This is a genomic window from Kribbella sp. NPDC049584, assembly GCF_040675555.1.
Taxonomy (GTDB): Bacteria; Actinomycetota; Actinomycetes; order Propionibacteriales; family Kribbellaceae; genus Kribbella.
Map to the genome: position 1 here is coordinate 1 of NZ_JBFAPF010000005.1, position 112,338 is coordinate 112,338.

The window sequence follows — 112,338 nt, forward strand, 5'->3', positions numbered from 1 at the left end:
GACGCAGTCGAGCAGTTTCGCATGATCGTCCGGAGTGGCGAAGTAGTAGACGGCGGCTACCATCCGGCCAGTCTGTCATCGGCATGACAGCGCGCGGAATGCGGCAGATCAGTGTGTTCGCTGTCGTCCAGTCTCATACGTGAATCGCCCGTCCCGCTCGCCGGCATGAAGTTCGTCCGCGACTGCCTGGCCCAACGCCCGATCGCAGGAGAGACCGAGCAGGTGACCGCTGTAGCCCTCGATCAGGCAACCCATCTCAGCGAATTCGACCGCAACCTGACTCAGCGCAGTCTCGTCCGCATCCTCCTGCCAGATCCGAAACGTGTAGTTGCCCCCGTCGACCACGATGGCTGTAGCGACTAGCGCACCCTTACCGGATGCGATGACTGCCGCCTCGTCGCCGAAGTTGAGGTCGTAGGCGAACAAGGGCACCGCGCAGATCTCTGCTGTCTCGCGGCCCGGGCTACGACGCGCACGAAGGCCCTCCCAGATCCGCGGAGCGTCCGGCTCAGTCGGTATCGCGAACCATACGGTCGAGCGCTGAGCGGTGTGTCGCCCGATCGGCAGCGACACACCGCCACACGATGGAAGGCTCAGTCAGGCGGCGCCGATAGCACGGGTCGGGCGTACAAGAACTGTTACATCCAATAGGCTCGATGGCAGAGAATCGGCCCAGTCTGCAAAGTCGGGGTCGACATGCAGAACCTCTGCAGAAAGGCCAAATGCCGCGACGGGATCGGACCGGAACCCGCCGCCTGCCGCGACGATATGCCACGCGTCGTGGTGTGCTGAGAGCGTCTGGATCGCGTCAGCAAGGTCAGCCTGCGACCACACAGTCTCTGTGAATTCCACACCGTCAGGGAATGCGGCAGCCAATTCGTTTTGAATCGCGTCGCGCCGATCTGTTCCAATTCGCGCAGTTCGTCGACCGTCCGGGGATCCGTAGACGCGGTGCCAACTGATGTCACCTGCCGCCAGCAGTCGTTCTAGAAGCGCACTCTCGGCCGGTGAAGGGTTCGTCAGATGGCTTCCCGGAGGACCGTCTGGCAGCCTGCCACCCCCGTCGCTCGAGTTGTTGGCATCCACTGCCTCGAAGCGTGCATTGTGAATAGCGGGCTCGCGCCATTCACCTACGACGCGGACTCGGCCCTCCGCATCGTTGGCCGCGGCAGCCGAGCCGTCGAACAAGTAGACGTCAACCGAGCCGCCCTGCACCGGCGGCCGGCGGTCCGGTCGCCATGACGGTGACAGCTGCAACGAGCGAGGGGTGGAGGATCCGTCGAGCCAGCCGACGGCCTCCACCGCCTCACCGTCACTCAAAACCAGATCTGCGAATCGCGCCATCTGGCTAGATTACCCCTCCATGTAGAGGTCGATTGAATACTTGGTCTGGCCGGAGTTCACGTAGCAAGACCAGTTGGTTGTCCCCGGGACTGTGCCGTTTCCCGACCGTCCGCCGGTCGCCATGTACCCATAGGCTTGGCACGAGTTGAAGGAGTAGAAGTAGTCCCACTGGGCCGTGTACCAGAAGCCCAGGACCTGATCGGGCGCGGCATCGGGCGCGGCAGCGGTGGCAACGGTGCTGTGTGACGCTGCTGTGCCGGCCGTGGTCGCACTGGCTGCGGCGCTGGTTCCGACCAGCGAAGCAACGAGCATCGGAAGCGAAACGATGGCGGAGAGAGTTCTGCCCTTCATGCTGAAATCCGTTCTGTCCATGGCGACAAGCTCGGATCAGGCTGGATCGATGGCATACGGAACCGCCCGCAAGAATTGACGAACCGCCCGCTCCATCACGCCGCATCGACGCTGATTCAGCGCGACCCATTAGTCGCACCACTTGGACTCCCCCAACACGGCCCCCGAGGCGGGGGAGCCGGTATAGACCGTATCCAATCGGTCGATAGGCGACAAGAGTTATCTGATTGCAGCAAGGTGCAAAATGTCCGTTTGAAGATACGCGATGAATCGGCAATTCAGTTGAAGCTTGGACGGTGCTGGATCGCGGCTGGGTACGCTACTGCGACCACGGGCCACGAGCGTCCGCACCACAGATCAGAAGTGAGTTGGACGTCAGGATCGGGTTTTCCGCACCATGCCAGGCAGGGCTACCACGAGTCGGGCGGACCGAGCAGTTGCGCGCGCGCCTGGCCGAGGCCTTTGACCGCAGCATTGAGCTCGGGCCGCCCGTACCGAATTTCGGCTGGTACGTCGGCGACGTCGGCTGGATGGTGGGGTGCTCCACTTCCGCGACCTGTACGACGAGCGGATGACGTCGTGGGCCGAGCAGCTGGGCCGCGCCTACGCCCGCCTAGAACCACTCAAGGTGTGGGTCGACGGGTCCTGACATCTCGTCCGGCAGGAGGACCGGCGGCGAGCTGGTCGAGCAGTTCGTCGTCGCGCTGTACGGCGTCGGGGCTCTGGATGGCTGGCCTGAGCACGATCGCCAGCAGGCCACGCAGCCGCTGGACCAGATCGGTCGTGTATGCGTCTGGTCCAGCTGGCCGATAGCGGCACCTTCGCCTCACAGATCCCCGCCTCCTCCACGGTGGGCTATCGGGATCACCGCACGCTGTTACATCGCCTCTTGAGCGCGTCCTCGGGCGTGCCGGGCCGGGAGGTGGAACCATCGGGCTCATGATCGACTCGCAGGATGTCGTGGCGGAACGGCTGACGGCCGCGTTCGACGAGGCCGACGCCACGCTGGATTGGGTCGAGTCGGCGCATGGACCGGCGATCGTGCGGCTCGCCCGGTTGCGGCAGGCACTCGTGGCCGCGGGCTTTGGCTCCCTGTGCGTGGCGGCCATGACCAGCGTGGCCGGCACGGTCGGCACCAGGCCCGGCGAGGCAGCCGGCATCAGCCGGGTGTGCCGTGAGGCCACCGAACTGCTCGAAGCCGCCATCGGTCCGCTCGCGGGGCGCTGGCGGATCGACGGCATCGCGGACCGGCTCAGCCCCGAAGGCCTCGGGATCGGCGTCGAACCAGCCAGTTCCGCGGTGATCGACCAGACGATGACCAGGATCGGGTCGATCATCCTGCGGACCGTCGACGTGCTGTTCGCTGTCACGGAAGACACATCTGTCATGCCCGACCTGCGGGAGGTCGCGGCCGCGGCTCTGGACGTGTTCGACGAGCTCGAGGGCGAGACCATCCTGACCGTCCTCGCGGATCTGCAGAGCTCCTGAACCGACTGGCCACGAACGCGCCGGGCTGATTCTGGCGGCATCACCAGCCGCGCGGGGCCGGGCGCGTGGCACGCTGGCAGGCATGTGTGGTCGATACGCCTCAGTGGCCAGCCGAGCCGAGCTCCTCGAGCGTTTCGTCGTCGGCGAGACCAACGCCGACGAGCTGCGCGGCCAGGACTTCAACGTGACGCCGACGAAGGACAACCCGGTCGTGATCGCCCGCGTCCCGCCGGACGCCGGTGACGACGACGATCCGGCGCGGAAGCTTCGCGTCTTGCGGTGGGGGCTACTGCCGTTCTGGGCGAAGGACCTGAAGGTCGGTGCCCGGATTCTCTGCACTAGTCAAGTCTCGTGATGGTTGTCGGGGGTGCGGAGTCAGTCGGAGTCAAACGTCAGGCGCATGACGGTTCCGACGCTGGCGGCGCGGATGGTGACGCACGCCCTCTGGGCAGGGTCGATCTATGGGCCGGGTACTGATCCTTCTACTGCTGTCTCTGACTGTGTCATCGGTAGGCCGAGGCTTGAAGATTGAAGAGTTCCGCGTAGAGGCCGTTCTTGTGGACCAGTTCTTCATGCGAGCCGTGTTCTGCGATCGTTCCGTGCTGTAGCACGATGATGCTGTCCGCCATGCGCACTGTGGAGAATCTGTGCGAGACGAGGACAGTGATGGAACCGACACGCTGTCGCAGATCATGCGCGACCTCTGTCCAGGCTTCGAACAGTCGATGCTCGGTGTCAGGGTCCAGTGCTGCTGAGGGTTCGTCGAGTAGCAGTAAGGCAGGAGCGGGACGCATCATCGCTCTGGAGATCGCGAGCTTCTGCCACTGCCCCCCGGACAGGTCCACCCCGGCCGGCCAGCCTGAGCCGAGCTGTGTATCGAGCCCGCGAGGCAGAGCGGACAGAACGTCGGTGGCGGCGGCGCGCTCAAGCGCGCCAAGTACCTTCAGATCGACAGTGGCGTCGTCGGACAATGTTTCGATGTCTCCCAGCGCCACGGTTTCGCGCACCAGGAGTTCGAACCGGGCGTGATCTTGGAACGCGGCAGAAACCCTGTCCTGCCACCGGGTGAGGTCGACCGAGCCTAGATCTTCCCCGTCGATGGTGATGGTGCCGTTGGTCGGGCTGTAGAGGCCGGCGAGGAGTTTGACTAGGGTCGACTTGCCGGCGCCGTTTTCGCCAACGACGGCGACCGTCGAGCCGGCGGGCAGGTCCAGGTGGATCTTTTCAAGGGCAGGCTGCGCTGCGCCGTCGTACTGGTAGGAAACGTTGCGTAGCGAGATACCGTGCCTGAGCCGCTGGGGCACAGGGCGCATGCTGCGGCCGCGTTGAGCCGCGTGGCCGAATAGGTCCCGCAGGCTGACGAAACGGTCGGCGGCGACAAGACTGCGGATCGTGAGCTGTAGGACCTCACTGGAACCGCTGACCAGCCCGAGCACTTGACCGGCCAGGACCGCGATCAATGCGGCCTCGCCGACGGTTGCCTCGCCGCCGGTAACTTGTCGCACCACAAGTGCGATGGAAGCTACGTAGCCGGCGATAAACACCAGTCGTCCGGCAAGACTCCAGCCGACGGCCTGGATCTGGGCTCGTCCGTTGAAGCGTCTGATCTGACGGTGCGCCTGCTGAAACCTGGACAGCATCTCCGCCTGCAACCTGAACAGGCGGACCTCCTTCGCGCCGCCCGGGGTGGCCGTAATCTCTACGAGATGCTCAGCAAGTCGGGCCGGCTCGGCCGCGCGCCGGCCACTGTCGCGGAAGATGCGGCTTGTCTTGAAGCTGACGATCAGCGACGGCACCGCGAACAACGGCAGCGCGAGCAGGAGCGGATTGACAAGAACCATGAGGACCGCGGTCGTGATGATCTGCACCGTGCCGGCGCAGAGCTCCACCATCCTCGGCAGGACCTGGCTGAGCTGATGGCCCTCTCGTTGGAACGCATGCAGCTGGTTCAAATGCTGCGGGCTCTCGTGGAGTTCGAGCGTTGGTGCCGCGCTGACCAGGTTGAGAATCTGCGCGTTCATCATGTACCGGGTGCGATCGCGGAGCCGAGACTGGGCACGTTGTCCGCCATAGGCGACGCTGACAGTGGCGGCAATCGAGATGACCCCTCCGGCAACACCGGCCACTAGGCGAACTGGACTGCCAGTGTGGATGCCATCAACGATGAACATCAGCCACACACCGTAGAAGGACTGTGTGATCGCCTGCAGTCCGGTCAGTACGAACGCAAGCACCGCCGCTGCGCGATCTGCCTGCCAGGCCAGGCGCAGCATCGTTGTGATGACGCGCAGGCGGCTAGTACTGCGGCTGGTGCTGCCGGCGGTCTCAGCCATCGAGGTCCTCCTCGGCGTCGGAGCTGAATCGCATCGCCTGCTTGCGGAACATGCGGGCGTAGACTCCCTCAGCCACGAGCAGCTGTTCATGGCTGCCGTCTTCGATGACTTGTCCACTGTCGAGCACGATGATCCGGCTGGAGCGACGGATTGTGGAGAACCGATGGCTGATCACGACGCTGGTCAAGCCGGTCGTGAGATCGAGGAACTTGTCGTAGATGTCTGCCTCGGCGCGCACGTCGAGTTGGGCGGTTGGTTCGTCGAGAACGAGAACGCGCGCGCCGCCTTGAACCGCCATGAGTGATCTGGCGAGGGCCACCCGCTGCCACTGTCCACCAGACAGGTCGACGCCACCCTCCAATCGGGAGGAGAGCGTCGTGTCGAGGCCACGCGCGAGCCCACCCAGGATGGCGTCGGCGCCAGCTCGGCCGGCAGCGCGCTCGATTTCCCGGTCGATACCTGGTTGTGCCAACTGCTCGACTGCTCCGAGACCGATGTTGTCCCGCGCGGACATCTCGTAGTGCACGAAGTCCTGGAAGATCGCCGCCACGGACTTCCGCCACGATTCCTGATCGATCTCGCGAAGATCGGTTCCGTCGACGAGGATCCGGCCACTCTGGGGAACTTCGAGCCCGGTGAGTAGCTTGATCAGCGTTGTCTTGCCGGCCCCGTTCAGGCCGACGATGCCGAGTGACGCTCCCGCCCGGATCTCCAGGTTCAGCCGATCGAAGATCACCTTGCCTGCCCCGGGATACCCGAAGGTCACATCCTCGAACACGATCGATTCCGCCGGACGTCCTGACGCACTGGCAGTGCCAGCTCGTGTGGTGGACGAGTGGTGGGCAACGAGGTATTCCAGCTCGAGTACGACGGGGACACGACTAGCGCCGTACTCGATCAGATCGTCACCGGTCTGATCGGCAAGAAGGCTCATGCCTAGCAAGCCCTGAAGCAGCAAGACGACATCGCCGACGCCGAGGTCTCCGCTGAGAGCCGCCCGTACGGCCAGAGCGACGACGGCGGCATTGGCCACAACAACCACAGCGAGAAGCATGGCCAGGGGACGCTGTCCGACCTTACGGGCACTGGCCAGCTCCGCGAGTATGCGAGCCGTCTGGCGGCCATAGCGGTCCGACAACCAACCGACCAGACCGAAGATGCGGACCTCCTTTGCCCACTCCGGACGCAATCCGATCCGGTGGGTGTAGCTCGCGGCATGTACGGCGTCTTCCCAGATGAACTGATCGGCGCGGCGCATGTTCGCCTGCAGCCTGTTGCCGACCAGGATCCAGACCAGGACCAGGATTGCTGCGGCCGGGAAGGAGACGGTGGCCACCAACACTGCGGCCGCGACACCCTGAGCCTGCAGGGAACACTTCATACTCAAGCCATCGACCAGATCCCCGGGCTCAAGGCCCGCGACGCGCACGGCACGGTCGGTCTTCGCGGCCAGGTCGGGCCGCTCGAAGATGTCCAAGGTGCCTGCGCCGAGGGCGGCTCGGATCACCCGACCGATCAAGTGTTCCTCATACCGCCGATACAGGGCCCAGCGCACCACCTCGTAAGCGGCACGCGTCACCTCTTGCGCTGCCAGCACGAATGCGATCCCGGCCAGCACCGAAACGACGTCGGCTGCTGCAGCTGAGTTCGATCCAGAACTGGCCGCAGCCGGAAGGATTGTGATCAGGTGCGCGACCAGCGCAGCGAAGATCGCCGGCCAGATGGCGGTCAGGACAACGCACCCGACCAGCAAGACAGTCCAGCCTGGAAACGCCCGAGCCAGCTCGACGACCGCGAGCACCCGCGGCGAGCGGAACAGCCAATGCTGTGAATAGTTACCCTTCCCGCACCGCAACAAGGTGACAGGTCCTTCCCGCGGTGTCAAACCCTCACCGGCGAAGCACAGAGGCGTCTGGTCCAGCCACGCCGTGACGACGGTGTGGTCGAGGTTATGTCTGCGAAGTGGCCGTAGCGGCGGGTGACGCGCATCGCGGTGTCGCCCTGAATGCGTGACCCGACGGGGCTGAATCTCGGCCAAGTTTGAACCCGACACTGAGTACTAGGTGGCGAGGGCGGATGGCTGACTGGACGATCCCATCGGCGCGGTCCTTGCAGCGATGCCTGGCATGCCGAGGTCGACCACACCGCTCGGGGCGCTGTTTGCGCTGATGCGTTCGGCGGTGGCTTGCTTCTCGCGGAGTAGCCGCAGAGTGAGGTCAATGCCCTCGATCTCTCCGAGCCAGCCCTCGGCTGATGCTCGGCCTCGGCGTGCCTGGAGGTCTGTCTCGAGTTCGGCCAGTCTCGGCAGCATTGCGGGGTTGATGCGGAGCATCGGGCACCGGATACAGGCATGCTCATGCTGGCACGGGCTGCCGTAGGGACGGTCGCAGTTTCCGAGCTCGACCTTGCGTTTGTCGAAGTGCTCTTCGAACTCCGACCATTGTTCGGCGTCGACAGGGCCGTATTCGTCAGCCGGGCGCAAGGCACGGCGGCGGGCGAGAAAATCCTGGTAGTGCCGCACGGTGTCCTCCTCGAACACCGCGACATAGCCCTGGGTGGTGGCCAGATCGAGGTGCCCAAGGAGCTTGGCGCCGATGTGGATCGGCAGGCCGTTGTTGACGAGCTCGGTCGCGAACAGACGCCGGAAGTCGTGCGGGGTGAACCTGACGCCGGTGAACGCTGGGTTCGTCGCGGCAATCTGCTCGCATTGACGGTTGATCGCCTCCCGCACACACTGAAAGCTCATTGCTCCGGCGCTGATCAGTGGCCGTTGGAACAGGAACGGCATCGGCGCCGACCAGACCCGCTCATGGGGGTCCCACCGCCGCACCACCCGGATCGACCGTCCGGTGGCGGTGTGCCGGCCGATGACTGCCGCAATCACGTGGAACAACTCCGCCGTCATCGGAATCACTCGCTCCCGGTCGGTCTTCGAGGGAGCGACGACCAGCAGACCGATGAGCTCGCCGTTTGGTCGCTCGTATTGGCGGATGCTCAGCTGGCTGAGCTCAAGGAGCTCCTCAATTCGAAGTCCCGTGTGCCGCAGGGTTTCGACGCAGGCCCAGGTCCAGAATGCGGCATCCTCGGCGAGCGTCAGGTTCGTCAGCTCGCCGGAGACCGTGTCTTTCACGCGGACGTGGATCTGTCCGCGGGCCATCATCTGCCGGTCGTGCTCGGTATCGATGCGCTGATAGAGGCGGTCGGCGTAGGTGAACTCGGCACCGGCAGGTATCTCCCCAGCCGCGCCAAGAAACTCGCGCAGCCTGGCGTGCTGCCGTTCGACGTGCTCAACGATAGTGGGAAGCCATGGCTGACGCTGTCGGATGCGGTCCGCGATCCGCTCCGTCACCCTTCGCTGACGAGCGCGGCTGCTGCGCCCAGCGCCGGGTGGGACCGGGCATGGAGCCGCCCACTGCGCCCACCGTTCCGCTTCCTCGATCGCCCAGCTCTGCAGATCCAGGTAGAAGCTGCGGACGGTCGCCACAATCGATTCCGGCCGGAGCCGGACGCCACCGTCGGCGCGGACTCTCAGGCCGGCCGCCCACTGCTCGTAGGTGCCGGTGCGCAGGCGCAGGTCCTTCTGGTGCGGATCGATCAGCTCGATCTGCTTCCAGAACTGGCCGACCAAACGCAGCGACAGCGCCGCCCAGCTGCTGTAGTCGCACTCCGGCCGCCGACGCTCCAGGTACTCGATCAAAACCTCGCGGACGTCGGCATTGCTGACATCGTGGCGGTCGACCAGCTCGGCCGCTGTCCGTTGCCCATTGTTCAGGCAGACCTTGAGCGCGTGCGGCGCGCCCGGCCCGAAGTGGCCCATGCGGTGCAGCACGTCCCATGCCGCGCCACCGGCAAGCCGGTTCGCGTTGCCGACCGCTCTCGGGGTTACGCCGAGCCGTCCGGACTCGATCGCGTAATGCAGCAAAGCCTCTGGTGTCAGGTCCCGGAGCCCGATGCCTTGGCTCAGCAAGGCATACGTGACATCGAGAACCGCGGCTGTCCGGACCGTTGCACTGCGCCCAGAGTTGGCCACCTCCTCGAAGAACTGGTCGAGTAGCTGGTCGCCTTCGACCAGTCTGAATGTCTCGGCCAGGCGGAGGATCCGGTTCGATCGCAGAGCGGCGAGCGTGGGCCGGAAGGCCCGGACACAGAGCAGCGCCCGCAGCCCAGCGGTCATCACCTCCCGCCGGCCAGCCCGGCCGATCGGTGGCCCGGCGATGTCGCCGACCCGTCGACCGAGTGCGTTGAGTCCGCTGGCTTCCCACCGCGCCTGCCAGGTCTCGCCGGGGAACCCGGCAAGGTGGATCAGTACTGCCCTAGCACCGCGACGAGGCGGCCCCGCAGCCCGGCCGCCGCCCCATGCCTGGCTCACCACGTTGGCCACGTGCTCGATCGACAGCCCGGACAGATCACCGAACTTGCCAGGGCTCACCAATGGCCGCAGGGCAGCGGCCGGGCGGACACCGGATCGCGCGATCCGTGCATCCAATTCCGCGCCGCCGTACCCATCGCCCGGTCCCTTCGCCGGCAGAGTCATGGGCAGCATGGCTTCGTCTGGGCCGGACCATCCGCCCGGCCTAGTCACCGAACACAATCTTGACGTCGTCGGGGTCGTAGCCAGGCGCTAACTGGCGCGTTGGCCGGGGTCGGGCGTAGTGGTCTTGAAGCTTGTCGAACAGGTCCTCGACCCGCACCGCGGTATAGATCCCCGTGGTGTTGATGTCGGCATGCCGCAGGATCGCACGGACCTCGGTCAGCGTCATGCCTGGATCGTTCGCCAGCCGGGTCGCAGCCGTGTGCCTCAGATCGTGCAGTGTCCAATCCGTCCCGAGACGCTCATTCGCCCTCTGCAGAACTCTCCGCATAGCCCAGTAGGACAGCTGTCGCGGCTCCCCACGTCGGGTCCGCCACAACGGTTCACCATCCCCTGGAAGGCCCGCCTCAGCTAAGTAGCGCGCCAGGTTCCGCAAGCTTTCCGGGGAGACTGGCACCGACTGCCGCAACCGGGTGCCCTTGGACACCACGTGGATCAGCTGCCGACCCCAGTCGACATCGGCCAAACCGATCCCGAGCAGTTCCGACGCCCGCGCACCGCTGGACACATACATCGACAGCAGCGCGCGGTCTCGATCGCATCCCATCACAGCGAACAACTCGTCCCACAGCCGATCAGACATTGCCCGTGGCAACTGCTTCGGCACCCGCTGGCGCAGCCGTGACCGGCGCACCGTGGGCAACGGCTCAAGCGGGCTGCCGTGAGACAGGGTCGCTCGCTGCTTACGCCACACCGGTACGGGGTTGAGCACTGGCCCGTCGCCGTGGTGGGCGTGGAAGTCGTAGAACCGATAGACGACCGTCAGCGCGTGGTTGATGGTCCGTGGTGCGTAACCCGCCGACAACGCCCGCTTGCCAGTCCTTGGATTCACCGCCCCTGCGCCAGCGGGTCCCGACCGCCGCGTTCGCTGGGGGTTTCTGGCCGACTTCATCCAGCCGACGAGCACGGCGACCTCCGACGACGTCGCCCGATCCCAGTCCACACCCAGAACCCACAGCATCCGGAACCAACGCAGCAGAGCAAAGGCGTAGCTGCGGCACGTCAACGGACTGACATCGCCGAGCGCCAGATCCCGAAGATACTGAACTGCCGCCGCAACCTCGGCGCCGGTGGCATCCACAACAACGAATGGGGGAAACCGTCCCTGGACCGCGAGCGCCTCTCCGACTCGCGGCACATCAATCCGGCCATGCAGCAACTCCTCCCGAAGTTCGTCCAACGGACCAAGACCTCCTCGTAACCGGGCGACCGCCAGAGGATAGAGACTTGGTGCAGTCAACTCGGATGATCAACGCCCGGGCGGAGACCGTCCACCAGAAGCCGGCGTACCGGCGAGCCTTCAAGTCGCAGCGCGCGCTGATCTCGGTCGATGCGTTCTACGAGTGGCTGGAGACCGACGAGGTCGGCAAGTCGGGCAAGAAGCTGAAGCAGCCGTTCGTACTGCGGCCCGCGGACGGCTCGACGCTGTCGTTGGCTGGGCTCTACGAGGTGTGGTACGACGAGTCGCTACCTGATGACGACCCGGCTCGGTCGTTCCGACCTACACGATCATCACGACCACCGCGACCGACAGCGTCGGTCGGATCCACGACCGGATGCCGATGGCGATCACCCCTGATCGCTGGGACGAGTGGCTCGACCCACGCAACCACGACGTCGAGCAGCTGCTGAGGCTCATGGCTCCGCCAGTCGATGGCAGCCTCGACATGTACGCCGTGTCGAAGGCGGTCAACAACGTGAAGAACAATGGCCCCGAGTTGCTCGAGCCGCTTCCGCCCGAGAAGTGATGAGAACGGCAGCTGCCGCCGGACCGGGCCAGATCGCCTTTAGAACGACGGCTTTCGCAAATTGGTCACTGGTACCTCGCGCGGGTGGTGAGCAACTTCTGTGCACTGCCTCGCATCGAGCAATGTGAGGGGCAGCCTGGGGCGTGGGCTGGGGGACCTCGGCTCCTGATCAGAGCGGCGCGCAAGTGCGCCGACCTCATCGGAGAAGGGGGCTACGTGATGAGCGTGGCATGGAACAGCGGGAGCGCGATCGTGCAGTTGCCGGTAGCGCAAGGAAGCGAGATGAAGCCCGGTCAGGCTCTCTACCCTGGCGACACGCTGGTGTCGCCGAACGGGAAGTACACACTCGCGTTCCAAGGAGACGGGAACCTCGTTGTGTACGGGCCAGCGAGTTCTGTCGTCTGGGCGAGCGGCACGACCGGGCGACCGGTAGGTGTTTTCCTGCTGGACGGCGACACCGGAAGGCTCAAGATCTACGGGCCGGGGATGCAGTTGGTCTGGGAGAAGCCAGCCACCGGCCCGAATGCGCCGTCGATCGTAGGCGCTGACTTGATCGTTCAAGATGACGGGAATCTTGTCCTGGCCGGCGAAGCCGCCGTCAACCCGCCGCGCCAGTAACCATGCATCCGCTCTCGCTTCAATCCCGGGCGAGAGCGGATGTCTCCACAGTGTGGTCTCCGCACATCCACTGATGGTCGTGACGAGTCCATCCTCGGCCGGCGAGGCACAGCACGGCCTGGTCGGGCACCTGCTCGACGGCGGCGAGTTCGTTGCCGAGGATGACTGTCGCGCTGCACAGCCCGCACATGATGATGCGGGCCTGGTGGGGCTGGCAGCGTTCGCAGTGCCAGCGCTCGACGACCGCCGTGCCCGGCCGGGCCGGATCGGGGAAGAGCCAGACCGTTTCGAGACCTTCGCGATGCAACTGCAGCTCGTGCTTGCTCGATGGGCGGTGCCCGCAGGTCGGGCACGCTGACGCGCGTGGCGGTTTCGGCATCGGCAACGGCTGATCTGCCGTACCACCGACGTACGGATGCGCAGATGCCGGGAGCTCAAGCGGAGGTTGCGCACCTGGTACGGCGGGGGAGCGGAGCTCGGGGACGTACTTGTAGATGGTGGCGCGGCTGACGCCGAGCAGCCGGGCGATCGAGGACACGGTGTTGTCGGGGTTGCCGAGCAGCACCTTGGCGTGCTCGATCTGCTCCTCGTTCATCGCCGGTGGCCGGCCGAGGCGGATGCCGCGGACCTTTGCGGCGTCGAGGCCTTCGCGGGTGCCCTGGACGATCATCTCGCGGATGAACTCGCCCAGGGCGGCGAAGACGTGGAAGATCATCCGGCCGCCCGGGCTGGTGGTGTCGAGGGCCTCGTGCAGCGACTTGAACCCGATCTCGCGCTGGCGCAGCCCGCTCACGATCGAGATCAGGTCCTGGAAGTTCCGGCCGAGCCGCCACAGCTCGGTGACCGTGACGACGTCGTTCGCGCGGGCGAACTCCAGGCAGGCGAGCAGCTCAGGCCGGTCGGCGTTCTTGCCGCTGAGCTTCTCCTGCCAGATCCGGCCGCAGCCAGCCGCGGTCAGGGCGTCGAGCTGGCGGTTCAGGTTCTGCTCCCTGGTCGACACCCGGGCGTAGCCGAGCAGCATGCCGCCGCCGATGACGCCGAGCGGGTCAGGATCGAGCGACAGGGGGCGCCGGCGGTCGAGATCGGTGGTCGTCACGCCTCGACTGTATGGAAAAGGGCATCGGGGGACTTGTTAGACACTCCGGGTTTGCAACACGTTTTCCGACACTCGCCGTGCGGCGTGTCGAGGTTCCGCCGACTTCAGCGGATGGGGTGTTGAGAAACGATCCTCATGGCGCTGCATAGGCGGCGAGGTGGTCGAAGTAGTCGGTGAGGCCTGCGGCGTTGATGCTGTTGAAGCCGACGCCGGGGCACAGCCGATCATCGATTGGGGATTCGGTGCGCCCAGGCAGGAGGTCGGGCGGTTGGGGCCCTTGCAGCAAGCGGGTCACGACCCCGAGACCGGCTTCCTGTCCCGGAGCGGTTTGTGGCGCGAAGGGCCGTTAAGGGTGCGCGCCCCTGGGGCGATCGTCAAGAGGTGAGAGTCGCCGTGGCGGGTTGTTGCAATCGTTGTAACGCAGTTGTATCGGTGGCCGATGTAGCGGTCGCTGGCCCAGCTCGGTGACCCGCCTAGTCATCGGTGCTTGTCCCGGAGCCGGCGTGAGGTGGGGTGTCATGTCTCGTTCTCGGCGTGCCCGAACTCAGTGGCTTTTTCGTGCCATTGCGGCTGTGGTTTCGTTCTCGTTGCTGGCGACAGCCTTGGAGGCCAGAGAGCCGGCGGCCGCGGCGCCTGCGGCGGATCCGAAGCCGCCGGTAGCCAAGGTGGCGTCCCGACCGGACCTTGTGTCGGCGGTCGTTTCTGCGCGGTCGCAGGGCTCGAGGGTTGAGGTCGAGTCGATGCGCTCGGAGACGTCGACGACGTGGGCGAACCCGGACGGCACGATGACGACCGAGGAGCACACGGCACCGATCCGGTTCAAGGACGCCAAGGGTGCGTGGAAGTCGATCGACCTGACGCTGGCCGAGGGCACCGACGGTACCGTCGCTCCGCGCGGGCACGGCCTCGGTCTGCAGTTGGGCAGACGCAACAGTGTGGCGGGCGGGGTGTTCGCCTCGGCGGCGGCCGGCACTGGCCGGCAGGTGGAGTGGATGGCTCCGTGGAAGCTGCCCCAGCCGAGCCTGGACGGGACGAAGGCGACCTATGCCGAGGTGCAGCCGGGGGTGGATCTGCGCCTGGACGCGCGCAGGTCGGGGTTCGAGTCCGACTTCGTCGTGAAGCAGCGCCCAGCTGATGGTGTGGCGCCGGTGTGGCGGATTCCGCTGCGGACGAAGGGCCTGACCGCGCGTCAGAACGCTGACGGCGCGATCGAGTTCGTCGACGCCAAGAACGTGGTGCGATCGCGGATCCCGGTCGGACAGATGTGGGACGCGGTCACCGACGAGCACACGAACCTGCCGGTGAACACCGCGGCGGTGGCGATGTCGATCGAGCAGGTCTCGCCGGGCAAGGCGACGCTGGTGATCGCGCCGGACGCGAAATGGCTGCTGGACCCGGCCCGGGCGTTCCCGGTCACGGTCGACCCGACCTACGCGAACACGCCGCTGTATTCGACCTTCGACGCATTCGTGCAGTCCGGCTGGCCCAACGACCTGTCCTCGACGGTGGACCTGCGGGCCGGGAAGAACGGCACCACCACGGAACGGTCGTTCCTGAACTTCGCCGGGGCATCGTTCCAGGGCAAGGACATCACCGCAGCGAACCTGTCGCTGTATCAGTACGGCGCGACGACTTGTACCGCGACGCAACTGGACCTGCACGCGGCACTGCCGGCCTCCACGGAGACCCGGTAGACCAATCAGCCGGTCATCAGCTCCACAGTGTGGGGTTCGGTGTCGACCGCCAAGGGCTTCTCGAGTGCGTGCGCGGCGGGGCGGATCTCAGTGCCGATGACCGGCCTCGCGCAGTACTGGTCCGGCCAAACAGCCCCGACCGTCGGGGTCGCGCTGGAGGCGGCCAACGAGGCGGACGCGAACGCGTGGAAGCGGTTCGTGTCCAGCGAGGGCGACGCCGACCCCTACATCTCGCTGACGTGGAACCGGGCGCCGAATGCGCCGGCGACGGTGGAGACGACTGAGGCGGCCGCGTACGCGGCGCCTGGCGACACGACGTCGTACATGTACTCGAAGAGCCTGCGGCCGTGGGTACAAACCAAGGCATCGGACCCGGACGGCAACACGGTCAAGTACGTCTTCCAGTTCATGACCGATGGCTCCACGGTCGTGGGCACGTGTACGTCGTCGGTGTATGCCTCCGGCACGACGGCCGGCTGCCGCCCGTCGACCGATCTGCCGGACAACACGCTGCTGTACATCCGGGCCAAGGCGAACGACGGCCGCGTCGACGGTGCGTGGACGAGCTACCAGACCCGGTTGCGGACCGGGGCGACGCCGCCGACGACACCGGTGGTGTCGTGCCCGGCCCCGTATGACGTGAACAGCACTTGGACCGACACGACCCCGACGACGGACGTGATCTGTACGGTCACCGCGACCGGGACCGGGTACAGCGCGCCGGGGTATTTGTGGATGTTCATCGACGGCAAGCGTCCGCCGGCGAACGACACCAGCGGCGCGGTCAAGATCACGCCGTCCAGCGACCCAGCGGTCGCGAAGTACACCGTCACGTTCAAGCACACCGAGCCCGGCCTGCACACGATCGTCGCCGAGGCCCAAACCCCGGGCGGCAACTACTCGCCGACCGCCACCCAGCGGCTCGGCTGGGGCAGCGCGTCGTTGTCGTCGCCGACCGCGGACCCCAGGATGACGACCGCGAACACGATCCGGATCACCGCGGCCGGGCCGCCGAAGGGCACCGCGCCGTCGGTGACCGCGAAGGTGCGGTGGAGGGTGTCCGGGTACGGCGGCACCGACGACCTGGTCGGCTGGAACGACGGCGCCGACCTGCCGGTGGTCGACAACGGCGCCGGCGGCGTGTCGGTGAACACGCTGTGGGACACCACGCTGGCCACGACCGACGCGTTCTTGGACTCCGACCCGAACACCGCGGGCGTGCAGCCGACCCAGCTGAACGACCGGGTGCCGGTCAAGCTCGACATCCAGGTCTGCTTCACCTACAACGCCACCGTCCAGTGCACGTGGTCCGAAACCCCGAACACCACCATCCAGCGCCTGCCGCACGCTTTCGGTGACGGGTTCCCGACCAGCGACGCGGGGCCTGGCCAGGTCGCGTTGTGGACCGGCGAGTTCAACTACTCCGCCACCGACATCTCCGTGCCCGGCTACACCGGCGACCTGTCGATCTCACGCTCCCACATGACCTACGAGACCCCGACCGATCAGATCAACGGCGCGTTCGGCCCAGGTTGGACCGCGCAGTTCGACGGCGCCGACGCGGGTGCGGCCGGGATGCAAGTCATCGACCAGACAACGCTCGACGGCACCCTCGTCCTCCAAGACGGCGACGGCACCAGCCTGATCTACGAATCGCCATCCCGGCAGCGCCGTACGACGGCGGCGTACGTGCAAGGTGACTGGGTGCCGGTCGACGACGACACCACCGAGGACGGCTCCCGGCTGAACATCACCGGATCCGGCACCTCGACGGTGCTGTCATACATCGAGGACGACGGCACTGTCACCACCTGGAAACCCGCCGCGGCCCCGGTCGCGAACGCGGCGACGCAGTTCCGCGCCGACGGCATCTCCGAACCCGGCATCGCGGGCAAGACGACGTACTCCTACGACGGCAACGGCCGCGTCGTACGCATCCTCGCCCCGCCCGCCCCCGGCGTGACCTGTGGCGCCTACGTGACGGGCAACCCGCTGTCCGGGCTGGTCGCCGGCTGCCGGGCCCTGACCTTCGACTACACCACCATCGGCTCGTCGCAGGTCCGCCTCAGCCAGGCCTCGCTCGACATCTACGACCCGCACAAGATCGTCAACGGTCAGCCGGCCCCCGGGATGGCCACGATTCCGGTCGCCTCCTACACCTACGACACCAACGGCATGCTGACCAAGGTCACCGACCCGCGCTCCGGGCTGTCGACGCAGTACACCTACAACGCCTCCAACCACGTCACCTCGATCACGCCGGCCGGGCAGGTGCCGTACCAGTTCAACTACGTCACCAGCAGCACCGGGGACAAGCTCGACACGGTCACCCGTGCCCGCCCTGCCGGTGACCCGGCGGGCGGCACCGCGACGCTGGGCAAGTACGTCTACGACAACGTGCCGCTGTCCGGGCCCGGCGCGCCGGACCTGTCCGCGGCCGCGGTCGGGAAGTGGAACCAGAAGGCCGTGCCGACGAACGGGTTCGCGGTCTTCGGCCCAGACCATCCGCTGAGCGGCGCACCGACTTCGGATGATTGGCAGTACGCCGACTTGCAGTACACCGACGCGACCGGCTACACGGTCAACACGGCCAAGTACGGCGCGGGGAACTGGCAGTACACCTCCACTGACTACAACGACCAAGGAAACGTCGTCCGCGAGCTTGATGAACGTGCCCTGCGCGCCGTCATCGACACCGGCGCCGCGGCCGACCAGCTCGCGACCACCACGGTCTACAACGCCGACATCCCCAACAACGCCGGCACTATCGTTACCCCGGCCGGGACGCTGGTCACCGATACCTACGGCCCGGCCCGCTGGGCAGCGCTCAAGAACGGCACCCTCGCCTGGGTCCGCCCCCACACCCACACGAAATACGACGACGGCGCGCCGAACGGCGACATCAACCCGGCCACGCTGCTGCCGTACCGGCTGGCCACGACCGAGACGTCGTCCGCCTATGACCCTGGCACCGAGACCGATCTAGAGACCACCGGCCAGACCCTGACCGACTACAGCGCCCCAATAGCGGGTGATGCCGACGGGTGGGGCAGAAGCCTGCCCGGCAAGACCGCCACCGACGTCGACCTGGATGGCACCAACAGCACCGGCGACATCGTCAAACTCACCCGCTACGACGCCGAAGGCCGCGTCATCGAGACCCGCCAACCCAAGTCGAACGGTGCCGACGCGGGCACGACCAAGACCGTCTACTACACGGCAGCTGCCAACACCACTGGGTCTCCGGAGTGCGGCAGCAAGCCGCAATGGGCAGGGCTGGTCTGCAAGACCTACCCAGCAGCCGCGCCCAGCTCCGGACCGAGTCTGCCCTCGACGACAACCACAGCCTTCAACTACCTGCTGTCGCCGGAAACTGTCGTCGAAACCTCCGGCACCGTCACCCGAACGACAGCCACGAGCTACCGTACCGACGGTCGTACCGACACCACCGCGACGACCGTCACCGGCCTGACCGGGTCGACACCGAACACGAAGAAGGTCTACAGCTACGACCCGAGCACGGGCCAGCCCACCGTGGTCACGGCGAAGAACGCCGACGACACCATTGCGGGCACGGTCACGTCCGGCTATGACGCCTGGGGACGCGAGACCTCGTACCAGCCATCGGGTGAGACTGCCACGACCACGGTCTACAACTCCGCCGGCAACGTCGCGACCGTCACGGACGCGAACGGCTCCACGTCCTACACCTACGACGGCACCGACGCCAACGGCAAAACCGAACACCGCGGCATCGTGACAAAGGTCGACGTCACCACCACAGGCTCCACCTGGACCTCCACCGGCGCCTACGACCCCAACGGGACGCTCATCACTCAGAAACTCCCCGGAGGCATCACTCAAAACACCAACCTCGACAACACCGGCGAACCTGGTGGTCTGAGTTACACCGGCCAGGTCACCACTACCAACCCGGACGGCAGCACGACCGTCGACCCGAACGGGCCGTGGCTGTCCTGGTCACTCCAGAACGACGTCTCCGGACGGGTCACCCACGAATGGACCCCCGACGGCAACGCCTTCACCACCTCGGCTGGTGGAGCCATTCCTTACGACCGTCACTACACCTACGACAACGCTGGCCGCCTCACGCAGGTCAACGACCGCACGGCAGCAGCGCCCGGAGCGGACCTCAACGACCCCGCAGTCAGTCCCTGCATCACCCGCACCTACGGCTTCGATGCCAACGACAACCGCCTCACGAGGTCTACCGCTCCTGCAGCGGCCGACGGCTCCTGCACCACAGCCGGAGCCAGCCCGGTCAGTCGGGCCTTCGACACTGCAGACCGTCCGATCACCGGCGCTGGTGGAGCCGGCAGCTACACCTACGATGCCCTGGGACGCACCACCACGCTGCCCGCGGTAGACGCGCCCCAACCGGCGGCCGGCGACGTCGCACTTTCCTACTACGACAACGACCTCGCCCGGTCCATCAGCCAGGCCGGCACGACGACGACGTTCGCACTCGACGCGCTGGACCGCCGGTCCACAGAGACGGTCACCAACACGTCGGGTTCGACCCAAACCGTCCGGCACTACACCGACGCCGGCGACAACCCGACCTGGGTTACCCAGGGTGCCACCGCCCAGCGCTACGCCGAGCTCATCGGAAACGACCTCGCGCTGACAGTCGACCAATCCGCGGCAGCTGACCTCACCCTCGCGAACCCTCACGGCGACATCGTCACCACCGTGACCTTGCCCTCTGCCGGGGCCGCGGCCAGCGGGATCGGCGGCTGGAACAACTACGACGAGTACGGCAACACGACCGACTCGACCGCCAACACCGGTGTCGTTGACTACGAGTGGCTGGGCGCTAAGCAGCGCGCGATCAGCGGCGCGGACCTCATCCTCATGGGCGTCAGACTCTACAATCCGACCACAGGCCTGTTCACCTCTGTTGACCCCGTCGACGGAGGCAACGCCAACGCCTACACCTACCCAAGCGACCCGATCAACGGATTCGACCTCGACGGCAAACGCCGGTTCGATGACGACGACCCCAAATACACACCCAAGCGCCTCCGCGCGAAAAAATGGAGGAACTCCCTGCAAGGAAAGACCTGGGCATCGAACCATCATTGGGACGAGCGTCGTTCATACTCACCACCCCCGAAGCCAAAAAAGAAGAAGAAAAAGAAGTGGCCCAGCCGGAAATGGTGGATGAGGCGCCTCAAAGGTGGAGTCCGAGGCAGCATCGCTGGCTACGCTGCTGGCCAGGCGACCGGGAAGTTCTTCGGCTGCATCGGGGGACGGCTCCTCCGAAAAGGGTGTGGAACCGGGGCCGCAGTTGTGGGCACCTATATGGGTTATATGGGCGCGATCAATGGGGGAGCAATCGGCGCCTACTACGGCTCCGACAGATGGTTTGGATGGTGATTGTTGTGAATGAGCCAAAGGCGGGCAAGCGGTCGCCTCACGTTGAAGCCGCGGTTTTTCGAGTAGTGGGCGCACTTAGTCTCGCGATCGTCGCTCTCGTTCTCCAGGTAGTTTTTAGAAAGCCACTGATATCGTGGAGCACGTTTGTTGTCGTGGTCATCATGGCGCTGTCTGGAGTCGTCGCTTCCTCTCTCTATCTTAGAAAGCATGGTCGGTCACCGTGGGATGATTGAGGGTCGCAATTACCGAAACATCGTCCTAAGGTCAAGCGGCATGCTGGGTTGCGGCAACTGTGACGACGACGTCACGGTTGCCGACCCTGGCATCTGATCTGAAACGCCAAGTTGATGGAATGACCCTTCCGATTGCAGGGCACGCGTCATGGCAGGCTCGCGATTTCCAGATCGTCACTCCAGACGGGCTTTCCTGGGTGCTGTCTACGCATCCAGTAATCTTCGCCGCGGACCCAGCCGTGACCGGCGAGCCACAATCCAACCGCCGTTGGCATATTCTTCGCGTGACCGCCCGCAATTAGGCTGCCGAGCATCATCGTTGTGCCGCAGATGCTGCACATGCTGATGTGTGGATGCCCAGGCCATCACAATGCATCACGCGGCTTGGGTGGGTTGGCAGCGTTCGCAATGCCCACCGCTCGAGCAGCTCGTCCGGCCGGTCCGGATCGAATAGCAGCCAGATGGTGTCGAGACCCTCGCGGTGCAATTGGAGTTCGCGCGCGTCGGCAGATTCGGGCGAAGGAAATATTGAAAGGCGATGAATAAGTACCGGATAGTCAGCCGAACATTCCTGTATTCGCTGTCATGCTTTCTTGGCGTCAGGCGCGGGCGTCGAGCTCGATGGCACCGACGCCAGGCACCCTGGGTGACCCACTCGGGTCACCCAGGGTGTCAACCGCGGAGCCAGCGTTCGGTGCTGCGTCCTCGGCCGGTGAGCCACAGCGTGGCTCGGTCCTGCATCTGGTAGCCATGGCGAGCCGGCGCCCAGCATGGCGGTCGAGCAGCACAGGCTGCAGCCAGGGCGATCACCACAGGTAGGGCAGCCACGATACCGCTGGCCGGGCTTGGCTCCGTTCGGCGACGACTTCATGTGAGACGTCTCGGGACACCATCCCGAAATCGGTCGTTTTCGGGACGACCGCTCGACAAAGCCTCGAGCCACCTGAAACCCGTCCCAAAAACTAGTCCCGAAACTGCGCGTCGATCCGACCCTTTCGGGATCGTTTTCGAGACGATCTCTCCATGACCGCCGCCGACGTCTACGACAACACCGTCCGCATCGGGTACGCCCGCGTATCCACCCGGCTCCAGGACCACCAAGCCCAGCTCGATGCGCTCGCCGCCGCTCACTGCCGCGAAGTCATTGTCGAGACAGCCAGCACCCGCGGCGAGCGTCCCAAGCTAATGGCCGCGATGGATCTGCTCCAGGCCGGCGACACCCTCGTGGTCTACAAACCCGACCGGATCGCTCGCTCGATGAAAGAACTACTCGTACTCCTCGAGGATCAGTTGCACGCCCGGGGGATCAACCTGCACATCCTCACCGGGATCTGCGCCGGCACCCATCGACCCAACGGCGCCACCATCGCCGACAAGATGCTGTTCATGGTCGCCGCCATGGCCGCCGAAATGGAACGCGACCTCATCCGCGAACGCACCCTCGACGGCCTGCGCGCCGCCCAAGCCCACGGCCGCCGCGGCGGCCGACCCACCGCCGTCGACGACGACACCCTTGCCATCGCCTTCGCCCGCCAGGCTCGCGGCGAATCCATCACCACTATCGCCCGCCACCTCGGCATCGGGCGCTCCACCCTCTACCGCGCCCTACAACCAGATCCTGCCCGCCTGGACAGCTGACACCTAGCCGCGACTCCACTCGGCCTGAGAGTGGTGGGTTACTCGCACTGACCCGTATCTTTTGCGCGGTTTCTCGCATCCAAAGAAGTGAGGGAGCAGCCTGGGGCGTGGGCTGGGGGTCCTCGGCTCCTGATCGGAAGCGCGAAAGTCGCGCTGGCCGAAACCGGAGGAGGGATACACCATGCCTGACCTATGGACCAGCCACACCGAGATCGTGCAATATCCAAAGGCCGAGGGTGATGTGATGCAGCCGGGGCAGGCTCTGTACCCCGGTGACACGCTGACATCGCCAAACGGGAAGTACGTGCTCTCGTATCAGGGCGACGGAAACCTCGTCCTCTGGGGCCCAGGGAACGCTGTGATCTGGTCGTCGCAGACCGGCGGGCAGCTTCCTGGTGTGTGCACATTTGACACCTCTGCCGATCCCCTCAGCCCTCTCAACACGGGGCGACTAGTGATCTACGGCCCTGGGATGGCAGAGCAGTGGGTCAGGCCCGAACAGTACCCCCGGATCACCCCCGATCGCCTTGTGGTGCAGGACGACGGCAATGTCCTCCTCCTCGGCACGCCACAGTCGGGGCATTGACCGGAGTCCGGGGCACCCGATTTGGGTGCCCCGCGGTGCCCGGCGCGTCGGGCAGCCGGAGCGCTCGCCGGCCACCAGTTCATCTCGGGTGTGACCGGCAGCTTGAGCTGGTACGGCTGACCGCTCTCCCAGACCTCCAGCTCAGCCAGTGAGCAGAAGGCATGGCCGTGGCTGTCCTCCCAGCGGACCCTGTTCGTGAGGTCGCGCCCGTCGTCCAGTCTCCAGTGTAGGCGCGCCAGTAGAGTCCCATCCTCCGGACGAGCGAGAGGCAAGCGTCGTGGGCGCAGATTGGGTGGCAAGGGGCACCGCGATGGGAAGCGCCGCGCTGGCAGCGGCGGCGCTTGGCCGGAACGTGATTGCCTGGCGTCGGCAGGGTCCAGTCCTGCGAGTCCGCACGACATGCACGGGCCCGGGAAAGACATGCAGATCGCGGGCAGCGTACCCAACATCGGTCGCTTCGACGCTCAGATCCAGCGCGCTGAGTTCCGCTGGACCCACTCCGTCGCGGGCGGATCGTCGAGCGTAGGGACGCGCAAATGCCTGGCCGGGCCGACCCGGGATCCAGGGCGTCGTGACCGCGGCCCGCGCTCGCTGGATCCGCGTCGAGGGCGATGACGGCCAGGAGTACGACATACTGCCCGCCTAGCTGGCAAATCGCACTCGGGCCGCCGGCGTCGCCGTGACTGGTCCCGATTGCGGGTCAGTTGGGTCGTTGGTTCGGTCGGCTGGCAAGTTCGGTCGGCGTCGATGAAGGTGCGGATTCGTCCCCGATCTTGGTGAGCATTCGCCGTACCTTCTGTTGCGCGGCGGCCATGCGGACGAGGGACCAGATCTTCCATCGTGGCGGCACTTCGAGGGCGTGGCCACCGGCGCGCCGAGCCTCGGCAACGCAACCACCGTGCAGGAGTACGCCCCCGCCGTACTACGCAGCTCGGCCGGGATGCAGCGTGTGGTCGCGGTGCGGGGTTCTCTCGCAGCAGCGCTGCCCTGGCAGCCACGCGAAGGACCCTCGCGACCGGATCAGTTGTACGTCGTCACCTCGAACGAAGCGCCGTCGTTCCCCCTGTACCTCGTCAACTTCAGCAGCGAGTAGTGCTTCTCGTTGGTATAGATGCACAGGAACGTTCCGAGAGGCTTGCTCTGCAGGTCCAGGAGACTCGTTCCATAGCCTGACGAGGTCCGGCAGTCGGGCCTCTTCGTGCCGCTGACGAAGCCTTGTGCGTCGTCGCCGATGATCAGTCCCCCGCCCTGCCACTGGATGTCGGCCGACGCGCCCTGGGGCAGGGAGACCACTCGCCACGTCGCGTCGCTCGGCGGGCTGTCGAGATCGGCCTGTGCGTTGAGCGCCAGGTCGAGGTTCCCGGCGTGCATCACCTCCGGCGCAACGCCGGACGAGGCGCTGCCGGTCGGAGTCGTCGAGTCGATGCCGGGAGAGGCCGGCACCGTGACTGTGGTCGTGACCCGGTCCGTGGCGGCGGGCTTGCTCGGCAGTACGCCGGCGCCGAGGCCCAGGTTTCCGGCGATCAAGGCGGCTATCGTCCCGATGAGCCCGAGTCCACCCGTGATCCATGCGGCTTTGATTGCCGCACTCTCGGATTCCCTCGACATAGTGGCACCCCTTGGATCTATTCTGACGCGCTCGGATCGGTACGCCGTGTACAAGGGATCGCGATCTCGAGAACGAAATACAGGGTGGCGCTGCCTAAGTCATCAGGTGAACGGAGCGCTCCAGTCCGCGAGCTGGGCGGTGTGGTCATGCAGACTCGCGGGCGTACGCCGCGATGACGCGGTCGATTCGAGCTCGGAGCTCAAGCAGCTCGGCCATGATATCGGTCTTCGGCGCCAGCGCGACGACCCACGCCCCCGAGCCCTGCTCGGTGCGGATCAGTCCTTCATGCACGAGGATCTCCTGCGCCTGCCGGATCGTGCCGGCGCTCGGTACGTCGTACTCCTCCTGCAGCGCGCTGATCCCGGGCAGCCGACCTCGAACTCTTCGCCGCCGGTGAACGGGCAGGTGTGACACCGCGTCCGCGCCGAGCTCGAAACTTACGGCGGGTGTTGAGAATCGATCGTTTGTCGACGCCTAGTTCTGCAACTTCGCATCTCGCTCAATCTTCGTGGCACCGAGCACGGCCACGAAGCCCGCAACCATCCCAACAAGGCCGGCGGCAAGGAGTCCCCATGACGGAATGACACCATTGTCACCGGCGCCGGCCTGCTTGACGCGCCGCAAGGACCGGCCACCGCCTACCTCGAGATCCACGCCGACACGAAGGCCGAGGTCGAGCGTTGTGCCGAGGCGGTCCTATCGAACGTGCGGGAACAAGGCGTCCTCCCCGCCGGTCCCCTCACGATTCTCTCGGTAGCCGCCGGCAGCTAGAACCACCTCGAGGAGTACCGCGAGAGGTACCCCATCGCGGTTGAGTCCGGTCGCAATCGGCGGGTTAGCGGCGGCCACGTGGAGCGCTGAACGATGCTGTCTACACCTGCAGCTAGTTCAAGGGAGATGACCGCATGGTCCAACGAGTAGAGATTCAGCTGGCCGACGATCTCGACGGCGGTGATATCCCCCGTGGCAAGGGTGAGACCGTGCTCTTCGCGCTCGACGGTACGACCTACGAGATCGACTTGCGCACGCGAAACGCCACGGCGTTGCGCGCTGTGCTGGCGCCTTATGTCGAGGCTGGCCGAGCGATCAGGACGAAGCGCGGGCGGCGAGTCACGCGCAGCGTGATTGGTGCAGACGCCCGCACTGTCAAGGAGTGGGCTCGGGCGAACGGCTACGAGGTAAACGACCGCGGCCGAGTGCCAGCACATGTCCGAGAAGCGTTCGAGGCGGCGAACTAGGAGGACCCGCGCATCGCCTTCGTTGAAGTCCGGCCCAAGGACGCCAGCATCAGATCGGCTAGCGGCGTTCATCGACCAACGTTGTTGCCGACTGCGGCGAGAACCGATCGATTCTCAACACCGACCCCTTAGTCGGGCACTTACGTGCTGACTTGACGCCGGGCTACGGCCGCGGGGCTAGGCGTCGCGTGGCCCAAGCATGGTTCCGGTATCCGGCTCGGGCCGGACAAAGGCCAGGCCGTCGGTAGCGGCTTCGAGTTCGTCTGCGTACTTCCGATCGATCCGGTTCAGGCTGATCGACAAGAGCCCTGACCACACATCTATCCAGGTCGCGACTACTTGAGTATCACGGCCAAGATGAGGGCGATTGGTGTTCCAGACCCAGGCCTGGACGCTGTCGATCTCGGCTCGTGATGGTTTCCAGCGGCGTACACGCAGTTGCTCGGGGCATCGCATCAGGTCGGCCAGTTCCTCGCGGGCGCGAATCATCTCATCGCGATCCGGGACGTTGACGACAAGGACGACACGGCCGGGCTCGTCGGGGTCTTCGACTTCGGTCAGTCGTGCGTGCGCCTGGCGATTCGCGCTGATCCAGTCTCCGACGATCCGCCGATCCGCTTCCGTGTTGGCCTGCTCCCGAGATGGCATACCGATCACCCACGATCTTGCATGAAGCTGCAACTCCTTACTCCTTCCCTGCCAGGATAGGTCGCAGTATGTTCCCTGTCGGGGGTGGGGAAGATGTTCGAACTAAAGAGGATGCTTGTCGCCGCCGCAGCGATTGCAATCAGCATCGCAAGCGCCTCGGTGGCCAGCGCGTCCGGCCCGGTCGTACTCGGTGGAGAACCCAAACGTCCGGGACCTTCTGCCTTGTGGGTGCAGACGCCGGCGCAGAAAGCGGGACAAGATTTGGCGGACTGGACGTCGCAGCATCCGTCGAGAAATATGGCGAGTGTCGCACCCAGCGACGACGGAAAGGGCCTCGTCGTTTACTGGAAGGGCACTGTCCCTCCTGGGCTTCAAACTCTAGCCGCAAGCCAACCTGTTCCGGTCACCTTCCGCTCGGCGGCATACTCCGGACCAGAACTCAGCGACCTCGGCGAATCGCTCTTGGAAACCGATCCAAATCTGGCGTCCACCTGGGCAAAATCTGACTACTCGGCCCTCATGGTCCGAACGAAGCCGAACGCGCCATCGAACACTGTGACCACGCTGAGAACAAAAACCAGCGTGCCGATCGAGTACGCCGGAGTCGAGACCGGCGAGATGCTCAGCGGAACATCTCTTCCAACGCGAGCCGACATCTCGTTTCCTAACCCCGTTCGCCCGGCGGACCGGCCGCAGTTCTACGGCGGCGGCCTGATCCGCGTCCGGTCACTGTCCGGTTCCTACTGCTCGACCGGCATCGCGCTCGTCGCCGGCCCTCACGAGTACATGACCACCGCAGCCCACTGCGTTTCCGCCGCCGCCACCAAAGGCACATGGGTGACCTACGACACCATCGGCACGCAACCAAGCGCGGTCTTGGGCGCCCCAACAGACGCACACATCTCCATCCCCCGCGACATCGCGCTCATCGAAACGAATAGCCTCGGCGAAATCTGGTACGGCCCCTGGAACACCGACCAGTCGAATAACGTCGGCGGCGTTGGCATCTACTTCCCGCAGGACCTCCAGCCAGTTGTCGCCAGCGGAGGTGTTACCGGCACCGGCGTGTCGGCTCGGAAAGTCACCGGCCAGTATGCGCATTGGACAGACAGTGTCACTGGTGACACGCTCGGTCCGGGGTTCATCTCAGAACCCGATACATATAACTCGGTTAACGGTGCCGTGATCCAGGGTGACTCCGGCAGCCCTGTAGTTGCCTCGTATAACGGCGGCTATCACGTCTTCGGCTTCGTCTCCAAGGGATATCTCTCGCCCATCGGAACGCTTGCCCTCGAGGCTCCCGCACATCCCGGATGGTCCTGCGGCAACCCCGGGCCATGCTATTCCGCGTGGTACTCGGTCTACGCGCAGTCAGCCATAAACGACCCATTCGATGGACTAACAGTTCAAACCGGATAACACCTCCGGGGCCGTCGGTCATGACGCCGAGCCGTCACGGGGGGGTGAAAGCGCCGATGCCGCTGGTGCGACGAGTTCAGCCCACGGGTCCAAGGCGATGAGGAGGTCGACCTGAACGACTTGGCCGTCGATGTGCCGGGTCGTCGCTCTCGATGGATCTCAAAAACGATCGATTCTCAACACCCCCGCAGCGTGTGGCTCAGCTCTACACTTCGTTTCTCCGCAATCGGAACATGTCCGGTCGGGCAATGACTCAAAGGGGGAGATGGGTGGGGGAGAAGTCGAACGGGCTGGACGCGATGACAATGTTGGCGACCGGCATGCACGCCCAGCCAGGTGTCTACGCGGTACTGCTCGGATCAGGTGTCTCAACGGGGGCGGGAATCCCCACCGGGTGGGGAGTGATGACAGACCTGGTTCGGAAAGCGGCAATCGCCAGGGACCCAGACGACACCGAAGGAATCGCGTTGGCCGCGGCCGAGCCCGAGCAGTGGTGGGCGCAGTTCGGCGACGGTGCCTCCCTGGACTACTCGAACCTACTGGAACAACTCGCGCCTACGGGGCCAGCTCGCCAAGGGACGCTGCGGGCGTACTTCGAGGCCAGTGACGAGGAAATCGCCGAGGGAAGGAAGATCCCCACATCGGCGCACAGAGCGATCGCGGCGTTGGTACGCCGCGGAACCGTGCGGGTCGTCATCACCACCAACTTTGACCGACTGATGGAACAGGCGCTCGAAGTGGCCGGCGTCTCACCTCAGGTCATCCATCGCGCCGACCAGATCCCGGCGATGACGCCGCTCCCACATGCAAAAGCGACCGTGATCAAGGTGCACGGCGATTACCACGACCAAGACATGCGCAACACCGCCGGCGAGCTCACTGACTACCCGGACGACCTAGTCACCTTGCTCCACCAGGTGTTCGACGAGTACGGCCTCGTCATCAGTGGCTGGTCTGCAGACTGGGATCGCGCACTGGTGAAAGCAGTGGAAGGTCGACGCTCCCGGCGGTACCCGTTGTACTGGGACCGCGTCAGCAGCGGCGGCCACAAGGCGCGCGAGCTGTTGGCCCAGCACAGTGGCGTGGTTGTCGAGGCGATGACCGCTGACGAGCTGTTCACTGGCGTTCTGGAACGCGTCGAGGCTCTCGATCGACTGACTGAACCCCCGCTCACCACCGCGATCGCGGTCTCCCGTCTTAAGCGCTACCTTCCGGACCCGCTTCGCCGCATCGACCTACACGATCTTGTGATGGACGCCGTCGAACTCGTCGTCGATGAGATCGCCTCCAGTCCTCTAGGCGAGGTTCCCTTCGACCAGGTGTATGCCGCCCACAGGACGAGCGTGCAACCGCTACTCCCGCTGTTGCTGCAGGGGGTTTGGTTCGACGAGGGAGATGTGCACTCCGATCTGTGGATCGATGTGCTGCAGCGCCTACTTGATGCTCGGGTGTTTCCGCAGCAGTTCAATCCCGCCTCGTGGAGCGCACAGCACTACCCTGCCCTCCTTGCGCTCTCGACAATGGGTCTCGCCGCCGTGCGGCGCAAGCGGGAGCGATTGTTTGTGCGGCTGCTGACGGAACCCACCTGGCGATCTCCGCACGGTGCCCCAGAAGACAAGCCGGCCGCCGTGGTTCTCAGCTTCAACCGCGTCCTCGACGACGATGCGGTCAACTCGCTAGCCCGCTGGGACGGAACAAGATGGATGCATCCGGCGAGCCACCTGGTTCGGGCAGATCTCAGGGAGCTCTCCAAGACCGTCGTGCGCGGTGAGGAGCAGTACACGGAGGTTTTCGATGCCGTCGAGTACCGAATTTCTCTTGCGGGCTACCGACTCGCTGGCCGCCTGAGAATGGTCGGCGAGTTCATCGGCGAGGAGGCGTGGCGGGACAAGGTTCCTCGAGGCGAGATCAACTTCCGTCAGGCCGCCGAGCGCAGTGGCCCCGACTGGCCATGGGCAACTCTGCTCGGACAAGGTACGGATGAAGTCGAAGAAGTGGTTCAGGCGTTCAGGGCGACACTCGTCCAGGCCCAACGGTGGTGATCGTTCGGCTCATCGCTGCGGGTCTCCGTCGCCCGTAGACGGCCACACTCAGACGTAATGAGCAAACGGGTGTTTTGTGCCTGAGATAAGGCCTGTTATCAGACAGGAAAGCACGGGAGTTGCATTAGATGCAGGCACTCCCGTCTCGGAGTGTTGAGACCGTTTGCGCAGGTCGCAACCGCTTCGTGCAGATGACTGGCTCGGTCATTCGGCGTGTTGTTGGCGGCGTTCGCGCAGATGACCGTAGGTTTCGTGCATCTAATGCACGATTCCACGGCAGCGAGGTGTGATGGACGGCAGTGTTCCGGGGTTCGTTCCGAGGCTGCTGAGCGACCCGACCGTGGGCTGTTCCGTGCCGACGAGCGTGTGTTCGACGCCATGCTGGATGGCTGGCGGGCGCAGATGCTCGCCCGCGGACTGACCACTGCGACGATCGAGAACCGCTGCCGCTTGGTGCGTCGGTTCCAGCAGTTCGCTGGTGAGTTTCCCTGGCGGTGGCGGCCTGCGGACATCGAGGACTTCCTCGCCGAGCGGCGCTCCGGTGAGAAGTCGATCAGTCTCACGACCCTGCGGTCCGACAGCAACTCGGTCGCGATGTTCTGCTCCTACCTCACGCACCCGGGATACGGCTGGACCGAGTTCTGCGAGCGGACTTTCGATGACGTCCCGTCACAGATCTGCTTTGACTGGAATACGCCCAAGCACTCCACCGACGACGCGGTCCCGGCTGGACGTCGTGCGTTCACAAAGAAGGAGCTCCAGCGGCTGTTCGACTATCTGGACGATCTCGTCGATCGCGAGCATGCGGCCGGTTCCAAGCGCTGGCTCCCGATCTACCGCGGCTCGATCGCCTTCAAGTCTTGCTATGCCTACGGACTCCGCCGACGCGAGCTGACCATGCTGGAGTTGCACGACTTCGGCCCCAACCCACACGTGCCCGAGTACGGCATGTTCGGCGCCGTCACCGTCCGATGGGCCAAGGGCACCGCAGGATCCGGGCCCCGGCGTCGCACCGTGCTGACGGTTCCCGAGTTCGACTGGGTCGTGCCGATGCTGCAGACCTGGACCTCACCGGGGCGGCGCGATCGCTTCACGACCGCGGATCGCTCCGCAGCGCTGTGGCCGAGCGAACGCCGTGACCGCGTCACCTTGGGCACCTTCGGCGGCGCGATCGCTTCACGACCGCGGATCGCTCCGCAGCGCTGTGGCCGAGCGAACGCCGTGACCGCGTCACCTTGGGCACCTTCGGCGACTCGTTCGCAGCCGCACGCGATGCCGTCGGACTCCCGAAGGAACTGGGCCTGCACTGCCTTCGACACTCCTACGTCACCCACCTCATCGAGGCCGGCTACGACCCAACCTTCGTCCAGACCCAGGTCGGACACTCCTACGCCTCGACGACCAGCCTCTACACCTCGGTCTCCTCCGACTTCAAGCAGAAGGCCGTTCAGCAGATGATCGCCCGTCGTATCGCCAAGCCCGAGGAGGGCACCGATGGCTGAACAGCGCCGCATCGGCTTCAACTGGAACCTACGCACGGTCATGGCTCAGCGGAATCTGTGGAAGACCACCGAGCTGATGCCGCCCCTCAAGGCCCGAGGGATCAACCTGTCTGAGAGTCAGGTCTACCGCCTCGTCACCGGTACTCCGGAACGAATTCCAGCGCGGACCTTCGCTGCCTTGTGCGACATCTTGGACTGCACACCCAGCGACCTGTTCGAGCCCTTCGTCGAGATGCGCGCGGCCGCGACAGCACATGCTCCTAAGCGCAGCGAGGACATCGGGGTGCGACCGGGCGATCCGATTGCACACCGCGTGCGCCTGGTGCCACCGGACGAGGATGAGTAGGCCACGCAAGCCACAGGACCCCGTCTGCTGGCCAGTCCCATGCAGCCGCTGCGGCCAGCATCACCAGATCGTCGCCAACTGGCCCGACGGCGGCATCTGCGGGTACTGCTACCAACAGGCCAAGAGGACCCGCGGCACGTGCCGGTGCGGGCATGAAGGCGTCCTCCCAGGGCTGATCGATAGCGAGCCGGCGTGCCGACAATGTTCAGGTGTCAAACTCAACGTCGACTGCGGATCCTGCGGTGCTGAGGAAGAGTTGTATGCCGGCGGACACTGCTGGGCCTGCACACTTGCGTCAACAGTCGACCGTCTGCTCACGAACCCGTCGACAGGATCCATCGCGCCCGAACTCGTGGCCCTGGCCAGCGCGCTGAAGTCGATGAAGCGTGTCAACAGCGGTCTCACCTGGATCCGCCAGAAGCATGTGACGCAGTTCCTGCAGACCCTTGCCGCTACGCCGACCGTGACGCACGAGGCGGTCGATGCCCTGCCGCCTTCACGCACGCGCGAGTTCGTCCGCGGCTTGCTCATCGAGCACGGCGCGCTCCCCCAGCGGGACCTCTACCGAACCCGCTATGAGGAGTGGTCCCGGGATGCACTCGATCGGCTCACAGATCCCGTCAACCGCGACGTGATCCGCCGCTACATCCGCTGGCAGCACCAACGCCGAATGAACCAGATGGACGAGATTCCTCAAGGCACCTTCCTGCGCAGCAAGCAGACGGTCACCGTCGCGATCGACTTCCTGAACTGGCTCACCGATCACGGCATCGAACTCGGCGAACTCGAGCAGCAACACCTCGATGCCTGGCAGGCCGCAGGACCGTCCACGCGATTGGTTGCAGACCGGTTCCTCGGCTGGGCGATCAAGACCAGGCTGGTCCGACCAGATCTGAAGATCCAGCGGCATCGCCGTGGAACGAGCCCGCGGATGAGCGCGGTCGACCAGGAGCAGGCGGTGAACCGTGTCGTCCACACCGACGAACTCACTGCGCGGGATCGGGCTGCAGCGATTCTCGTCCTCGTCTTCGGGCAGCAGATCGAGGATGTCGTCGGACTCACCTGGGACGACGTCGACGTCACCGAAGACCTGGTCGCCGTCCGCGTCGGTGCGATCGAGATCGTACTGCCGGACCCGCTCGACAGACCATGGCGCGAAATGGCCGCGACGCCAGGCAACGACCTGACCGCCGCGCACCCCAACAGCAGCTGGGTATTCCGGGGCTACTCTCCCGGCCGCCACATCGACCCCGGACACCTCCGGACGCGACTCCGCGGCGTATTTAGCACACGTGCCGCGCGGCTCGGAACGCTCCACGAGCTGACCAGGCTCGCACCGGTCGCGATCATCGCCGAGGCGCTCGGCTACTCCCCAGCGACCATCGAGCGGCACACCGTCGACTCTGCCGCTGCCTACGCCCGCTACGTCGCCGCAGTCCGTGGCACCTGACGTCGGTGCGCGCTCAGGCCGATGGGCGGGCTAGGTAGATATCCGTTCGCGCAGCCACGGCAGGCCGTACTTCAGCAGGTCCGAGCCCACGTCCTCGGCCACTGGACCTGGGTCAACGCCGCGGACAATGCGCCACCACTTGTCGCTGCCTTCCGGCGTTAGCACCCCGAGCCGCGCCTGGGTAGCCCACGATCCGTAGACAACCGTGGGCTTCGGCCGCTCCCCCAGCGACGACGACTCAGCCGCGCGCTCAGCCCACACGTCACGGCGGATCACGGAAAGGTTCACAGTGAACTGGACCTCTTGGCCGTCGCTGTATGCCGACTTCTGAAAACCGAGTAGAGCCCAATAGTGATCGGACGGCAGCTCAAATCGGCCTCCGGAGCCACGCAGACCCTGGCCGCGAAGCAGCGGACCGAACGTTGCCTTCATCATCTCCGCGAAGACCTCCTGCGGGGACGGCACGCTCGCGTCGTCGGTCGCCTTCGACTTGGGTCTGTGCTTCCACACCTTGAAGCGTTCGAACGACTCGCGCTGCTGGGGTGTGAGGTCAGCCATGGCCGCGAGTTTTTCACGCCTACATCCACTCACGCCAACGTCCGCATCTGCCGCGATCAGGACGCCGCGCCCGCGGCTACTCCCGGCTCATCAACTCCCGTCCCTGCCAGTTAACTGCCGATCCGGGGCGCACCTGCGCGGGTCACTGACGGATCCAGGTCGGGAGCGACTCGGTCGACGCGCCGGGCAGCAGGCAGTACAACGGCACCGAGACGGCGCCGAAACAGGGATTACAGGGTGAAGGCCCCCGAACCGAGCATGGCTTCAGAGTACCGCGTCTTCGAACATATGTTCTGCTCACGATGCCTGGCTCCTGTCATGTCTCAGGACATCGGTGACGGTTCTGTGTCAGGACGTTGGTGACACATCTGGGGTGCTTGGTGGTGACACTTCTGGCTTCTTTGAGCGGTGTCGAGCGCTTATGAGCCTGTTGATCCTCGTGTCCGTCTTGCGATTGTCCTGTGGCCCGATGGTGCGCCGCGCGGGGCGGTGACGGCGTTCTGCGCCGAGCATCAGATCTCCCGCAAGACGTTCTATGCGATCCGTGCCAGGGCCCGTGTCGATGGTGCGGCCGCGGCCCTTGAGCCCCGCAGCCGGCGACCGAAGACCAGCCCGGCCAGGCTCAGTGACGAGGTCAAGGAGCAGGCCATCGGTGTCCGTGCGGCACTGGAATCCTCCGGGCTGGACCACGGCCCGATCAGCGTGCACGACAAGATGCGTGCGATGGGCCTGGAGGTGGTGCCCTCGGTCGCGTCGCTGGCCAGGATCTTCCGCGCGGCCGGGGTGGCGCGGCTGGAACCGAGGAAGAAGCCGAGAGCGGCATGGCGACGGTTCGTGTATCCGGCCCCGAACGCCTGCGGGCAACTGGACGCCACCGAGTACGTGCTCGCCCGTGGCCGCAAGTGCGTGATCTTCCAGCTCATCGACGACCACTCCCGCTACGCGCTCGCCTCCCACGTCGCGTGGGGCGAGACCTCCGAGGCCGCGATCGTGGTGTTCGACAAGGCCGTAACCGCCCACGGTGTGCCGCAACGCCTGCTGTCCGACAACGGAACCGCGCTCAACCCGTCACGCCGTGGACTCCTGGGCCAACTCGTCGTCCACGTCATGGCCCTGGGCGTCGAGCCGATCACCGGCAAGCCCTACAAACCGACCACCCAGGGCAAGAACGAACGCTTCCACCAAACCCTGTTCCGCTACCTCGACAAACAACCACTCGCCCAAACACTGGTCGAGTTGCAGACCCAAGTCGACGCCTTCGACCACATCTACAACACCCAGCGCCCCCACCAAGGACTGCCCGGCCGCATCACACCCCTGACCGCCTGGCAAGCCACCGCGAAAGCCGAGGCACCCCGCCCCAGCCGTGAGCAGATCGCCCGCTCCCGCATCCATCGGCCCCGCACCCACCACCCCAGGCCCGCACCCGTCCCAGCCGACCTGCCCTCCGACACCGTCATCAAGAAGCTGTCCAGCGCCGGCGCGCTCTACCTCAACAAGGTCCAATACCTGGTCGGCGCCCAGTACGGCTTCCAACAAGTCCTCGTCATCACCAACGGCGACAAACCCGGCGACACGATCACCGTCACCAACCTCGAAGGCGAGATCCTCATCGAACACATCCGACCCACACCCGGCACCACCTACGTCGGCAACGCCAGACCACCCGGACCACACACCAACAAACCCCAACCGTCACCGAAGTCCTGAGACATCAACTGTCACCGATGTCCTGATACAGAACTGTCACCCCATGTCCTGAGACATCACACTCTGCTCCGTCACCGCTCCGTCACTGCTCCGTCACTGCTCCGCCACTGCTCCGTGAAGTGGTGCGAAACGTTGGGTGATCTCGCTGCCTGATGAGTGTCGTCGGGGTGACGGGCACGGCGGTCGGCTGGGGGAGGTCGGCCGCCGGGGCGAGGCGTGGAATCGTCAGTTTTGTGAGGCTTTGAGTTGTTCGCGGTGGTTGTCGAGCCAGTCGGCGAAGGACTCCAGTTGGGGGTTGAGTTCGCGGATCTTGGCTACGTCGCGGTCGCCGGTGAAGCGTTGGTGGTCTTCGGCGTAGAACTGGAACATGTTGGACATCTCCACGGCCATCGGGAAGGGGTATTCGCGGAACTCTTCCCAGGTGGGGGTGTGGAAGAGGACCTCTTCGCCTAAGGCTTCGCTCAGTGCGGCGGCGTACTGCTCGACGGTGAGGTGGTCGCCGGCGATGCTGATGGTTTCGCCGATCAGGTCGGGGTGCTTGAGGATGGCGAAGGCGGTGCGGCCGATGTCCTCGGAGGCGACGCCGGCCAGCGGGCGGTCGGCCATCGGGAGGGTGATGGTCAGCTTGCCGTCGGCGTTGCGCGTGGGTGGCATGCCGTTGATGAACGCGTCGAAGTAGAACGTGGTCCGCAGGAACGTCGTCGGTACGCCGTACTTCGTGAAGATCTCGTCGGCCTCGCCCTTCGCGTCGAAGTGCGGGACCTTGTAGCGGCCGTCCTCCAGGCTCGGTACGTCGTCGCGCCCGGCGAAGAACGTCCTGGTGTCCTCGAGCGTCGACCAGACCACGTGCTCGACGCCGGCGTCGCGGGCGGCCCGGGCGGCGATCTCGGCCTGGTCGAGCTCCATCTCGGCGCGGGTCCGGGCGGCCTCTTCCTCGTCGGTCCGCTGGACCCAGTAGTCCGTCACCACGAAGGCGCCGTACGCGCCGTCGAACGCGGCCCGCATGCTCGCCTCGTCGTCGAGGTCGGCCGCGACCACCTCGGCGCCCGCGGCGGCGAGTGCCTTGCCCTTCGCCGAGTCCGGGTTCCGGGTCAGGGCACGGACGGCGTACTCGCCGGAGGTGTCGGCCAGGATCGCGCGGACCAGACCGCCGCCCTGGTTCCCGGTGGCGCCGACGACAGCGATCAGCTTGGTCATATCCAGTCACTCCCAAGAGTTAGGTTGATGTGTCAACTCGACCGATCGTAGCTCGTTGGGTTGATGTGTCAACCCGGCCCGGTAGGATGGTTCCGTGAGCAAGGGACCGTGGCTCGACGACGACGAGCAGAAGGCGTGGCGCAGCTACCTGCTGATGACCCGGACACTGGAGACGCACCTCGAGCGGCACCTCCAGCGGGACTTCGGCCTGTCCAAGTCGGACTTCGAGATCCTGGTCAACCTGTCCGAGTCGGAGTCCGGCCGGATGCGGGCGTTCGAGCTGAGCCGGTCGACGCAGTGGGAGAAGAGCCGGCTGTCGCACCACCTGACCCGGATGGAGAAGCGCGGCCTGATCCGCAAGGAGGCGTGCGAGTCCCGCTACCCGGAGATCGCCATCACCGAAGCGGGGCTGGCTGCGATCAAGGAGTGCGCGCCGGCGCACGCGGCCCGCGTCCGGGAGTTCTTCGTGGACGTGTTCGGCCCCGACCGGATGACGGTCCTCGGCGAGGTGTCCGACGAGGTGGTCGCGACGATCGGCAAGCATTGCGACACCGACTGCCCGCTGGCGGACCGGTCCTGAGAGGCCCTCTCAGAGAGCTTTCAGCAAGACTTGACGGTGGCTTGATCTTCTCTTGGAGTGCGGCTGAGGGGCCTCGACCGAGGCTTGGGGCATGGTCAGCACAGACAAGTCCCAGTCCATTCGCCGGCGCTGGTTGCACCGGGCGTCCGCAGCCGCGATAGCCACCGCCGTCCTCGGTGTCGGCGCGACCGGGATCTCGGTCGCGGTCGTGTCGTCCAAGAACAGCGACAGGACGAGCAACAGCGGTACGACGGCCACCTCGAGCAGCTCGGACGACTCGAACCCGAGCAGCTCCGACGACAGCGGTAACTCCAGCTCGAGCGGGCTCGGCTCGTCCAGCTCCGGCTCGACCTCGCAAGGTGGGAGCAACGGGTCATGACCGCCTCCCGGACCTGGACCGCGTGGAGTTGTACGGTCCGGCTGACCGTCGACGACCCCGCCGTACTGGGCGCGGCCTGCGGCGAGCTCAAGACGCTGATGGACCGCGTCGACAAGGCCGCCAGCCGCTTCCGCCCGGACTCCGAGCTGTCCGCCGTGAACAGTCGCGCCGGCGCGCTCGTACCGGTCTCCCGTCTGCTCGTCGACCTGGTCGACGTCAGCCTCGTCGCGGCCCAGATGAGCGGCGGCGCGGTGGACCCGACCGTCGGCCCGGCGGTGATCGCGGCCGGGTACGACGCCGACATCGAGACGGTACGACGCCGCTTCCCGCAGGCACCCGTCGGCCCGAAGCCGGTCGCGGGCTGGCAGGAGGTTCGCCTCAACCGCAAGCTCGCCCTGCTCGGCGTACCCACGGACTGCGCGCTCGACCTGGGCGCGACGGCCAAGGCCTGGACCGCGGACCGTGCCGCGAACGTCATCAGCAAGCGCTACGGCTGCGCCGTCCTTGTAGAGATCGGCGGTGACCTCAGAGCTGCTGGTACGCCGGCTGAGCCGTGGGTAATCACTGTCGCCGAGCGCGCCGGCGAGGAGGGCGTCCTCGTCACGCTCGCCCACGGCGGTCTCACCACGTCGACCCGGACGGTACGGCGTTGGCAGACCCCAACCGGCTACAACCACCACGTCATCGACCCCCGCACCGGACTGCCCGCGGCTGGCCCGTACAGGACGGCATCCGTCTGGGCTCCGACCGCAGTACGGGCGAACACCTTCAGTACTGCGCTTGTGGCCACCGGGGACGCCGCGCTCGGTCGACTGAAGCTGGCTGGTCACCCGTCGCGGCTGGTCGCTGAGGACGGGGAGGTCACCGAGTTGTCGGGCTGGCCGACTGCAAGCAGGGCTGCCTGATGACGCTGTGGTACCTGGCCCGCGCTGCCGGTGTGGTCACCATGGTCATGTTCACGCTGTCGGCAGTGCTCGGCATGGTCATGCCGAACGTCCGTCGACCGGAGCGCCGGTTCTGGCTGCAGTACGTGCACCGCTCGGCCGCGGTGACCGGACTGGTGCTGCTGACAACCCATGTGGTCGCTGTGATCGCAGACAGCTACGTGGCGATCAGTCCGACCGTGCTGGTCTGGCCGTTCGGCGCTGGCTACAGGCCGTTCGCGATGGCGGTCGGCGGACTGGCTCTGTACAGCCTCGTACTGGCGTCCCTCGTCGGCGCGTCCCGTGGTCGGTTGGCCGCGTCCGCGACGTTCACGAAGTACTGGCGAAAGCTCCACATCGCCGCGTCGGCCGGTTGGCTGCTGGCTATCGGGCACGCGCTGCTCGCCGGCACAGACCGCAGTACGCCGTGGATGCTCGCGATCACCATCGGCTGCCTGGCTGCAGTCGCCACTGCGGGTGTGTACCGCCTCAACGCCGCCCCGAAACTCACCCGTGCCTGGAGGACGCAATGATCACCGTCGACGACACCCGGGTCATCGGTGAGGCCAGAGTCCTCGCCGGACTCGACCAGGGCCGCCTGGATCTGCAGCGTCACCTGCTGACTCACGGCAGCCTGCCCGTGTTGACTCGCGACCAGTACACCAAGCTGTGTGAAGCGGTGGGACTCAGAGGACGTGGTGGAGCGGCGTTCCCGGTCGCACTGAAGCTGCAGGACCTCCCAGCTCGCGGAGTGGAAGCTGTCGTGGTCAACGGCTCAGAGAGCGAGCCGGTGAGCCGTAAGGACCGCTTGCTCCTCGCCCAGTCACCACACCTCGTCTTGGACGGCGCAGTCGGACTGGCGCATGCATTGGGAGCGCCGCATGTGCTGATCGCCGTACATGACGCCAGAGCCGCCATCTCCATCCGTGAGGCGCTGATGGAGCGGGACGACCGGCTCGCCATCGAAGTACAGGAGACGCCGGGTCGGTTCGTCGCGGGGGAGGCTCGTGCGGTGCTGAGCGTGCTGGAGGGCGGCAACGCGGTACCGCCTGGTCGCAGGGTCCTGCCGACCCGCAAGGGGTACCACCGGCGACCGACGTTCCTGTCCAACGTCGAGACCTTCGCCCAACTCGCCGTACTCGCGCGGCTCGGGTCCCGTGGGTTCAGCAGCACCGGACTGATCAGTGAGCCCGGCACGCAGCTGCTGACGATCGACGGCGCCGTACGGCGGCCCGGTGTGATCGAGACACCGACCGGTGTCCCACTCGACACAGTCCTGCAGTACGCCGGTGCGCAAGCCGGACCCGTACTGCTGGGCGGCTACCACGGCCGCTGGCTGTCACAGACCGAGGGCGTGACGCTGCAGCGACCGGAGGTGTCCGCCGGCATCATCCTGGCGCTCGGGTCCGACACCTGCCCGCTCGGTGAGATCACCCGTGTCACCCAGTGGCTGTCCAGTCAGTCAGCCGGCCAGTGCGGGCCTTGTGTCTTCGGTCTGGCAGCTCTGGTCGACGACTTCGCTCGGTTGACGGTCGGCGATCCGCAGGGCTGGCACGACGCGCACCGCCATCTCGGTCTGGTCCCGGGGCGGGGAGCTTGTGCGCACCCGGACGGGACTGCGAGATTCCTCACGTCCGCGCTCGAGGTGTTCGACAACGACGTACAGCGTCACCTCGCCGGTCGGGGATGCGGCCGACCGGTTCTCGGAGTCCTCGGAGGTACCCGATGAACAAGCTCGAGATCGACTGGACCAGGTGCGACGGGCACGGCTTGTGCGCAGGCCTTGTGCCCGGCGACATCCTGCTCGACGAGTGGGGATTCCCGGTGCTGCGAGGCCGCGAAATCACCGCCGGTGAGCTGTCGGATGCGCGCCGCGCAGTCCTCGCATGTCCGGCTCTTGCCTTGCGCCTCAACAATCGATGACAGCTCCGTCCCGACACCACACCAGTGACAAAGGTGGACTAATCTCTGAGTGACCGCACAACGTCGTGCGGTCCGGCGAGAGCGACGCCGACGTCACGTGTGGAGACGGTGGGGAATGCAGAGCAAGTTGGACGTCCAGAAGGCAGATGTGCTCGCCAAGGCGGTGGCCGCGGGCACTCATGGGCACGACAAACTGGTCGACCCGGGCAAGCTGAGGACGTTCCTCGAGCAGTACTACCGGCACGTCGCCGCCGAGGACGTCGCCGAGCGCCAGCCGAACGACTGCCTGGGCGCCGCGCGGCACCACTACAAGTCCGCGATGAGCCGCCCGCAGGGTACGGCGAAGGTCCACGTCTTCACCCCCACCGTCGACGAGTACGGCTGGTCCGCGAGCGGCCGGACGGTCGTCGAGATCGTCATCGACGACATGCCGTTCCTGGTCGACAGCGCCTCGATGGCGATCACCGAGCAGAACCTCGAGCTCCAGCTGCTGATCCACCCGCAGTTCGTCGTACGCCGTGACGTCGCCGGCACGCTGCAGGAGGTCCTGGACGACAGCGCCGCCGCGGACGGGCACGACCTGGTCCGCGAGAGCTGGATGCACCTGGAGATCGAGCGGATCGCTGACGTCGCCGAGCACCGCGCGCTCGAGCAGGCGCTGCAGAAGGTGCTGAACGACGTACGCGAAGCCGTCGAGGACTGGCCGAAGATGCACGAGAAGGCGGTCAGTATCGCCGCCGGGCTGAACGCCGAGGACCTGCCAGTTCCCGAGAGCGAGGTGGAGGAGGCCCGCGAGCTCCTCGAGTGGCTGGCCGACGAGCACTTCACCTTCCTCGGCTACCGCGAGTACGACTTCACCATGGAGGGCAAGCAGGGCATCCTGCGCGGACGTCCCGGGACGGGCCTGGGCATCCTCCGGCCGGACCCGAAGCCGGGCTCCGGCAAGCTGCCGCCCGAGGTGAGCGCCAAGGCGCAGGAGCGGAAGCTGCTGATCCTCACCAAGGCCAACTCGCGCTCCACCGTGCACCGCTCGACCTATCTCGACTACGTGGGCATCAAGCAGTTCGACGAGAACGGCGAGCCCGTCCGGGAGTGCCGATTCATCGGTCTGCTCTCGTCGACGGCGTACACCGAGAGCGTCATGCAGGTGCCCGTACTGCGGCGCAAAGCGCTCGAGCTGTTCCGCCTGACCGGCTTCGACCCCAACAGCCACAGCGGTAAGGGCCTGCTCGACGTACTGGAGACGTACCCGCGCGACGAGCTGCTGCAGGCTCCGGTGGAGGACCTGCTGCCGATCGTGCAGTCGGTGCTGCACCTGCAGGAGCGGCGCGCGGTCAAGCTGTTCGTACGGCGTGACGTCTACAACCGGTACCTGTCCTGCCTGGTGTACCTGCCGCGCGACCGCTACACCACTGCGGTCCGGCTGAAGATGCAGCAGATCCTGAAGGACGCCATCGGCGCGGAGACCGTCACGTACGCCGCGTACGTCACCGAGTCGGTGCTGGCCCGCGTGCACTTCGTGGTCCGGATGAAGCAGGGCGAGACGGTCGGGGAGTACGACGCGGACCTGCTCGAGCAGCAGGTGATCGACGCGACCCGTGCGTGGGCCGACGACTTCACCGCCGCGCTGCACGCACAGGGCGGCGACGGTGCGGTCACCAAGCTCTCCCGCCGGTACGCACATGCGTTCCCGGAGGCGTACAAGGAGGACTTCGACGCCCGCGTCGCGGTCAACGATGTACATGTCCTGGAGAGCCTGCCGGCCGAGGACGGGCTGGCCATGTCGCTCTACAGCCCGATCGACGAGGAGTGGGAAGGCGAGCGCCGCTTCAAGGTCTTCCGGCGAGGTACGGCGCTGTCGCTGTCGCAGGTGCTGCCCCACCTGAGCGCGATGGGCGTCGAGGTGATCGACGAGCGGCCGTACGAGATCCGCTGCGACGACGGCACGATGGCCTACATCTACGACTTCGGCCTGAAGGCGCCCGAGGACACCGAGGAGCGCGAGGACCTACGCAAGCTGTTCTCCGACACGTTCCAGGCCGTCTGGGAGGGCCGGGCCGAGTCCGACAAGCTGAACGCGCTGGTGCTGCGCGGCAACCTCAGCTGGCGGCAGGTGTCGATCCTGCGCGCGTACCAGCGCTACATCCGCCAGGGCGGCACACCGTTCAGCCAGGACTACATCCAGAACACGTTCCTGAACCACGTGGACGTCGCGAGTCTGCTGGTGCAGCTGTTCGAGACCAGCTTCGACCCGGCACGCGGCCCGGCCGACGACCCGGACCGGACCATGCGGACGGACCAGCTGGAGAAGGAGATCCTGGCCGCGCTGGACACCGTACAGAGCCTGGACGAGGACCGGATCCTGCGGTCGTACCTGACCGTGATGAAGGCGACGCTGCGGACCAACTACTTCCAGCCGGGTCCCGACGGGCAACCGCGGTCGTACCTGTCGCTGAAGCTGGAGCCGAAGGCGATCCCCGACCTGCCGCAGCCGCGTCCGGCGTACGAGATCTTCGTGTACTCGCCGCAGGTCGAAGGTGTGCACCTGCGGTTCGGCGCGGTCGCGCGCGGTGGTCTGCGCTGGTCGGACCGGCGTGAGGACTTCCGCACCGAGGTGCTCGGCCTGGTGAAGGCGCAGATGGTGAAGAACTCCGTGATCGTGCCGGTCGGCGCGAAGGGTGGCTTCTACGCCAAGCAGCTGCCGGATCCGTCCGTCGACCGGGATGCGTGGCTGGCCGAGGGCATCGCGTCGTACAAGACCTTCATCTCGGGGCTGCTGGACATCACCGACAACATCGTTGCCGGTGACATCGTTCCGCCGCGCGACGTGGTCCGGTACGACGGTGACGACGCCTACCTGGTCGTTGCCGCCGACAAGGGCACCGCGACGTTCTCCGACATCGCGAACGGGGTCGCGAAGGAGTACGGGTTCTGGCTGGGCGACGCGTTCGCCTCGGGCGGCTCGGTCGGCTACGACCACAAGGCGATGGGTATCACCGCCCGCGGCGCCTGGGAGTCGGTCAAGCGGCACTTCCGCGAGATGGGTCACGACTGCCAGACCGAGGACTTCACCGTCGTCGGCGTCGGCGACATGTCCGGTGACGTGTTCGGCAACGGCATGCTGCTGTCCGAGCACATCCGGCTGGTCGCGGCGTTCGACCACCGGCACATCTTCCTCGACCCGACGCCCGACGCGGCCTCGTCGTTCGCCGAGCGGCGGCGGCTCTTCGACCTGCCGCGGTCGTCCTGGGCGGACTACGACGCGTCGCTGATCTCCGCCGGCGGCGGGGTGTTCCCGCGGACCGAGAAGGCGATCCCGATCTCCGCCGAGGTGCGCGACGCGCTCGGCATCGAAGGCAGCCCGGCGACGCTGACGCCGGCCGAGCTGATGAACGCGATCCTGAAGGCGCCGGTCGACCTGTTCTGGAACGGCGGCATCGGCACGTACGTGAAGTCGTCGGCCGAGTCGAACGCCGACGTCGGCGACAAGGCCAACGACGCGATCCGGATCAACGGCTCCGACCTGCGGGCCCGCGCGGTCGGCGAGGGCGGCAACCTCGGCTTCACCCAGCTCGGCCGGATCGAGTACGCCGCGGCCGGCGGCCGGATCAACACCGACTTCATCGACAACGTGGCCGGCGTGGACACCTCCGACCACGAGGTGAACATCAAGATCCTGCTGGACAAGGTGGTTGCCGACGGCGACCTGACCGAGAAGCAGCGCAACGACCTCATCGCGTCGATGACCGACGAGGTCGGCGCGCTGGTGCTGAAGAGCAACTACCGGCAGAACATCGCGCTCGCCAACGCCGGCGCCCAGGCCGCGGCGCTCATGCACGTTCACCAGGACTGGGTACGGCGGCTGGAGCGTCAGGGCCTGCTCGACCGCGAGCTGGAGTTCCTGCCGAGCGTGACGGAGTTCAAGCGGCGCAAGGCCGAGGGCCGCGGGCTGACGTCACCGGAGCTCTCGGTGCTGATCGCCTACACCAAGATCGTGATGGAAGCTGAGCTGCTCAAGACGACGCTGCCGGACGACCCGTTCCTGAAGCACAAGCTCGCGAGCTACTTCCCGAAGGCGATCCAGGAGCGGTTCGAGGACCAGATCCAGACCCACCAGCTGCGGCGCGAGATCATCACCACGCAGATCGTCAACGAGTTCGTGAACACGTCGGGCATCACCGCGTACCACCGGCTCTCGCTGGAGACCGGCGGGACGGTCGAGGACGTCGTCCGCGCGAACCTCGCGGCCAGCAGGATCTTCTCGCAGCCGGAGCTGCTGTCGCGCAACGCCGAGCTGGACAACATCGTCGCCGCCGAGACCCAGACGCACATGCGGCTGGAGACCCGGACGCTGGTCGAGCGCGCGACGCGCTGGCTGGTCAGCAACCGGCGGCCTCCGGTCGACATCGAGGATCTGATCGAGTTCTTCGGTCCGGGGATCGCGAAGCTGACCGCGGCGCTGCCGGACGTACTGCGGGGCCGCGAGCTGGCCCTGTTCGAGCAGCGGCGGGAAAGCCTTGTGCAGAAGGGCGTTGCGGACGACTTCGGCACCCGGATCGCGGTGCTGCCCCCGGCGTACGCCGGACTCGGCATCGTCGAGACCGCGTCCCGCGACGACATCGACATCCTCGAGGTCGCCAGGGTCCACTTCGCCCTGGGCGAGCGGCTGCAACTCGGCCGCTTCCTGGAGCGGATCATCGGCCTGCCCCGCACCGACCGCTGGCAGACGATGGCCCGCGCCGCCCTCCGCGACGACCTGCACGCCGTCCACTCCCGCCTCACCCGGCAGGTCCTGGCCACCACCGACGCCTCGGCAGAGCCGGAGGACCGGGTCATCACCTGGCAGGACCAGAACGCTGTGGCCCTGTCCCGCGCTTCCTCCATGCTCGAGGAGATCGTCGAAACCGAAGGTCCAGAGCTGGCCCAACTCTCCGTAGGCCTCCGCCTGGTCCGAACCCTGATCGCCAACCAGGGGTAGGTCAGCGCTCGGAGACCACCACGTCGACCGAATAGTGGTCGGCGCGGTAGCAGTGGTTGCCGTATTCGATGGGGGAGCCGTCGGCGGCATAGGCCGAGCGGGTCATGGTGACGAGCGGCTCGGCCTTGGACATGTGGAGGGTACGGCGTTCGTCAGCGGTGGCGTTGCGGGCGCCGATCCGCTGGCGCGCGACCGTCGGGCGGATGCCCCGGGCCCGGAGTACGGCGTACAGGCCTTCATGTGTGAGCTGTTCCAGCGTGAGGTCGTTGAGGGCCGGAGGCAACCAATTGCGCATGATCGCGAGCGGTACGTCGTCGGCGTAGCGAAGCCGGACGATCGAGACCAGCGGGGTGCCGGCCGGGAGCTCCAGGACCGTCGCGGCGCGGTCGTCCTGCGCGTCGCAGTCGAGGGACAGGACCTCCGTGCGCGGCGTACGGCCCTCGCGCTCGAGGTCGTCGTACAGGCTGGTCAGCTCGGCCTTGCGGTGCACCATCTGGCTCGCGACCGTGGTGCCGATGCCCCGCCGGCGGACCAGCAGACCTTGGTTGACCAGCTCGGCGATCGCGCGCCGCACGGTCGGCCGGGACAGGCCGAGCCGGTCCGACATGGCGATCTCGTTCTCGAACGGGTCGCCGGGGCGGAGCGAGCCGTCGGTGATGGCGGACGTCAACTGCTCGGCCAGTTGGTGGTACAGCGGCACCGGGCTGGCCCGATCGATACTGACCGGAAGAGCAACCATGGGCGGATGTTACATGATCAAGGTATGTATGTCGTGACGTGAAAATGTGTTAACAAAGTGTTGACACTCTGCTGCCTCCCGGGGAAGCTGACGGAGGCGTGCTGACGGGCGAGCGGAGAGGTGACCGGAATGCGGATCGGGTTGGTCGGGGTCGGGCGGATCGGGGCGTTCCACGCCGCGACGCTCAAGGGTTTGCCGGCGGTGGATCAGGTGGTCGTCGCCGACGCGGACCCGGGCCGGGCGGAGCTCGTCGCGAAGGATCTCGGCCTCGAGTTCGCACCCGACGTCGACACGCTGCTGGCGAGCCGTCCGGACGGCTTCGTCATCGCGGCCGCGACCTCGGCGCACGCGGAGCTGATCGCGGCCGGGGTGGCGGCCGGGATCCCGACGTTCTGCGAGAAGCCGGTGGCGATCGACCTGGCCGAGACCAAGCGCGTGGTCGAGCTGGTCGAGAAGGCCGGCGTGCCGGTGCACATCGGGTTCCAGCGCCGGTTCGACCATGGGTACCAGACGGCCGCGGCGCAGGTCCGGTCCGGCGAGCTCGGGTTCGTCCACCACATCCGCGCGAACACGAACGACGCGTTTCCGCCGCCGGCGGAGTACATCCCGACCAGCGGCGGGTTCTTCCGCGACTGCACCGTGCACGACTTCGACATCATCCGGTTCGTCACCGGCCGCGAGGTGGTCAGCGCGTACGCGACCGGCGCTAACCGTGGCGAGTCCTTCTTCGGCGAGTACGGCGACGTGGACGCGGCGGCTGCGCTGCTGACCCTGGACGACGGCACGTTCGTCTCGGTCAGCGGCACCCGGTACAACGCGGCCGGTCACGACGTACGGATGGAGGTGCTCGGCAGCCTCGGCTCGGTCGCGGTCGGGCTGGACGAGCACACCGCGCTGCGCTCGGCCGAGGAGGGCGTCACCTTCCCGGGCGGTCATCCGCATGCGACGTTCATGGACCGCTTCCGCCTGGCGTACGCCGCGGAGCTGGCTGCCTTCACCGAGGTCGTCGCCGGTGCCCGTGAGGTCCCGTGCACGGTGCGGGACGCGTATCAGGCGTTCCGTACGGCGGACGCATGTGAGCTGTCCCGGCGCGAGAATCGCGTCGTGAACCTCGATGAGATCGCATGAACCGTTCACTAGCAATCGTTCACCAGCAGAGGAGACCGGTCGATGACTGACCTGGTGCACAGGATCGCAGGCGCCCCGATCTCTTGGGGTGTGTGCGAGGTACCCGGGTGGGGATGGCAGTACGACCCGCAGACGGTACTCGCCGAGATGCGCGCTGTCGGCCTCGCCGCGACCGAGTTCGGACCGGACGGATTCCTGCCGGTGGATCCGGCTGAGAAGGCGAAAACCCTTGCGGATGTGGGTCTTCGGGCGGTCGGCGGCTTCGTTCCGGTCGTGCTGCACGATCCGTCGTACGATCCTGCTCCCTCTGTTGCCACCGCACTCGAGGGCTTCGTCGCTGCCGGCGCGACCACGCTGGTGCTCGCAGCCGCGACCGGGCAGGACGGGTACGACGACCGCCTGGTGCTGGACGAGACTGGGTGGAGCACGTTGCTGGGCAACCTCGACAAGCTGTCAGAGCTTGCGGCCGCTCGTGGCGTGCTCGCGACGATCCACCCGCATGTCGGCACGATGGTCGAGAACGCTGACGACGTCGACCACGTGGTGAACGGGTCGTCGATCGGTCTCACGCTCGACACCGGTCACCTGCTGATCGGCGGCGTCGACCCGGTCGCGCTCGTGGTCAAGCACACCGACCGCGTTCGCCACACCCACTTGAAGGACGTCGACGCCACGTGGGCGGCGCGAGTGCAGGCGGGCTCGGTCAGCTACACGGACGCCGTACGGCAGGGGATGTATCGGCCGTTGGGTGCCGGGGACATCGATATCGCCACGATCGTGAGGACGCTCGAGCAGGCCGGGTACGACGGCTGGTACGTGCTGGAGCAGGACACGATCCTGCCGGAGCGGCCGACCGGCGAGGGGCCTGTGATCGACGTACGGACGAGCATCGCGCACTTGCGGGAGATTGCGGGTCGGGTCTGATGGTGGACGACGTACTGACGATCGGGCGGATCGGGGTCGACCTGTATCCGTTGCAGGCCGGGACGCATCTCGAGGACGTGGAGTCGTTCGGGAAGTTCCTCGGCGGGAGCGCAACGAACGTTGCGGTCGCGGCGGCGCGGCACGGGCGCAAGTCGGCGGTGATCAGCCGGACCGGGAACGATCCGTTCGGGACGTTCATCCACCGGACGCTGGGTGAGCTCGGCGTCGACGATCGGTTCGTCGCGCCGGTTGACGGGCTGCCTACGCCGATCACGTTTTGCGAGATCTTCCCGCCGGACAACTTCCCGCTGTACTTCTACCGCTTCCCGAAGGCGCCGGACCTGGTGATCAACCCGTCCGAGCTCGACCTGGACGCGATCCGGGAAGCACGGATATACTGGTCGACGGTGACCGGGCTGTCCGCCGAGCCCTCGCGGTCGGCGCACTTCGCGGCCTGGGAGGCGCGCGAGCGGAGGCCGATCACCGTGCTCGACCTCGACTACCGGCCGATGTTCTGGGCCGATCCGAGCGAGGCGCACGAACAGGTGTCGCGGGCGCTGGACTACTGCACGGTTGCTGTGGGCAACCGTGAGGAGTGTGAGGTCGCGGTCGGCGAGACGGATCCGGACAAGGCGGCGCAGGCGCTGCTGGACCGTGGGTTGGAGCTCGCTGTCGTCAAGCAGGGTCCGCGTGGGACGCTGGCCCGTACTCGCGACGAGCGCGTCGAGCTCCCGCCGTACCCGGTCGAGGTGGTCAACGGACTCGGCGCCGGCGACGGCTTCGGCGGTGCACTCTGCCACGGGTTGCTGTCCGGCTGGCCGCTGGAAAAGGTCATTCGCTTCGCGAACATCGCCGGCGCCATCGTCGCCTCCCGCCTCGAATGCTCCACCGCCATGCCCACCACCGAAGAAGTCCTGTCCAAGTTGGGTGACCCCGCATGACCAGACGAGACCAGGACCCGTACGACGAACACGCCCGCCCCATCCCCATCCAACCCCCCACCCCCACCGACCAAACCACCCAAGACCCCACCCCCACCGACCAAACCACCCAAGACCCCACCCCCAACGACCCCACAATCGCGGCCAACCCCGGCGCCAACGACCCCACAGTCGCCCAACGCCGCGATGAGAACGCGCCCGCCCACCACCCCGGTGCGAACGACCCAACGCTCGCCCACCGCCGCGACGACAACCCGCCCGCCCCCCGCCCCGGTGCGAACGACCCCACAATCGCGGTCCGTCCCGGCGCAAATGACCCCACCCTTGCCCACCGCCTCGGTGCGAACGACCCGACTGTTGCCCACCGCGGCACTCCAACCAACTCGCCGTTCGCCTCCCAGCCGGACGCGAACGACCCAACGGTTGGCGCCCAGCGCCCGGGCCCCGGGTCGAACGACCCGACGGTGGCCTACCGCGGCGCGCCGACCGACTCACCGTTCGCGCCGCAGCCGGGTGTGAACGATCCGACGGTTGCTGCGCAGCATCCCGGCTCGCCTACACGCCCAGCGCACCAGGCGGCTCCAGGCGCCGGCGATCCAACGCTTGCCCACGGCGGCGTCCCGAGCGACTCGCCGTTCGCGCCGCAGCCGGGCGCGAACGACCCGACTGTCATTGCCCAGCGCCCAACCGCCGAGTCGAACAATCCGACGCTCGCCCAACGCGGCACGCCGAGTGACTCGCCGTTTGCGGCGCAGTCGGGCGCAAACGATCTCACGGCTGCTGCCGACCGCCCGGCGTACGGCAACCCGCCGCAGGGTGGGGCTCCGGCCTGGCAGGACGAGGCGACGGTCATCGCCCAGCGGCCAGCCCCCGCCACCCCTGGCACCTTCGACGATCCCGTGCGCCCCGCCGCCAGCAACGACGGCACCGGCACGTTCGACAACCCGGTGAGCCCGGACGCGCCCGGCACGCTCGGCGCATTCGCCGACCCCGCGGTCCCCGGCACCTCCGGCGTGTCTGGGGTCGCGAGGGCGGCTCAGCCGGTGGACTCGGGGGCCGGGGTGGATGAGGCGACGGTTGAGCGGGGTGTGGGGGAGCAGGGTGGGGAGTGGTTGGCTGATGGGCAGACCACGGTGATCGGGGGGCTTGAGCTGCCTGCGGAGCAGGCTGGGGAGCTGCCTGTGGAGTCGGCTGTGCATGCGCGGTGGCAGGAGTATGGGGAGCGGCTGGCGGGGCTTACTGAGATTCGGGTGCGGCATCCGGAGCGGCTGGCTGAAGCCTGGCAGCAGCGGCGGACGCGGGCGTTGGTGGGGGGCGACGGGCGACTGCTGATTGTTGCTGCCGACCACCCGGCCCGTGGTGCGCTCGGCGTACGCGGTGACCGGATGGCGATGGCTAGCCGTCCGGACCTGATCACCCGCCTGATGACCGCTTTGGAGCGTCCCGGCGTAGACGGTGTCCTCGCAACCCCGGACATCCTCGAAGACCTTCTGCTCCTCGGAGCGTTGGAAGGCAAGGTCGTCATAGGCTCGATGAACCGCGGGGGTCTGCAAGGCGCAGCGTTCGAAGTGGACGACCGCTTCACCGCGTACCGCACGGCGGACGAGATCGCCACGCGCCGACTCGACGGCGGCAAGATGCTGACTCGCATCGACCTCGGCGACCCCGGCACTGTGACTACGTTGGAGTCCAGCGCCGCGGCCGTCACCGGCTTGGCCGAGCACAAGCTCATGGCGATGGTCGAGCCGTTCTGGTCGACCCGCGCTGAGGACGGCCGGGTGACGAACCTGCTCGACCCGGACTCGGTGATCAAGTCGATCCACATCGCCTCCGCCCTCGGCGCGACGAGCGCGTATACCTGGCTCAAGCTTCCGGTGGTCGACGAACTGGAGAGGGTGATGGAGGCAACAACCCTCCCGACCCTGCTCCTCGGCGGCGACCCGACTGTCGCACCGGAAGCGACGTACGCCTCGTGGGGTAAGGCTCTCAGCCTCCCCTCAGTACGTGGCCTGGTCGTCGGCCGCGCACTCCTCTTCCCACCCGACGGCGACGTCGCCGCAGCAGTCGACCACGCCGCAATGCTCGTCCACGGAGGTGTCGCATGACCGAGTGGTTCCGTCGCGCGGGCTCGACGGCGTACGAAGGCTTCGAGGTGATGGTCCGACCGGGCGAGCCCGACTGGCATCACAGCGGCCTGTCGATCCGCACACTGCTCCCAGGCCAGTCGGTCGAGATCGACACCGGCGACTGCGAGTACATCGTCCTCCCGTTGAGTGGATCGGCCGAGGTGATCATCGACGGCGAGTCGGTCCCGCTCGCGGGCCGCGCCGATGTCTTCGCCGGCGCGACGGACTTGGCCTACATCCCCCGCGGTACGACGTTCGCCGTCGTCAGCGCAGGCGGCGCGAGGATCGCGCTGCCGAACGCCAAGGCGGCGAAGGACGTCCCGTTCCAGCGGATCGCGGCCGAGGACGTCGAGACCGAACTGCGCGGCGCAGGCGTCTCCTCCCGCCAGGTCCGGAACTTCGGCGTACCCGGTGTGCTCGACGCCGACTCGATCATCGCCTGCGAGGTGATCACGCCCGTCGGCAACTGGTCGTCCTACCCGCCGCACAAGCACGACGAGCACAAGCCGGGTAAGGAGAGCGAGCTCGAGGAGATCTACTACTTCGAGCTGCAGCTGTCCGACGACGTACCGGAAGGTGTCAAGGGCAACGATCCGATCGGCTACCAGCGGGTCTACGGGACCGACGACCGTCCGATCGATGTGCTCGCCGAGGTCCGCAGCGGCGATCTGGTGCTCGTGCCGCACGGCTGGCACGGCCCGGCGATGGCGCCGCCCGGCTACGACATGTACTACCTCAACGTGATGGCCGGCCCCGGCACCGAGCGCCAGTGGCTGATCACCGACGACCCGCAGCACGCCTGGGTCCGCGAGCTGTGGAACACCCAACATATCGATCCGCGCCTGCCTTTCGGAAAAGAAGAATCTGTCGGAGGAGATGAGTTATGACGGTGCGTCTCACGGTCGCCCAGGCCCTGGTGCGATTCCTGAGCGTCCAGTACTCGGAGCGGGACGGGGTCCGGCAGCGGCTGATCGCCGGATGCCTGGGCATCTTCGGGCACGGCAACGTCGCCGGGGTCGGTCAGGCGCTCTTGCAGTCGGAGCTCGAGGACCCGAAGGCGCTGCCGTACATCCTGGCTCGCAACGAGCAGGCCATGGTGCACACCGCGGCGGCGTTCGCGCGCACCCGTGACCGGCTCCAGACCTACGCCTGCACGGCCAGCGTCGGCCCGGGCTCGACCAATATGGTGACCGGCGCGGCGCTCGCCACGATCAACCGGCTCCCGGTGCTGATCCTCCCTTCGGACGTGTTCGCAACCCGGGTGGCGACACCCGTGCTGCAGGAGTTGGAGAGCTTCGGCGCCGGGGACGTCTCGGTCAACGACGCGTTCCGCCCGGTGTCGAAGTACTTCGACCGCGTCTGGCGACCCGAACAGTTGCCCTCGGCATTGATGAACGCGATGCGGGTGCTGACGGATCCGGTCGAGACCGGCGCGGTGACGCTCGCCCTGCCGCAGGATGTCCAGGCGGAGGCGTTCGACTGGCCGGATGAGCTCTTCGCCGAGCGCACCTGGTACGTCGCGCGACCATTGCCGGAGGCATCAATTGTCGACAAGGCGGCAGATCTCCTACGGTCCGCGCAGCGACCGCTGATCGTCGCGGGCGGTGGAGTGCACTACTCGGGAGCCGAGGACGCGCTGCGCGAGTTCGCCGAGCGGACAGGCATTCCTGTGTCGGAAACCCAGGCAGGTAAGGGATCTCTGCGCTACGACCACCCGCAGTCGGTGGGCGCGGTCGGCTCGACCGGGACCACGGCGGCCAACGCTCTGGCTCGTGACGCCGACCTGGTGATCGGGATCGGCACTCGCTACAGCGACTTCACGACGGCGTCGCGGACCGCGTTCGCGAACCCGCAGGTCAGATTCGTGAACATCAACGTAGCGCGGTTCGACAGTGGTAAGCATGCTGGCCTTCCGGTCGTGGCCGATGCGCGGGAAGCCCTTGTTCTGCTGGGATCGGCGCTCGGCGAGTGGTCGGTGGATGCCAAGTACACAGCCGAGGCCCAGGAACTCACAAGGAACTGGAACGGAACTGTGGACGCAGTTTTCCGGCCCTCCGCGGAGATCACCGCGAAGTTGGCGGAAGGCCTGCTGACACAGGGCGAGGTGATCGGTGCCGTCAACGAATTGTCGGCGGCGTCTGATGTGGTTGTCTGCGCGGCCGGCTCGATGCCGGGTGACCTCCACAAACTGTGGCGGACGCGCGATCCGAAGGGATACCACGTCGAATATGGCTTCTCCTGCATGGGATACGAGATCGCCGGCGGACTCGGTGTCCGCCTCGGCGCGCCGGATCGCGATGTGTTCGTCCTGGTCGGCGACGGGTCGTACCTGATGATGTCCAGCGAGCTCGCCACCGCGGTCCAGGAGAACCTCAAGATCATCGTGGTTCTCGTGCAGAACCACGGCTTCGCGTCGATCGGCGCGCTGTCGGAGTCCCTCGGCTCCCAGCGATTCGGCACGGCGTACCGCAAGCGCACCGGCGACGGACGGCTCGACGGCGACTACCTGCCCGTCGACCTCGCGGCGAACGTTCGCAGCTTCGGCGTCGAGGTGATCGACGTCCACAGCCGCCCCGAGCTCGAGAAGGCGATCCAGACCGCGAAGGCGGCAACCGGACCGATCGCGATCCACGTCACCACCGACCCCCTGATCGGCGGGCCGGACAGCGATTCCTGGTGGGACGTCCCAGTCAGCGAGGTGTCCGAGCTGCAGTCCACGCAGGCGGCCTCGGCGGCGTACGAGGAAAGCAAGAAGACCCAGCGCCCGTACCTCGCCCCGGCCGAGGGAGACAGCTGATGGGCAAGATCAGCATCGGCACGGCGCCGGACTCCTGGGGAGTCTGGTTCGCCGATGATCCGCAGCAGACCCCGTGGACGCGGTTCCTCGACGAGGTCGTCGCGGCCGGGTACACCCGGATCGAGCTCGGGCCGTACGGCTATCTGCCGACCGACCCCGTGCGGCTGAAAGACGAGCTGGACCGGCGTGGTCTCACGATCACCGCTGGTACGACGTTCGAGCAGCTCCACCGCCCGGACGGTTGGGAATCGACTTGGCGGGACGTCGCAAGGACCGCCGAGCTGACCGCTGCGATGGGCGCGAAGCACCTGGTCGTGATGCCGTCGATGTGGCGCGGTGACAACGGCGAGATCGTCGAGGAGCGGTTGGACCACGAGGGGCAGGCCAAGCACGGCCAGGCCGTGACCGAGCTGGGTCGCCGGTTGGCGGAGGAGTTCGGGCTGCAGACGCAGTACCACCCGCATGCCGACGGGCATATCGACACGCAGGACACCGTCGAGCGCCTTCTCGAGGAGACCGACGCAACCTACGTCAACCTGTGCCTGGACACAGGGCACATCAGCTACTGCGGCGGCGACAATCTCGAGCTTATCGGGAAGTACCCGGAGCGGATCGGCTACCTCCACCTCAAGCAGGTGGATCCGAAGGTTCTGGCCGAGGTCGACGCCGAGGGTTTGAGCGTCGATGAGGCCGTACGGCGGGGCGTGATGTGCGAGCCGCCAAACGGCGTGCCCGAGTTGCCACCGGTGCTGGACGCGGTGGCCGCTCTCGACAACGACGTGTTCGCCATCGTCGAGCAGGACATGTATCCGTGCCCGCCGGACGTACCGCTGCCGATCGCCGAGCGGACGTTGGCGTATCTCACTGCATTCGGGGGTGCCGTATCGAGCTGACGGCCGGTTGAGTGTGACACTCTCTGGTCCCACGCAAGTCCGCGGACTCTCCGCGGTAAATCTGAAAGGCTGGTCGAAGTCATGGTTCGGTGGCAGAAGAAGGCGGTGGCCGCGGGCGCCGCGGTTGCGCTGGCCGCGGCACTGGCGGCGTGCAGTTCGTCGGGGGGCAAGCAGTCGGAGCAGAGCTCCGGCGGCAGCGGCGGGAACGTCGCCGACACCCCGCGCATGAAGGTTGCCCTGATCACCCATTCGGGCCCGGGCGACACCTTCTGGGACATCGTCCGGCGCGGCGCCGAGGCGGCCGCGAAGAAGGACAACATCGAGCTGCAGTACTCCGCCGACCCGGACGGTGCCGCGCAGGCCAACCTCGTGCAGACCGCGATCGACTCCAAGGTCGACGGCATCGCCGTGACGCTGAACAAGCCCGACGCGGTGATCCCGAACGTCAAGAAGGCCATCGCGGCCGGCATCCCGGTGACGATCCTCAACGGTGGCCTCGACCAGTGGAAGACCACCGGAGCGCTCGGGTACTTCGGTCAGGACGAGCGGATCGCCGGTCAGGCCACGGGCGAGAAGCTCAAGCAACTCGGAGCGAAGAAGGTCCTCTGCGTCATCCACGAGCAGGGCAACGTCAGCCTCGAGGCGCGCTGCCAGGGCATCAAGGACAAGCTGCCGACCACCGAGAACGTCAACGTCAACGGCACCGACCAGCCGGGCACGCAGGCGACGCTGACCTCGAAGCTGCAGCAGGACAAGACCGCCGACTACGTCGTCGCGCTGAACGCCGGTATCGCGCTGACTGCCGTACAGGCCGCGAAGGACGCGGGATCGTCGGCCAAGATCGGCAGCTTCGACATGAGCAAGGAGATGGCCAAGGCGGTCGCGGACGGCACGGTGCAGTTCGCCGTCGACCAGCAGCCGTACCTGCAGGGCTATCTGGCGATCGACGCGATCTGGCTCTACCGGACGAACGGCAACACCATCGGCGGGGGCGAGGCCACGCTGACCGGGCCGGCGTTCATCGACAAGTCCAACATCGCTGCGGTTCAGAAGTTCGCCGAAGCCGGGACCCGCTGAGGTAACGCCATGGCATCGACCATCACCTCACCGGCTTCGGCCGACGACCGCGTCTCCGCGCGGTCCCTCGGGGCACGACTGCTCAGCCGGCCGGAGATCGGATCGCTGGTCGGCGCGGCTGTCATCCTGGTGTTCTTCCTGATCGCCGCGCCGCCGTTCCGCGAGATCAACAACACCGGCACGATCCTCTACCAGGCCGCGCTGATCGGCGTGATGGCGGTGCCGGTCTCGCTGCTGATGATCGGCGGCGAGTTCGACCTGTCGGCGGGCGTCGCGGTGACGACGTCCGGTCTGACGGCGGGTCTGTTCGCGTACCAGTTCAGCGTGAACGTCTGGGTCGGCGTACTCGTTGCCCTGGTGCTCTCGTTGGCGATCGGTGCGTTCAACGGCTGGCTGCTGATGCGGACAGGACTGCCCAGCTTCCTGGTGACGCTGGGCACGTTCTTCATCCTGCAAGGCCTCAACATCGCCGTCACCCGGCTGGCCTCCGGCGCCGTCGCGTCGAACTCGATCAGCGACATGGACGGGTTCAACGGGGCGAAGGCGATCTTCGCGTCGGAGTTCAAGCTCGGTGGCGTGACGATCAAGATCATCGTCGTCTGGTGGATCGTGTTTGTCGCGATCGCGGCCTGGGTGCTGATGCGGACCCAGATCGGCAACTGGATCTTCGCGGTCGGCGGCGACGCGGCGGCGGCGCGCGCGGTCGGCGTACCGGTCCGGAAGGTGAAGATCGGCCTCTTCATGACGGTCGGGTTCTTCGCCTGGTTCACCGGCATGCAGCTGCTGTTCGTGCAGAACGGCGTGGTGCAGTCCGGTGAAGGTGTCGGGAAAGAGTTCCTGTACATCATCGCGGCGGTAGTCGGCGGATGTCTGCTCACCGGCGGCTACGGGTCCGTGGTCGGTGCGGCGGTCGGTGCGCTGATCTTCGGAATGGTCCAGCTCGGCGTGGTGTACGCCGGCTGGAACCCGGACTGGTTCAAAGCGTTCCTCGGGGTGATGTTGCTACTGGCAACGATTGTCAACCTCGTCGTCAAGAACAGGGCGGAGGCACGATGACCACGACGGACTCGTTCGCGGACGAAGCCTCCGCAAGCCCCACCGCGCCGATCGTGCTGCTGGAGGACGTCGGCAAGAACTACGGGAACATCAACGCGCTCCGCGGGGTGTCGCTCGCGGTCCGCCAAGGTGAGATCACCTGTGTGCTCGGCGACAACGGCGCGGGGAAGTCGACGCTGATCAAGATCATCGCCGGCCTGCACGACTACACCTCGGGCCGAATGTCGGTGAACGGCGAGGAGCGGCACTTCGGCTCGCCTCGGGAGTCACTGGACAGCGGCATCGCGACCGTCTACCAGGACCTCGCGCTGGCGCCGCTGATGTCGGTCTGGCGCAACTTCTTCCTCGGCAACGAGATCACCAAGGGGCCGTTCCGGCAGCTGGACTCGGCGAAGATGAAGCGGATCGCGCAGGAGGAGCTGACGAAGATGGGGATCTCGATCCCCGACCTCGAACAGCCGGTCGGCAAGCTGTCGGGCGGTCAGCGGCAGTGCGTCGCGATCGCACGGGCGATCCACTTCGGGGCGAAGGTGCTGATCCTCGACGAGCCGACCGCGGCCCTCGGCGTGAACCAGTCCGGGGTCGTGCTGAAGTACGTCGTGAGGGCGCGGAACGCGGGGATCGGGGTCATCTTCATCACCCACAATCCGCATCACGCCTACCTGGTCGGGAACCACTTCGTCGTCCTGAAGCTGGGCCGGGTCGCGCTCGACACGCACCGGTCGGAGATCACGCTGGAGCAATTGACGACCGAGATGGCGGGCGGCTCCGAGCTCGAAGCGCTGAGCCACGAACTGCGCAGCGTCAACCCCGAACTGGTCGTGGAGAATGAATCCCAGCGGCAGGAGGACACATGAGCGATCTGCGGGTCGGGATCGTCGGCGTGGGGGTGATGGGCGCCGACCATGCCGAGCGAATCGTGCGGAAGACGGCGGGAGCGCGCCTGGTCGCGGTGTCGGATCCCGATCGGGCGCGGGCCGAGGACCTCGGATCGAGGCTTGACGCTCGCGTCGTGGCCGACCCGCTCGAGCTGATCGCGAGCGATGAGGTCGACGCGGTCATCCTTGCGTCACCCGGGTTTGCGCACGCCGAGCAACTGTTTGCTTGCCTCGAGCACAGCAAGCCGGTGCTGTGCGAGAAGCCGCTGACCATGGACGCCGCGTCAGCGTTGCAGGTCGTAGAGACGGAGCACAAGCTCGGACGGCAGCTGATCCAGGTCGGCTTCATGCGGCGCTTCGATCCGGAGTACGCCGCCATGAAGCAATTGCTCGACTCGGGCGAGCTCGGGCGGACGTTACTGCTGCACAACGTCCACCGGAACAAGTCGGCCTCCGCGACGTTCCGCAGCGAGATGATCGTGCGGGACTCGATGGTGCACGAGGTCGACGTCGCGCGCTGGTTGTTCGGCTCGGAGATCACCCGGGTCACCGTCCGTACGCCGCAGCCGACGAGCCTCGTGGCGGACGGCGTGCTCGATCCGCAGCTGGCCCTGTTCGAGCTGGCGAACGGCGCGATGGCCGACGTGGAGGTGTTCGTGAACTTCCAGGTCGGGTACGAGGTCCGGTGTGAGGCCGTTGCCGAGCGCGGGAGCGCGACGATCGGGCTCGGGTCCGGCGTGTTCACCCGGGCCGGCGGGCAGTGGGGCGGCGCGATGCCGGCCGACTTCCGGGTGCGGTTCGAGCAGGCGTACGACATCGAGGTCCAGCGCTGGGTCGATGCCACCGCGCGCGGTGAGATCGACGGGCCGAGCGCGTGGGACGGGTACGCCGCGGCCGCCGTCTGCGAGGCGGCCCTCGAGTCGCTCGGCTCTGGTAGACCGGTAGACGTCACGCTGGCCGACAGCAGCAAGGTCCTCGGATGAATCACCTTCAGGAATCCGGCAGTGAGGAAGCATCGTGAGTACAGAGATCAAGCGCATCACCCACCTCGTCGGTGGCAGCCCGTGGACCGGCGTGGCCGAGCGGACCAGCAAGGTCTACAACCCGGCGACGGGCCAGGTCACCGGTGAGTTGGACCTGGCGTCGGCGGCGACCGTCGACGAGGTGGTCAAGGTCGCTCACGAGGCCTCCAAGGCGTGGGCGCAGACGTCACTGACCAAGCGCGCTCAGGTCCTGTTCGCGTACCGCGAGCTGGTGAATCGGGACAAGGAGCGGATCGCGGCGATCATCACCGCCGAGCACGGCAAGGTGCTGTCCGACGCGCTCGGCGAGGTGACCCGCGGGCTCGAGGTGATCGAGTTCGCCTGCGGCATCCCGCATCTGCTCAAGGGCGGGTTCAGCGAGGGCGTGTCGACGAAGGTCGACGTGTACTCGATCCGCCAACCGCTCGGTGTCTGCGCGGTGATCTCGCCGTTCAACTTCCCGGCCATGGTGCCGATGTGGTTCGTGCCGATCGCCGTTGCCTGCGGCAACAGTGTGGTGATCAAGCCGTCCGAGAAGGACCCGTCGGCGGCGAATGCGATGGCCGAGCTGTGGAAGGAGGCCGGCCTGCCGGACGGCGTGGTCAACGTCGTGCACGGCGACAAGGAAGCCGTCGACCGCCTGCTCGAGCACCCGGATATCAAGTCGGTCTCGTTCGTCGGCTCGACCCCGATCGCCAAGTACGTCTACGAGAACGGCACCAAGAACGGCAAGCGGGTCCAGGCGCTCGGCGGCGCGAAGAACCACATGATCGTGCTGCCGGACGCGGACCTCGATCTCGCCGCCGACGCCGCGGTGAACGCCGGATTCGGTTCGGCGGGTGAGCGCTGCATGGCGATCTCCGCGCTGGTCGCGGTCGAGCCGATCGCGGACGAGCTGATCGGCAAGATCAAGGACCGGATGGCGAAGCTGAAGACCGGCGACGGGACGCGCGGCTGCGACATGGGCCCGCTCGTCACAGGTCCGCACCGCGACAAGGTCTCCGGGTACGTCGCTGCCGGTGTCGACGAAGGCGCCGAGCTCGTCGTCGACGGGCGGCAGGGTGATTTCGACGGCCCGGCCGACGGGTTCTGGCTCGGCCCGACGCTGTTCGACAAGGTCACCCCGGAGATGTCGATCTACACCGACGAGATCTTCGGCCCGGTGCTGTCGGTCCTGCGTACGTCGTCCTACGACGACGCGCTCGAGCTAGTGAACTCGAACCCGTACGGCAACGGGACGGCGATCTTCACCAATGACGGCGGCGCGGCCCGACGGTTCCAGAACGAGGTCGAGGTCGGGATGGTCGGTATCAACGTGCCGATCCCGGTCCCGATGGCGTACTACTCGTTCGGCGGCTGGAAGAACTCGCTGTTCGGTGACACCCACGCACACGGAACCGAGGGCGTGCACTTCTTCACCCGCGGCAAGGTCGTCACCTCGCGCTGGCTCGACCCGTCCCACGGCGGCATCAACCTCGGCTTCCCGACGCACGACTGACTCCACGGAGCAGGTGCGCTGAGGTCGGCGATCGGTGGCGTAGCGGTCAATCCGGGCGCCACCGGTCGCGGCGGCAGGGATATGCGCAGCCGTCGGCACGTAGTAGGCACGGGCAGCTAGGTGTAGCGTCGAAAGCGACCCCCGGGGCATGAGGAGTACCGCGGCGTACCAAGGGCCTGTCGGCCCTGCCCAAGCCAGCGAACATCAGCCCCGGGAGTGCGTCATGTCGAAGAACAAGGGTGGCCGTGAGGTCCGCAAACCTAAGCAAGCCAAACAGCCGAAGGCGAAGCCGGCCGACAGCGCGATCATCCCGCCCACCAAGCAGGCGCGGAAATAGCCGCCGTTGACCGAAGGAACGAGGTTGGGTAACTTCTTGAGGGCGTCGTGAGGACGCGTCGAGACTCGCCGGAAGGCTGGAAGCCACCTCACGTTCCCATCAGGCTGAGTTGCTGACGCGCTCTTGTGGCCCGTGCGAGTCCGGGCGCGAGAGGATGCGTTGTGAAGCTGCTGCCCGATCGGCCGAGTATCGAGTTCCTTCGCAAAGAGGCCAAGGACCTGCTGGCCGCGTTGCGCGAGACGACACCCGACGCCTCGCTCGCTGACGCCCAGCGAGCGCTGGCCGCGGAGTACGGATTGCGTGACTGGCCGGCATTGAAGGCGGAGGTCGAACGCCGAGCGGCGGCAGCACCCGCTGCACCTGCCGGCCTCGCCGATGCGCTGGCCGAAGCCTTTGCGCTGGGTAATGTGACCGCCGAGCCCAGACCTGTTGCATTCACGTCGATGGGCCGGTGCTGGGAGCTGACCACCGACCGCGGGCGCTGGCTCGCGGTCACGGTGTTCGACTGGATCACCAACGAGCAGGCCGAGCTCGGCGCTCGCCTGCGGGATGCTGCGGTAGAAGTCGGCGTGGCGGCGCCGGTCGGCGTACGGAGTCCGCGGGGTCAGCTCGTCGAGGGCGTGCAGGGTGAGAACTGGCGCGTACACGAGTGGCTCGAGGTGGGTCCGTCGCCGGCGTTGCCGGTGTCCGCGGCGGTGGCTCGACGCGCGGGTACGGCGTACAGGAAGCTGCATGCGCTGGCGATTCCGACCGAGATGCCGATGACCCCGTATCTGGTCTGGCGACGGGACGCGACCGAGTGGAACAAGCTGCTCGAACGGGCTCGGAACGCCGGCAAGCCGTGGGCCGATCGGCTCGAGGCGATTCTGCCGCTGTGGCTTGATCTGCAGACGATCGAGGCCGAGGTCGATCCTGCTGAGCTCATTCTCTGCAACAGCAATCTGATCCCGACGCATATCCGGCTGGGGCGTGACGACGAGCTGATCGTGATGGAGTGGGACTTCACCGGCTCCATGACGCCTGCGCTGGAGTTGGGGTCGGCGCTGACGCAGTGGGTGATGCGGCCGACCGTCAACCGCAGGGCGCTCGCGGCGTTCCGGGAGGGGTACGGCGACTGGCCGGCGATGGATCTGTCCTCGTTCAGCGTGGCGATCACCGGCTGGCTGAACTGGGCGTACAACGCGATCTGCGAGGCGATCGATCCGCAAGACTCCGATCACGCGGAGTTCGCCGAGCGCGAGGCTGTCGGGGTGCTTGACCGTCCGATGACTCGTGCGGGCCTTGAGCAACTACTTGAGGTTCGCGAGTAGCAGGGCGGCTGGTTCTGACAGGTCGCCGTGGAGGAGTTCAGTTCTGTGGACCAGGCGTGGGCTCGTGAGAGGGACGGCTGTCTGAACCGGGGCTGAGCTCGGCAGGACGGCTAGGCCGTGGCCGCCGGCGATGAACGTGAGGAGGATGTGGAGGTCGGTGCCGGCGTAGGTGAAGGCGGGGCGGAAGCCGTCGGAGCCGGTGGTTGCGCGGAGTACGGGGAGCGGCGCGGCCAGGTCCGGTGCGTCGATCCAGCGGGCGTCGGCGAGGTCCTGCAAGGCCAGGCCTCGCCGGCCGGCCAGCGGATGATCGTTGGAGAGGGCAACAATCAGGTCGTCGTGGGCGACCGGCGTGGTTCGCAGGTGCAGTGCGTCCGAGAGCCGGAGTGGGTCGCTCGGCGCGGCCACGCCATCGACCAGCCCGACGGCGAAGGTGCCGGCGGCCACACCCTCCACCACCTCGTCCCGACCACAGACAGTCAGCGTCACCTCGGTCCCCGGGTGCGCCCGCCGCACGTCCCGCAACGCCGCAGCCAAGACACCGGACTGCACAGCGGCGCTGGAGGTGGCTAGTGGTGTGGTGGCGAGGGTTAGGGCGGTTGGGGGTTGGGCGAGGGTGCGGCGTACGTCGGCTCGGGCGGTGGCTAGTCGGAGGAGGATCGGGGCGGCGTGTTCGAGGAGGCGTTCGCCGGCTGGGGTTGGGGTGACTGGGCGGCGGCGGAGTAGCGGCGTACCCAGGTCGTTCTCCAGGGCGGAGATGTGTTGGGAGACGGCCGACTGCGTGTAGCCGAGGCGTTCTGCCGCGGCGGAGAACGAGGCGCACTCGGCGACCGTCACGAACGTCCGGAGCAGATGAGGATCCACGAGGATCAGTATCGCTTATGCGCAGTGCAGAGATCATCGTTGGCGCTGATACCACCAGCGCGCTCAGGATGGAGCCATGAACGCCTACTCCGGACGCATCGCCCTCGTCGGTGATCGCTCGCCGCATGTCCGCTCGCACGTCCGCGTACCCGGGCTGCTCGACCGCCTGCGTGACCGCGACAACCTCGACTTCGACGTCTACTGGATCCCGACCGAGCAGGTCGACGAGGCCCTCGAAGGCTTCGACGGGGTCTGGCTCGTCCCCGGCGGCCCGTACCGCAGCGAGGCCGGCGCGATCACCGCGATCCGGATCGCCCGCGAGAGCGGCATCCCGTTCCTCGGCACGTGTGCCGGGTTCCAGCACGCGATGCTCGAGTTCGCCCGCAACGTCTGCGGCGCGGCGGAGGTCCAGCACGGCGAGAGCAGCCCGGACGCCGACGACCTGCTGATCGTTCCGCTCGCGTGCTCGCTCGACGGTCATGAGGGAGCGATCCAGGTGACGCCAGGCACCAGAGCGGCCGCACTCCTGGGCGTCGAGCGATCGATCGAGCGCTACCACTGCTCCTACGGCCTGAACACCACCAGGCTCGACCTGCTCCGGGACCACGGCCTGGTCTTCAGCGGGTATGACGACGACGGCGATCCGCGCATCGCGGAGCTACCCGATCACCCGTTCTATCTCGCCACGCTGTTCCAGCCGGAGCTGGCCGGCGATGGCACGCGGCCGCACCCGTTCATCCAGGCGTTCGCACACGCCGCGGCTCAGAGGGCAGATGTCGGCCGCGGCGTCATCCCGGCGGCGACGTAGCAGGCATCGATGAGCTCCATCGTCGCCAGTGCGTCGTCGGCGTCGCTGAGCACCGGGGCACCGTTGCGGACGGCGCTGGTGAAGGCCTCGAGCTGATACGTCCACGACGTCCGCGTGCCGCGGTGCTCGACCCAGGTGTCCTCCTTGGTCGTCACCACCACGCGGTCGTCGCGCTGCGGTAGTACGTAGAACGGCGCGAACGCCTCACCGCGGCTGCCTACGACCTTCAGGCTGAACTCGAGCTCCTCGGCCGCCATGCTCGTCCGCACCGCACCGGTCGCGCCGTTCGGGAACTCCAGGTCGGCGTTCAACCACTCGTCCACGCCGGGCAGCCGCTTTCGTTCGCCGGCCCGCGCGCTGACAAGCTGCGGCGCACCACCGGCGTACGGCGCGAACATCCGCTGCGCGTGTAGCGCATAGCAACCGACGTCCATCACGGCGCCGCCGGCCAGCGGCAGGGACCAGCGCGGGTCGTCCTCCGGCGGGGGAGGCATCACCATGGTCGCCTCGACGTGTTGCAGTTCGCCGAGCTCACCCTTGGCCACCAGCTCCAGCAGCCGGCGCATCACCGGGTGGTACGCGTAGTGGAACGCCTCCATGAACACCAGTCCGGTCGAGTGGGCGGCGTCGCGCACCTGCATCGCCTCGGCAGCATTGCTGGCGGACGGCTTCTCGGTCAGCACATGTTTGCCCGCGGCAAGCGCCTTGAGGTTCCACGGCCCGTGCAGGCCGTTGGCCAGCGGGTTGTAGATCGCCTCGACCTCGGGATCGTCGAGCACTGCCTGGTACGACGCGTGCACCCGCTCGACCCCGTGCTCGGCGGCGAAGGCCTCGGCGCGGTCGGTATCGCGCGCGGCGACCGCGACCAGCCGGGCGCCGGTCAGCTTGGCCGGCTCGACAATGGCCCGGCCCGAGATCCGGGCGGCACCGAGGATCCCGATCCGCAACGGTTCCATGCCTTCTCCTTCGAGGGTCGGCCGCACGGGCGGCGTACGGCGGTTCGTCCACGAGGCGCGTGTTCCGCCGGTAAGGGTAGCCCGCGGATCGGACAGCGAACGCGCCATCCTGCCTGACGATCACTCCGGTCCGACAGCGGCTGCCCGTGATCCGGACGTGGTTCACCCAAGGTTCACGCGTTTCGGTCGTCGGTCTCCCGCCGGCCGGCGTGCTCGACGAGTGCCTGGTGCAACCTGTCCGGATGCCAACGCTGCGTGACCGCGGAGCGCAGTACGTCGGCCTGGGACTGTGGAGCGAGGCCCCCGATCGGCTGGTCGCGATCGAGATTGGTCGGGAACGCGTAGCCCTCGGCCGTCGCCGCGATCACGTTCTCGATCGCTGCCGGAGCTGTCTGGGCGAGCAGGGCGGGATAGACCGCTTCTATCATCCGGGCCCGGTCGATGCTCTCCATTGCCCGGCCGAACGCGGACGAGATCTGCAGGAGGTTCGCCATCCGCTTGGTGTCTGCCGAATGGTTGCTGCCGGCAGCGTGGAACAGTGCCGGGTTGAAGAACACAGCGTCGCCCTTCTCCAGCGGCAGCTGCACGTGGTTCTCGACGAAATGTGCCTGGAACTCGGGCCGTCGGTAGGCGAGGTAGCCCAGCCCATACTTCTGCGAATGCGGCAGATACAACGTCGGCCCCGACTCGACCGGCATGTCACAGTGCGCGACCGCGCCCTGCAAAGTCAGCACGGACGACAGCCGATGCACATGCTCTGGGTACTGCGCTGCCACCTCGTCCGACTGGAATCCCAGGTGGTAGTCGCGGTGCACCGTCTGCCCCTCGCCGCCGGGGTTCACCACGTTCACCTGCGAGGTGACCTGGTACGCCGGTCCGAGCCAAGCAGTCGAGACCAGCCCGAGCAGATCGTTCGCGTAGTACGCCGTGAACACCTCAGGTGCACCCACCGCGAGCTTCTCGAGCGCGTTCCAGACCCGGTCGTTCGCACCCGGCTTCGCGAAGTGATCGCCGGCCGCGACGCCGGATCGGTGCTGCTCGTCGATCATCCGGTTGAACTCGGCGGTCGTGGCATCGACCACGTCGTTGCTGAAGGCCCCTTTGAGTACGACGATGCCCGGCCCGTCGGCGAACGCCCGGACGAACTCGGTCTGTACTTCGCGCGCATCCGCGGCCCGGACCCGCGCGGCGTCGTACACCGGGACCTGCTGCTCGACGGCCGCGGCGTGCGGGTAGTCGGCCGGATCGGTCTGGTCCTTGAGCACTGTCAGCAGGTCGTCGAGCCGGACATCGGCGGGGTTCAGCCACATGGTTCTAGATTGCTTGCCAGCTGAGTACCTGTCCACGTTCGATCAGTCTGGACTGCAGCTTTTCCACATCTACAGCTTGTACGTCGGTCTGCGCTCGGAGCGACTGCACTGCTGCGACAGCGGCGGACTCCGCCAGCACGCAGAACACAGGCTCCATCCGCGTCGCGGCGTACCCGATGTGGGAGGCGGACAGGCAGACCGGGACCAGGAGGTTGCCGGTCTGTTGGGGAGTGATGGCTCGGTAGGGGACCGGGTAAGGCCGACCGGTGCCCAGGTGGCCGCCGATGAACATGTCGCCCTCGGTGGCGACGCCCAGCTGGCCGGATGCGTTGCGGCTGGCGATGCGTCGTACCGGATAGACGTCTACACCGAACAGGGCGAGGCCGATGCTGTCCGGTGGCTCGGTCTGGTTGATCACGTCGGCGTGGGTGATCGTGTACTGACCTTCGAGCCGCCTGCAGACCCGGACGTACAGCTGCGGCGGCCAGCCGTCTGTCTCCGGGAAGACGCTCCCGTCCAGTCCGTACGCCGCTGTCTCCGCACGGAACGCTGCGGGCACAGACTCGTCCGTCGACAGGAAGTGGTGGAGTCCGCGGAGGTAATCGAGGTGCTGACGCCAGATGCGCGAGCGAACGTCCCAACTGCCGTCCTGGTACTCGCGGCTCAGCCCGAGCGGAGCATTCGTGACCAGAGAACCACGCTGGTAGTTGTACTCGCCTGAATTGATCCAGCCGGGGAAGATGCCCGACAGGTCGTCGGCGTGCTCGAGGAAGCGCCGGACCAGCTCGTAGTCGGCCGGTGAGTAGTTGTCGGGCGGAGTGAGCTCCACACGCTTGGCAGGGTCTGTGGTGACGTAGAAGCGGTAGTTGTAGGCCTGCGTGTAGTCATCGGCCGCACCTATCGCCAGGCCGTGGTCCTCCTCGACCAGCGGTAGCAGTCCGCTCGTGCTGTCACCTGGGACGACGTACGGGTCGATCGGGGTCCAGTTGGTGACTGGACGGACGCCTGCGATCTCCTCGCCGAAGACGTCCTGCGACTCGCGCCCGGTTCGGTAAGGGACACCGGCGAGGGCCATCAGATCGCCCTCGTACGACGCGTCGATGAAGAACTCCGCCTGGACCTCGCGATCGGGAAGACCGTCGGCAGCTGGGACGCCCCACCGGTCCGGCGGCGACGTCTCGAGCTTGATGGAGGTGATCCGGTTGCCCGCGCGTGCGACCGACCGTACGCGGCGTTCGAAGATTACCTCGATGCCGGCGGCGGCGATCCACTCGTGAAAGGCGCGCATCACGTTGTGCGGGTGATTGCCGAAGCCGAACACTACGTCCCGCGTCAGCCCGCCCGCGGCAGCCGGGACCGGGCAGTCCTGCGCCGGCTTGATCCCGGCACCGAGCATGCCGCCGAGCCACCGACTCGGCTCGATCAGCAGCACCGACGCACCTTCCTGGTACGCCGTCATTGCCGCGACACAGCCCGCGGCGGTCCCTCCGTAAACGCAGACATCCACCATGTCATGCACTCTGCAGCAGGCGAAGCCCATGAGAAATAGCGGTTCTGAGCATGTCCATGTACTTTCTTGTCATGCTCGAGTTGGACGGCTACCTCCTCGCGCCGCCCAGGCTGCACTTCGCTCTGCCCTTCGACACCTACGACACCTGGTGCGTCCTGCTCCCGGCCACCGGCTCCTTCGACTACCAGGTCGGCGACGCCCACGGGATCGCAAAGTTCGGCGACGTCGTCGTCTGTCCACCCGGCGGCATCCTCCACCGCCGCATGCGCACGCGAACCTCCTTCTTCCACGCCCGCTTCATCACAGAGTTGGAGCCGCCAACCGGCCGCACCCGGGTCCGGGACCTCGACCGCCTCCGCGGCAACCTCACGCTGCTCGAGAACGCCACCACGACGATCGCCACCCACGTCGTCACCGACCTCGTCCTGATGCTCAGCCGCACCGGCTCCCCGAAAGACCCACTGGTCCACAGCGCGCTGACGTACCTCAACGAGCACTACGCCTCACCGGACGTGTCATTGACCGAGCTGGCAGCCGTCCTCGGCATCAGTCCGTCCCAGCTCTCTCGGCGCTTCCGGACGGTCCGCGGCACCACGCCGGTCGCCTACCTGCGTGACCTCCGCCTGCAGAAGGCACGTGAGCTGCTGGCCGAGACCGATCAGACGCTCCAGGTCATTGCCGAGCACACCGGCTACCGCAGCGCGTTCTACCTCAGCAGAGTGTTCAGTACGCAGACAGGGCAGGCGCCGTCGGAGTATCGCCGTACCAGCCGGGTCTGAACGTTCTAGGGTTAGCTATGCGCACAGATCACGGGCTGCCGGTGGTGCGGCTGGGACTGATCGGGGCCGGCCGGATCGGCACGATGCATGCCGGCAATATCGCCCGGCACGTGCCCGGCGCCGAGCTGGTCGCGGTCGCTGACACCAGGCCAGATGCGGCCCAGAAACTCGCAGCCCGATACGACGCGGCTTCCGTGACCGTCGACGAGTTGCTCAAGGACCCGGAGCTCGACGGCGTGGTGATCACCTCGCTCGCGATCGCACACTCCGAGTTGATCACCCGCGCGGCCGAGGCCGGCAAGGCGGTCTGGTGTGAGAAGCCGGCTTCGCTGACGCTGGCGGAGCTGGACCAGGCGATCGCTGCGACCGATCGCGCGGGTGTCCCGTTCCAAGTCGGCTTCAACCGGAGGTTCGCCAGGGACTTCGCCGTGGCGCGCCGAACGATCGAGGACGGCGGTATCGGGACGCCGCGGCTGATGCGCTCGATCACCCGCGACCCCGGCGGTCCCGGCGGCTTGCGGTACGCCGACCGCATCCCGCAGTGGACGATCTTCCGCGAGACGCTGATTCACGACTTCGACACGCTGCTCTGGCTCAATCCCGGTGCGCGGCCGGTCGAGGTCTACACGACAGCAGACGCGCTGGTGGAACCGGCGTACAAAGAGTCTGGCCTGCTCGACACGGCGGTCGTCGTGATCACGTTCGACAACGGTGCGATCGCGACGGCCGAGGCGAACTTCTCGTCGTACTACGGGTACGACGTGCGCGGCGAGGTGTTCGGCAGCGAAGGCATGGTCGTAGCCGGTCAGCTCGCCAGTAGCGCTCTGATGCACTACAACATGACCGGAGTGCACCAGCAGACGTTGCGTAGCGACGAGGAGATGTTCCACGACGCGTACGTGCAGGAGCTCGCTGACTTCGCGGACGTGGTGCGGACGAACGGCGTACCGCCGGTGACCGGTCGGGACGCGCGGAATGCCTTGCAAGTAGCCCTCGCGGCGATGACGTCGTACGAGGAGCACCGCCCGGTGCGGATCTGATCAAATCCGGGTGGTGGGTCGACGGAATCGGGCCCAGCATTCAAGATGTGCCCATGAGTACCGTCCAGGTGCAGGTCGACCGGAACAGCCGTACGCCGTTGCACGTTCAACTGGCGCAGCAGCTCGAAGCGGCCATCCAGGGCGGTGAACTGCCGGTCGGATCCCGGCTGAGCAACGAGGTGGACCTGGCCGAGGCGTACGGGCTCAGCCGGCCGACAGTGCGTCAGGCGATCGCCCGCCTGGTCGACCAGGGCCTGCTCGTCCGCAAACGCGGCGTCGGCACGCAGGTCGTCGGCAACTCCGGCCAGGTACGCCGGTCGCTCGAGCTCACCAGCCTGTACGACGACCTCGCCGCGGCGCACCGCAAGCCCGAAACCGAGATCCTGCGCTTCGGGATCTCGCCCGCGACCGCAGAGGTGGCCACTGCCCTGCAGTGCGAGCAGGGCGAACGCGTGCTGCGGCTCGAGCGATTGCGCCGCGCAGATGGCGAGCCGTTGGCCCTGATGCGCAACTGGCTGCCGCCGGAACTCTTGGAGACCGACCCGACCACGCTGGCCGAGCGGGGCCTCTACCAACTGCTGCGGGCCGAGGGGGTCCGGCTGAAGGTGGCGCACCAGACGATCTCTGCTATCCCAGCAACACCGGAGCATGCACGGCTGCTGTCAGAGGAGCCTGGCTCACCGCTCCTCGCGACCACCCGCATCACGTACGACGACCACGGCCAGCCGGTCGAGTACGGCTCCCACCTGTACCGCGCGAGCCGGTACTCCTTCGAACACACGCTGGTGCACCGCTAGGAGACCCGCGGTCCGGCGGCGGGCAGGACCTTTCCGCGACGGATGCCCCAGGCAACCAGCTCGGCGGTGGCCGGCTGGAGGTCCGCGGTGGCCCGCGCCGTACGCGGCTCCGGTCGGCTGGATTGCAACAAGCTGCAATTTTCTGGCCCGGTGGTGAGGCGATGGATACGGTGAGTGAGCCTTCGGCGTGTCACGGTTATCCACAGGGCCGCCTGCGCGAGTGGCGCCGGCAGCTCTGGAATTGAAAGGATGGTCGCGCATGGTGACCGCGTGGTCGCCAGACGGGACACTCACGGGGAGATCGATGACAGCGGACAGACTCGACGCGCACCGATCCGGCTGGGACGGTGCCATCGAGCTGATCGACGCCCAGGTGCGCGACGTCGTGCGCCGCGAAGGCATCGACCCGCTCCGCGATCCCGCCGCGGTGAACGCGATCGTCGCCCTCGTCGTCAAGGAGTACGACGAGCGCAGTCTGAGCGGGGTTGTCCCGCCGATCGGCGACGTGGAGGCGGTCAGCCGCGAGGTCCACGACCGGGTCGCCGGCTTCGGGCCGCTGCAGCGCTACCTGGACGACCCGACCGTCGAAGAGATCTGGATCAACGAGCCGAGCCGGGTGTTCATCGCCCGCGAGGGCCGGCACGAGCTGACCACGACCGTGCTGACCGAGGAGGAGGTCAGCGACCTGGTCGAGCGGATGCTCAAGACCACCGGCCGCCGCATCGACGTCTCACAACCCTTCACCGACGCCCGGCTGCCCGACGGGAGCCGGGTGCACATCGTCCTCGGCGGCATCACCCAGCGGTATGCGGCGATCAACATCCGCAAGTTCACCGTCCGGGCGACGCGGCTGACCGACCTGGTCCAGCTGGGTTCGTTGACGCCGCACGCAGCTGCGGTGCTCGAGGCATCTGTTGCCGTCGGCCTCAATGTGCTGGTGTCCGGCGGAACGCAGGCCGGCAAGACCACGATGCTGAACGCATTGGCCGGTTCGATCCCCGGCAGCGAGCGGGTGATCAGCTGCGAGGAGGTCTTCGAGATCAAGTTGCCGATCCCCGACTGGGTGTCGATGCAGACCCGTCAGGCCGGTCTGGAGGGCACCGGCGAGGTGCGGTTGCGCGACCTGGTCAAGGAGTCGCTGCGGATGCGGCCGTCCCGGGTGATCGTCGGCGAGGTGCGCGGCGAGGAGTGCCTCGACCTGCTCCTCGCGCTGAACAGCGGCCTGCCCGGCATGTGCACGATCCATGCGAACTCCGCCCGTGAAGCGCTCACCAAGATGTGCACGCTGCCGCTGCTGGCCGGTGAGAACATCGGCTCCCGGTTCGTGCTGCCGACCGTCGCAGGCTGCGTCGACATCGTCGTACACCTGGGGATCGCGGCGGACGGGCATCGGCGGGTGCGGGAGATCGTCGCGGTCACCGGGCGGGTCGAGGAGCAGGCGATCGAGACGGAGTCGCTGTTCGTGACGTACGACGGATACCTGCGCCGCGCCGAGGGACACCTGCCGCATCCGGAGCGCTTCCAGCAAGCCGGCTACAACGTGGCCGGACTGCTCACCGAGTTGCCGCGGGGCGTGGGCTGATGGGACTCCTGATCGGGCTGTTCTTCGGGGTCGGCCTGCTGCTGATCATCGCGGCGTTCGTTTCGCCGTCGGAGGCGGTGCCCGGCACGGACGGGCGGCTGCGTCGCAGGACTCGTGAACTGCTTGCCAGCGCAGGGATCGAGGGTCTGACGCCTGGTGCCTTCATAGGCGCTTGTGTGATCACCGGGCTGGTCGGGTTCGTGCTGATGTTCCTCGTCTCCAGGGCCCTCCCGGTCGGTGTGGTGTTCGGGCTGATGGCGGGTTGGTTGCCGATCGCCCTGGTGCGGTCGAGGGCTCGCCGGAGGCTGGCCGAGTTCCGTGAGTTGTGGCCGGATGTTGTGGACAACGTCGCGTCCGCGGTTCGTGCCGGATTGTCGTTGTCGGAGGCATTGGCCCAGGTGGGCGAGCGTGGTCCGTTGCCGCTCCGAGAACCGTTCCGGCGGTTCGGTGCGGACTATGCGTCGACGGGCCGGTTCGCCGAATCGCTCGACCGGTTGAAGGCGCGATTGGCCGACCCGGTCGGTGACCGGGTGGTCGAGGCGCTACGGATCGCGCGCGAGGTCGGAGGTGGCGATCTCGGCCGGCTGCTGCGATCGCTGTCGACCTTCCTGCGTGAGGACGCCCGGACCCGGTCCGAGCTCGAGTCGCGGCAGTCGTGGTCGGTCAACGGCGCTCGGGTCGCGGTCGCCGCGCCGTGGCTGGTGCTGGCGATGCTGTCGTTCCAAGGCGATGTGATCCAGCGGTACAACTCGCCCGTCGGTGCGCTGATCATCGCCGGCGGCGCAGTCATCTGCGTCCTCGCGTATCGGTTGATGCTGCGGATCGGTCGCCTGCCGGAGCCTGAGCGGGTGCTGCGATGAGCCCGATGCTGGTTGGCGGTTTCCTCGGTGCGTTGCTCGGCGCCGGGTTGCTCGTCGTCGTACTGCGGTTGCCGTTCTTGCGCAGACCAACGGTCGACGAGCGGATCTCGCCGTACCTGCGGGATCTCGGGGCGTCGGATGTCTTCGTCGGCGTGGTCGATTCGCGGTCGCCGTTCTACGCGATCCTGCGGTTGTTCGGGCCGTCGCTGCGGTCGGGGGCGGCACGGCTCGAGCGGATCCTCGGCGGGGCGAACACGGTCCGGCGGCGGCTGCAGCGGGCAGGGATCCAACGGACCGTGGAAGAGTTCCGGATCGAGCAATTGCTGTGGGGTGCGCTGGCTTTCGGTGCCGGTCTGGTGATCTCGATCATCGCGGCGGCGTTCGGCACCGGGGATCCGGTCGCCCTGATGGTGTTCTGCCTGGTTCTCGGTGTCCTCGGAGTGCTCGGCCGCGACACCTATCTGACCTCACAGGTGCGACGCCGCGAGCGGCGACTGCTTGCCGAGTTGCCGACTGTGGCCGAGCTGCTGGCGTTATCGGTCGCTGCCGGTGAGGGGCCGGCGGCGGCGCTCGACCGGGTGACGCGATCATGCCGGGGCGACCTGGCCGACGAGCTGGAACGGGTCCTGGCGGAGACCAGGGCGGGGGAGTCACTGGTCCGCGCGCTCGACGCGCTCGCGGACCGCACCGGATTGCTGGCGCTGTCGCGCTTCGCGGACGGGCTGGCGGTGGCGCTGGAGCGCGGCACCCCGTTGGCCGACGTACTGCGGGCGCAGGCCGCCGACATCCGGGAAGCGGGGCGCCGCGAGCTGATCGAGTCGGGCGCGCGCCGCGAAGTAGCCATGATGGTGCCGGTGATCTTCCTGGTCCTCCCGGTGACCATCGCCTTCGCCTTCTACCCGGGCGCTGTCGGAATCCGGCTGATCGCCGGATGAATCGAGGAGAGGTCATGTCCCTACACCTGACGAGACTGTTCGTGGCGTTGCTGCTGAAGCCACGCCCCGCGCGTACAGAGCGCGGTGACGTCCCCGGCTGGGTCCTGATCACCGTGATGACGGCCGGCCTGGTCGTCGTGATCTGGCGAGTGGCCGGCGACCAGCTCGCCACCATGCTCAAGGACGCCCTGTCGTCGGTCTCCAACAAGTAATGCGCAGAGCCCGTGGTGAGCGGGGCGCGGCGGTTGTCGACTTCGTCCTGGTCTCGACGCTCGTGGTGCCGTTGTTCCTCGGGATCCTGCAGGTCGGTCTGCTCCTGTACGTGCGCAACACCGTGACCGCCGCCGCGTCCGAGGGCGCGCACTACGCGGCCGTGCTCAACCGGGAGCCGGCCGACGGTGAGGCACGCACCCGCGAGCTGATCAGCGGCGTGGTGCGGGACCAGTTGATCGACTCGGTATCGGCGGAGGCGACCGATATCGACGGGCAGCCCGGCGTCGAGGTCACCGTCAACGCCCACATGCCGCCGCTCGGGTTGTGGGGACCGGGCATCTCGTTCAGCGTCCAAGGGCATGCGGTGAAGGAGACCGGCGAATGAGGCGCCGGCGGGACGAGCGCGGGAGTGCGATCGTCGAGTTCTCCTGGCTGGCGATCCTGCTGATGGTGCCGTTGGTGTACTTCATGCTCGGCGTCTTCGACGTACAGCGCGCGTCGTACGGCGCGACCGCGGCGACGCGAGCCGCCGGACGCGCGTTCGTCATCGTGCCGGACGGCGTGTCCGAGGACGAGGCGCGGTCGCGGGCGTTCGAGGCGGCGAAACTGGCGATGAAGGACCAGGGGATGGAGCTCAGCACCGACGAGCTCACGATCAGTTGTAACCCGGCCTGTCTGCAGCCCGGGTCGACGGTGACCGTCACGCTCAACACCGAAGTACGCCTGCCGCTGATCCCGGACGTGCTGGGCGGCGAGCCGCCGGCGATCCGGATCAGCGCCTCGCACACCGAGGCGTTCGGCGACTACCGCGAAGCCAAGGGCAACGGATGAGTCGGCGGAGGCGAGGTGAGGACGGGCAGATGACCGTCCTGATCATCGGGTTCACTGTGGTCATCCTGATGATGATCGTGGTGGTGACCGACATCTCGAAGGCCTTCCTGGTCCGCCGCGACCTCGATGCGACTGCCGACGGCGCCGTCCTCGCGGCCGCCAACGGCCTGGCTGCGGTCTATGCCCAGCCTGGCGCGGGCGGCAACGCGGCGATCGACCCCGACCAGGTCGCCCGCCTGACCGCCGACTACCTCAACGAAGTTGCCGCCAGCAACAGATTCGACAGCCTCGGCTGGTCCGTCGACGTCGAGGGCACGACAGTCACCGTCCACCTGACCTCCACCGCGAACCTCCCCTTCCACCCACCAGGCTTCCCCACCTCAACCGACCTGTCCTCAGAGGCCGCCGCCATCGTGCCGATCCGCTAACGGGTTGTGCCTCCGCTGACGTGTTGCAACCCGCCAGCGGCGAAACAACCCGCCAGCCAGCGGCTGGGTCAGAACAGCCCGGGGTTGTCGGTCAGCCAGGTCTGGAACGTGCGGCCGGTGTGGCCGGTGAGGAGTTCGACGCCGGGCTCTATGCGCTGGGGCGCGCCGACGCGGGACTTCCAGTAGGCCAGCAGGGTCTCGCGTTGACCCTCGTCGCGCATGCCCATCTCGGCACGCGCCTCCTCGGGCGTCAGGTCGACGGCCTCGATCGGTACGCCGGTGGTGGCGGTGATGAGGCCGATCTGGTGACGGCGGGTCATCGACTCGGGGCCGGTGAGCGGATAGCCGCGGCCGTCATGCCCGTTGCCGGGGCCGTCGAGGAGGATGCGGAGCGCCGCGTCGGCGATGTCCTGCTCGTGGATCGGCGCCTCCTCGGCGTCGAGGTACGGCAGGCGGATCTGACCGGTCGCGCGGACCTGATGCGCCCAGTACCTCGCGTTGCTCATGAACGCGCCGGGCTGCAACCGGGTCGTCGCATACGACCCGTCGGCGATCACCTGCTCGGTCTTCGCGTGCGGATCCTCCGGACCGCCGAGGGAAGAGAGCGACGAGAGTAGTACGACCTGCTTCACCCCGGCGGCCTCGGCTGCGGCCGCGAAGGCGGGTGCGGTCCTCGGGTCGGAGTACAGGAACACCTGGCTGATGTCGCGGAGCGCGGGCGCCGGGTCGGCGGGGTCGTAGCCGACGGCCGACGGGAGAGCGGAGGGCTCTCGGCTGGCGACGCGGACGTCTCGTCCGGCCGCGATCAGGCCGGCAGTGACGGCGCGGGCGATCGCGCCGCGGCCGCCGGTGACAAGAATTGTCATTGGATATGCTCCAAAGATGTAGTGACTACATGATTGGAATCAGTAAAGCAGATGCCCTACGCTGGGTGCAATGGAGGCAATGGAGCTCGGGCGGCGGGAACGCAAGAAGCAGCAGACGCGGCACGCCATCTCGGACGTGGCCACGCGGCTGTTCCTCGAGCGCGGGTTCGACGCCGTCACGGTTGCGGAGGTGGCGCGCGCGGCCGATGTCGCCGTACAGACCGTGTTCAACCACTTCCCGGCGAAGGAGGATCTGTTCTTCGACGAGTCGGGGTGGTGGCTGGGGCCGGCGCAAGCGATCCGGGAGGCGCCGGCGGACGCGGATCCGATCGATGTGCTCGAGGAGCATTACCTGGCCGGGACACGGGACCGGTTCGAGGTCGGGCATCTGGCGACCTGGAAGCAATTCGTCCGCACCATTGAGAACAGCCCGGCGCTGGAGGCCCGTCGCCGGTTGCAGGCTGCCGAGCTGGAGATCACGCTCACCGCGGCGCTCGACGAACGCGCCCCCGATCACCTGCGCAACCGGCTGATCGCAGCGCAGTACGCCGCCGCGCAGAAGGTCTTGGAGGAGCAGTTGATGCGCGTGCTGCCCGACCACGCGTCGCCGCAGGAGCTGGCCGCCGCGCAAACCGAGCTCGAGCAGGCGGTTACTCAGGTTTTCGCCGTTCTTCGTCGAGGTCTCGCCTGAGGTACGCTGTTTCGTTGTGGCTGGACTGGATTTTGACGCGGAGCTGAAGCAGCTCGACGTGACGATGACCTCGATCGAGAAAGTGCTTGATCTCCCCGCACTGCGCAAGGAGATCGAGGAGCTCGGCGAGCAGGTCGCTGCGCCCGACCTCTGGGACGACCAGGCGAACGCGCAGAAGGTGACGTCGCGGCTTTCCAGCCTGCAGGCCGACGTGGAGCGGGTGACCGCGCTGCGCAGCCGGGTCGACGATCTCGGTGTCCTGGTCGAGCTCGGCCGCGAGGAGAACGACGCGGACAGCATGGCCGAGGCGGAGAAGGAGCTCGGCTCGCTGGCCAAGGCGATCCAGTCCCTCGAGGTCCGCACGCTGCTGTCCGGTGAGTACGACGAGCGCGAGGCGCTGGTGACGATCCGTTCCGGCGCGGGCGGTGTCGACGCGGCGGACTTCGCCGAGATGCTGCAGCGGATGTACCTGCGCTGGGCCGAGCGGCACGGCTACCCGACCGAGGTCTACGACACGTCGTACGCCGAAGAGGCCGGGATCAAGTCGACCACGTTCGGGGTCAAGGCGCCGTACGCGTACGGCACGCTGAGTGTCGAGTCGGGGACGCACCGGCTGGTGCGGATCTCGCCGTTCGACAACCAGGGCCGCCGGCAGACGTCGTTCGCCGCGGTCGAGGTGGTCCCGGTGCTCGAGCAGACCGACGAGATCGACGTACCGGAAGAAGAGCTGCGGATCGACGTGTACCGCTCGTCCGGTCCGGGTGGTCAGAGCGTCAACACCACCGACTCCGCGGTCCGGATCACGCACATCCCGACCGGCACCGTGGTTTCGTGCCAGAACGAGAAGTCTCAGCTGCAGAACAAGGCCAGCGCGATGGTCATCCTGAAGGCCAAGCTGCTCGCGCTGAAGAAGGCCGAGGAGCGGGCCCAGCTCGACGCGCTGCGCGGTGACGTGGCCGGTTCGTGGGGCGATCAGATGCGGTCCTACGTCCTGCACCCGTACCAGATGGTGAAGGACCTGCGGACGCAGTACGAGTCCGGTAACACGTCCGGGGTGTTCGACGGTGAGATCGACGAGTTCATCGAGGCCGGCATCCGCTGGCGCCGCACCGGCCACACGGTTGCCGAGCAGAACTGACCTCAGGGCCGACTGCGCGAGCTGCGTCGGACTCTGCTGCATCGCGCTGACTTTCACGAAGTCGGCGGACTTCGCGCTGGACAAGCCCGCGGGTGAACCGTGCCCGAATCTCAGTGACGACTTCCGCTGCACGATCCACAAAAACCTGCGCAGTAAGGGCTTCCAGGGCTGCACGACGTACGACTGTTTCGGCGCCGGCCAGGAGATCACCAAACGCGGCCAGTCCGCGCCGGAGATGTTCGCGGCGCTACCGATCCTCCGCCAGCTGCACGAGCTGCTCTGGTACCTCGACCAGGTGCTCGAGTACGACGAGACCGCGCGCGAGGCGATCGCCCGCATCGAGGACGTCAGCCGTACGCCGGACCTCACAACCGTCGACGTGAACGCCGAACGCGCGGCCGTGAACGAACTGCTCCTCAAGACCAGCCAACGCATCCGCGGCAAACAGCCCAAGAAGAAGGAACACCGCGGCGCCGACCTGATCGGGGCGAAGCTCCGCGGCGCCGACCTGCGCAAGGCCAACCTCCGCGGCGCGTACCTGATCGCCGCGGACCTCTGTGCCGCCGATCTCCGGCAGGCAGACCTGATCGGCGCCGACCTCCGCGACGCCGATCTTCGCCGGGCAGATCTGACCGGCGCCCTCTTCCTGACCCAGTCACAGATCAACGCAGCCCGCGGCGATGACACGACCAAACTCCCGCCGGCCGTCGTGCGACCGGCGCACTGGTCACAGTCGTAGTGTCACGTACCGCGTCGAGCCGGCCGCTCCGGTCACATCGACGGTCACGTCGGCGCCCAGCAGCGTACGGCGAACTGTCACGCCCTCGTCCGCCTCGACCAGCCGCGCGCCAGGCGCGAGCAGGTGCAGCTGGAGCGACGTCGCGAGCTGGGTCGGGTCCGAGATGCCGATCCGAATGGTCGGTCCGTCGATCCGGCGAACGACTGAACACGGGTCGTCCGCAACCAGCCCACCGACCCGACCGGCCTGCCAGAAGTTCGCCAGCGTCAGACCGTGTCCGAGATCGAGTACGGCCTGCACCACCGTGGTGTTGCCGAGGATCACAACCCCTGGGTTGCGCGACAACGCCCTGGTCTGAGCGACCGATGCGCCCGGAACGACCAGATACCCGTACGACGCCCCCGCCGGATCCACCCCGTGATCCATCCACAGGGTCGCGTACCGCCGTGTGATCGGTGTCGTCGGGCCACCCGTGTTGATGTCCCGCCACGCCCCTGTCCGGGCCTCTCGCAACACGTGCACGTCCGCACCCGACGGGAACACGTAGCCGCCGACACCTTCCAGATGCGCCCATCGAGCGTCTTCGATCGTCGCCGTGTCGCCCAGCGCCGGGTCCTGTACCTGGCCGTCGACAGTCAGCGTGTTCGTCCCGTCGCTGTGCAGATTCCGGTTCTCCACGACGGTCTCCACCGGATGCCCGCTGGCGCCGGCGATACCGGTGCCCAGAGCGACGACGTAGCGGTCCAGGCAGAACCATGACTTCCGCGCGCGCATCGGCGAGGACGGCCCTTGCAGGTCCTGGCCGACAGCGGCGTACCCGTCGAGAGTGGTGCCGCCGACCCAGCTGGTCGTCGGCCGGGCCGCACCCCATTCGCCGCCGGCCTTCGGTGCGAGCGGCAACTTGTCGACCGTGATGCCGGGGAGACGAGTGCGATCGACGGTCGGCCAGAAGGCATCGGCGTACTGCCCGTTGTCGTGGTCGTACAGATAGGTCATCCCGGACCCGGAGTGCCAGCCCTGGTCGTTCTCGCCGTTGCCGCATTCGTAGTACGCGATCCGGCGGCTGGCCATCGAGATCGCGTACGCCCACCCGGACCGCCGGTGCACCGACCGGTCCATGCTCGCGAACAAGGTGTGCCCGTCCGCCTCGGCGGCCGGCTCCACACCCTGCACGGACTTGATCAGCGCCACCCGCGGAATGCTTGCCCCCGACAACATGTTTCCGAACGTGTCGCGCTCCAGCCAGCCGGCGACGGCGGCGCGCCAGGGGCCGGCCAGCGAGGCGTCGATCCCCGCGGCCAGGCGCAGGATCGCCTCGGCGGCGATGTAGGCGTCGTCGTGATCCGACTCGGTGCTGCGCGACACCGCGCGCCCGCGGACGAAGTCCATCATCCGCAGATCGTGGACGACCGGCAGGAACGTCCTGGCGACAGAGTCGAACAGGATCTGCCGCTTCGGGTCGGTCACCGCCCACGGCGAACCCGCCAGCAGCGCAAGCAGCTTCCCGAGGCCGCCCAGCAGCACCTGCCCGTAGGTGCCGGTGTACGCGACCCAGGTGTGCTGGACGAACGAGCCGTCACGGTAGAAGCCGTCGCCGGTCGTTACGTACTGCCAGACGTCGCTCAACCCGTCCCGTGCGTGTACGAGCCTCGCTTCGTCCTCGGTGACCAGCGCGCGGACGATGGCCGCCTGGCACAGGTCCACCCGATTGGCTCCCGTCGACACGACGGCGCGCGACGGCGGGAACATCTGGTACGGATCCGGCAGGAAGTGGTCGATCGCGGCGCAGTACCGCGCCCGGGCCTCGGCCGGCAGGACGTCGTACAGCAGGACCATCGTGTTCGCGAGCGGCTTGGTCGCACCGATCTCCCACGACCACCAGTTGCCGAACTCGGCCTGTCCGGGGTTGTAGATCAGCTGGTCCATCGACTCCAGCGCGGCCTGCACGTCGGCGAGCACACTCGCGCTGGAGTGGTACTGCGAACCCGGCGTCGCCCAAGCGGTGGCGAGTTGTTCCAGCCGGACGTACGTGTTCGCGACCGAGGGATCGGCGGTCAGCGGGTAGTCGGTGAAGACCTGTGTGCGCGATGCCGATCGGTCGAGCTTGGCGAGCGATGCTGTCGCGCCGGCGTCGAGGCGGGTCAGCGCAGCGGCGAAGTCGGGGTCGGACGGGTCGAGGACCGACCCGCCGGTGAGCGCGTCGGCCCATTTCCGGCGGAGAGCGGTGAAATCGGTGGGATCGGCGAACGCGCGGGGGCTCAGGGTCATGGCGGCGGCGGTGGCGGTCGAGGCGGCGAGGAACGTCCTGCGTTTCATGAGGTCTCCTGCAGTGGTGGCGGAATCACTGAGGCGCTGCTGACGAATGAGTCTGTGCCAAGTCATTCCCTTTGGCAACAGATTCATGCGAATGAATTTCCGGATTCACCCCGGTAGAGTCAGCGCTGTGACTGACGTCGTACGGGGCCAGAAGGCACGGCAACTGGCCGCTGAACTGCGCCGTGGGATCGCCGAGCTGCGCTGGCCGGGCGGCAAGCTGCCGACCGAGCAGCAGTTGGCCGCCGAGCAAGGCGTCAGTCTGAACACCGTGCGCCGGGCGGTCGACCTGCTGGTCCAGGACGGGCTGGTGTACCGCCGTCAGGGCTCAGGGATGTACATCGCGAGCCCCAGCACCGGTCCGCTGATCGGCGTCGCCGTGCCGTCGATGACGTACTACTACCCGCGGATCATCGTGGGGATCGAACGCGAATTGTCCGAGCACGGCGCGCAGATGCTGCTCCGCAGTACCGAGTGGGACTCTGCCGAGACCAGGTTGGCGATCGATGGGCTCGTCGGTGCCGGTGTTGCCGGCCTGATCGTCGCACCGGACACGGCCGAGTTCGAGGAGCTGGATCTGCCTGTGGTGTTGGTGGAGCGCGGACTGGAGGACCCGGCCACGCTGCACGAGTTCGTCGGTACCAACCACGCCGCGGGTGCTCGGCTGGCATTGAAACACCTGAAGGAGCTCGGGCACGCCCGGATCGCCTACCTTGAACGCACCAGCCCGCATACCGCGCCGCAGGTGCGGGCCGGGCTGGGTGACGTGCCGGTGCTGAGCCGTGCGCTCGACCGCTGGACGGGTGCGGACGTGGACCGCTTCTTGGCCGAGGTATCGCGGGAGCGGGTCACCGCCGTGATCTGCTTCGCGGACCGTGAGGCCAACCTGCTCCTCAACGTGGCGCTGGCCCATGGGATCGACGTACCGGGCGAGCTGTCGGTGATCAGCTACGACGACGAGATCGCCGAGCTGTCCGACGTACCACTCACTGCTGTATCGCCGGTGAAGCTGGAGGTCGGCCGCAGAGCGGTCGAGGTACTCCGGGCGCGCCTGGCGGACCCGGAGTCACCTCGTCGGCAGGAGTCGCTCGTTCCACGGCTCGTGGTCCGTGAGTCGACCGGACCAGCCCCGCGTTAGCGACTGCGGAGCTGATTAGTCACCGGGGTCATCAGTAGCGAGATCGCGGTGATGGCCAGAGCTACTGCGGCCAACGCACCACCCTGACCCCAGGACCTGCCCGCCAGCGACAGGTAGGCGGTGCCGACCGTGGCTGCGCCAAGCGCCAGGCAGGTCTGCTGGCTGGTCAGCAGGATGCCGCTACCGAGGCCTGCCTGCGCCGGCGGGACCTGACTGAGCACCACACCCATCAGCGGGACCATGACCAGCCCTGAGCCGAAGCCCGCGATCAGCATCGGCAGGGCGAGCTTCAGCGGGTTCACGTCGGGCCACAGGGTCAGCGCCGCGACCGCGAGTACGGCGTACCCGATGCCCTGGATGATCCACCCGCGGACGATCAGGCCGGCGCCGTACCGCACCTGGAGGCGTGGTCCGTAGATCGAGGTGATCAGGAACCCCACCGCCATCGGCAGCAGGCTCAGACCGCCTTCCAGTGGAGACATGTGCGCCTCGCCCTGGGTGGCGAGCGCGAACACGAACATGAAGCCGCCGAACGTCGTGAAGAACGCTACGGCCAGCAGGAGGCCGATCCGCATCGCCCGCAACCGCAGCACGGTCGGCGGGATCAGGGGAGACCGTCCGGTCTGCTCGGAGCGGTGCTGATGTACGCCGAGCGCCAGTACGGCCGGAATCGTCGCGGCCAGGCAGAGCCAGGTCCACAGCGGCCAGCCGAGCGGCCTGCCCTCGGTGAGCGGCAGGAGCAGGAGGACCAACGTCAGCGCGAGCAGTGCGGCTCCGACCAGGTCGACGCGCTGTGCCTTGCCGGCCTTGGTCTCCGGAATCAGCCGGATCGCTGCAAGCACGCCGACGACGCCGACCGGGACGTTGACGAGGAACACGGCCCGCCAGCCGAGATCGAACACATTCGCCTCGACCAGTACACCGCCGAGGATCTGGCCGAACGCTGCCGCGGCGCCGCCGGCCACGCCGTACATGGCCATGGCCCGGGCCCGGTGTTCGCCGGTGAGCAGGCTGGTGATCGTCGCCAGCACCTGCGGAGTGACCGCCGCGCCGGCCGCACCCTGGACGACGCGGGCGACCAGAAGTACGCCGATGCTCGGGGCGACGGCGCAGATCAGCGACATCACGGTGAAACCGATCAGACCGATCATGAACAGGCGTTTGCGGCCCAACTTGTCGCCGAGGCGGCCGCCGACCACGAGGAGGGTGGCGACGGCGATGCCGTAGCTGCCGACCACCAGTTGAAGCTCGCCCGAGGTGGCTCGCAGGTCCGAGCCGATCGCGGGCAGGGCAACGTTGATGACGAAGAAGGAGAGCATCGGCAGGAAGGCGCCGAAGATCAGAGTCGTGAGCGCCACCGGCCTCAGCGGCGCCGCGGCGGCCTGCGGCCGGGCGGGCGCTCCGGTGGTGGCGGCTTGGAGCTGGTCTGTCATGCGTCCAGCCTGAACGCGATCGGAGCCTGGTGGTGAGAGCCTGGTTATCCTATTACTCGCAGCACCTGGCACCAGGCTTGATCTGTGCCCATGATGGAACCATGACCACTGTCCCAGCCGCCACCGACAGAACCGTGACTGCCGAGCGGCGGGAGCTGGGCCTCTTCCTGCGCAGCCGGCGCGAGCGCATCCGGCCGGACGAGGTCGGGTTCGCACCCGGCGGCCGACGGCGTACGCCGGGACTGCGCCGCGAGGAGGTCGCGCTGCTCGCCGGGGTCGGCGTCACCTGGTACACCTGGCTCGAGCAGGGCCGCGACATCAACGTGTCCTCGCAGGTCCTGGACGCGATCGCGACGGCGCTGCGGTTCGACCGGCAGGAGCGCATCCACCTGTACCGGCTGGCCGGGAGCCGGTCCGGTCCTGCGCCGGGAGCGTGCTCGGCGTTGCCGCCGTCGGCGCAGAAGACCCTCGACGCGGTCTCGCCGTACCCGGCCGTGGTGCTGAACAAGCGGTACGACATCCTCGCCTTCAACGAGGCCTACTGCCGGGTCGTCATCGATCTGGAGAAGGTTCCGGTCGAGGACCGGAACCTGCTCTGGCTGAACTTCGTCTCGGATGAGTGGAACTGCACGTTCGTCGACGGCGAGTCGACCAGGCACCACATGGTCGCGGCGTTCCGCGCGGCATCGGCCGACCACCTCGGCGACCCGCTCTGGCAGGACCTGATCCAGAGTCTGCTCAGGATCTCGCCGTACTTCACCGAACTGTGGGAGCGGTACGACGTCGCAGCGCCGAGCACCCGGACGAAGATGCTGGAGATCGACGGGTTCGGGATCCTGAAGATGGATCCGATCAACCTGTGGCTGTCGCCGGCCGGGCCGCTCCGGGCGACCGTCTACACTGCGCTCGACGACGAGACCGAGGCCAAGCTTCGGCAGATCGTCGATGCACCGTCGGCGAAACCTGCCTTCCGGCACAGCTGATCAGGCCGTGTCGCGGTCGGGCCAGGCCGCCTTCAGGGTCTCCAGGGTCACGCTGATCGCCGGCCGGCGCGAGGTGGTCGTCCGCCAGACGGCGTATAGGCGGCGGGTCGGAGCCGGCTGCAGCGGTACGACGACCACGCCGGCTGGGACCGCGCCGCGGCCGAGACGCGGGAGCAGTCCGATGCCGATGCCGCGGGCAAGCATCGCGAGTTGGGTCTGGTACTCCGCGATGGAGAACGCGACCTCCGGCTCGACGCCCGCGCGGCGCATCGTCCGGATCAGCCATTCGTGGCAGATCGATCCGGCGGGCTGGCAGATCCAGCGTTCGCCGACCAGGTCCTCCGCGCGCACGAACTCCTTGCCGGCAAGACGATGCGACGCCGGCACCAGGACGTCGGCCGGATCCGTGCCGAGCTTTGCCCGCGACAATCCCTCCGGCAATGCGAGTGGCGTGTTGTGCCAGTCATGCACGACCGCCACATCGATCTCGCCACGGTTGACCGCCGCCACCGCCTCGAACGGATCGGTCTCCCGGACCCGGATGTCCAACCCGGCGTGATCGTGGAGGAGCCGCACCAGCGCCGCCGGCAGCAGCCCGCGCGCAGCGGTCGGAAAGGCCGCGATGCTGAGCGTCCCGATCACCTGTCCACGCTGCTCGTCCAGCGTCAGCTCGGCGTCCTCGACGAGCGCGAGAATCCGGGCCGCCGTCGACGCGAGCTGCTGGGCCGCGTCGGTCAGCACGATCCCGCGCCCCTGCCGCTCGATCAGCGTCGTCCGCGTCTCGCGCTCGAGCTTCGCCAGCTGCTGCGACACCGCGGAAGGTGTGTAGCCGAGCACCTCGGCCGCCCGGTTGACCGATCCGTACTGCGCGACCGCGTGCAGCGCGCGGAGCCGACCGAGATCGATCATGTAGCACTCCTACATCGAAGGCGGTAGAAATCGGTGCTGGTCCTTAAGTGTAGCGCCACCCACACTGGACCGCATGAAGCCTCGTGACCTGCTCCTCGCCCTCGCCGTCGTCGTTGTCTGGGGCATCAACTTCGTCATCATCGAGGTCGGTCTGGAAGGCGTTCCGCCGCTCCTGCTGTCCGCGCTGCGGTTCTTCTTCGCCGCCGTCCCGGCGATCTTCGTGCTCGGCAAACCCCGCGTCCCCTGGCGGTACGTCGTCGGCGTCGGGCTCGCGCTCGGCGTGGCGAAGTTCGGTCTGCTGTTCATCGCGATGGATCACGGCGTACCGGCCGGTCTGTCGTCGCTCGTACTGCAGGCCCAGGTGATCTTCACGGTCTTGTTCGCGATCGCCGTACTGCGGGAGCGTCCGCGGCCGGCGCAGCTCGCCGGCATCGTGATCGCGTGCGTCGGGATCGCGCTGATCGTGCTCGACCGCAAGCTGTCGGCCCCGGTCGGCGCACTGGTCCTCGTCCTCGTGGCGGCAGGCTTCTGGGGCGTGTCGAACACGATCACCCGGTACGCCAAGCCGCCGGACACGCTGCGCTTCATGGTCTGGGTGAGCGCGGTCGCCGTCGTACCGCTGCTGATCCTGTCCCTGATCACCGAAGGGCCGCGCGCCGACGTCGACGCGGTGCGCGACATCAACCTCAGCGGCATCGGCGCGATCGCGTACCTGGCCTTCGGCGCCACCCTGTTCGGTTTCGGGGTGTGGGGCTACCTGCTCCGGCAGTACGACGCGAGCACGGTCGCGCCGTTCTCGCTGCTCGTGCCGATCGTCGGGATGTCGGCCGCCTGGGTACTGCGCGGCGAGGCCGTCGGGCTGCAGCAGGGGATCGCTGCCGTGCTGGTGATCGGCGGCATGGCCTGCACGATCATCCGGCGCCGGACCCCGCGTGCCGTGGAGTCCGGCGATCCGGAGCTGACGTCAGTCGCCTGACCCGACTGCGATCGGCATCGGCGGCATCTGCCAGCCGCGCGCGAGCGAGGACGCGTACGCCGGGCTGCCGCCGGCGAAGTACTCGGTGAACTTCATGATCAGCGGGTCCCACCGCAGCGGGTCGATGTAGCGGTCGTTGCTCATCAGCAGGTCTTCGCGGACCCGCACGCGCTCGACCTTCATCTCCAGCGAGCACAGGTGCGAGTCCGGCCCGCCGATCTCGTTGATCGCCTCGATGCGTCCTTCGAGGTTGATCGGGCTCTCGACGACCGAATGCAGGTCGGACAACTCGCTCGGCTCGCGGGTCAGGCCGGCCGCGGCGAACTTGTCCGGCTCGTACCGGTACCCGCGTGCCCGCTTCGCGTCGGACATCTCCTGCGATCCGGTCAGTAGGGCGATCCGGTCGAGCGCGGGGACCATGGCCGGGTCGACCAGATTCAGGACGATCTCCGGCCGCTCGACGAGGTTCTTCACGGTCTGGGCGCTGGTCCCCATCCCGAGCATCGCGGTGTACCCGAGCCACCACGCCGACGACATCGGCGCGAGGTTCGTCGTGCCGTCGGGGTTGAGGGAGCTGATCAGGACAACCGGCGTACCGAAGTACAGGACCTTGGGCTCGACAGTTCGCTTCATGTGAATGGAACGGTGCGGAGGCGGAATGTGTGAGGATCTCCAGACCATCACATCCGGCCCGCCCGGGGCGCCGGCCGCCTGGGCGGGCGTGGACGTCGGTGATTGTGATGGCCTGGGGATCCGGGCGTGGCAGTGTGGTGGGTATGGATGCCGACGTGGTGCACGCAGTCACTGACCTCACCGCTCGCTGGGCTCGGAGTCTCCCGGCGGGCAACACCGTTGTGTCCGGCCTCGGGTTGTGGCCGCTGCTCGCGCTGCTGGCGACCGGGGCGGACGAGCCCGGGCGGAGCGAGCTTGCCGCGGCCGCCGGGGTGGACGCGGCGAACGGTTCGACCGACGCAATCCGGCTGATCGAGGCGATTGAAGCCTCCGCCGACCTGCACGCTGCGCTCGGTGTCTGGGTGAGTGAGCAGTTGAAGCTCGCGGAGTCGTTCGATGTCGTGATGCCCGCGCCGCTTGTCGGCATGCTCACCGGCAACCCCGCTGTGGACAAGCCGAAGCTCGACGCGTGGGCCGCGGAGCACACCGACGACCTGATCCGCGAGATGCCGCTCGAGCTCAACCCCGACGTACTCCTCGTGCTCGCGTCGGCCCTTCTGCTGCGCACGACCTGGGTCCGCCCGTTCACCGAGCAGGTACGGCGCGTGCCGGACGGCCCGTGGGCGGGTTCATGGCACTGGCTGGAGCGCGTCGACTCAGACCTCGACGCCGTACGCCGGTACGAGCATCCGTCGGCCGCGTGGCTCACGGTTGCGACGGTCGCAGGTGACGCCGACGTGGACGTGCTGCTGGGGATCGGGCAGCAGGGGACTTCGCAGGCCGACGTGCTGTCCGGCCTCCTGGACGTCCTCGCCCAGCCCGACGGCGGCGTGTCCGGACGGGCGTTGGTCGAACAAGGCGATCCGGGAGACGAGGTAGCCCCAGGCGTGCGGATCGGGCAGACCACGTCGGCGCGGCCGGATCTGAAGCTGACGTTGCCGTCGTTCAATGTCGAGGTCGAACACGACCTGATGGAGTCTCGTGAGCTGTTCGGCCTGACCGCCGTCACCTCGGATCCCGGTGATCACGGGCATTTCAGCGCACTCAGCCCGACCCCGCTCCGGGTCGGGCAGGCGAAGCAGAAGGTACTTGCGCGGTTCTTCGCGACCGGGTTCGAGGCGGCGGCCGTGACCGCGATGGCAGTGACCCGCGGCGCGATGATCACGACGAAGCAGCGTCGGCTCGAGCTCACGCTGGACCGGCCGTTCGCCTTCACCGCCGTACTGCGGGAGTCGCGGCTGCCGATCGTGGCCGGCTGGGTGGAGACGCCTACTCAACCGGGGCGCTGAACAGCCGGTTGAGCAGCGCGGACGCCTCGTCGACGCCCGCGTGATCGCCGGTCAGCAGCAGATCGAAGAGCAGACCGCGCGACGCCGCCAGACCGAGCCGCGCGTACGCCGGTGCCTCGTCCGCCGGGAGGCCCGCGCGGATACACAGCTCGATCAACGGCGGCAGCCAGACGTTGATCAGATCCGCCTTGAGCGACTCGGTGTGCGGCAGGTCCTGCATCGCGTGCGCGCTGAGCTCGAAGAACAGCGGACCGTAGATCAGCGCGGCCTCGGTGACCCGGCGCCAGAACAGCTCGTTCTGCTCCGCGACCGGGAGGTCGGTCGCCAGCACCTCGGCCAGCAGGTCGCGCTGTTGCTGCTCGACCGTGCGGACCACCTCGGCGAGCAGCCCCTCGCGCGAGCCGAAGTGGTAGATCAGCATCCGGTGACTGGTGCCGATCGAGGTCGCGATACTGCGCAGGCTGGCGTCGCCGATCCCGTTCTTGGCGAAATGCTCGACCGCGTCAGCCAGCAGACTGTCGCGACTCACTGATCTCCTTCAGCTTCTGGGTCTCGGTCGCGATGTAGCGCTTGGTCAGGCCCGCGTACAGCCGGCCGAAGAGCCAGCCGAGCGGACCTTCCTGGATGATCGTCGCGGTCGCGACCGTGCCCTCCGGCGTACTGATCACCCGGTGACCGCCGGTCGTCCTGATCCCCGGAGCGCGGGAGACCCATTCGAAGTACTCGCCGTCCTTCAGTTCGGTCACCTCCCAGATGGCGACCGGAAGCTTGGGCTGGCGGATGCGGGTGCGGGCGCCGATGTGGATGCGGCCGGCATCCAGCCGCTCGACGGAATCGACGGTCGGCGTCCACTCGGGCCACCGCTCGACATCGCTGAAAACCTCCCAGACCCGCTCTGGCGAGGCCTGGATCGTGCTGGAATGATCGAAGCGCATGTACCAAATGGTACATCAGGTCTGTGTGAGGCTTCGACGGGCGGTCTGCCGGGCCGATCCAGGCGGCAGGTAGGGTCTTGGGCCATGGCTGACCAGAACGTCCCGCAGAACGTCGAGAACGAGCAGGACCCGGGCGCGAACACGCAGATGTTCCGCGCGTTCGTCAACGAGGGCGCGACCGAGACGACCCGCGATCCGAAGATCAACGGCCGCGTGCTCGCCGTCATCGGCGCGGCGGTGCTGCTGATCGCGGTGATCGCCGCAATCGCTGTTCTCTGACTTGACCGCACTTCCCGTCGAGGTCGTCCACGTCTTCACCGACCCGGACGGCCGGTTCGGCAACCCTCTCGGCATCGTCGACGGCTCCCTCGTCGCCGAGCCTGACCGCCAACGCGTCGCCGCAGCCCTCGGCTACAGCGAGACCGTGTACGTCGACGACGCGGCGACCGGCACGCTCCGCATCTACTCCGCCACCGGCGAGATGCCTTTCGCCGGCCACCCAACCGTCGGCGCGGCCGCCTGGCTTCACTCAACCGGCCATCCCGTCGACACCCTCCACGTCCCCGTCGGCCCGATCGCCGTCACCCGCAGCGACGACCTCTTCTCCGTCCGCGCCGACACCACCTGGGGCAGCACCTGGGAGTGGCACCACCTCGCCTCACCCGAGGCAGTCCTCGCCGCCGACCCCACGACGTACGACGCCGGCCACACCTTCCTCTGGTCCTGGCTGGACGAACCCCGCGGCATCATCCGCGCCCGAGCCTTCGCCCCCGCCATGGGCGTCACCGAAGACGAAGCCACCGGCTCAGCCGTAACCCAACTAACCGCCCACCTAGCCCGCAACCTCCACGTCATCCAAGGCACCGGCTCCCACCTCTACACCACCCACCAACCCCCAACCCACGCCACAGTCGGCGGCCGCGTCCTCCCCGCCGCCCCGCGCACCCTCACGCTCTGACCAGCCGCGTGCACGGCTTTGGGCCGGGCGCAAGCGCTGCCGGCGAAGTCTGTCACTTGCTGCAACTTCGTTGACCCGCTGAGCGATCGTCAGCCTGCACTCAGCTTCCTGAGTGGCGCACCTCGGGCGTGCAGAACACAGGTGCCTTCGATCATGTGTTCTTCCTAAAGTACGTGCCATGACGGATGTGCTGAGCCCCGGGATCTGGCGGCGAGTCGGTCGGGGCAGGGTACGTGAGTTTCCTGCCCTGAAGGCTGAGGAGATCGGAGAGCTGCTGGCAGCCCTTCCGGCGGAGTTCGCTCCGTACCGGCTGGTATTGCACGAGCTCGTTCCTGGGCCTGAGCGCTACGTCCCGGACGCACGCCCGGTCGATCCGGCCCGGCTGGCCGAGCTGGTCACTGAGGGGCATTGGGACTACTTCATTGTCAGCGAACGGCTGTCGCCGGGGATCATCGCGAAACTGCCGGACGTCAGCTCGCCCACGCTGTCCCTGAATGGAGCCATCAACCTTCAGATCGGTGCCCGGAACCGCTTGGGCCCGGAAGCGCCGAGCCTCGGCATCGTCGCCAAAGTGGCAACAGAGGCCGGCGACTCCCGAACCCACGACGAGTACAACAAGATCTACAACGCCGCCCTCCGGGCCGCCCGCAAACTCAGCAGCTAGAAGCATGACCCGATTGGGCCGGAGACGTCCGGAACCCAGGTCGACCCAGTTGCCGGACGATTGCTGCAAGGGAACTTTTGATGTCGGCGGGAGGATGCGTGGAGCTTTTACCGCTGGGTTCGTTGGCGCCTGAGCGTGCCGGGAACGCGTGGTCGGTCGAGTCGCTGGACCGTTCGTCGGTCATGGAGGACGACTTGCGCGCGCGGGTTGCGAAGTACCTCGCGGCGTGTCCGGTGTTCCTGGCGTGGATGGAGTACACCCGCGATCTGATCGGTGACCGCTTCGGGGTCAGCGGTGGGTCGGCCATTGTGTCCGACGGGGTGTACTACTGGCGGCTGGATGCGGCGGAGTACGTGCGCGAGTACGGGATCGCAGTACCAGAGGCGGCTCTCAGGCATTTCGAAGCAGTTGGATGGCAGCCTCCGGTGTTCTCGCAAGAGCAGTACTTGGCGATTTATCGCTGCCTGGATGCACTTCTCGGCTGACGGGGTCAACTACTCACTAGCGCTCCACCGAACCCAACCGTCGGTGCCGTCCGTTCGGTAGCGCTCCCCGTCGTCGAAGCGCCGCTCCGCCAGCAACGCCGAACCCCGGCCGGCGCACGCCGGTACGGAGCGAGCAGTACCGCCAATTCGTCGTACCGAGCGTCGACCCGGCCCTCGCCGGGATGCGGGCCGGCCGAAGTCGGCGCAGCCTCGTAGCGCTGGTTCCATCGCACGAAGATCGCCCACGCCTCACGCTCCATTGCAACCAGGCCGGCGTCCGCAGGTCAAACGAAGTACTCGTCGAGCCGCTCCCAACTCTCGTACTCGTCCCGCTCGAAGTAGTGCGGCGCATCATCGATGTCGACGATCCCGGCCCGCGGCCCGTCCCACCACTCGAGCTCGACATACACGTGCGTGAACCCGTCCGCAACCAGGTCCGCTCGATCCCAGCCCTCCGCCACCGCCGCACCCTACCGATCGTCACAGCCACACTCCCACTCCGAACGCGGCCCCAAGAAGGCCGTCACTTTCGGAAGCCTCAGAGGCGCGATTCCCTTCTTATGGGTTTAACCGCTTCTAAGGTGATGAAGTGGAGTTCTCTGCTGTCGGATGCCGACATGATCTGGATCAGGTCCGATGATCCATCCGGGCCGGCCCGGAGTCGGCGGCACGACCCTCCACATCAATATCGGCAAGGTCAAGCACATTAGGGTCTTCCCGTGAGTCAGCATTTCGTTTACGACATCACTTCGGATGTCGACGGGCCGGCGTATCGCGAGCTTCTGGAGCTGTCGGCGGAGTTGTCCGGTGTGTTCGCACTCATGCTCCGCTCTGGCCCGTCTGACTTGTTTGAGTCGGGTCAGATGGTGCTTGATGGGTTGGAACCGTATGTGGAATCGAGGGACAGCGTTGGCGCCTGCCCCGGATCTCAGCTGTACGGCGACCAGACGTACGAGCGGTACCTGTACAGCGTCGGGCCAGAGTCCGTACGGGTCCTGGCCGAGTCGGCGTTGAGCCTGTTCGACTGGGTGAACCCGCGCTTACCGGAAGACTTGCATTTCCTGAGGACAGACGGCTCGATTGTGCTGGGGACGGTAGCGCAGGAGAACGACGGCTGGCTGGAACTCACAGACACGGAATGTCTGGCCCTCGAACCGAGATTGCCGCGAGAGATCCAACTCAGGAAGCGCGGATGAGTTCCGAGTGAGGGATGGGTGCCAGCCTGGTAACCACCGTCGACGAGCAGTTGGCCCGCTACCGATGCTGGATCGATACTCCTGGTGGCGAGCCCTCCTCCCCGGCGGTCCGGTTCGCTGAGATCGAGGAGCCCGTCGGCACTCGCGGATGCGTCCAGCGTGGTGTTCCGCCGCCAAGAAACCCGGATCGGAGTGAGAGCAATGCTGCTGACTTACGGGAAGCTCGATGTGAGCGAGCTTCAGGCCACGACGCAGGCGGACGTTCTGGTGGCAGTGGATGCGGGCTTCCGGGTGGTTGACGGTGATCGGGTGGTGTACGAGGAGCCATCGTTCCCGGTGGTGGAGTTGGCGTGGAGCCTGTTGAGGTGGCTGGATCAGCCTGCTCGAGGGGACTTCGTGTTCGATTCGATGTCCTTCGAGGAACTGGGCGCGCTTACCGTCCGCAGACAGGGAGCGGGATGGGTTTTCGGTTCGGTCTTTGTGCCTGATATCGCCAGTGATCCGGTGTCCTGGGGTGAGGTGGAGCGGTCCGTCCGTGCGTTCACCCGGAGGGTGACTGCCGACTTGTCTGCCGTCGGCCTCGATGCCACTGATGTGCTGCGGTACCCACCAGCCCGTTGACGGCTAGCCATTCTCTGACGACGGGGGACTGGGGCGTCCGTTGACTCTCTCCCGGGTCGGATGGAGGATGAGTGCTCGGCTACTTGGGGAGGTCTTGTGGCGGACGTTGTCAGGGCTGCTTTGGTGCAGACGGCGTGGACCGGGGACAAAGAGTCCATGATCAAGGCGCACGAGGACTACGCGCGGCAGGCGGCCGCGGCGGGTGCGAAGGTGATCTGTTTCCAGGAGTTGTTCTACGGGCCTTACTTCTGCCAGAAGCAGGACGCGGAGTACTACGAGTACGCCGAGTCTGTGCCGGGTCCCACCACCGAGCGGTTCGCGGCGCTCGCGCAGGAGCTCGGGATGGTGATGGTGCTCCCGGTGTACGAGCAGGAGCAGCCGGGCGTCCTCTACAACACCGCCGCCGTGATCGATGCCGACGGCACCTATCTGGGGAAGTACCGGAAGAACCACATCCCGCAGGTGAAGGGGTTCTGGGAGAAGTTCTACTTCCGTCCGGGCAACCTCGGGTACCCGATCTTCGACACCGCGGTCGGGCGAATCGGCGTCTACATCTGCTACGACCGGCACTTCCCGGAGGGCTGGCGCGCGCTCGGGCTGGCCGGCGCGAAGATCGTCTTCAACCCGTCGGCGACCAGTCGCGGGCTCTCGGCGTACCTGTGGAAGCTGGAGCAACCCGCGAGTGCGGTCGCGAACGAGTACTTCATCGGCGCGATCAACCGGGTCGGCATCGAGTCCGAGTTCGGTGACAACGACTTCTACGGCACGTCGTACTTCGTCGACCCCGAGGGCAAGTTCGTCGGCGAGGTCGGGCACGACCATGATCCGGAACTGATCGTCCGCGACCTGGACCTCGGCCTGCTGGACACCGTCCGCGACCGCTGGCAGTTCTACCGCGATCGCCGGCCGGACGCGTACGGAGACCTGACGAAACCGTAGAGGGGACCGCGAATGTCTTTGCTCGTCAAGGGTGGAACCGTCGTCGGACCGACCGGGACCCGGCTCGCGGACGTGCTCGTCGAGGGCGAGAAGATCGTTGCCGTGCTCGACCCGTCGTTCACGCCGACGATCACGGCGGACGAGGTGATCGATGCCTCCGGCAAGTACGTGATCCCGGGCGGGATCGACGCGCACACGCATATGGAGATGCCGTTCGGCGGTACGTCGGCCAGCGACACGTTCGACACCGGGACCCGCGCCGCGGCGTACGGCGGGACCACGACGATCATCGACTTCGCCATCCAGCGCACCGGCGAGGTCGTGCAGGACGGGCTGGCGGCGTGGCACGCGAAGACCGAGGGCGAGTGCCACATCGACTACGCGTTCCACATGATCCTCGGCGGCGTCGACACCGATGCGCTGAAGGCGATGGACCAGCTGGTCGCCGACGAGGGCATCACCAGCTTCAAACTGTTCATGGCCTATCCGGGCGTCTTCTACTCCGACGACGGGCAGATCCTGCGGGCGATGCAGACCGCGCGGGCCAACGGCGCGATGATCATGATGCACGCCGAGAACGGGATCGCGATCGACGTTCTCGTCCAGCAGGCGATCGAACGCGGTGAGACCGACCCGATCTACCACGGCATCACCCGCCCGGCCGCGTTGGAGGCCGAGGCAACGAACCGGGCGATCGCGTTGGCCGAGGTCGCGCAGGACTGCCCGCTGTACATCGTCCACCTGTCCGCGAGCCAGGCGCTGGCCAAGGTCGCGGAGGCGCGGGACCTCGGACGCAACGTGTTCGCCGAGACCTGCCCGCAGTACCTGTATCTGACGCTCGAGGACCAGCTCGGCGCGCCTGGTTTCGAGGGCGCGAAGTGGGTCTGCTCGACACCGTTGCGCAGCAAGCACGAATCGCACGCCAAGGACCTGTGGAAAGGGCTGCGGAGCAACGATCTCGCGATCGTGTCGACCGACCACTGCCCGTTCTGCATGAAGGATCAGAAGGAGCTGGGCATCGGTGACTTCTCCAAGATCCCGAACGGTATCGGCGGCGTCGAGCATCGTGTCGACCTGATCTTCCAGGGTGTTGTCGACGGCAACATCTCGCTCGAGCGCTGGGTGGAGACGATCGCGACGACGCCGGCCCGGATGTTCGGGCTGTACCCGCAGAAGGGCATCGTCCAGCCCGGTTCGGACGCCGACCTGGTGATCTACGACCCGAACGGTACGACGCGGATCGGCGTCGAGACCCATCACATGAACATGGACTACTCGGCGTACGAAGGGGTCGAGATCCAGGGCCGGGTGGGCACAGTGATCTCGCGCGGAGAGGTGATCGTGGCTGACGGCAACTACCATGGCCGCAAGGGCCGGGGGAAGTTCCTGAAGCGTGGCCTGTCGTCCTATCTGATGTAGGGGGAAACCGTGGACTTCGGTGTGGTGTTCCAGTGTGATCCGCCCGCGTCCACGGTCGTGGAGCTGGCCCGGAAGGCGGAGGACGCCGGGTTCGATTACGTGTGGACGTTCGACTCGCATCTGCTGTGGCAGGAGCCGTTCGTCATCTACAGCCAGATCCTGGCAGCCACGCAGCGGGTGATCGTCGGCCCGATGGTGACGAACCCGGGAACGCGGGACTGGACCGTGATCGCGTCCCAGTTCGCCACGCTGAACGAGATGTTCGGCAATCGGACGATCTGCGGGATCGGCCGCGGCGACTCCGCCCTGCGCACGCTCGGCGCGAAGCCCGGGACGATTGCCGAGATGAAGCAGTGTGTCGAGGTCGTACGCGCGTTGGCGCGCGGAGAGACCGTCGAGTACCGCGGCCAGCAGCTGAAGTTCGCGTGGGTCGACAACGGTGCGCTGGACGTCTGGGTAGCGGCGTACGGTCCGCGCGCGCTGGCCGCGACCGGGGAGGTCGGTGACGGCTACATCCTGCAGCTGGCGGATCCCGATATCGCCGAGTGGATGATCACCGCCGTACGGCGGGCCGCGGAACAGGCGGGCCGCGATCCGATGGCGATCAAGTTCTGCGTCGCGGCCCCGGCGTACGTCGGCGACGACCTGGAACACCAGCGTGAACAGACCCGCTGGTTCGGCGGCATGGTCGGCAACCACGTCGCGGACATCGTCGAACGCTACGGGTCCACCGGCGCCGTACCGAAGGCGCTCACCGACTACATCGAAGGTCGCAAAGGCTACGACTACGCCGAACACGGCCGCGCCGGCAACACCCACACCACCTTCGTCCCCGACGAGGTCGTCGACCGCTTCTGCATCCTGGGCCCCGTCGAGAACCACCTCGCCCGCCTCAACCAACTCAAGGACCTAGGCGTAGACCAGTTCGCCCTCTACCTCCAACACGACGCCAAAGCCCAAACCCTCGCCGCCTACGGCAAGGACATCATCCCGACCTTCTGAGCCGCGTGCGCCAGCCGGAGACCTGGGGTGGTGGCGCGGTAGGTGGTTGTGGGTGGGTAGGTGGCGGTGACGGTGCGGGTGATGAGGGCGGCTGCTTCGAGGTCTTTGAGGGTCAGGGTTAGCGCGCGTGGGGTGACGGCGGGTAGTGCGCGGCGGAGCTCCGAGAAGCGGTGTTCCTCGGTCAGCAAGGTGAGGGTGGGCAGCGACCACTTCTTCAGGCCTACGTCGGTGACGCCTAGATCCTCGAGGAGGTCCGTGAGTGCGGCGGCGTCCGCGCCGAGTTGTGGATCGCTCAGCAGGTACTCCGGGCGCAGCGGGTGACCCTTGCCGGGGTTGCGCTGGATCAAGCCGGTCTCGGTGAGGAACGCCAGCGTTCGGCGGAGCGACTCGCGGCTCACGCCCAAGGTGTGGCTGAGGTTCACGAACCGTCCGCCGTGGCCGCGGTGGAGTTCGGCCAGCACCGGGACGGCCCAGCGGAAATGGACCAGGGGCGCAAGCGTTGACACGAAAGTAAGCTTAGTATAAAAACAGGACTATGGGCGGGATCGAGTACGACGGGCGCGCGGTCTGCGCGCTGGACGTTTCCGACCTGGAGCGAGCCGTGCAGTGGTACGAGCAGGCGCTCGGCTTCGAGGTCGTACACCGGCTGGAGTCCTGGGGCTGGGCCGAGTTGAGTACGCCGTTGCCCGGGATCTCGATCGGCCTCGGCCAGGTCGAGGAGCCGAAGACCGACGGCGGGGTCGTGGTCACGTTCGGCGTCCGCGACATCGACAAGTCACGCGAGCATCTGGAGTCGCTGGGCACCCGCTTCGACGGCGAAACGCGGCAGATCGCCGACGAAGTCCGCCTCGCGACGTTCTACGACCCGGACGGCAACGCCTTCATGCTCGCCGAGAGGCTGGTGTGAGCGCACCGCCGCGCCCGGGCCTGTAGAGCCTGACGCTGGTCCTGCTTCGCCACCCGCATGAGCGGACGGGATCACGGTGACCAGTGATAGGCGCCGGGTAGCAGCTCGGTGATGGATAGCGTGCCGGGGCCGGCCGGTCCGGGCAGGATGACGCGGATGTCCGGGTGGTAGTCGAGCAGGACCTGGCGGTCGCGGCCGCACGGGGCGACGACGCCGCGGCCTTCGTTGCCTACAGCCACGATTGTCGTCAGCTCGCGGGCGCCCGACGCGCGAGCGTGGCCGAGGGCAACCAGTTCGGCGCAGGGTCCGCCGGTGAAGTGGTAGAGGTTGATGCCGGCGTACATCCGGCCGTCGATACCGCGGACCGCGGCACCCATGGTGTGGACGCCGTCGGGTCCGTCGGTGTTCGCGTCGACCGTCCGGCGGGCCAGTTCGATCAGTTCACTGTCGTCGTCGGTGAGCGGTTGCAGGGAGTGCATGCCGTCTACCCTGCCACGCCCAACCCACGCCCGACCCGCGCCGGATGGAACAAATCGGGTCCAAGCGTGGTTGGATGTACCAGGTCTAGTTTCAGTAGCTGTGGTTTATCTCGATCTTTCCTTGCGAGAGATGGTCTGCCGCGCCGGTGCGACGAACGCCGGGCCTGCCGCGACCGCGGTGCGCCTCATCTCCGACAAGGGAGCAACAACATGGCACAGGGAACTGTGAAGTGGTTCAACGCCGACAAGGGCTTCGGCTTCATCACCGTCGACGGCGGCGGAGCGGACGTTTTCGTCCACTACTCCACCATCCAGACCGACGGGTTCCGTAGCCTCGACGAGAACCAGCGGGTCGAGTTCGACATCGCCCAGGGCCCGAAGGGTCAGCAGGCGGAGAACGTCAAGGTCGTCTGACTCCGAAAGCCGCGGTCCCTCGCGTAGGGGTCGTCTGACTTCGAACAGCCGCGGCCCCTCGCGTAGGGGCCGCGGCTTTTTCGTCAGCCGGCGATGCGCTTGAGCTCCGCCTCGGTGACGGCGCGAACCTTCTTGATCTCCGCGGCCGGGTCGGCCCCGCTGCGGATGATCCGGTTCAGCGCGTCGGAATACGCCGTACTGGCCTTCGGTGACCACAGCATCGGGTTCTGCGGGCGGCCGTTCTCGTTGAGCAGCTTGACCGCGTCGGCCGCCGGGCCGGACTTGAGCTTGTCGGCCTTGCCGGCCAGGCTCTTGCGGGCCGGGACGTGGAAGCCGTACGACTGCGCGAAGTCGAGCTGGTCGTCGGTCTGGTCGACCCACAACCACTTGATGTACTTCTTCGCCGCGTCGATGTTCTTCGACTTCGCATTCACGCACGCGCCGTAGGCGCCGACGGGCACGCTGGCCTCGCCGGTGGTCGCATTGAGCTTCGGCCAGGGGAGTACGCCGTAGTCGCCCGGCAACGCCTTCTCGATCACGGGAAGCGTCCACAGCCCGGTGAACTGCATCGCGGTCAGCCCCTGGGTGAAGGCCGCCGGGTCGGACCAGTCGGTCGGTGCCCCGAGCAACAGAACCTTCGAGGTCCAGAGCTCGCGCAGCTTGCTCAGCGACTCGGCCGCGAGCGGGTCGTCGAACCCGAACTGGTTGTCGGCGGTCAGGTAGTCGAGTCCGGCCGACCACAGCGCCGGTCCACCCAGCACGCCGACGCCGCCGTCATTGCCGACGAACAGGCCCTTCACCTTGTCGTTGGTCAGCTTCTTCGCGGCGGCCAGCAGTTCGTCGACCGTCTGCGGCGGCTGTACGCCGGCCGCGCTCAGCATGCTCTTGCGGTAGACCATCAGCTGCATGTCGATCACCTGCGGGATCGCGTACAGCTTGCCCTGGTACGACATCCGCTCGACCAGCGCCGCGTTGAAGTCGTCCTTCGCGTCACCCAGGATGCCGCTGAGGTCGACGACCTGACCGCCCTTGATCATGTCGATCGTCGGACCGTTCGGGTACTCGAACGTGTCCGGCCCCTGATTGGTGAGCAGCGCAGTCGAGGCCTTCTTCTCGTAATCGCCCGGCGACCACTGGATCGTCACGGTCGCGTCCGGGTAGGCCTTCGCGTACTTCTCGACCGCCTGCTGCGTGCCCGCTTCGCCGTACTGGTGGTACCACTGCTGGAGCGTCGGCTTGTCGCCGCTACCGCTACTCGAGGGCCGTCCACTGTTGGAACCACATCCGGCTACGGCCATCGCCGCCAGCCCGGCCCCGAACCCCAGCACCCGCCGCCTGCTGATCCCACCGCTCATCACACCGTCTCCAGTCCCGCACGGTCCCACAGCCCGTGCGCACCCGCTGACTCTACGTCGGCGGTGGGGCTTCGAAGACGGTAATTCCAGGGATCAGGCGGGGGCCGGCGCGGCGCCGGCGCCGTTGTCCGGCCGGGCGCCCGCGATCCGCGCGACGCCGGCATCGGGTTTGCGGCCGGCCCTGCGGGCAGCCTCGACATGCAACCGGGCCAGCTCGACGGCCTGGCGGGAGACCTTCACGGTCTTCTTCTCAGCCATTGTCACTGTCTCCCTCGACGACCTCGATGTCTGCATCCGCAATATCAGCGTACGCGGCCGCGCCGACCCGGTCGATCGCTACGGCCGCGGTCAGCGCGGCGACCAGGTCGTAGTCCTCCGGCTGTAACAGCTCCGAGCGCATCAGTGAGCGCAGCGTCACCACACCGGCGTCCGTACCCGCGTTGTCCTCGCCGTCGAGGATCTGCTCGACCGCCCAGCGGACCATCCGCATGGTCTCCTCTCGGTGCCGCCAGGTATCGAGCTCGCGGTCGGACTTGCGGACCAGGTACGACCCGAGGAAGACGCCGCCGAGCGCGAGCAGCGGACTGAGCACCGTCATCACGACGCCGACGATCGAGATCCAGGTGGGGATCACCTACGCGCCTCCCAATTCCGGCTAACTTGATGGTTTTGACCGGCCGATGGTGCTACGAAGGAGCATCCCACCCGCCACGACAACACCGGCCAACCCCGACACACCCCGACACACCGGCAGACCTGACCCAGGATGACAAGGAGCGGTGTCACCGTGACCGACGAACCCGAGATGTACGACGTGTTCGTACAAGGGACCGTGTTCTACGACATCGTGATGACCGGCCTGGAAACCGCCCCGACCACCGGGACCGAGATCTTCGCGGAAGGCATGGGCTCCTGCCCGGGCGGTGTCGCGAACTTCGCGATCGCGGCCGCGCGGCTCGGCCTGAAGAGCGGCCTGGCCGCCGTCTTCGGCGACGACGTGTACGCCGACTTCTGCTGGCGGACCCTGGCCGATCAGGAGGGGGTGGACCTGTCCCACTCGCGGCGGATCGGCCACTGGCACTCGCCCGTCACGGTCTCGATGTCGATCGACCGGGACCGGGCGATGGTCACGCACGCCCACGAAGCGCCCGGCGATCCGAGCAAACTGGTCGGTCCCGGCCTGAAGACGCGGTCCGCGATCGTGCCGGTCGCCGACGAGTTGCCCGGCTGGACCGTCGAGGCGCGGGAGTCCGGTGCGCTGCTGTTCGGTGATGTCGGGTGGGACCCGACGGACGAGTGGTCCCCGGCCGTCCTCGACGTACTGGAAGGTTTCTACGCGTTCACTCCGAACGCCACCGAGGCGATGGCGTACACGCGGACCGACACGCCGAAGGCCGCGCTGCACAAGCTCGCCGACCGGGTCCCGCTCGCGGTCGTGACGAACGGCGCGGACGGCGTACTCGCGATCGACTCGACGACCGGTGAGGAGGAGCAGGTGCCGGCGCTGCCGGTCCGCTCATACGACCCGACCGGCGCCGGCGACGTCTTCCTCGCGTCCTTGGTTCTCGGCACGCTCCGCGGCTGGCCGCTGGCCCATCGGCTGGCGTTCGGCAACCTCTGCGCGGGCCTGTCGGTCCAGCATTTCGGCGGATCGCTCGCGGCACCGGGATGGGGCGACATCATCGACTGGGTCCGCGATCACACCCGGCACCGCCCCGGCGAGGTCGACCCGGCCGTCCTCCAGCACTACACGTTCATCGGCGACGTCCTGCCCGAGGGGCCGGTCCCGATCGTTCGCCGGGCGTCGGCGACCATCGCGCGCCAGTCCGACGCCTGACACAGCCGTTTCAAACGCACCGGGTATCGGACGCGCCCGCACGGACCGGCAGGCCTGGTCCGCGGCACGCCCGGGAACGCCTAGACTGATCGCCGGCCGCTCCGGTGGCGTACGGTGCCCTTCGTGGTTACCGTCGCACCGCTTCCTGTTCCCGACCACGGCCGGATGATCCCGTGATCCGCTTCGAGAATGTGTCCAAGACGTACGAGGGCCAGTCCAAGGCCGCTCTGCTGAACGTCAACGTCGAGATCGAAAAAGGCGAGTTCGTCTTCCTGGTCGGCACCTCCGGGTCCGGCAAGTCGACGTTCCTGCGCCTGGTACTGCGTGAGCACCGGACCACCCGCGGTCACATCATGGTCGCCGGCAAGGACCTGAACCGGCTGGCCAGCTGGCGGATCCCGCAGATGCGCCGCCAGATCGGGACCGTGTTCCAGGACTTCCGGCTGCTGCCGAACAAGACCGTCGCCGAGAACGTGGCGTTCGCGCTGCAGGTGATCGGCAAGCCCCGCTCGCACATCCGCAAGACCGTTCCCGAGGTGCTCGAGCTGGTCGGTCTCGACGGCAAGGAAGACCGGATGCCGGACGAGCTGTCCGGCGGTGAGCAGCAGCGGGTGGCGATCGCCCGCGCGTTCGTGAACCGGCCGATGATCCTGATCGCCGACGAGCCGACCGGAAACCTCGACCCGGGGACGTCGGTCGGCATCATGAAGCTGCTGGACCGGATCAACCGCACCGGCACGACCGTGGTGATGGCTACCCACGACGTGTCGATCGTCGACCAGATGCGCAAGCGCGTGATCGAGCTGGAGAACGGCCACGTCGTCCGCGACGAGTCGCGTGGCGTCTACGGCTACCAGCACTGACCAGGGGACTGACTGACTGATGCGCTTGAACTACATCCTCTCCGACCTCGGGATCGGCCTGAAGCGGAACATGTCGATGACGATCGCGGTCGTCGTCACCATCTGGGTCTCGCTGTCGCTGTTCGGCAGCGCGCTGCTCGCCCGCGAGCAGGTCGACCTGATGAAGGGGAACTGGTACGACAAGATCCAGATCTCGGTGTTCCTCTGCACCAAGGACTCCGGCGGCCGCGGGTGCAGCGGCACCGAGGTGACCCAGGAGCAGAAGAACCGGATCCAGCAGGTCATCCAGACCAACCCCGACACCGCGCCCGACGGCGTCTTCTCGGAGTCGAAGGCCGAGGCGTTCGAGTCGTTCAAGAAGCTGTACAAGGACTCGCCGATCGTCAGCACGGTCACCCAGGACCAGATGCAGGAGTCCTTCCGGGTCAAGCTGAAGGATCCACAGCGATATCAGAACCTGGTCAGCGCGGTCAGCGGCCTACCCGGCGTCGATACGGTCCAGGACCTCAGGCAGTACCTCGATCCGTTGTTCAAGGCACTCAACGGGTTGCAGGTCGGCGCGCTGATAGCCGCCGCACTGCTGCTGGTCGCGGCCCTGATGCAGATCTCCAACACGATCCGGCTGGCGGCGTACGCCCGGAGACGGGAGATAGGCATCATGCGCCTGGTGGGCGCCTCGAACTTCTATATCCAGCTGCCGTTCCTGCTGGAAGCGGTGCTGGCAGCCCTGGTGGGCGCGGTCTTTGCCTGTGGCACCTTGTGGGTCGGGGTGTACTTCGTTGTCATGCAGCGGGCCCAGGAGACGTTCCGGGTCTGGCAGTGGGTCGGCGCGACCGAAACCTTCCGCGCGACCCTGATCATGGTCGTGGTCGGCCTGATCCTGGCGGTCATCCCGACATTCCTGACGACGCGGAAATACCTCAAAGTCTGACCCGGGTGGCTTATCGTGCGTTAACAGGAGTAACAGCAGTCACTCCTGTCACGCACAACTGAACCCAGAGCAAGGGGTCGACCTGTGGTCCCGCACTTCCCCGGTGCGAACCCGCGTGAGCGGGGGAGCATCAAGCGAGACGACAGCACCGGCACCGCCACCACGCCGTACCCGCGATCACGCACGCGACCGCCGGGCCGGCAGACGGTGGTTGCCGCATGCTGCCTTGTCCTGTCCCTGTCCGCCGGAGTCCTGGCGGCGGTTCCGTCTGCACCGGCAGAGGCGAAACCGCCGGATCCAGCCGCCAAGAAGAAACAGCTCGACGCGCAGCTCGGCCAGCAGAAGGCCGATCTCGACGACGCGTCCGACCAGCTCGGCAAGTCCGTTGCCGCGTACAACCAAGCCGAGACGAAGTACCAGGCCGTCCAGGTCCGGTACGCCGCCGCGCAGGGCCAGCTGGCCGCTGCGAAGGCCGCCGATGCGGTTGCCGCGGGCAAGCTTGCCGCGGCCGAGGCGGCGCTGCGTACGGCGGTGTCCGACGTCGAGGCCGGCGAGAAGCTGATCGCGGAGAAGCGGGCCGTCGCCGGCCGCGCCGTCCGGTCGGCGTACCAGCAGCAGAACAGCCTGGTCGGGCTGTCGATCGCACTGCGCGGCGCCGCGCCCGCCGACATCGCCACCGGGATGCAGATCCAGCGGAACGTGTTCGGCATCCAGAGCAACGCGATCACCAACCTGAACAACGCGCAGGCGGAGCTCGCCAGTCGCCGGGTCAAGGTCGCGGCCGCGGAGAAGGCGTCCGAGGCCGCTCGGGCCGAGGCGGCGGCGACGGTCAGCCGGGTCACCGAGCTGACCAAGCAGGTCGCGGCCGACAAGGCCGAGGCGGCGGCTGTCGCGAAGGTCAAGCTGGTCGCGTTCAAGGCCGCCGAGAAGGAGAAGAACACCGAGCTGGCGCAGTACAACTCGTTGCTGCGGGAGCGGGCGCGGGTCGAGCAGCTGCTGATCGCGCGGGCCAAGGCCGAGAAGGCGGCGGCCGCACGCCGGAAGGCGGCAGCCGAGAAGGCTGAGCGCGAGAAGGCACGCAAGGAGCACCGGCCGCCGCGGAACATCCCGGATCCGGGCGGGTCGGGCGACGGACGGCTGAGCTACCCGGTGAGCAGCTACATCACCTCGCCGTACGGGATGCGGTTCCACCCGGTCCTGCACTACTGGAAGCTGCACGACGGCACTGACTTCCGCGCTCCCTGCGGTACGCCGGTGCGCGCCGCGGCCGACGGTGTGGTGACGGACAAGTACTACAACGGCGGTTACGGGAACCGGCTGTTCGTCTCACACGGAGTGATCGACGGCCGCTCCATCACGACCGTCTACAACCACCTGTCGAAGTACAAGGCCCATGTCGGCGAGCGGGTGCGCCGGGGCGAGATCATCGCCTGGTCCGGCACGACCGGCTACTCGACCGGCTGCCACCTGCACTTCATGGTCTACCAGGACGGGAACGTCGTTAATCCGATGAAGTGGCTCTGAGCGATCTGGGATACTGGTCGGATGGTGAAACAGACCGGCCAGCAGAAGCCGATCGCGCAGAACCGGAAGGCGCGACACGACTACCACATCGAGGACGTGGTGGAGGCCGGGCTGGTGCTGACGGGGACCGAGGTCAAGTCCCTCCGGCAGGGCCGGGCCTCCCTCGTCGACGCGTTCGCCGCCGTCCGCGGCAACGAGCTGTGGCTTCAGGGGATGCACATCCCGGAGTACAAGCACGGCACGTGGACCAACCACGAGCCACGCCGCGCCCGCAAGCTGCTGCTGCACAAGGACGAGGTGCAGAAGCTGATCCGGGCGGTGGAGCAGCAGGGTGTGTCGCTGATCCCGCTGTCGCTGTACTTCAAGGACGGCTACGCGAAGGTCGAGCTTGCGACGGGCCGAGGCAAGAAGGACTACGACAAACGCCACGCCCTGGCCGAACGCCAGGCCAACCGCGAAGCCCAGCGAGCCCTCTCCGACCGCCACCGCCGCTGACTGGGGTCCGCTCAGGGGTTGCTCCGGGCTGAACCCGATGGGGTGAATGGTCGCCTGCACGCAGAGTGGAAGCATGTCCACTTCAGACCTGCTGGTGACGCCGGCCCAACGGGACCGCGCAGTCGAGATCCTGAAAGAGATGTACGCCGACGGCCGGCTCGACCACATGGAGTTCGACCTCCGGCTCGAGAAGGCCCTGAAGGCCCGCACCCGCGCGGAGCTGAACAGCACGTTCGACGGCCTGGTCGCCCGGCCCGTCCCGACGTTCGCGCCGGCGGCCTTCACCCGCCCGGCGCCGATCCAGCGCTACCAGGGTGACGGGCGGGGGATGGGCACGGTCGCCCACTGGCTCGGCTACCCGACGTTCTTCGTCGGCCCGGCCATCATGGTCGCAACCACCGGCCAGAAGAATCCCGCCGTACGCCGCCACGCCGTCGAGGCGCTGAACTTCCAGCTGACCGCGTTCGGCGCGTTCGCCGCGCTCGGCATCCTCACCGGGTTCACCCACGGCTTCCTCGGGTTCCTGTTCCCCATCCTCGGCATCCTCTGGTTCATGCTGACCGGCATCGGCGGCCTGGCCACCGCTGCCACCGGCAAGTTCCGCTACCCGTTCACGCTCCGGCTGATCAAGTAGCTCTACGCTTTCTCCGTGGGCGTTCCGGTCGGGGTGCGGTGGGAGGTCGGGGCGTTCCTGGGACTGACCGCGGCGACGGGGCTGATCGACGCGGTGAGCTATCTGAAGCTCGGGCATACCTTCGTCGCGAACATGACGGGGAACGTGGTGTTCCTCGGGTTCGCGGCGGCGCCGGATTCGGGGTTCCGGTTCGGGCCGCCGTTGGTGGCGGTCGCGGGGTTCGTGCTGGGGTCGCTGGGCGGGGGACGGGCGGCCCGGGTCCTCGAGGCGCGACCCCGGCGGTGGTTGGGGATCGTCTTCGGCGCTCAGGCGGTTGTGCTGTGGATATGTGGGCTGCTGGTCGGTCTCGGCGTACTCGGGAGTCGGGCGGGACGTCGTACCTGCTGATCGCGGCGCTCGCAGCGTGTTTCGGCCTGCAGAACGCGACCGTTCGGCACGTGGCGCCGCGTGACATGACGACCACGGTGCTCACGCTGACGCTGACTGGACTGGCCGCGGACAGCGTGCTCGGGAGCGGACGCTCCGCCAGCCCGTACCGCCGACTGGGCTCGATCGCGGCGATGCTGGCCGGCGCCGCCGTCGGCGCGCTGCTGCTCCGATCGACCGTCGGCTGGGTGATCGCGCTCGCCGGCGCGGTCGTCGCTGTGGCCGCGGTGATCTTCCTGGTCGCACCCGCCGACTGACGGCCCGGGGAATGTCAGGTGCGGTCGGTCTGTTGGACTTGATAGTGTGGATCTTCCACCACCCTCCGGGGCGGTGGGAGTTTGACAACTCAACAGGGGGTGAACGGTTTCGACTTTGGACGTTGGTTCCAAGGGAAGCGGGCCGAGGATCCAGGGTTATCTCGTTAACGATCTCTGGAAACCAATAAGTGCCAATACATCGCGCACTAGCTACGCTCTCGCCGCCTGACGGCCGAGCACTAAAGTAGCGGTCAGCCCGGGGATGCTTCCGACCCGGTTCCTGGCCTCAGCTAGGAAGCTTGCTGTGTTAGCCCGGTCACGGGGTTAACACGGGACATTTACAGTGACTGAGCCTGTCAGCGACGTGTCTGTGAGAGCGCTGGGGCTGAGAAAAGCGACTAACAGACTGCGCCCGGAGAAGTCTTGAAACCCCGCCGAAGGACGCGGGTTCGATTCCCGCCACCTCCACCCCTTTGAGAACGCGCAGGTCAGACCCATCTGACCTGCGCGTTCTGCTGTCTGCGGCTGTCCGGCGGCGCGTGCCGGAAACCAATCTCGTGCCAGCGGGAAGTCAGGGGCGTGTCAGTGGTGTTGGGGATGGTAGGGGTGTGAATCAGGGAGGGGTGGGGATGGGACGTACCGAGGTGTGGCGGCGGTCGTGGGTGGGCGGGGTCGAGGTGTCCAGTACGGGCGCCGGGCCCGGCGTGGTCGTGATTCCGGGGAACAGTCGGCGGGCTCATCACTACGAGCGGCTCGCCCGCGGGTTGGCCGGGGTTCATACGGTGCATGTGGTTGAGCGGCGTGGGCATGGGGCGAGCGCGCCGCGCGGTACGGCGTACTCGGTGGAGACCGAGGCGGACGACGTGCTTGCCGTGATGCAACGCACGGGTGCCCGGGTGGTGTTCGGGCACAGCTATGGCGGGTTGATCGCGCTTCACGTGGGGCTGCGGGAGCCACTGGACGCGTTGATCGCGTATGAGCCGGGTGTGAGCATCGGCGGGTCGTTCGATGCGAGCTGGCTGGATGTGTTTGCGCAGCAGTTGCACGACAGGCGGCAGGTGGCCGCGATGGCGACGTTCCTCAAGGGCACCGATTTGTTGCCGTTCCGGGCCAGGCCGTTGCTATGGGCAATTTCCTTGCTGATGCTGCGTGGCTCGGGTGGGCGCGAGACGCGGGAGCTGATGCCGACGACGCCGGCCGAGATCGGCGAGGTCGCCCGGCTCGACTCCGACGGGAGCCGGTACGCCGGGATCACGTCGCGGACCCTTCTCCTCGGTGGTGAGAAGTCGCCCGCGTACCTGACCGGAGTACTCCCGAAGCTCGCGACGATCCTGCCCAGCGCGGAGTACACGATTCTTCCGGGCCTCGACCACAACGCCCCCGACCTCAACGCGCCGGACACGATCGCCCAGCAGATCCGCCTGCACCTGGTCCGCGGGGAGCGTCACGGGTACGTCGACCACGACCTCGAGGCATCACTCCACACCAGCTGACCTCTTATGTACCTTGACGGTTACGTACCCGAATGGTTACATACAAGCCATGGAAGCCGTACTGCGGGCTCTGGCCGATGACGGTCGACGGACGCTGGTCGAGGCGCTGGCCGCCGGTCCGGCGACAGCGGGTGAGTTGGCGGAGCTGTTGCCGATCGCGCGCCCCGGGGTCTCCCGGCATCTGAAGGTGTTGCGGGAGGCGGGGCTGGTGGACAGCCGGCAGGAGGCGCAGCGCCGGGTCTACAGCCTGCGGTCCGAGCCGCTGGCCGAGCTCGACGAATGGCTGGGGCGGTACCGCGCGCTCTGGGAGCAGCGGCTCGACGCCCTGCACACCGAGATCGCCAGGGGAAAGAGGAGCGACAAATGAGTGCAAGTCGGATTCTGGGCCGCCTCGCGGTGGCCGACGGCGCGGGCGTCGTCCGGATCGAGGACCGCTACGACACCGATATCGACGATCTCTGGTCGGCCGTCACCGAGCCGGACCGGGTGGCCCGGTGGTACGGGACGGTGGACGGCGATCTTCGCGTCGGCGGCGCCTTCACCCTGTACGTCGCATCCGCCGACCTGCACAGCACCGGACGCATCGACGTCTGCGAACCGCCACGGAGTCTGCGGGTCACAACCAGGGAGACCGACGAATCCGCGCAGCGAGGCAGCGGCCCGGCGCCGTTCGAGACAACGATCGAGGCCACGCTGACCCCGGACGGCGCGCAGACGATTCTGACCATTGAGGTGCGTGGCGTCCCCTTGGACAAGATCGAGTACTTCGGCACCGGCTGGCAGATCCACGTCGAGAACCTTGCGGCGTACCTCACCGGAAGCGGGTCCGACGGTACCGAGTCCCACTGGGCGGAGCTCGTCACTGCCTATCAAGCGATGTCAGCCGCTATCCGCTGAGAGGATTCAGCGCAACGCGGTCGCGATGAGTTCGTCCGACAGGCTGCGCAGACGCGCGCGGGCGTCGGCGTCGTACGCCTGCGCGTTGGCGCGCGACTCGCGGAGGCCGTTGAAGTATCGCCCGGTCGGCAGGTCCGGCGCCGTGATGAGTCGCATCGTGGCATCGGCGCCCTCGGCGACACTGCTGATCGGGCTCACGCCGCTCTCGGTCACCATCGTGGTCGCCATGAATGTTGCTGGGTGCAACGAATTGGCGAGGACCCCTTCGGACGCGAGGTCGATGGTGAACATGATCTGCGCCAGTTTGCTCCGCTGGTACGCCGAGAAGCCGTCCCAGCCGCGCTCCATCATCGGATCGTCGAAGTCGATCGGCTCCTGGCCGGCCGAGGCCACGTTCACGATCCGGCCCGACGACGCCAGCTGCGGCAGCAGGAGTCGCGTCAGCCGGTAACCGGCGAGATAGTTGACCGCGAACCGCAACTCGATGCCATCGGCACTCACCTCCCGCGCCCCGCCACGCGGCCCCGCGCCGATGCCCGCATTGTTGACAATGACATCGAGTTCACCGTCGATGCCTCCGGCAAGCTTGTCGACCTCGCGAAGGCTGGACAGGTCCGCCAGCAGGATCTCAGGCTCGGGTCCGCCTGCGCTGAGAATGTCGGCCTGGACCCGCTCCGCGCGCTCGGCGGACCGTCCGTGGATGAGGACGCGCGCTCCCGCCGTACCCAACCGAAGGGCGAGTTCGCGTCCCAGGCCGTCGGTAGCGCCGGTAATCAGAATCGTCTCCACACCTTCCACCGTACGTCAGCGGAGCTTGAGGGTGCCGAGGTGCTGATCCATCGGGATTGACGATGGATCCGGCGCGGTAGACAGTGCCAGTGTGAGCACGGCCGAACAGGACGCACAGGCGTTCGCCGACTTGTTCCGCGAGACGTATCTGCGGTTCCACCGCCGGGACGGTAAGCGGAGCGAAATGTCCGGTGCGAGTCGGGCCGTTCTGCAGCACCTCTCGCAGACCGGGCCGCTGACCGTCGGCGACATCGCGCTGCACCTGGACCGGGCGCAGTCGGTCGTCAGCGACATCGTGACCCAGCTCGAGTCCAAAGGTGTCCTGGAGCGTGAGTGCGATCCGCAGGACCGCCGCCGCACCCTGGTGTGGCTCTCGCCGCAGGGCTTCGACGTACTGCGCGCCGACCGCGACGTACTGAGCGTCACCGCGCTGGCCGAGTCGTTCGCGGCGTTCCCGCCCGCCGATCGCGCCGCGCTGCTCACCGCCCTATCCCAGCTGATCCGAACGGAGCCGAACCATGACCACCAGCTGTGAGAGCTGCAGTATGCCGATCGAGACCGGCCGGTACTGCGCCTACTGCGTCGATGCCGACGGCAACCTTCAGGACTTCGACACCCGATTCGCGTCGATGGTGTCATGGCAGGAACGCCGGCACCCGGGCGAACCGCGGGAAAAGCTCGAGGCCGACACCCTCGCCTACATGGCGACCATGCCGGCATGGCGCGATCACCCCCGCCTGGCCGGCCATCGCTAACGCAGGTAGCGGAACGTACGCCGGAGGTCGTCGGTCCACTCCGTTGGGAGCTCCCACGGAATGAAGTGGCCACCGTTCGGGTGGGCGGTGATGTTGACGTGGTTGTACCAGGCGGCGCGATCGCTGGCGAGGAAGTTGTCGACGCGCTCCTGTGGGGTGTGTACGCCGGGCGGGTCCTCATGGCCGACGAAGGTGATCCCGGTCGGCGCCTCGATCACCGGCGTACGGTCGTGGGAGGGCGTCCACGGGTAGCGGTTGTTGTTGGCGTACGTCCGGATCGAGGTGTCGATCGCGTTGCCTGCCCAGAAGATCGTCGCGTGCGTGAGCAGATCGTCGTCGGTGAACGCCTTCTCGCTCTCGGCCCACTTCTGCCAGCGTTCCAGGACCCAGGCGAGCATCCCAGCAGGTGAATCGGCGAGACCGAAGCCGAGGGTGCTCGGGTCCAGGACGTGAGTGGCGAGGTGCGAGGCGAAGCGGTGTTCGAGCTCGATGATCCGGGCGTGAATCTCCGGCGGCAGGCCGGCCGGGATCGGGTTGCCGCCGCTCAGGTCCCACCCGCGATCGCCGTTGAAGAACGAGAGCTTCAGCGCCGATCCGATGTGCATCCCGTACAGCTCGTCGGCGTACTTGTGCCCGAGCTGCCCCGTCACCAGCGCGCCGACGTCGCACCCGGCCGCGGCGTACTTCGGGTGTCCCAGCACCTCCGTCATGAGCGAGTGCCAGACATCGGCGATCTTCCAGAAGTTCATGTCCGGCCGCGTCGGCGTCGAGAACCCGAACCCGGGCAGCGACGGCACGATCACATCGAACGCATCGGCCGGATCGCCGCCGTACGACGCTGGGTCGGCGAGCGGATCGATCACTTTCGACCAGTGCCAGAACGTCCACGGCCAGCCGTGACTCAGGATCAACGGGATCGGATTCGGACCGACGCCCGGCTTGTGCATGAAATGCACGGGTACGTCGCCCACGTCGACCCGGTAGTGGTCGTAGGCGTTGATCTGGCGCTCGGCGGCGCGCCAGTCGTAGCCGTCGGCCCAGTACTCGACGAGCGGCTGCAAGCGGGTACGACGTACGCCGTAGAAGCCGTCGTCGTTGCCGGCGTCGCGGGGCCACTTCGTGGCACGGAGGCGCCGGCGGAGATCGTCGAGAACCTCGTCGGATACGTGGATGGGCGTTGGAATCATGGGGAATCCTTCGCAAGCTCGGTCAAGCGATGGAGTACGTCGACGGAGCCCGCGAGCACAGCACGCTCCTCGGGCGTCAACTGGTCGACGAGTGCGGTCAGTTTCGCGACCCGGTGCGCGTGCCGGGAGTGGACGATCTCCTGGCCCGCGCTGGTCAGCGAGATCAGGCTGGCCCGGCCGTCGCTCGGGTCGGGGCGGCGTTCGAGGAGACCGTCCTGCTCGAGCTTCGCGACCAGGCTCGTCAGGGCAGGCTGCTTCAGCTGCTCGGTCGGAAGGAGCTCGGTGAGGCGCAGCGGGCCGTTGCGGTCGAGCGTGTGCAGCACCGAGAGGGTCGAGAAGTTGAATCTCCGCACCGACGGCAGCCGGATGAAGATCGTGTTGAAGTCCTCGATGACAGTCGTCAGCCGATCGACATCCATGCCGACGACTATATCAATTTTCGATGTATGTTCAAGTCAGTTGCTGAGGGCA

At 67.1% G+C, this 112,338-nt stretch carries 112 protein-coding genes, 1 other RNA gene and 2 pseudogenes (1 of these 115 only partly in view); 79 read left to right on the forward strand and 36 right to left on the reverse strand.

What is annotated here, in order from left to right; all coding sequences use genetic code 11:
- Window positions 1-108: 108 nt before the first annotated feature.
- Genes AB0J62_RS18805 through AB0J62_RS18815 form a run of 3 tightly spaced genes read right to left on the reverse strand, consistent with a single transcriptional unit; the run spans window position 109 to window position 1,695 of the window.
- Window positions 109-573 (reverse strand): DUF4265 domain-containing protein, encoded by a 465-nt coding sequence (locus tag AB0J62_RS18805; RefSeq protein WP_363872034.1) that lies wholly within the window; start codon window positions 571-573, stop codon window positions 109-111.
- Between the two features lie 24 nt (window positions 574-597).
- A complete protein-coding gene (locus AB0J62_RS18810) occupies window positions 598-1,344 on the reverse strand; it encodes a hypothetical protein (protein WP_363872037.1) in 747 nt (248 codons plus the stop codon).
- Window positions 1,345-1,353: 9 nt separating this feature from the next.
- Window positions 1,354-1,695 (reverse strand): hypothetical protein, encoded by a 342-nt coding sequence (locus AB0J62_RS18815; protein WP_363872041.1) that lies wholly within the window; start codon window positions 1,693-1,695, stop codon window positions 1,354-1,356.
- 939 nt (window positions 1,696-2,634) lie between these two features.
- Between AB0J62_RS18815 and AB0J62_RS18820 the strand changes: the two genes are divergently transcribed.
- Together AB0J62_RS18820 and AB0J62_RS18825 are read left to right on the forward strand one after the other, a co-directional pair.
- On the forward strand, window positions 2,635-3,183 hold the full coding sequence (locus AB0J62_RS18820; RefSeq protein ID WP_363872044.1) for a hypothetical protein: 549 nt from the start codon (window positions 2,635-2,637) through the stop codon (window positions 3,181-3,183).
- Between the two features lie 82 nt (window positions 3,184-3,265).
- Window positions 3,266-3,538 (forward strand): SOS response-associated peptidase family protein, encoded by a 273-nt coding sequence (locus AB0J62_RS18825; protein WP_363872047.1) that lies wholly within the window; start codon window positions 3,266-3,268, stop codon window positions 3,536-3,538.
- 148 nt (window positions 3,539-3,686) lie between these two features.
- Here the strand turns inward: AB0J62_RS18825 and AB0J62_RS18830 are convergent, their stop codons facing one another.
- The 4 genes from AB0J62_RS18830 to AB0J62_RS18845 form a co-directional block, all read right to left on the reverse strand.
- Window positions 3,687-5,516 carry an ABC transporter ATP-binding protein gene (locus AB0J62_RS18830; protein ID WP_363872050.1) on the reverse strand — a complete coding sequence of 610 codons (1,830 nt, stop codon included), beginning with the start codon at window positions 5,514-5,516 and terminating at the stop codon, window positions 3,687-3,689.
- Complete coding sequence (locus AB0J62_RS18835; RefSeq protein WP_363872053.1) at window positions 5,509-7,317, reverse strand: ATP-binding cassette domain-containing protein; 1,809 nt, start codon at window positions 7,315-7,317, stop codon at window positions 5,509-5,511. The genes AB0J62_RS18830 and AB0J62_RS18835 overlap by 8 nt, the downstream gene beginning before the upstream one ends.
- Window positions 7,318-7,575: 258 nt before the next feature.
- Window positions 7,576-9,438, reverse strand: a complete 1,863-nt coding sequence (locus tag AB0J62_RS18840) for a site-specific integrase (RefSeq protein ID WP_363872056.1) — start codon at window positions 9,436-9,438, stop codon at window positions 7,576-7,578.
- Between the two features lie 652 nt (window positions 9,439-10,090).
- A complete protein-coding gene (locus AB0J62_RS18845; RefSeq protein WP_363872059.1) occupies window positions 10,091-11,287 on the reverse strand; it encodes a tyrosine-type recombinase/integrase in 1,197 nt (398 codons plus the stop codon).
- 50 nt (window positions 11,288-11,337) lie between these two features.
- Between AB0J62_RS18845 and AB0J62_RS18850 the strand changes: the two genes are divergently transcribed.
- The 3 genes from AB0J62_RS18850 to AB0J62_RS18860 all read left to right on the forward strand — a co-directional run bounded on the left by AB0J62_RS18850 (window position 11,338) and on the right by AB0J62_RS18860 (window position 12,473).
- Window positions 11,338-11,739 carry an SOS response-associated peptidase family protein gene (locus AB0J62_RS18850; RefSeq protein WP_363873485.1) on the forward strand — a complete coding sequence of 134 codons (402 nt, stop codon included), beginning with the start codon at window positions 11,338-11,340 and terminating at the stop codon, window positions 11,737-11,739.
- Complete coding sequence (locus AB0J62_RS18855) at window positions 11,652-11,855, forward strand: SOS response-associated peptidase family protein (RefSeq protein ID WP_363873488.1); 204 nt, start codon at window positions 11,652-11,654, stop codon at window positions 11,853-11,855. Before AB0J62_RS18850 ends, AB0J62_RS18855 begins: the two co-directional genes overlap by 88 nt.
- Window positions 11,856-12,074: 219 nt before the next feature.
- Window positions 12,075-12,473: a hypothetical protein gene (locus tag AB0J62_RS18860; RefSeq protein ID WP_363872062.1), complete on the forward strand. Its 399-nt coding sequence runs from the start codon at window positions 12,075-12,077 to the stop codon at window positions 12,471-12,473.
- A 19-nt stretch (window positions 12,474-12,492) separates the two neighbouring features.
- Here AB0J62_RS18860 and AB0J62_RS18865 read toward each other — a convergent pair whose 3' ends face one another.
- A complete protein-coding gene (locus AB0J62_RS18865; RefSeq protein ID WP_363872065.1) occupies window positions 12,493-13,569 on the reverse strand; it encodes a recombinase family protein in 1,077 nt (358 codons plus the stop codon).
- Between the two features lie 740 nt (window positions 13,570-14,309).
- Here AB0J62_RS18865 and AB0J62_RS18870 point away from each other — a divergent pair.
- The 4 genes from AB0J62_RS18870 to AB0J62_RS18885 all read left to right on the forward strand — a co-directional run bounded on the left by AB0J62_RS18870 (window position 14,310) and on the right by AB0J62_RS18885 (window position 23,120).
- A complete protein-coding gene (locus AB0J62_RS18870; protein ID WP_363872068.1) occupies window positions 14,310-15,263 on the forward strand; it encodes a hypothetical protein in 954 nt (317 codons plus the stop codon).
- 39 nt (window positions 15,264-15,302) lie between these two features.
- Window positions 15,303-20,663, forward strand: coding sequence for an RHS repeat-associated core domain-containing protein (locus AB0J62_RS18875; protein WP_363872071.1), 5,361 nt, complete (start codon window positions 15,303-15,305; stop codon window positions 20,661-20,663).
- Window positions 20,664-21,919: 1,256 nt separating this feature from the next.
- Window positions 21,920-22,534, forward strand: a complete 615-nt coding sequence (locus AB0J62_RS18880) for a recombinase family protein (protein ID WP_363872074.1) — start codon at window positions 21,920-21,922, stop codon at window positions 22,532-22,534.
- 181 nt (window positions 22,535-22,715) lie between these two features.
- Window positions 22,716-23,120 (forward strand): hypothetical protein, encoded by a 405-nt coding sequence (locus AB0J62_RS18885; RefSeq protein ID WP_363872077.1) that lies wholly within the window; start codon window positions 22,716-22,718, stop codon window positions 23,118-23,120.
- A gap of 1,020 nt (window positions 23,121-24,140) precedes the next feature.
- Here AB0J62_RS18885 and AB0J62_RS18890 read toward each other — a convergent pair.
- Window positions 24,141-24,728: a hypothetical protein gene (locus AB0J62_RS18890; protein WP_363872080.1), complete on the reverse strand. Its 588-nt coding sequence runs from the start codon at window positions 24,726-24,728 to the stop codon at window positions 24,141-24,143.
- Between the two features lie 145 nt (window positions 24,729-24,873).
- Complete coding sequence (locus AB0J62_RS18895) at window positions 24,874-25,143, reverse strand: GntR family transcriptional regulator (protein WP_363872083.1); 270 nt, start codon at window positions 25,141-25,143, stop codon at window positions 24,874-24,876.
- A gap of 491 nt (window positions 25,144-25,634) precedes the next feature.
- On the opposite strand from AB0J62_RS18895, the gene AB0J62_RS18900 reads away from it, so the two are divergent.
- On the forward strand, window positions 25,635-25,967 hold the full coding sequence (locus AB0J62_RS18900; RefSeq protein WP_363872086.1) for an Lsr2 family protein: 333 nt from the start codon (window positions 25,635-25,637) through the stop codon (window positions 25,965-25,967).
- Between the two features lie 177 nt (window positions 25,968-26,144).
- On the opposite strand, the gene AB0J62_RS18905 is transcribed toward AB0J62_RS18900, so the two are convergent.
- Entirely contained in the window at window positions 26,145-26,615 is a 471-nt protein-coding gene (locus AB0J62_RS18905) for a hypothetical protein (RefSeq protein WP_363872089.1), read from the reverse strand.
- 93 nt (window positions 26,616-26,708) lie between these two features.
- On the opposite strand from AB0J62_RS18905, the gene AB0J62_RS18910 reads away from it, so the two are divergent.
- The 5 genes and pseudogenes from AB0J62_RS18910 to AB0J62_RS18930 all read left to right on the forward strand — a co-directional run bounded on the left by AB0J62_RS18910 (window position 26,709) and on the right by AB0J62_RS18930 (window position 33,374).
- On the forward strand, window positions 26,709-28,034 hold the full coding sequence (locus AB0J62_RS18910) for a hypothetical protein (RefSeq protein WP_363872092.1): 1,326 nt from the start codon (window positions 26,709-26,711) through the stop codon (window positions 28,032-28,034).
- A gap of 269 nt (window positions 28,035-28,303) precedes the next feature.
- Window positions 28,304-30,076, forward strand: coding sequence for an SIR2 family protein (locus tag AB0J62_RS18915; RefSeq protein WP_363872095.1), 1,773 nt, complete (start codon window positions 28,304-28,306; stop codon window positions 30,074-30,076).
- Window positions 30,077-31,266: 1,190 nt separating this feature from the next.
- Window positions 31,267-31,578 (forward strand): annotated as a pseudogene (locus AB0J62_RS18920) (tyrosine-type recombinase/integrase); the annotation flags it as partial.
- Entirely contained in the window at window positions 31,571-31,924 is a 354-nt protein-coding gene (locus tag AB0J62_RS18925) for a helix-turn-helix transcriptional regulator (RefSeq protein WP_363872098.1), read from the forward strand. The pseudogene AB0J62_RS18920 and the gene AB0J62_RS18925, both read left to right, overlap by 8 nt.
- Before the next feature lie 379 nt (window positions 31,925-32,303).
- The gene (locus AB0J62_RS18930) at window positions 32,304-33,374 is read left to right on the forward strand and encodes a hypothetical protein (RefSeq protein WP_363872101.1); all 1,071 of its coding nucleotides are present in this window, start codon (window positions 32,304-32,306) and stop codon (window positions 33,372-33,374) included.
- 30 nt (window positions 33,375-33,404) lie between these two features.
- On the opposite strand, the gene AB0J62_RS18935 is transcribed toward AB0J62_RS18930, so the two are convergent.
- Entirely contained in the window at window positions 33,405-33,932 is a 528-nt protein-coding gene (locus tag AB0J62_RS18935) for a DUF4304 domain-containing protein (RefSeq protein ID WP_363872104.1), read from the reverse strand.
- A gap of 489 nt (window positions 33,933-34,421) precedes the next feature.
- Here AB0J62_RS18935 and AB0J62_RS18940 point away from each other — a divergent pair.
- Window positions 34,422-35,668 (forward strand): annotated as a pseudogene (locus AB0J62_RS18940) (IS481 family transposase).
- 199 nt (window positions 35,669-35,867) lie between these two features.
- On the opposite strand, the gene AB0J62_RS18945 reads toward AB0J62_RS18940, so the two are convergent.
- Window positions 35,868-36,839, reverse strand: coding sequence for an NmrA/HSCARG family protein (locus AB0J62_RS18945; protein WP_363872107.1), 972 nt, complete (start codon window positions 36,837-36,839; stop codon window positions 35,868-35,870).
- A 94-nt stretch (window positions 36,840-36,933) separates the two neighbouring features.
- Between AB0J62_RS18945 and AB0J62_RS18950 the strand changes: the two genes are divergently transcribed.
- From AB0J62_RS18950 to AB0J62_RS18980, 7 genes are all read left to right on the forward strand, one after another.
- The gene (locus AB0J62_RS18950; RefSeq protein WP_363872110.1) at window positions 36,934-37,419 is read left to right on the forward strand and encodes a MarR family winged helix-turn-helix transcriptional regulator; all 486 of its coding nucleotides are present in this window, start codon (window positions 36,934-36,936) and stop codon (window positions 37,417-37,419) included.
- 91 nt (window positions 37,420-37,510) lie between these two features.
- The gene (locus AB0J62_RS18955; RefSeq protein WP_363872113.1) at window positions 37,511-37,798 is read left to right on the forward strand and encodes a hypothetical protein; all 288 of its coding nucleotides are present in this window, start codon (window positions 37,511-37,513) and stop codon (window positions 37,796-37,798) included.
- Window positions 37,795-38,703 (forward strand): FAD:protein FMN transferase, encoded by a 909-nt coding sequence (locus tag AB0J62_RS18960; protein ID WP_363872116.1) that lies wholly within the window; start codon window positions 37,795-37,797, stop codon window positions 38,701-38,703. The genes AB0J62_RS18955 and AB0J62_RS18960 overlap by 4 nt, the downstream gene beginning before the upstream one ends.
- On the forward strand, window positions 38,703-39,254 hold the full coding sequence (locus tag AB0J62_RS18965; protein WP_363872119.1) for a hypothetical protein: 552 nt from the start codon (window positions 38,703-38,705) through the stop codon (window positions 39,252-39,254). Before AB0J62_RS18960 ends, AB0J62_RS18965 begins: the two co-directional genes overlap by 1 nt.
- Window positions 39,251-40,450, forward strand: a complete 1,200-nt coding sequence (locus AB0J62_RS18970; RefSeq protein WP_363872122.1) for an NADH-ubiquinone oxidoreductase-F iron-sulfur binding region domain-containing protein — start codon at window positions 39,251-39,253, stop codon at window positions 40,448-40,450. Before AB0J62_RS18965 ends, AB0J62_RS18970 begins: the two co-directional genes overlap by 4 nt.
- On the forward strand, window positions 40,447-40,644 hold the full coding sequence (locus AB0J62_RS18975) for a ferredoxin (RefSeq protein WP_363872125.1): 198 nt from the start codon (window positions 40,447-40,449) through the stop codon (window positions 40,642-40,644). Before AB0J62_RS18970 ends, AB0J62_RS18975 begins: the two co-directional genes overlap by 4 nt.
- Window positions 40,645-40,759: 115 nt before the next feature.
- A complete protein-coding gene (locus AB0J62_RS18980) occupies window positions 40,760-45,622 on the forward strand; it encodes an NAD-glutamate dehydrogenase (RefSeq protein WP_363872128.1) in 4,863 nt (1,620 codons plus the stop codon).
- Between the two features lies 1 nt (window position 45,623).
- Here the strand turns inward: AB0J62_RS18980 and AB0J62_RS18985 are convergent, their stop codons facing one another.
- A complete protein-coding gene (locus AB0J62_RS18985; RefSeq protein WP_363872131.1) occupies window positions 45,624-46,361 on the reverse strand; it encodes a GntR family transcriptional regulator in 738 nt (245 codons plus the stop codon).
- Between the two features lie 129 nt (window positions 46,362-46,490).
- On the opposite strand from AB0J62_RS18985, the gene AB0J62_RS18990 reads away from it, so the two are divergent.
- The 13 genes from AB0J62_RS18990 (at window position 46,491) to AB0J62_RS19050 (ending at window position 62,348) form a co-directional block, all read left to right on the forward strand.
- Window positions 46,491-47,489 carry a Gfo/Idh/MocA family oxidoreductase gene (locus AB0J62_RS18990; protein ID WP_363872134.1) on the forward strand — a complete coding sequence of 333 codons (999 nt, stop codon included), beginning with the start codon at window positions 46,491-46,493 and terminating at the stop codon, window positions 47,487-47,489.
- 42 nt (window positions 47,490-47,531) lie between these two features.
- Complete coding sequence (locus AB0J62_RS18995; RefSeq protein ID WP_363872137.1) at window positions 47,532-48,413, forward strand: sugar phosphate isomerase/epimerase; 882 nt, start codon at window positions 47,532-47,534, stop codon at window positions 48,411-48,413.
- Window positions 48,413-49,354, forward strand: coding sequence for a 5-dehydro-2-deoxygluconokinase (iolC, locus tag AB0J62_RS19000; protein WP_363872140.1), 942 nt, complete (start codon window positions 48,413-48,415; stop codon window positions 49,352-49,354). The genes AB0J62_RS18995 and iolC overlap by 1 nt, the downstream gene beginning before the upstream one ends.
- Before the next feature lie 1,226 nt (window positions 49,355-50,580).
- The gene (locus tag AB0J62_RS19005) at window positions 50,581-51,459 is read left to right on the forward strand and encodes a deoxyribose-phosphate aldolase (RefSeq protein WP_363873491.1); all 879 of its coding nucleotides are present in this window, start codon (window positions 50,581-50,583) and stop codon (window positions 51,457-51,459) included.
- A complete protein-coding gene (gene iolB, locus AB0J62_RS19010; protein WP_363872144.1) occupies window positions 51,456-52,367 on the forward strand; it encodes a 5-deoxy-glucuronate isomerase in 912 nt (303 codons plus the stop codon). Before AB0J62_RS19005 ends, iolB begins: the two co-directional genes overlap by 4 nt.
- On the forward strand, window positions 52,364-54,277 hold the full coding sequence (iolD, locus tag AB0J62_RS19015) for a 3D-(3,5/4)-trihydroxycyclohexane-1,2-dione acylhydrolase (decyclizing) (protein ID WP_363872147.1): 1,914 nt from the start codon (window positions 52,364-52,366) through the stop codon (window positions 54,275-54,277). The genes iolB and iolD overlap by 4 nt, the downstream gene beginning before the upstream one ends.
- The gene (locus tag AB0J62_RS19020; RefSeq protein WP_363872150.1) at window positions 54,277-55,170 is read left to right on the forward strand and encodes a sugar phosphate isomerase/epimerase; all 894 of its coding nucleotides are present in this window, start codon (window positions 54,277-54,279) and stop codon (window positions 55,168-55,170) included. Before iolD ends, AB0J62_RS19020 begins: the two co-directional genes overlap by 1 nt.
- A gap of 81 nt (window positions 55,171-55,251) precedes the next feature.
- Entirely contained in the window at window positions 55,252-56,247 is a 996-nt protein-coding gene (locus AB0J62_RS19025; RefSeq protein ID WP_363872153.1) for a sugar ABC transporter substrate-binding protein, read from the forward strand.
- 9 nt (window positions 56,248-56,256) lie between these two features.
- Complete coding sequence (locus tag AB0J62_RS19030; protein ID WP_363872156.1) at window positions 56,257-57,303, forward strand: ABC transporter permease; 1,047 nt, start codon at window positions 56,257-56,259, stop codon at window positions 57,301-57,303.
- A complete protein-coding gene (locus AB0J62_RS19035) occupies window positions 57,300-58,160 on the forward strand; it encodes an ATP-binding cassette domain-containing protein (protein ID WP_363872159.1) in 861 nt (286 codons plus the stop codon). Before AB0J62_RS19030 ends, AB0J62_RS19035 begins: the two co-directional genes overlap by 4 nt.
- Window positions 58,157-59,164, forward strand: coding sequence for a Gfo/Idh/MocA family oxidoreductase (locus AB0J62_RS19040; RefSeq protein ID WP_363872162.1), 1,008 nt, complete (start codon window positions 58,157-58,159; stop codon window positions 59,162-59,164). The genes AB0J62_RS19035 and AB0J62_RS19040 overlap by 4 nt, the downstream gene beginning before the upstream one ends.
- 34 nt (window positions 59,165-59,198) lie before the next feature.
- The gene (locus AB0J62_RS19045) at window positions 59,199-60,701 is read left to right on the forward strand and encodes a CoA-acylating methylmalonate-semialdehyde dehydrogenase (RefSeq protein ID WP_363872165.1); all 1,503 of its coding nucleotides are present in this window, start codon (window positions 59,199-59,201) and stop codon (window positions 60,699-60,701) included.
- A gap of 498 nt (window positions 60,702-61,199) precedes the next feature.
- On the forward strand, window positions 61,200-62,348 hold the full coding sequence (locus AB0J62_RS19050) for a hypothetical protein (RefSeq protein WP_363872168.1): 1,149 nt from the start codon (window positions 61,200-61,202) through the stop codon (window positions 62,346-62,348).
- Here AB0J62_RS19050 and AB0J62_RS19055 read toward each other — a convergent pair.
- Complete coding sequence (locus AB0J62_RS19055) at window positions 62,328-63,209, reverse strand: LysR family transcriptional regulator (RefSeq protein ID WP_363872171.1); 882 nt, start codon at window positions 63,207-63,209, stop codon at window positions 62,328-62,330. The two genes, AB0J62_RS19050 and AB0J62_RS19055, sit on opposite strands and share 21 nt — an antisense overlap.
- A 76-nt stretch (window positions 63,210-63,285) precedes the next feature.
- Between AB0J62_RS19055 and AB0J62_RS19060 the strand changes: the two genes are divergently transcribed.
- A complete protein-coding gene (locus tag AB0J62_RS19060; RefSeq protein WP_363872174.1) occupies window positions 63,286-64,017 on the forward strand; it encodes a hypothetical protein in 732 nt (243 codons plus the stop codon).
- Here the strand turns inward: AB0J62_RS19060 and AB0J62_RS19065 are convergent.
- The 3 genes from AB0J62_RS19065 to AB0J62_RS19075 form a co-directional block, all read right to left on the reverse strand.
- On the reverse strand, window positions 63,972-64,973 hold the full coding sequence (locus tag AB0J62_RS19065; RefSeq protein WP_363872177.1) for a Gfo/Idh/MocA family oxidoreductase: 1,002 nt from the start codon (window positions 64,971-64,973) through the stop codon (window positions 63,972-63,974). The genes AB0J62_RS19060 and AB0J62_RS19065 overlap by 46 nt on opposite strands.
- Before the next feature lie 173 nt (window positions 64,974-65,146).
- Entirely contained in the window at window positions 65,147-66,283 is a 1,137-nt protein-coding gene (locus AB0J62_RS19070) for a phytanoyl-CoA dioxygenase family protein (protein WP_363872181.1), read from the reverse strand.
- A gap of 4 nt (window positions 66,284-66,287) precedes the next feature.
- On the reverse strand, window positions 66,288-67,793 hold the full coding sequence (locus AB0J62_RS19075; protein WP_363872184.1) for an FAD-dependent oxidoreductase: 1,506 nt from the start codon (window positions 67,791-67,793) through the stop codon (window positions 66,288-66,290).
- A gap of 71 nt (window positions 67,794-67,864) precedes the next feature.
- On the opposite strand from AB0J62_RS19075, the gene AB0J62_RS19080 reads away from it, so the two are divergent.
- The 3 genes from AB0J62_RS19080 to AB0J62_RS19090 are packed head-to-tail and all read left to right on the forward strand — an operon-like array spanning window position 67,865 to window position 70,409.
- Complete coding sequence (locus AB0J62_RS19080) at window positions 67,865-68,572, forward strand: AraC family transcriptional regulator (protein ID WP_363872187.1); 708 nt, start codon at window positions 67,865-67,867, stop codon at window positions 68,570-68,572.
- A 17-nt stretch (window positions 68,573-68,589) separates the two neighbouring features.
- Window positions 68,590-69,612 (forward strand): Gfo/Idh/MocA family oxidoreductase, encoded by a 1,023-nt coding sequence (locus AB0J62_RS19085; RefSeq protein ID WP_363872190.1) that lies wholly within the window; start codon window positions 68,590-68,592, stop codon window positions 69,610-69,612.
- Window positions 69,613-69,665: 53 nt separating this feature from the next.
- Window positions 69,666-70,409, forward strand: a complete 744-nt coding sequence (locus AB0J62_RS19090; RefSeq protein ID WP_363872193.1) for a GntR family transcriptional regulator — start codon at window positions 69,666-69,668, stop codon at window positions 70,407-70,409.
- On the opposite strand, the gene AB0J62_RS19095 is transcribed toward AB0J62_RS19090, so the two are convergent.
- The gene (locus tag AB0J62_RS19095; protein WP_363872196.1) at window positions 70,406-70,540 is read right to left on the reverse strand and encodes a hypothetical protein; all 135 of its coding nucleotides are present in this window, start codon (window positions 70,538-70,540) and stop codon (window positions 70,406-70,408) included. The genes AB0J62_RS19090 and AB0J62_RS19095 overlap by 4 nt on opposite strands.
- A gap of 173 nt (window positions 70,541-70,713) precedes the next feature.
- Here AB0J62_RS19095 and AB0J62_RS19100 point away from each other — a divergent pair, with 173 nt between their 5' ends.
- The 7 genes from AB0J62_RS19100 to AB0J62_RS19130 are packed head-to-tail and all read left to right on the forward strand — an operon-like array spanning window position 70,714 to window position 75,258.
- Window positions 70,714-71,991 carry an ATPase, T2SS/T4P/T4SS family gene (locus AB0J62_RS19100; RefSeq protein WP_363872199.1) on the forward strand — a complete coding sequence of 426 codons (1,278 nt, stop codon included), beginning with the start codon at window positions 70,714-70,716 and terminating at the stop codon, window positions 71,989-71,991.
- The gene (locus tag AB0J62_RS19105; RefSeq protein WP_363872202.1) at window positions 71,991-72,851 is read left to right on the forward strand and encodes a type II secretion system F family protein; all 861 of its coding nucleotides are present in this window, start codon (window positions 71,991-71,993) and stop codon (window positions 72,849-72,851) included. Before AB0J62_RS19100 ends, AB0J62_RS19105 begins: the two co-directional genes overlap by 1 nt.
- Window positions 72,848-73,786 carry a type II secretion system F family protein gene (locus AB0J62_RS19110; RefSeq protein WP_363872205.1) on the forward strand — a complete coding sequence of 313 codons (939 nt, stop codon included), beginning with the start codon at window positions 72,848-72,850 and terminating at the stop codon, window positions 73,784-73,786. Before AB0J62_RS19105 ends, AB0J62_RS19110 begins: the two co-directional genes overlap by 4 nt.
- A gap of 14 nt (window positions 73,787-73,800) precedes the next feature.
- Window positions 73,801-73,998, forward strand: coding sequence for a hypothetical protein (locus AB0J62_RS19115; RefSeq protein WP_134104988.1), 198 nt, complete (start codon window positions 73,801-73,803; stop codon window positions 73,996-73,998).
- A complete protein-coding gene (locus AB0J62_RS19120) occupies window positions 73,998-74,384 on the forward strand; it encodes a TadE/TadG family type IV pilus assembly protein (RefSeq protein WP_363872208.1) in 387 nt (128 codons plus the stop codon). The genes AB0J62_RS19115 and AB0J62_RS19120 overlap by 1 nt, the downstream gene beginning before the upstream one ends.
- On the forward strand, window positions 74,381-74,830 hold the full coding sequence (locus AB0J62_RS19125; protein ID WP_363872211.1) for a hypothetical protein: 450 nt from the start codon (window positions 74,381-74,383) through the stop codon (window positions 74,828-74,830). The genes AB0J62_RS19120 and AB0J62_RS19125 overlap by 4 nt, the downstream gene beginning before the upstream one ends.
- Window positions 74,831-74,859: 29 nt before the next feature.
- Window positions 74,860-75,258 (forward strand): pilus assembly protein TadG-related protein, encoded by a 399-nt coding sequence (locus AB0J62_RS19130; protein ID WP_363872214.1) that lies wholly within the window; start codon window positions 74,860-74,862, stop codon window positions 75,256-75,258.
- Window positions 75,259-75,326: 68 nt separating this feature from the next.
- Here AB0J62_RS19130 and AB0J62_RS19135 read toward each other — a convergent pair whose 3' ends face one another.
- Window positions 75,327-76,124, reverse strand: a complete 798-nt coding sequence (locus tag AB0J62_RS19135; protein ID WP_363872217.1) for a hypothetical protein — start codon at window positions 76,122-76,124, stop codon at window positions 75,327-75,329.
- Window positions 76,125-76,194: 70 nt separating this feature from the next.
- On the opposite strand from AB0J62_RS19135, the gene AB0J62_RS19140 reads away from it, so the two are divergent.
- Genes AB0J62_RS19140 through AB0J62_RS19150 form a run of 3 tightly spaced genes read left to right on the forward strand, consistent with a single transcriptional unit; the run spans window position 76,195 to window position 78,692 of the window.
- Complete coding sequence (locus AB0J62_RS19140) at window positions 76,195-76,815, forward strand: helix-turn-helix domain-containing protein (RefSeq protein ID WP_363872220.1); 621 nt, start codon at window positions 76,195-76,197, stop codon at window positions 76,813-76,815.
- 16 nt (window positions 76,816-76,831) lie between these two features.
- The gene (gene prfB / locus AB0J62_RS19145) at window positions 76,832-77,953 is read left to right on the forward strand and encodes a peptide chain release factor 2 (RefSeq protein WP_363872223.1); all 1,122 of its coding nucleotides are present in this window, start codon (window positions 76,832-76,834) and stop codon (window positions 77,951-77,953) included.
- A complete protein-coding gene (locus tag AB0J62_RS19150; RefSeq protein WP_363872226.1) occupies window positions 77,937-78,692 on the forward strand; it encodes a pentapeptide repeat-containing protein in 756 nt (251 codons plus the stop codon). Before prfB ends, AB0J62_RS19150 begins: the two co-directional genes overlap by 17 nt.
- On the opposite strand, the gene AB0J62_RS19155 is transcribed toward AB0J62_RS19150, so the two are convergent.
- Window positions 78,681-81,008, reverse strand: coding sequence for a polysaccharide lyase 8 family protein (locus AB0J62_RS19155; RefSeq protein ID WP_363872229.1), 2,328 nt, complete (start codon window positions 81,006-81,008; stop codon window positions 78,681-78,683). The genes AB0J62_RS19150 and AB0J62_RS19155 overlap by 12 nt on opposite strands.
- 127 nt (window positions 81,009-81,135) lie before the next feature.
- On the opposite strand from AB0J62_RS19155, the gene AB0J62_RS19160 reads away from it, so the two are divergent.
- The gene (locus AB0J62_RS19160) at window positions 81,136-82,143 is read left to right on the forward strand and encodes a GntR family transcriptional regulator (RefSeq protein WP_363872232.1); all 1,008 of its coding nucleotides are present in this window, start codon (window positions 81,136-81,138) and stop codon (window positions 82,141-82,143) included.
- Here the strand turns inward: AB0J62_RS19160 and AB0J62_RS19165 are convergent.
- Window positions 82,140-83,576, reverse strand: coding sequence for an MFS transporter (locus tag AB0J62_RS19165; protein WP_363872235.1), 1,437 nt, complete (start codon window positions 83,574-83,576; stop codon window positions 82,140-82,142). The two genes, AB0J62_RS19160 and AB0J62_RS19165, sit on opposite strands and share 4 nt — an antisense overlap.
- Before the next feature lie 101 nt (window positions 83,577-83,677).
- On the opposite strand from AB0J62_RS19165, the gene AB0J62_RS19170 reads away from it, so the two are divergent.
- Window positions 83,678-84,559 carry a helix-turn-helix transcriptional regulator gene (locus AB0J62_RS19170; RefSeq protein WP_363872238.1) on the forward strand — a complete coding sequence of 294 codons (882 nt, stop codon included), beginning with the start codon at window positions 83,678-83,680 and terminating at the stop codon, window positions 84,557-84,559.
- Here AB0J62_RS19170 and AB0J62_RS19175 read toward each other — a convergent pair whose 3' ends face one another.
- Window positions 84,560-85,468 (reverse strand): LysR family transcriptional regulator, encoded by a 909-nt coding sequence (locus AB0J62_RS19175; RefSeq protein WP_363872241.1) that lies wholly within the window; start codon window positions 85,466-85,468, stop codon window positions 84,560-84,562.
- A 73-nt stretch (window positions 85,469-85,541) separates the two neighbouring features.
- On the opposite strand from AB0J62_RS19175, the gene AB0J62_RS19180 reads away from it, so the two are divergent.
- Complete coding sequence (locus tag AB0J62_RS19180) at window positions 85,542-86,444, forward strand: EamA family transporter (protein WP_363872245.1); 903 nt, start codon at window positions 85,542-85,544, stop codon at window positions 86,442-86,444.
- Here AB0J62_RS19180 and AB0J62_RS19185 read toward each other — a convergent pair.
- Window positions 86,433-87,077, reverse strand: a complete 645-nt coding sequence (locus tag AB0J62_RS19185) for a flavin reductase family protein (RefSeq protein ID WP_363872248.1) — start codon at window positions 87,075-87,077, stop codon at window positions 86,433-86,435. The genes AB0J62_RS19180 and AB0J62_RS19185 overlap by 12 nt on opposite strands.
- A 143-nt stretch (window positions 87,078-87,220) precedes the next feature.
- On the opposite strand from AB0J62_RS19185, the gene AB0J62_RS19190 reads away from it, so the two are divergent.
- Entirely contained in the window at window positions 87,221-88,405 is a 1,185-nt protein-coding gene (locus tag AB0J62_RS19190) for a serpin family protein (RefSeq protein WP_363872251.1), read from the forward strand.
- Here the strand turns inward: AB0J62_RS19190 and AB0J62_RS19195 are convergent.
- Together AB0J62_RS19195 and AB0J62_RS19200 are read right to left on the reverse strand one after the other, a co-directional pair.
- Window positions 88,386-88,934, reverse strand: a complete 549-nt coding sequence (locus tag AB0J62_RS19195) for a TetR family transcriptional regulator (RefSeq protein WP_363872254.1) — start codon at window positions 88,932-88,934, stop codon at window positions 88,386-88,388. The genes AB0J62_RS19190 and AB0J62_RS19195 overlap by 20 nt on opposite strands.
- Window positions 88,909-89,340: an SRPBCC family protein gene (locus AB0J62_RS19200; RefSeq protein ID WP_363872257.1), complete on the reverse strand. Its 432-nt coding sequence runs from the start codon at window positions 89,338-89,340 to the stop codon at window positions 88,909-88,911. Before AB0J62_RS19200 ends, AB0J62_RS19195 begins: the two co-directional genes overlap by 26 nt.
- A gap of 84 nt (window positions 89,341-89,424) precedes the next feature.
- On the opposite strand from AB0J62_RS19200, the gene AB0J62_RS19205 reads away from it, so the two are divergent.
- The 4 genes from AB0J62_RS19205 to AB0J62_RS19220 all read left to right on the forward strand — a co-directional run bounded on the left by AB0J62_RS19205 (window position 89,425) and on the right by AB0J62_RS19220 (window position 91,447).
- The gene (locus AB0J62_RS19205) at window positions 89,425-89,619 is read left to right on the forward strand and encodes a hypothetical protein (protein ID WP_363872260.1); all 195 of its coding nucleotides are present in this window, start codon (window positions 89,425-89,427) and stop codon (window positions 89,617-89,619) included.
- 1 nt (window position 89,620) lies between these two features.
- Window positions 89,621-90,298: a PhzF family phenazine biosynthesis protein gene (locus AB0J62_RS19210; protein ID WP_363872263.1), complete on the forward strand. Its 678-nt coding sequence runs from the start codon at window positions 89,621-89,623 to the stop codon at window positions 90,296-90,298.
- Between the two features lie 178 nt (window positions 90,299-90,476).
- Window positions 90,477-90,962 carry a hypothetical protein gene (locus AB0J62_RS19215; protein WP_363872266.1) on the forward strand — a complete coding sequence of 162 codons (486 nt, stop codon included), beginning with the start codon at window positions 90,477-90,479 and terminating at the stop codon, window positions 90,960-90,962.
- Between the two features lie 98 nt (window positions 90,963-91,060).
- Window positions 91,061-91,447, forward strand: coding sequence for a hypothetical protein (locus AB0J62_RS19220; protein WP_363872269.1), 387 nt, complete (start codon window positions 91,061-91,063; stop codon window positions 91,445-91,447).
- Between the two features lie 284 nt (window positions 91,448-91,731).
- On the opposite strand, the gene AB0J62_RS19225 is transcribed toward AB0J62_RS19220, so the two are convergent.
- Complete coding sequence (locus tag AB0J62_RS19225; RefSeq protein WP_363872272.1) at window positions 91,732-91,908, reverse strand: hypothetical protein; 177 nt, start codon at window positions 91,906-91,908, stop codon at window positions 91,732-91,734.
- Window positions 91,909-92,166: 258 nt separating this feature from the next.
- On the opposite strand from AB0J62_RS19225, the gene AB0J62_RS19230 reads away from it, so the two are divergent.
- The 5 genes from AB0J62_RS19230 (at window position 92,167) to AB0J62_RS19250 (ending at window position 96,624) form a co-directional block, all read left to right on the forward strand.
- Window positions 92,167-92,643: a hypothetical protein gene (locus AB0J62_RS19230; RefSeq protein WP_363872275.1), complete on the forward strand. Its 477-nt coding sequence runs from the start codon at window positions 92,167-92,169 to the stop codon at window positions 92,641-92,643.
- Between the two features lie 159 nt (window positions 92,644-92,802).
- Window positions 92,803-93,264, forward strand: a complete 462-nt coding sequence (locus AB0J62_RS19235) for a hypothetical protein (protein ID WP_363872278.1) — start codon at window positions 92,803-92,805, stop codon at window positions 93,262-93,264.
- A gap of 96 nt (window positions 93,265-93,360) precedes the next feature.
- Window positions 93,361-94,203, forward strand: a complete 843-nt coding sequence (locus AB0J62_RS19240; RefSeq protein ID WP_363872281.1) for a nitrilase-related carbon-nitrogen hydrolase — start codon at window positions 93,361-93,363, stop codon at window positions 94,201-94,203.
- A 12-nt stretch (window positions 94,204-94,215) separates the two neighbouring features.
- The gene (gene hydA / locus AB0J62_RS19245; protein ID WP_363872284.1) at window positions 94,216-95,622 is read left to right on the forward strand and encodes a dihydropyrimidinase; all 1,407 of its coding nucleotides are present in this window, start codon (window positions 94,216-94,218) and stop codon (window positions 95,620-95,622) included.
- Window positions 95,623-95,631: 9 nt separating this feature from the next.
- Complete coding sequence (locus AB0J62_RS19250) at window positions 95,632-96,624, forward strand: TIGR03842 family LLM class F420-dependent oxidoreductase (RefSeq protein WP_363872287.1); 993 nt, start codon at window positions 95,632-95,634, stop codon at window positions 96,622-96,624.
- Here AB0J62_RS19250 and AB0J62_RS19255 read toward each other — a convergent pair.
- Window positions 96,594-97,130 carry a winged helix-turn-helix transcriptional regulator gene (locus AB0J62_RS19255; protein WP_363872290.1) on the reverse strand — a complete coding sequence of 179 codons (537 nt, stop codon included), beginning with the start codon at window positions 97,128-97,130 and terminating at the stop codon, window positions 96,594-96,596. The two genes, AB0J62_RS19250 and AB0J62_RS19255, sit on opposite strands and share 31 nt — an antisense overlap.
- 29 nt (window positions 97,131-97,159) lie before the next feature.
- On the opposite strand from AB0J62_RS19255, the gene AB0J62_RS19260 reads away from it, so the two are divergent.
- Window positions 97,160-97,531, forward strand: a complete 372-nt coding sequence (locus AB0J62_RS19260; RefSeq protein WP_363872293.1) for a VOC family protein — start codon at window positions 97,160-97,162, stop codon at window positions 97,529-97,531.
- A gap of 71 nt (window positions 97,532-97,602) precedes the next feature.
- On the opposite strand, the gene AB0J62_RS19265 is transcribed toward AB0J62_RS19260, so the two are convergent.
- Window positions 97,603-98,010, reverse strand: coding sequence for a cytidine deaminase (locus AB0J62_RS19265; RefSeq protein WP_363872296.1), 408 nt, complete (start codon window positions 98,008-98,010; stop codon window positions 97,603-97,605).
- Between the two features lie 210 nt (window positions 98,011-98,220).
- On the opposite strand from AB0J62_RS19265, the gene AB0J62_RS19270 reads away from it, so the two are divergent.
- Window positions 98,221-98,424, forward strand: coding sequence for a cold-shock protein (locus tag AB0J62_RS19270; RefSeq protein ID WP_134104957.1), 204 nt, complete (start codon window positions 98,221-98,223; stop codon window positions 98,422-98,424).
- An 83-nt stretch (window positions 98,425-98,507) separates the two neighbouring features.
- Here AB0J62_RS19270 and AB0J62_RS19275 read toward each other — a convergent pair whose 3' ends face one another.
- The 3 genes from AB0J62_RS19275 to AB0J62_RS19285 form a co-directional block, all read right to left on the reverse strand.
- Window positions 98,508-99,779, reverse strand: coding sequence for a sugar ABC transporter substrate-binding protein (locus AB0J62_RS19275; protein ID WP_363872300.1), 1,272 nt, complete (start codon window positions 99,777-99,779; stop codon window positions 98,508-98,510).
- 93 nt (window positions 99,780-99,872) lie between these two features.
- Window positions 99,873-100,037 (reverse strand): hypothetical protein, encoded by a 165-nt coding sequence (locus AB0J62_RS19280; RefSeq protein ID WP_166679481.1) that lies wholly within the window; start codon window positions 100,035-100,037, stop codon window positions 99,873-99,875.
- Entirely contained in the window at window positions 100,030-100,413 is a 384-nt protein-coding gene (locus tag AB0J62_RS19285; RefSeq protein ID WP_350848217.1) for a hypothetical protein, read from the reverse strand. The genes AB0J62_RS19280 and AB0J62_RS19285 overlap by 8 nt, the downstream gene beginning before the upstream one ends.
- 153 nt (window positions 100,414-100,566) lie before the next feature.
- On the opposite strand from AB0J62_RS19285, the gene AB0J62_RS19290 reads away from it, so the two are divergent.
- The 12 genes from AB0J62_RS19290 to AB0J62_RS19345 all read left to right on the forward strand — a co-directional run bounded on the left by AB0J62_RS19290 (window position 100,567) and on the right by AB0J62_RS19345 (window position 109,136).
- Window positions 100,567-101,616 carry a PfkB family carbohydrate kinase gene (locus tag AB0J62_RS19290; RefSeq protein WP_238159881.1) on the forward strand — a complete coding sequence of 350 codons (1,050 nt, stop codon included), beginning with the start codon at window positions 100,567-100,569 and terminating at the stop codon, window positions 101,614-101,616.
- A gap of 173 nt (window positions 101,617-101,789) precedes the next feature.
- Window positions 101,790-102,479 carry a cell division ATP-binding protein FtsE gene (gene ftsE / locus AB0J62_RS19295; RefSeq protein WP_130444829.1) on the forward strand — a complete coding sequence of 230 codons (690 nt, stop codon included), beginning with the start codon at window positions 101,790-101,792 and terminating at the stop codon, window positions 102,477-102,479.
- Between the two features lie 19 nt (window positions 102,480-102,498).
- Window positions 102,499-103,410, forward strand: coding sequence for a permease-like cell division protein FtsX (ftsX, locus tag AB0J62_RS19300; RefSeq protein WP_134104954.1), 912 nt, complete (start codon window positions 102,499-102,501; stop codon window positions 103,408-103,410).
- Between the two features lie 84 nt (window positions 103,411-103,494).
- Complete coding sequence (locus AB0J62_RS19305; RefSeq protein WP_134104953.1) at window positions 103,495-104,934, forward strand: M23 family metallopeptidase; 1,440 nt, start codon at window positions 103,495-103,497, stop codon at window positions 104,932-104,934.
- 21 nt (window positions 104,935-104,955) lie between these two features.
- Window positions 104,956-105,429, forward strand: coding sequence for an SsrA-binding protein SmpB (gene smpB / locus AB0J62_RS19310; RefSeq protein WP_134104952.1), 474 nt, complete (start codon window positions 104,956-104,958; stop codon window positions 105,427-105,429).
- A gap of 73 nt (window positions 105,430-105,502) precedes the next feature.
- Complete coding sequence (locus AB0J62_RS19315) at window positions 105,503-106,063, forward strand: DUF1707 and DUF4870 domain-containing protein (RefSeq protein ID WP_363872309.1); 561 nt, start codon at window positions 105,503-105,505, stop codon at window positions 106,061-106,063.
- Window positions 106,064-106,078: 15 nt separating this feature from the next.
- Complete coding sequence (locus AB0J62_RS19320) at window positions 106,079-106,450, forward strand: YoaK family protein (protein ID WP_363872312.1); 372 nt, start codon at window positions 106,079-106,081, stop codon at window positions 106,448-106,450.
- Window positions 106,390-106,746, forward strand: a complete 357-nt coding sequence (locus tag AB0J62_RS19325; RefSeq protein WP_363872315.1) for a DUF1275 family protein — start codon at window positions 106,390-106,392, stop codon at window positions 106,744-106,746. The genes AB0J62_RS19320 and AB0J62_RS19325 overlap by 61 nt, the downstream gene beginning before the upstream one ends.
- 95 nt (window positions 106,747-106,841) lie before the next feature.
- Window positions 106,842-107,217: a transfer-messenger RNA gene (ssrA, locus tag AB0J62_RS19330) on the forward strand.
- A gap of 158 nt (window positions 107,218-107,375) precedes the next feature.
- A complete protein-coding gene (locus tag AB0J62_RS19335; RefSeq protein WP_363872318.1) occupies window positions 107,376-108,239 on the forward strand; it encodes an alpha/beta hydrolase in 864 nt (287 codons plus the stop codon).
- A 49-nt stretch (window positions 108,240-108,288) separates the two neighbouring features.
- Window positions 108,289-108,606 (forward strand): metalloregulator ArsR/SmtB family transcription factor, encoded by a 318-nt coding sequence (locus tag AB0J62_RS19340; protein WP_130444849.1) that lies wholly within the window; start codon window positions 108,289-108,291, stop codon window positions 108,604-108,606.
- Window positions 108,603-109,136, forward strand: coding sequence for an SRPBCC family protein (locus AB0J62_RS19345; protein ID WP_363872321.1), 534 nt, complete (start codon window positions 108,603-108,605; stop codon window positions 109,134-109,136). Before AB0J62_RS19340 ends, AB0J62_RS19345 begins: the two co-directional genes overlap by 4 nt.
- Before the next feature lie 6 nt (window positions 109,137-109,142).
- Here the strand turns inward: AB0J62_RS19345 and AB0J62_RS19350 are convergent, their stop codons facing one another.
- Window positions 109,143-109,925 carry an SDR family NAD(P)-dependent oxidoreductase gene (locus tag AB0J62_RS19350; RefSeq protein WP_363872324.1) on the reverse strand — a complete coding sequence of 261 codons (783 nt, stop codon included), beginning with the start codon at window positions 109,923-109,925 and terminating at the stop codon, window positions 109,143-109,145.
- Between the two features lie 91 nt (window positions 109,926-110,016).
- On the opposite strand from AB0J62_RS19350, the gene AB0J62_RS19355 reads away from it, so the two are divergent.
- Complete coding sequence (locus tag AB0J62_RS19355) at window positions 110,017-110,460, forward strand: MarR family winged helix-turn-helix transcriptional regulator (protein ID WP_363872327.1); 444 nt, start codon at window positions 110,017-110,019, stop codon at window positions 110,458-110,460.
- The gene (locus tag AB0J62_RS19360) at window positions 110,444-110,680 is read left to right on the forward strand and encodes a hypothetical protein (protein ID WP_363872330.1); all 237 of its coding nucleotides are present in this window, start codon (window positions 110,444-110,446) and stop codon (window positions 110,678-110,680) included. Before AB0J62_RS19355 ends, AB0J62_RS19360 begins: the two co-directional genes overlap by 17 nt.
- Here AB0J62_RS19360 and AB0J62_RS19365 read toward each other — a convergent pair.
- The 3 genes in view from AB0J62_RS19365 to AB0J62_RS19375 are tightly spaced (at most 36 nt apart) and all read right to left on the reverse strand, a layout consistent with a single transcriptional unit that may run on beyond the window.
- On the reverse strand, window positions 110,677-111,867 hold the full coding sequence (locus AB0J62_RS19365; protein WP_363872333.1) for an epoxide hydrolase family protein: 1,191 nt from the start codon (window positions 111,865-111,867) through the stop codon (window positions 110,677-110,679). The genes AB0J62_RS19360 and AB0J62_RS19365 overlap by 4 nt on opposite strands.
- Window positions 111,864-112,286, reverse strand: coding sequence for a MarR family transcriptional regulator (locus tag AB0J62_RS19370; RefSeq protein WP_363872336.1), 423 nt, complete (start codon window positions 112,284-112,286; stop codon window positions 111,864-111,866). The genes AB0J62_RS19365 and AB0J62_RS19370 overlap by 4 nt, the downstream gene beginning before the upstream one ends.
- A 36-nt stretch (window positions 112,287-112,322) precedes the next feature.
- A protein-coding gene (locus AB0J62_RS19375; protein WP_363872339.1) for an FHA domain-containing protein crosses the window boundary here: on the reverse strand, window positions 112,323-112,338 show its end. Its footprint extends 1,916 nt past the window's final position; 16 of the gene's 1,932 nt are visible here — the last part of the coding sequence; its start codon lies beyond the right edge, outside the window; it ends in the stop codon at window positions 112,323-112,325.

Coding starts and splice junctions, on each gene's coding strand:
- iolD (WP_363872147.1), top strand. CDS start 52,364: ATGACGGTGCGTCTCACGGTCGCCCAGGCCCTGGTGCGATTCCTGAGC.
- AB0J62_RS19280 (WP_166679481.1), bottom strand. CDS start 100,037: ATGGCTGAGAAGAAGACCGTGAAGGTCTCCCGCCAGGCCGTCGAGCTG.
- AB0J62_RS18985 (WP_363872131.1), bottom strand. CDS start 46,361: ATGGTTGCTCTTCCGGTCAGTATCGATCGGGCCAGCCCGGTGCCGCTG.
- AB0J62_RS18925 (WP_363872098.1), top strand. CDS start 31,571: ATGGCTGAACAGCGCCGCATCGGCTTCAACTGGAACCTACGCACGGTC.
- AB0J62_RS19140 (WP_363872220.1), top strand. CDS start 76,195: ATGGAGGCAATGGAGCTCGGGCGGCGGGAACGCAAGAAGCAGCAGACG.
- AB0J62_RS19070 (WP_363872181.1), bottom strand. CDS start 66,283: ATGTGGCTGAACCCCGCCGATGTCCGGCTCGACGACCTGCTGACAGTG.
- AB0J62_RS19115 (WP_134104988.1), top strand. CDS start 73,801: ATGTCCCTACACCTGACGAGACTGTTCGTGGCGTTGCTGCTGAAGCCA.
- AB0J62_RS19105 (WP_363872202.1), top strand. CDS start 71,991: ATGGGACTCCTGATCGGGCTGTTCTTCGGGGTCGGCCTGCTGCTGATC.
- AB0J62_RS18930 (WP_363872101.1), top strand. CDS start 32,304: ATGAAGCGTGTCAACAGCGGTCTCACCTGGATCCGCCAGAAGCATGTG.
- AB0J62_RS19215 (WP_363872266.1), top strand. CDS start 90,477: ATGACGGATGTGCTGAGCCCCGGGATCTGGCGGCGAGTCGGTCGGGGC.
- AB0J62_RS19360 (WP_363872330.1), top strand. CDS start 110,444: ATGACCACCAGCTGTGAGAGCTGCAGTATGCCGATCGAGACCGGCCGG.
- AB0J62_RS19100 (WP_363872199.1), top strand. CDS start 70,714: ATGACAGCGGACAGACTCGACGCGCACCGATCCGGCTGGGACGGTGCC.
- AB0J62_RS19365 (WP_363872333.1), bottom strand. CDS start 111,867: ATGATTCCAACGCCCATCCACGTATCCGACGAGGTTCTCGACGATCTC.
- AB0J62_RS18905 (WP_363872089.1), bottom strand. CDS start 26,615: ATGCCATCTCGGGAGCAGGCCAACACGGAAGCGGATCGGCGGATCGTC.
- AB0J62_RS18870 (WP_363872068.1), top strand. CDS start 14,310: ATGCGCTCGGAGACGTCGACGACGTGGGCGAACCCGGACGGCACGATG.
- AB0J62_RS19040 (WP_363872162.1), top strand. CDS start 58,157: ATGAGCGATCTGCGGGTCGGGATCGTCGGCGTGGGGGTGATGGGCGCC.
- AB0J62_RS19135 (WP_363872217.1), bottom strand. CDS start 76,124: ATGACAATTCTTGTCACCGGCGGCCGCGGCGCGATCGCCCGCGCCGTC.
- AB0J62_RS18975 (WP_363872125.1), top strand. CDS start 40,447: ATGAACAAGCTCGAGATCGACTGGACCAGGTGCGACGGGCACGGCTTG.
- AB0J62_RS19030 (WP_363872156.1), top strand. CDS start 56,257: ATGGCATCGACCATCACCTCACCGGCTTCGGCCGACGACCGCGTCTCC.
- AB0J62_RS18825 (WP_363872047.1), top strand. CDS start 3,266: ATGTGTGGTCGATACGCCTCAGTGGCCAGCCGAGCCGAGCTCCTCGAG.
- AB0J62_RS19180 (WP_363872245.1), top strand. CDS start 85,542: ATGAAGCCTCGTGACCTGCTCCTCGCCCTCGCCGTCGTCGTTGTCTGG.
- AB0J62_RS19130 (WP_363872214.1), top strand. CDS start 74,860: ATGACCGTCCTGATCATCGGGTTCACTGTGGTCATCCTGATGATGATC.
- AB0J62_RS19275 (WP_363872300.1), bottom strand. CDS start 99,779: ATGAGCGGTGGGATCAGCAGGCGGCGGGTGCTGGGGTTCGGGGCCGGG.
- AB0J62_RS19110 (WP_363872205.1), top strand. CDS start 72,848: ATGAGCCCGATGCTGGTTGGCGGTTTCCTCGGTGCGTTGCTCGGCGCC.
- AB0J62_RS19260 (WP_363872293.1), top strand. CDS start 97,160: ATGGGCGGGATCGAGTACGACGGGCGCGCGGTCTGCGCGCTGGACGTT.
- AB0J62_RS18820 (WP_363872044.1), top strand. CDS start 2,635: ATGATCGACTCGCAGGATGTCGTGGCGGAACGGCTGACGGCCGCGTTC.
- AB0J62_RS18910 (WP_363872092.1), top strand. CDS start 26,709: ATGTTCGAACTAAAGAGGATGCTTGTCGCCGCCGCAGCGATTGCAATC.
- iolB (WP_363872144.1), top strand. CDS start 51,456: ATGACCGAGTGGTTCCGTCGCGCGGGCTCGACGGCGTACGAAGGCTTC.
- AB0J62_RS19325 (WP_363872315.1), top strand. CDS start 106,390: ATGTGGGCTGCTGGTCGGTCTCGGCGTACTCGGGAGTCGGGCGGGACG.
- AB0J62_RS18885 (WP_363872077.1), top strand. CDS start 22,716: ATGCCTGACCTATGGACCAGCCACACCGAGATCGTGCAATATCCAAAG.
- AB0J62_RS18890 (WP_363872080.1), bottom strand. CDS start 24,728: ATGTCGAGGGAATCCGAGAGTGCGGCAATCAAAGCCGCATGGATCACG.
- AB0J62_RS18995 (WP_363872137.1), top strand. CDS start 47,532: ATGACTGACCTGGTGCACAGGATCGCAGGCGCCCCGATCTCTTGGGGT.
- AB0J62_RS19370 (WP_363872336.1), bottom strand. CDS start 112,286: ATGGATGTCGATCGGCTGACGACTGTCATCGAGGACTTCAACACGATC.
- AB0J62_RS19190 (WP_363872251.1), top strand. CDS start 87,221: ATGGATGCCGACGTGGTGCACGCAGTCACTGACCTCACCGCTCGCTGG.
- AB0J62_RS18955 (WP_363872113.1), top strand. CDS start 37,511: ATGGTCAGCACAGACAAGTCCCAGTCCATTCGCCGGCGCTGGTTGCAC.
- AB0J62_RS19060 (WP_363872174.1), top strand. CDS start 63,286: ATGAACGCCTACTCCGGACGCATCGCCCTCGTCGGTGATCGCTCGCCG.
- AB0J62_RS19120 (WP_363872208.1), top strand. CDS start 73,998: ATGCGCAGAGCCCGTGGTGAGCGGGGCGCGGCGGTTGTCGACTTCGTC.
- AB0J62_RS18945 (WP_363872107.1), bottom strand. CDS start 36,839: ATGACCAAGCTGATCGCTGTCGTCGGCGCCACCGGGAACCAGGGCGGC.
- AB0J62_RS18960 (WP_363872116.1), top strand. CDS start 37,795: ATGACCGCCTCCCGGACCTGGACCGCGTGGAGTTGTACGGTCCGGCTG.
- AB0J62_RS19085 (WP_363872190.1), top strand. CDS start 68,590: ATGCGCACAGATCACGGGCTGCCGGTGGTGCGGCTGGGACTGATCGGG.
- AB0J62_RS19335 (WP_363872318.1), top strand. CDS start 107,376: ATGGGACGTACCGAGGTGTGGCGGCGGTCGTGGGTGGGCGGGGTCGAG.
- AB0J62_RS19125 (WP_363872211.1), top strand. CDS start 74,381: ATGAGGCGCCGGCGGGACGAGCGCGGGAGTGCGATCGTCGAGTTCTCC.
- AB0J62_RS18990 (WP_363872134.1), top strand. CDS start 46,491: ATGCGGATCGGGTTGGTCGGGGTCGGGCGGATCGGGGCGTTCCACGCC.
- AB0J62_RS19090 (WP_363872193.1), top strand. CDS start 69,666: ATGAGTACCGTCCAGGTGCAGGTCGACCGGAACAGCCGTACGCCGTTG.
- AB0J62_RS18935 (WP_363872104.1), bottom strand. CDS start 33,932: ATGGCTGACCTCACACCCCAGCAGCGCGAGTCGTTCGAACGCTTCAAG.
- AB0J62_RS19155 (WP_363872229.1), bottom strand. CDS start 81,008: ATGAAACGCAGGACGTTCCTCGCCGCCTCGACCGCCACCGCCGCCGCC.
- AB0J62_RS19185 (WP_363872248.1), bottom strand. CDS start 87,077: ATGAAGCGAACTGTCGAGCCCAAGGTCCTGTACTTCGGTACGCCGGTT.
- AB0J62_RS19205 (WP_363872260.1), top strand. CDS start 89,425: ATGGCTGACCAGAACGTCCCGCAGAACGTCGAGAACGAGCAGGACCCG.
- smpB (WP_134104952.1), top strand. CDS start 104,956: ATGGTGAAACAGACCGGCCAGCAGAAGCCGATCGCGCAGAACCGGAAG.
- AB0J62_RS19025 (WP_363872153.1), top strand. CDS start 55,252: ATGGTTCGGTGGCAGAAGAAGGCGGTGGCCGCGGGCGCCGCGGTTGCG.
- hydA (WP_363872284.1), top strand. CDS start 94,216: ATGTCTTTGCTCGTCAAGGGTGGAACCGTCGTCGGACCGACCGGGACC.
- AB0J62_RS19200 (WP_363872257.1), bottom strand. CDS start 89,340: ATGCGCTTCGATCATTCCAGCACGATCCAGGCCTCGCCAGAGCGGGTC.
- AB0J62_RS18965 (WP_363872119.1), top strand. CDS start 38,703: ATGACGCTGTGGTACCTGGCCCGCGCTGCCGGTGTGGTCACCATGGTC.
- AB0J62_RS18830 (WP_363872050.1), bottom strand. CDS start 5,516: ATGGCTGAGACCGCCGGCAGCACCAGCCGCAGTACTAGCCGCCTGCGC.
- AB0J62_RS19270 (WP_134104957.1), top strand. CDS start 98,221: ATGGCACAGGGAACTGTGAAGTGGTTCAACGCCGACAAGGGCTTCGGC.
- AB0J62_RS19345 (WP_363872321.1), top strand. CDS start 108,603: ATGAGTGCAAGTCGGATTCTGGGCCGCCTCGCGGTGGCCGACGGCGCG.
- ftsX (WP_134104954.1), top strand. CDS start 102,499: ATGCGCTTGAACTACATCCTCTCCGACCTCGGGATCGGCCTGAAGCGG.
- AB0J62_RS19035 (WP_363872159.1), top strand. CDS start 57,300: ATGACCACGACGGACTCGTTCGCGGACGAAGCCTCCGCAAGCCCCACC.
- AB0J62_RS19065 (WP_363872177.1), bottom strand. CDS start 64,973: ATGGAACCGTTGCGGATCGGGATCCTCGGTGCCGCCCGGATCTCGGGC.
- AB0J62_RS19315 (WP_363872309.1), top strand. CDS start 105,503: ATGTCCACTTCAGACCTGCTGGTGACGCCGGCCCAACGGGACCGCGCA.
- AB0J62_RS19340 (WP_130444849.1), top strand. CDS start 108,289: ATGGAAGCCGTACTGCGGGCTCTGGCCGATGACGGTCGACGGACGCTG.
- AB0J62_RS19175 (WP_363872241.1), bottom strand. CDS start 85,468: ATGATCGATCTCGGTCGGCTCCGCGCGCTGCACGCGGTCGCGCAGTAC.
- AB0J62_RS18980 (WP_363872128.1), top strand. CDS start 40,760: ATGCAGAGCAAGTTGGACGTCCAGAAGGCAGATGTGCTCGCCAAGGCG.
- iolC (WP_363872140.1), top strand. CDS start 48,413: ATGGTGGACGACGTACTGACGATCGGGCGGATCGGGGTCGACCTGTAT.
- AB0J62_RS19165 (WP_363872235.1), bottom strand. CDS start 83,576: ATGACAGACCAGCTCCAAGCCGCCACCACCGGAGCGCCCGCCCGGCCG.
- AB0J62_RS18860 (WP_363872062.1), top strand. CDS start 12,075: ATGAGCGTGGCATGGAACAGCGGGAGCGCGATCGTGCAGTTGCCGGTA.
- AB0J62_RS18880 (WP_363872074.1), top strand. CDS start 21,920: ATGACCGCCGCCGACGTCTACGACAACACCGTCCGCATCGGGTACGCC.
- AB0J62_RS19075 (WP_363872184.1), bottom strand. CDS start 67,793: ATGGTGGATGTCTGCGTTTACGGAGGGACCGCCGCGGGCTGTGTCGCG.
- AB0J62_RS18900 (WP_363872086.1), top strand. CDS start 25,635: ATGGTCCAACGAGTAGAGATTCAGCTGGCCGACGATCTCGACGGCGGT.
- AB0J62_RS19080 (WP_363872187.1), top strand. CDS start 67,865: ATGCTCGAGTTGGACGGCTACCTCCTCGCGCCGCCCAGGCTGCACTTC.
- AB0J62_RS19170 (WP_363872238.1), top strand. CDS start 83,678: ATGACCACTGTCCCAGCCGCCACCGACAGAACCGTGACTGCCGAGCGG.
- AB0J62_RS19265 (WP_363872296.1), bottom strand. CDS start 98,010: ATGCACTCCCTGCAACCGCTCACCGACGACGACAGTGAACTGATCGAA.
- AB0J62_RS18815 (WP_363872041.1), bottom strand. CDS start 1,695: ATGAAGGGCAGAACTCTCTCCGCCATCGTTTCGCTTCCGATGCTCGTT.
- AB0J62_RS19020 (WP_363872150.1), top strand. CDS start 54,277: ATGGGCAAGATCAGCATCGGCACGGCGCCGGACTCCTGGGGAGTCTGG.
- AB0J62_RS18810 (WP_363872037.1), bottom strand. CDS start 1,344: ATGGCGCGATTCGCAGATCTGGTTTTGAGTGACGGTGAGGCGGTGGAG.
- AB0J62_RS18970 (WP_363872122.1), top strand. CDS start 39,251: ATGATCACCGTCGACGACACCCGGGTCATCGGTGAGGCCAGAGTCCTC.